General features: G+C 53.8%; 111 protein-coding genes, 2 tRNA genes, 1 other RNA gene and 1 pseudogene (1 of these 115 running past the window's edge). 60 read left to right on the top strand and 55 right to left on the bottom strand.

Features of this window, described 5'->3' with window-relative positions:
- The 5 genes from folP to ACI2I2_RS08630 all read left to right on the top strand — a co-directional run.
- On the top strand, nucleotides 1-780 hold the 3' portion of the coding sequence (gene folP / locus ACI2I2_RS08650; RefSeq protein WP_404657553.1) for a dihydropteroate synthase. The gene continues 69 nt to the left of window position 1, outside the view; the window shows 780 of its 849 coding nt (coding positions 70-849); the start codon falls outside the window, past its left edge; its stop codon occupies nucleotides 778-780.
- On the top strand, nucleotides 773-2110 hold the full coding sequence (glmM, locus tag ACI2I2_RS08645) for a phosphoglucosamine mutase (RefSeq protein ID WP_404657552.1): 1338 nt from the start codon (nucleotides 773-775) through the stop codon (nucleotides 2108-2110). The genes folP and glmM overlap by 8 nt, the downstream gene beginning before the upstream one ends.
- A gap of 227 nt (nucleotides 2111-2337) precedes the next feature.
- Nucleotides 2338-2667 (top strand): preprotein translocase subunit SecG, encoded by a 330-nt coding sequence (secG, locus tag ACI2I2_RS08640; RefSeq protein WP_330983966.1) that lies wholly within the window; start codon nucleotides 2338-2340, stop codon nucleotides 2665-2667.
- Nucleotides 2668-2676: 9 nt separating this feature from the next.
- A tRNA-Leu gene (locus tag ACI2I2_RS08635) sits at nucleotides 2677-2763 on the top strand.
- 171 nt (nucleotides 2764-2934) lie between these two features.
- The gene (locus ACI2I2_RS08630; RefSeq protein WP_404657551.1) at nucleotides 2935-3333 is read left to right on the top strand and encodes a hypothetical protein; all 399 of its coding nucleotides are present in this window, start codon (nucleotides 2935-2937) and stop codon (nucleotides 3331-3333) included.
- Nucleotides 3334-3374: 41 nt separating this feature from the next.
- On the opposite strand, the gene ACI2I2_RS08625 is transcribed toward ACI2I2_RS08630, so the two are convergent.
- The 4 genes from ACI2I2_RS08625 to argG all read right to left on the bottom strand — a co-directional run bounded on the left by ACI2I2_RS08625 (nucleotide 3375) and on the right by argG (nucleotide 7427).
- Nucleotides 3375-3926 (bottom strand): YfaZ family outer membrane protein, encoded by a 552-nt coding sequence (locus ACI2I2_RS08625; RefSeq protein WP_404657550.1) that lies wholly within the window; start codon nucleotides 3924-3926, stop codon nucleotides 3375-3377.
- 76 nt (nucleotides 3927-4002) lie between these two features.
- Entirely contained in the window at nucleotides 4003-5043 is a 1041-nt protein-coding gene (gene ompA / locus ACI2I2_RS08620) for a porin OmpA (RefSeq protein WP_404657549.1), read from the bottom strand.
- A gap of 210 nt (nucleotides 5044-5253) precedes the next feature.
- Nucleotides 5254-5883, bottom strand: a complete 630-nt coding sequence (locus ACI2I2_RS08615) for a helix-turn-helix domain-containing protein (protein ID WP_404657548.1) — start codon at nucleotides 5881-5883, stop codon at nucleotides 5254-5256.
- 197 nt (nucleotides 5884-6080) lie between these two features.
- On the bottom strand, nucleotides 6081-7427 hold the full coding sequence (gene argG / locus ACI2I2_RS08610) for an argininosuccinate synthase (RefSeq protein ID WP_404657547.1): 1347 nt from the start codon (nucleotides 7425-7427) through the stop codon (nucleotides 6081-6083).
- Nucleotides 7428-7760: 333 nt separating this feature from the next.
- On the opposite strand from argG, the gene ACI2I2_RS08605 reads away from it, so the two are divergent.
- The 12 genes from ACI2I2_RS08605 to mtr all read left to right on the top strand — a co-directional run bounded on the left by ACI2I2_RS08605 (nucleotide 7761) and on the right by mtr (nucleotide 21472).
- Nucleotides 7761-7837, top strand: a tRNA-Met gene (locus ACI2I2_RS08605).
- A 199-nt stretch (nucleotides 7838-8036) separates the two neighbouring features.
- The gene (gene rimP / locus ACI2I2_RS08600) at nucleotides 8037-8489 is read left to right on the top strand and encodes a ribosome maturation factor RimP (protein ID WP_330983961.1); all 453 of its coding nucleotides are present in this window, start codon (nucleotides 8037-8039) and stop codon (nucleotides 8487-8489) included.
- A gap of 27 nt (nucleotides 8490-8516) precedes the next feature.
- Complete coding sequence (nusA, locus tag ACI2I2_RS08595) at nucleotides 8517-10004, top strand: transcription termination factor NusA (RefSeq protein WP_404657546.1); 1488 nt, start codon at nucleotides 8517-8519, stop codon at nucleotides 10002-10004.
- Nucleotides 10005-10028: 24 nt separating this feature from the next.
- A complete protein-coding gene (infB, locus tag ACI2I2_RS08590) occupies nucleotides 10029-12713 on the top strand; it encodes a translation initiation factor IF-2 (RefSeq protein WP_404657545.1) in 2685 nt (894 codons plus the stop codon).
- Nucleotides 12714-12822: 109 nt separating this feature from the next.
- Nucleotides 12823-13224, top strand: a complete 402-nt coding sequence (rbfA, locus tag ACI2I2_RS08585) for a 30S ribosome-binding factor RbfA (protein ID WP_330983958.1) — start codon at nucleotides 12823-12825, stop codon at nucleotides 13222-13224.
- Nucleotides 13224-14168 carry a tRNA pseudouridine(55) synthase TruB gene (gene truB / locus ACI2I2_RS08580; protein WP_404657544.1) on the top strand — a complete coding sequence of 315 codons (945 nt, stop codon included), beginning with the start codon at nucleotides 13224-13226 and terminating at the stop codon, nucleotides 14166-14168. Before rbfA ends, truB begins: the two co-directional genes overlap by 1 nt.
- A gap of 146 nt (nucleotides 14169-14314) precedes the next feature.
- Nucleotides 14315-14584, top strand: coding sequence for a 30S ribosomal protein S15 (gene rpsO / locus ACI2I2_RS08575; protein ID WP_312625433.1), 270 nt, complete (start codon nucleotides 14315-14317; stop codon nucleotides 14582-14584).
- 250 nt (nucleotides 14585-14834) lie between these two features.
- Nucleotides 14835-16970, top strand: coding sequence for a polyribonucleotide nucleotidyltransferase (gene pnp / locus ACI2I2_RS08570; RefSeq protein ID WP_330983956.1), 2136 nt, complete (start codon nucleotides 14835-14837; stop codon nucleotides 16968-16970).
- Nucleotides 16971-17077: 107 nt separating this feature from the next.
- Nucleotides 17078-17962 (top strand): lipoprotein NlpI, encoded by an 885-nt coding sequence (nlpI, locus tag ACI2I2_RS08565; protein WP_330983955.1) that lies wholly within the window; start codon nucleotides 17078-17080, stop codon nucleotides 17960-17962.
- 106 nt (nucleotides 17963-18068) lie between these two features.
- Entirely contained in the window at nucleotides 18069-18146 is a 78-nt protein-coding gene (gene yrbN / locus ACI2I2_RS08560) for a protein YrbN (RefSeq protein ID WP_099458804.1), read from the top strand.
- Complete coding sequence (locus tag ACI2I2_RS08555; protein WP_330984060.1) at nucleotides 18139-20073, top strand: DEAD/DEAH family ATP-dependent RNA helicase; 1935 nt, start codon at nucleotides 18139-18141, stop codon at nucleotides 20071-20073. Before yrbN ends, ACI2I2_RS08555 begins: the two co-directional genes overlap by 8 nt.
- Before the next feature lie 154 nt (nucleotides 20074-20227).
- Nucleotides 20228-21472, top strand: a complete 1245-nt coding sequence (gene mtr, locus ACI2I2_RS08550) for a tryptophan permease (protein ID WP_404657543.1) — start codon at nucleotides 20228-20230, stop codon at nucleotides 21470-21472.
- 82 nt (nucleotides 21473-21554) lie between these two features.
- Here mtr and ACI2I2_RS08545 read toward each other — a convergent pair whose 3' ends face one another.
- From ACI2I2_RS08545 to ACI2I2_RS08535, 3 genes are all read right to left on the bottom strand, one after another.
- Nucleotides 21555-22562, bottom strand: coding sequence for a luciferase-like monooxygenase (locus ACI2I2_RS08545; protein ID WP_404657542.1), 1008 nt, complete (start codon nucleotides 22560-22562; stop codon nucleotides 21555-21557).
- 80 nt (nucleotides 22563-22642) lie between these two features.
- Nucleotides 22643-23539, bottom strand: a complete 897-nt coding sequence (locus tag ACI2I2_RS08540; protein ID WP_404657541.1) for a U32 family peptidase — start codon at nucleotides 23537-23539, stop codon at nucleotides 22643-22645.
- A complete protein-coding gene (locus tag ACI2I2_RS08535; RefSeq protein WP_404657540.1) occupies nucleotides 23530-24525 on the bottom strand; it encodes a peptidase U32 family protein in 996 nt (331 codons plus the stop codon). The genes ACI2I2_RS08540 and ACI2I2_RS08535 overlap by 10 nt, the downstream gene beginning before the upstream one ends.
- Nucleotides 24526-24745: 220 nt before the next feature.
- On the opposite strand from ACI2I2_RS08535, the gene ACI2I2_RS08530 reads away from it, so the two are divergent.
- Both ACI2I2_RS08530 and ACI2I2_RS08525 read left to right on the top strand, forming a co-directional pair.
- Nucleotides 24746-25270, top strand: coding sequence for an SCP2 domain-containing protein (locus ACI2I2_RS08530; RefSeq protein ID WP_404657539.1), 525 nt, complete (start codon nucleotides 24746-24748; stop codon nucleotides 25268-25270).
- Entirely contained in the window at nucleotides 25264-25767 is a 504-nt protein-coding gene (locus ACI2I2_RS08525; RefSeq protein ID WP_404657538.1) for a GNAT family N-acetyltransferase, read from the top strand. The genes ACI2I2_RS08530 and ACI2I2_RS08525 overlap by 7 nt, the downstream gene beginning before the upstream one ends.
- Here the strand turns inward: ACI2I2_RS08525 and ACI2I2_RS08520 are convergent.
- Nucleotides 25754-26038, bottom strand: coding sequence for a GIY-YIG nuclease family protein (locus ACI2I2_RS08520; RefSeq protein WP_330983948.1), 285 nt, complete (start codon nucleotides 26036-26038; stop codon nucleotides 25754-25756). The two genes, ACI2I2_RS08525 and ACI2I2_RS08520, sit on opposite strands and share 14 nt — an antisense overlap.
- Nucleotides 26039-26090: 52 nt before the next feature.
- Here ACI2I2_RS08520 and ACI2I2_RS08515 point away from each other — a divergent pair, with 52 nt between their 5' ends.
- From ACI2I2_RS08515 to ACI2I2_RS08505, 3 genes are read left to right on the top strand one after another with little or no spacing between them, the layout of a single operon-like run.
- The gene (locus ACI2I2_RS08515; RefSeq protein WP_404657537.1) at nucleotides 26091-26519 is read left to right on the top strand and encodes a YhbP family protein; all 429 of its coding nucleotides are present in this window, start codon (nucleotides 26091-26093) and stop codon (nucleotides 26517-26519) included.
- Between the two features lie 3 nt (nucleotides 26520-26522).
- Nucleotides 26523-27170, top strand: coding sequence for an NAD(P)H-binding protein (locus tag ACI2I2_RS08510; RefSeq protein WP_404657536.1), 648 nt, complete (start codon nucleotides 26523-26525; stop codon nucleotides 27168-27170).
- A 42-nt stretch (nucleotides 27171-27212) separates the two neighbouring features.
- Nucleotides 27213-28250 (top strand): permease, encoded by a 1038-nt coding sequence (locus ACI2I2_RS08505; protein ID WP_404657535.1) that lies wholly within the window; start codon nucleotides 27213-27215, stop codon nucleotides 28248-28250.
- Between the two features lie 191 nt (nucleotides 28251-28441).
- Here the strand turns inward: ACI2I2_RS08505 and dolP are convergent, their stop codons facing one another.
- Genes dolP through ACI2I2_RS08485 form a run of 4 tightly spaced genes read right to left on the bottom strand, consistent with a single transcriptional unit; the run spans nucleotide 28442 to nucleotide 32176 of the window.
- Nucleotides 28442-29017, bottom strand: a complete 576-nt coding sequence (gene dolP, locus ACI2I2_RS08500; RefSeq protein ID WP_404657534.1) for a division/outer membrane stress-associated lipid-binding lipoprotein — start codon at nucleotides 29015-29017, stop codon at nucleotides 28442-28444.
- Nucleotides 29018-29026: 9 nt separating this feature from the next.
- Nucleotides 29027-29617: a DnaA initiator-associating protein DiaA gene (gene diaA, locus ACI2I2_RS08495; RefSeq protein WP_110510535.1), complete on the bottom strand. Its 591-nt coding sequence runs from the start codon at nucleotides 29615-29617 to the stop codon at nucleotides 29027-29029.
- 25 nt (nucleotides 29618-29642) lie between these two features.
- Nucleotides 29643-30032 (bottom strand): YraN family protein, encoded by a 390-nt coding sequence (locus ACI2I2_RS08490; RefSeq protein WP_404657533.1) that lies wholly within the window; start codon nucleotides 30030-30032, stop codon nucleotides 29643-29645.
- The gene (locus tag ACI2I2_RS08485) at nucleotides 29990-32176 is read right to left on the bottom strand and encodes a penicillin-binding protein activator (RefSeq protein WP_404657532.1); all 2187 of its coding nucleotides are present in this window, start codon (nucleotides 32174-32176) and stop codon (nucleotides 29990-29992) included. The genes ACI2I2_RS08490 and ACI2I2_RS08485 overlap by 43 nt, the downstream gene beginning before the upstream one ends.
- 63 nt (nucleotides 32177-32239) lie before the next feature.
- Between ACI2I2_RS08485 and rsmI the strand changes: the two genes are divergently transcribed.
- Nucleotides 32240-33106: a 16S rRNA (cytidine(1402)-2'-O)-methyltransferase gene (rsmI, locus tag ACI2I2_RS08480; RefSeq protein WP_404657531.1), complete on the top strand. Its 867-nt coding sequence runs from the start codon at nucleotides 32240-32242 to the stop codon at nucleotides 33104-33106.
- Between the two features lie 4 nt (nucleotides 33107-33110).
- Nucleotides 33111-34127, top strand: coding sequence for a Fic family protein (locus ACI2I2_RS08475; RefSeq protein ID WP_404657530.1), 1017 nt, complete (start codon nucleotides 33111-33113; stop codon nucleotides 34125-34127).
- A gap of 37 nt (nucleotides 34128-34164) precedes the next feature.
- Here the strand turns inward: ACI2I2_RS08475 and ACI2I2_RS08470 are convergent, their stop codons facing one another.
- The 10 genes from ACI2I2_RS08470 to ACI2I2_RS08425 form a co-directional block, all read right to left on the bottom strand.
- Nucleotides 34165-34941, bottom strand: a complete 777-nt coding sequence (locus tag ACI2I2_RS08470; RefSeq protein ID WP_404657529.1) for a DeoR/GlpR family DNA-binding transcription regulator — start codon at nucleotides 34939-34941, stop codon at nucleotides 34165-34167.
- Between the two features lie 109 nt (nucleotides 34942-35050).
- Nucleotides 35051-36094 (bottom strand): galactitol-1-phosphate 5-dehydrogenase, encoded by a 1044-nt coding sequence (gene gatD, locus ACI2I2_RS08465; RefSeq protein WP_404657528.1) that lies wholly within the window; start codon nucleotides 36092-36094, stop codon nucleotides 35051-35053.
- A gap of 44 nt (nucleotides 36095-36138) precedes the next feature.
- Nucleotides 36139-37512 carry a galactitol-specific PTS transporter subunit IIC gene (locus ACI2I2_RS08460; RefSeq protein WP_404657527.1) on the bottom strand — a complete coding sequence of 458 codons (1374 nt, stop codon included), beginning with the start codon at nucleotides 37510-37512 and terminating at the stop codon, nucleotides 36139-36141.
- Nucleotides 37513-37516: 4 nt separating this feature from the next.
- Entirely contained in the window at nucleotides 37517-37801 is a 285-nt protein-coding gene (gene gatB, locus ACI2I2_RS08455) for a PTS galactitol transporter subunit IIB (RefSeq protein WP_404657526.1), read from the bottom strand.
- A 28-nt stretch (nucleotides 37802-37829) separates the two neighbouring features.
- Nucleotides 37830-38294 (bottom strand): PTS galactitol transporter subunit IIA, encoded by a 465-nt coding sequence (gene gatA, locus ACI2I2_RS08450; RefSeq protein ID WP_404657525.1) that lies wholly within the window; start codon nucleotides 38292-38294, stop codon nucleotides 37830-37832.
- A gap of 13 nt (nucleotides 38295-38307) precedes the next feature.
- Nucleotides 38308-39579, bottom strand: a complete 1272-nt coding sequence (gene gatZ / locus ACI2I2_RS08445) for a tagatose-bisphosphate aldolase subunit GatZ (protein ID WP_404657524.1) — start codon at nucleotides 39577-39579, stop codon at nucleotides 38308-38310.
- Nucleotides 39580-39741: 162 nt separating this feature from the next.
- The gene (locus ACI2I2_RS08440) at nucleotides 39742-40554 is read right to left on the bottom strand and encodes an HPr family phosphocarrier protein (protein ID WP_404657523.1); all 813 of its coding nucleotides are present in this window, start codon (nucleotides 40552-40554) and stop codon (nucleotides 39742-39744) included.
- A 10-nt stretch (nucleotides 40555-40564) separates the two neighbouring features.
- Nucleotides 40565-41977 (bottom strand): PTS fructose transporter subunit IIC, encoded by a 1413-nt coding sequence (locus ACI2I2_RS08435; protein ID WP_404657522.1) that lies wholly within the window; start codon nucleotides 41975-41977, stop codon nucleotides 40565-40567.
- 10 nt (nucleotides 41978-41987) lie between these two features.
- Complete coding sequence (gene pfkB, locus ACI2I2_RS08430; protein WP_404657521.1) at nucleotides 41988-42902, bottom strand: 1-phosphofructokinase; 915 nt, start codon at nucleotides 42900-42902, stop codon at nucleotides 41988-41990.
- Between the two features lie 24 nt (nucleotides 42903-42926).
- The gene (locus ACI2I2_RS08425) at nucleotides 42927-43781 is read right to left on the bottom strand and encodes a tagatose bisphosphate family class II aldolase (protein WP_404657520.1); all 855 of its coding nucleotides are present in this window, start codon (nucleotides 43779-43781) and stop codon (nucleotides 42927-42929) included.
- 321 nt (nucleotides 43782-44102) lie between these two features.
- Between ACI2I2_RS08425 and ACI2I2_RS08420 the strand changes: the two genes are divergently transcribed.
- The 7 genes from ACI2I2_RS08420 (at nucleotide 44103) to ACI2I2_RS08390 (ending at nucleotide 48534) form a co-directional block, all read left to right on the top strand.
- Entirely contained in the window at nucleotides 44103-44936 is an 834-nt protein-coding gene (locus ACI2I2_RS08420) for a DeoR/GlpR family DNA-binding transcription regulator (RefSeq protein ID WP_404657519.1), read from the top strand.
- A gap of 10 nt (nucleotides 44937-44946) precedes the next feature.
- A complete protein-coding gene (locus ACI2I2_RS08415) occupies nucleotides 44947-45930 on the top strand; it encodes a sugar kinase (RefSeq protein ID WP_404657518.1) in 984 nt (327 codons plus the stop codon).
- Between the two features lie 32 nt (nucleotides 45931-45962).
- Nucleotides 45963-46337, top strand: an RNA gene (rnpB, locus tag ACI2I2_RS08410) — RNase P RNA component class A.
- A 181-nt stretch (nucleotides 46338-46518) separates the two neighbouring features.
- Entirely contained in the window at nucleotides 46519-46926 is a 408-nt protein-coding gene (locus ACI2I2_RS08405) for a hypothetical protein (protein ID WP_404657517.1), read from the top strand.
- 213 nt (nucleotides 46927-47139) lie between these two features.
- Nucleotides 47140-47832: a hypothetical protein gene (locus tag ACI2I2_RS08400; RefSeq protein WP_404657516.1), complete on the top strand. Its 693-nt coding sequence runs from the start codon at nucleotides 47140-47142 to the stop codon at nucleotides 47830-47832.
- A 2-nt stretch (nucleotides 47833-47834) separates the two neighbouring features.
- Nucleotides 47835-48020 carry a hypothetical protein gene (locus ACI2I2_RS08395; RefSeq protein WP_404657515.1) on the top strand — a complete coding sequence of 62 codons (186 nt, stop codon included), beginning with the start codon at nucleotides 47835-47837 and terminating at the stop codon, nucleotides 48018-48020.
- Between the two features lie 34 nt (nucleotides 48021-48054).
- Nucleotides 48055-48534, top strand: a complete 480-nt coding sequence (locus ACI2I2_RS08390; RefSeq protein WP_404657514.1) for an Hcp family type VI secretion system effector — start codon at nucleotides 48055-48057, stop codon at nucleotides 48532-48534.
- A 306-nt stretch (nucleotides 48535-48840) separates the two neighbouring features.
- On the opposite strand, the gene ACI2I2_RS08385 is transcribed toward ACI2I2_RS08390, so the two are convergent.
- The gene (locus ACI2I2_RS08385) at nucleotides 48841-49638 is read right to left on the bottom strand and encodes an MBL fold metallo-hydrolase (protein WP_404657617.1); all 798 of its coding nucleotides are present in this window, start codon (nucleotides 49636-49638) and stop codon (nucleotides 48841-48843) included.
- Between the two features lie 295 nt (nucleotides 49639-49933).
- Here ACI2I2_RS08385 and ACI2I2_RS08380 point away from each other — a divergent pair, with 295 nt between their 5' ends.
- On the top strand, nucleotides 49934-50209 hold the full coding sequence (locus ACI2I2_RS08380) for a YdgH/BhsA/McbA-like domain containing protein (RefSeq protein ID WP_404657513.1): 276 nt from the start codon (nucleotides 49934-49936) through the stop codon (nucleotides 50207-50209).
- Between the two features lie 216 nt (nucleotides 50210-50425).
- Nucleotides 50426-50830: a Spy/CpxP family protein refolding chaperone gene (locus ACI2I2_RS08375; protein ID WP_404657512.1), complete on the top strand. Its 405-nt coding sequence runs from the start codon at nucleotides 50426-50428 to the stop codon at nucleotides 50828-50830.
- 127 nt (nucleotides 50831-50957) lie between these two features.
- On the opposite strand, the gene ACI2I2_RS08370 is transcribed toward ACI2I2_RS08375, so the two are convergent.
- Both ACI2I2_RS08370 and ACI2I2_RS08365 read right to left on the bottom strand, forming a co-directional pair.
- The gene (locus tag ACI2I2_RS08370) at nucleotides 50958-51134 is read right to left on the bottom strand and encodes a hypothetical protein (protein ID WP_404657511.1); all 177 of its coding nucleotides are present in this window, start codon (nucleotides 51132-51134) and stop codon (nucleotides 50958-50960) included.
- 22 nt (nucleotides 51135-51156) lie between these two features.
- On the bottom strand, nucleotides 51157-51858 hold the full coding sequence (locus ACI2I2_RS08365; protein WP_404657510.1) for a pirin family protein: 702 nt from the start codon (nucleotides 51856-51858) through the stop codon (nucleotides 51157-51159).
- Nucleotides 51859-51963: 105 nt separating this feature from the next.
- On the opposite strand from ACI2I2_RS08365, the gene yhaJ reads away from it, so the two are divergent.
- The gene (gene yhaJ, locus ACI2I2_RS08360; protein ID WP_404657509.1) at nucleotides 51964-52860 is read left to right on the top strand and encodes a DNA-binding transcriptional regulator YhaJ; all 897 of its coding nucleotides are present in this window, start codon (nucleotides 51964-51966) and stop codon (nucleotides 52858-52860) included.
- Between the two features lie 46 nt (nucleotides 52861-52906).
- On the opposite strand, the gene ACI2I2_RS08355 is transcribed toward yhaJ, so the two are convergent.
- The 11 genes from ACI2I2_RS08355 to ACI2I2_RS08305 all read right to left on the bottom strand — a co-directional run bounded on the left by ACI2I2_RS08355 (nucleotide 52907) and on the right by ACI2I2_RS08305 (nucleotide 60234).
- Nucleotides 52907-53293: a DUF805 domain-containing protein gene (locus ACI2I2_RS08355; protein ID WP_404657508.1), complete on the bottom strand. Its 387-nt coding sequence runs from the start codon at nucleotides 53291-53293 to the stop codon at nucleotides 52907-52909.
- A 106-nt stretch (nucleotides 53294-53399) separates the two neighbouring features.
- Entirely contained in the window at nucleotides 53400-54386 is a 987-nt protein-coding gene (locus tag ACI2I2_RS08350; RefSeq protein ID WP_404657507.1) for a glutathione S-transferase family protein, read from the bottom strand.
- A gap of 71 nt (nucleotides 54387-54457) precedes the next feature.
- The gene (locus ACI2I2_RS08345; RefSeq protein WP_404657506.1) at nucleotides 54458-54850 is read right to left on the bottom strand and encodes a DoxX family protein; all 393 of its coding nucleotides are present in this window, start codon (nucleotides 54848-54850) and stop codon (nucleotides 54458-54460) included.
- Between the two features lie 270 nt (nucleotides 54851-55120).
- Nucleotides 55121-55417, bottom strand: a complete 297-nt coding sequence (locus ACI2I2_RS08340; RefSeq protein WP_330985626.1) for a YqjK-like family protein — start codon at nucleotides 55415-55417, stop codon at nucleotides 55121-55123.
- Nucleotides 55410-55811, bottom strand: a complete 402-nt coding sequence (locus ACI2I2_RS08335; protein ID WP_330985627.1) for a phage holin family protein — start codon at nucleotides 55809-55811, stop codon at nucleotides 55410-55412. The genes ACI2I2_RS08340 and ACI2I2_RS08335 overlap by 8 nt, the downstream gene beginning before the upstream one ends.
- A gap of 2 nt (nucleotides 55812-55813) precedes the next feature.
- Nucleotides 55814-56119, bottom strand: coding sequence for a YqjD family protein (locus tag ACI2I2_RS08330; protein WP_404657505.1), 306 nt, complete (start codon nucleotides 56117-56119; stop codon nucleotides 55814-55816).
- Nucleotides 56120-56156: 37 nt separating this feature from the next.
- Nucleotides 56157-56525, bottom strand: a complete 369-nt coding sequence (locus ACI2I2_RS08325; protein ID WP_404657504.1) for a DUF1090 domain-containing protein — start codon at nucleotides 56523-56525, stop codon at nucleotides 56157-56159.
- Between the two features lie 148 nt (nucleotides 56526-56673).
- Nucleotides 56674-57060, bottom strand: a complete 387-nt coding sequence (mzrA, locus tag ACI2I2_RS08320; protein ID WP_404657503.1) for an EnvZ/OmpR regulon moderator MzrA — start codon at nucleotides 57058-57060, stop codon at nucleotides 56674-56676.
- A 2-nt stretch (nucleotides 57061-57062) separates the two neighbouring features.
- Nucleotides 57063-57725 carry a DedA family general envelope maintenance protein YqjA gene (gene yqjA / locus ACI2I2_RS08315; protein WP_404657502.1) on the bottom strand — a complete coding sequence of 221 codons (663 nt, stop codon included), beginning with the start codon at nucleotides 57723-57725 and terminating at the stop codon, nucleotides 57063-57065.
- A 315-nt stretch (nucleotides 57726-58040) separates the two neighbouring features.
- Nucleotides 58041-58817, bottom strand: a complete 777-nt coding sequence (gene exuR, locus ACI2I2_RS08310) for a transcriptional regulator ExuR (RefSeq protein WP_404657501.1) — start codon at nucleotides 58815-58817, stop codon at nucleotides 58041-58043.
- A gap of 121 nt (nucleotides 58818-58938) precedes the next feature.
- Nucleotides 58939-60234, bottom strand: a complete 1296-nt coding sequence (locus ACI2I2_RS08305) for an MFS transporter (protein WP_404657500.1) — start codon at nucleotides 60232-60234, stop codon at nucleotides 58939-58941.
- Between the two features lie 468 nt (nucleotides 60235-60702).
- On the opposite strand from ACI2I2_RS08305, the gene uxaC reads away from it, so the two are divergent.
- From uxaC to ACI2I2_RS08290, 3 genes are read left to right on the top strand one after another with little or no spacing between them, the layout of a single operon-like run.
- Nucleotides 60703-62115, top strand: coding sequence for a glucuronate isomerase (gene uxaC, locus ACI2I2_RS08300; protein WP_404657499.1), 1413 nt, complete (start codon nucleotides 60703-60705; stop codon nucleotides 62113-62115).
- A gap of 18 nt (nucleotides 62116-62133) precedes the next feature.
- Nucleotides 62134-63621: a UxaA family hydrolase gene (locus tag ACI2I2_RS08295; RefSeq protein WP_404657498.1), complete on the top strand. Its 1488-nt coding sequence runs from the start codon at nucleotides 62134-62136 to the stop codon at nucleotides 63619-63621.
- A gap of 57 nt (nucleotides 63622-63678) precedes the next feature.
- On the top strand, nucleotides 63679-64251 hold the full coding sequence (locus tag ACI2I2_RS08290; RefSeq protein ID WP_404657497.1) for a YgjV family protein: 573 nt from the start codon (nucleotides 63679-63681) through the stop codon (nucleotides 64249-64251).
- On the opposite strand, the gene sstT is transcribed toward ACI2I2_RS08290, so the two are convergent.
- Nucleotides 64248-65492, bottom strand: coding sequence for a serine/threonine transporter SstT (sstT, locus tag ACI2I2_RS08285; RefSeq protein ID WP_404657496.1), 1245 nt, complete (start codon nucleotides 65490-65492; stop codon nucleotides 64248-64250). The genes ACI2I2_RS08290 and sstT overlap by 4 nt on opposite strands.
- Before the next feature lie 279 nt (nucleotides 65493-65771).
- The gene (locus tag ACI2I2_RS08280; protein WP_404657495.1) at nucleotides 65772-66737 is read right to left on the bottom strand and encodes a TerC family protein; all 966 of its coding nucleotides are present in this window, start codon (nucleotides 66735-66737) and stop codon (nucleotides 65772-65774) included.
- Between the two features lie 119 nt (nucleotides 66738-66856).
- Between ACI2I2_RS08280 and ACI2I2_RS08275 the strand changes: the two genes are divergently transcribed.
- Nucleotides 66857-66988, top strand: coding sequence for a hypothetical protein (locus tag ACI2I2_RS08275; RefSeq protein ID WP_404657494.1), 132 nt, complete (start codon nucleotides 66857-66859; stop codon nucleotides 66986-66988).
- 18 nt (nucleotides 66989-67006) lie between these two features.
- Here the strand turns inward: ACI2I2_RS08275 and ACI2I2_RS08270 are convergent, their stop codons facing one another.
- A complete protein-coding gene (locus ACI2I2_RS08270; protein ID WP_404657493.1) occupies nucleotides 67007-68005 on the bottom strand; it encodes a Gfo/Idh/MocA family protein in 999 nt (332 codons plus the stop codon).
- Nucleotides 68006-68445: 440 nt separating this feature from the next.
- Between ACI2I2_RS08270 and ACI2I2_RS08265 the strand changes: the two genes are divergently transcribed.
- From ACI2I2_RS08265 to ACI2I2_RS08250, 4 genes are read left to right on the top strand one after another with little or no spacing between them, the layout of a single operon-like run.
- Nucleotides 68446-69393, top strand: a complete 948-nt coding sequence (locus tag ACI2I2_RS08265) for a PLP-dependent cysteine synthase family protein (RefSeq protein WP_404657492.1) — start codon at nucleotides 68446-68448, stop codon at nucleotides 69391-69393.
- Between the two features lie 8 nt (nucleotides 69394-69401).
- Nucleotides 69402-70598 (top strand): diaminopimelate decarboxylase, encoded by a 1197-nt coding sequence (gene lysA / locus ACI2I2_RS08260; protein ID WP_404657491.1) that lies wholly within the window; start codon nucleotides 69402-69404, stop codon nucleotides 70596-70598.
- Between the two features lie 2 nt (nucleotides 70599-70600).
- A complete protein-coding gene (locus ACI2I2_RS08255) occupies nucleotides 70601-71524 on the top strand; it encodes a lysine exporter LysO family protein (RefSeq protein ID WP_404657490.1) in 924 nt (307 codons plus the stop codon).
- A 12-nt stretch (nucleotides 71525-71536) separates the two neighbouring features.
- Entirely contained in the window at nucleotides 71537-72202 is a 666-nt protein-coding gene (locus tag ACI2I2_RS08250; RefSeq protein ID WP_404657489.1) for an alanine--tRNA ligase-related protein, read from the top strand.
- A 70-nt stretch (nucleotides 72203-72272) separates the two neighbouring features.
- Here the strand turns inward: ACI2I2_RS08250 and ACI2I2_RS08245 are convergent, their stop codons facing one another.
- The gene (locus ACI2I2_RS08245; protein ID WP_404657488.1) at nucleotides 72273-72773 is read right to left on the bottom strand and encodes a M48 family metallopeptidase; all 501 of its coding nucleotides are present in this window, start codon (nucleotides 72771-72773) and stop codon (nucleotides 72273-72275) included.
- Between the two features lie 85 nt (nucleotides 72774-72858).
- Between ACI2I2_RS08245 and rlmG the strand changes: the two genes are divergently transcribed.
- The 3 genes from rlmG (at nucleotide 72859) to ACI2I2_RS08230 (ending at nucleotide 75045) form a co-directional block, all read left to right on the top strand.
- On the top strand, nucleotides 72859-73995 hold the full coding sequence (gene rlmG / locus ACI2I2_RS08240) for a 23S rRNA (guanine(1835)-N(2))-methyltransferase RlmG (RefSeq protein ID WP_404657487.1): 1137 nt from the start codon (nucleotides 72859-72861) through the stop codon (nucleotides 73993-73995).
- A gap of 322 nt (nucleotides 73996-74317) precedes the next feature.
- Nucleotides 74318-74641: a type II toxin-antitoxin system HigB family toxin gene (locus ACI2I2_RS08235; RefSeq protein ID WP_404657486.1), complete on the top strand. Its 324-nt coding sequence runs from the start codon at nucleotides 74318-74320 to the stop codon at nucleotides 74639-74641.
- A complete protein-coding gene (locus tag ACI2I2_RS08230) occupies nucleotides 74632-75045 on the top strand; it encodes a type II toxin-antitoxin system HigA family antitoxin (RefSeq protein ID WP_404657485.1) in 414 nt (137 codons plus the stop codon). Before ACI2I2_RS08235 ends, ACI2I2_RS08230 begins: the two co-directional genes overlap by 10 nt.
- Before the next feature lie 26 nt (nucleotides 75046-75071).
- Here the strand turns inward: ACI2I2_RS08230 and ACI2I2_RS08225 are convergent, their stop codons facing one another.
- The 6 genes from ACI2I2_RS08225 to ACI2I2_RS08200 all read right to left on the bottom strand — a co-directional run bounded on the left by ACI2I2_RS08225 (nucleotide 75072) and on the right by ACI2I2_RS08200 (nucleotide 82909).
- A complete protein-coding gene (locus ACI2I2_RS08225; protein WP_404657484.1) occupies nucleotides 75072-77093 on the bottom strand; it encodes an FAD-dependent oxidoreductase in 2022 nt (673 codons plus the stop codon).
- A 109-nt stretch (nucleotides 77094-77202) separates the two neighbouring features.
- Nucleotides 77203-78507: an ATP-binding protein gene (locus ACI2I2_RS08220; protein ID WP_404657483.1), complete on the bottom strand. Its 1305-nt coding sequence runs from the start codon at nucleotides 78505-78507 to the stop codon at nucleotides 77203-77205.
- The gene (locus tag ACI2I2_RS08215; protein ID WP_404657482.1) at nucleotides 78504-79244 is read right to left on the bottom strand and encodes a response regulator; all 741 of its coding nucleotides are present in this window, start codon (nucleotides 79242-79244) and stop codon (nucleotides 78504-78506) included. Before ACI2I2_RS08215 ends, ACI2I2_RS08220 begins: the two co-directional genes overlap by 4 nt.
- Nucleotides 79245-79294: 50 nt before the next feature.
- Nucleotides 79295-80284, bottom strand: coding sequence for an alpha/beta fold hydrolase (locus tag ACI2I2_RS08210; protein ID WP_404657481.1), 990 nt, complete (start codon nucleotides 80282-80284; stop codon nucleotides 79295-79297).
- 148 nt (nucleotides 80285-80432) lie between these two features.
- The gene (locus ACI2I2_RS08205; protein ID WP_404657480.1) at nucleotides 80433-81524 is read right to left on the bottom strand and encodes an ABC transporter ATP-binding protein; all 1092 of its coding nucleotides are present in this window, start codon (nucleotides 81522-81524) and stop codon (nucleotides 80433-80435) included.
- On the bottom strand, nucleotides 81521-82909 hold the full coding sequence (locus tag ACI2I2_RS08200; RefSeq protein WP_404657479.1) for a phosphomannomutase CpsG: 1389 nt from the start codon (nucleotides 82907-82909) through the stop codon (nucleotides 81521-81523). The genes ACI2I2_RS08205 and ACI2I2_RS08200 overlap by 4 nt, the downstream gene beginning before the upstream one ends.
- Before the next feature lie 335 nt (nucleotides 82910-83244).
- Here ACI2I2_RS08200 and ACI2I2_RS08195 point away from each other — a divergent pair, with 335 nt between their 5' ends.
- From ACI2I2_RS08195 to ACI2I2_RS08170, 6 genes are read left to right on the top strand one after another with little or no spacing between them, the layout of a single operon-like run.
- Nucleotides 83245-84531: an ABC transporter substrate-binding protein gene (locus ACI2I2_RS08195; protein ID WP_404657478.1), complete on the top strand. Its 1287-nt coding sequence runs from the start codon at nucleotides 83245-83247 to the stop codon at nucleotides 84529-84531.
- 9 nt (nucleotides 84532-84540) lie between these two features.
- Nucleotides 84541-85407, top strand: a complete 867-nt coding sequence (locus ACI2I2_RS08190; protein ID WP_404657477.1) for a carbohydrate ABC transporter permease — start codon at nucleotides 84541-84543, stop codon at nucleotides 85405-85407.
- Entirely contained in the window at nucleotides 85408-86235 is an 828-nt protein-coding gene (locus ACI2I2_RS08185; protein WP_404657476.1) for a carbohydrate ABC transporter permease, read from the top strand. It begins immediately after the preceding gene.
- Between the two features lie 10 nt (nucleotides 86236-86245).
- Nucleotides 86246-87829 (top strand): alpha-amylase family glycosyl hydrolase, encoded by a 1584-nt coding sequence (locus ACI2I2_RS08180; RefSeq protein ID WP_404657475.1) that lies wholly within the window; start codon nucleotides 86246-86248, stop codon nucleotides 87827-87829.
- Entirely contained in the window at nucleotides 87813-88871 is a 1059-nt protein-coding gene (locus ACI2I2_RS08175) for a glycoside hydrolase family 130 protein (RefSeq protein WP_404657474.1), read from the top strand. The genes ACI2I2_RS08180 and ACI2I2_RS08175 overlap by 17 nt, the downstream gene beginning before the upstream one ends.
- A complete protein-coding gene (locus ACI2I2_RS08170) occupies nucleotides 88872-89783 on the top strand; it encodes a DUF1861 family protein (protein WP_404657473.1) in 912 nt (303 codons plus the stop codon).
- Here the strand turns inward: ACI2I2_RS08170 and lsrK are convergent.
- Together lsrK and lsrR are read right to left on the bottom strand one after the other, a co-directional pair.
- Nucleotides 89775-91361, bottom strand: coding sequence for an autoinducer-2 kinase (gene lsrK / locus ACI2I2_RS08165; protein WP_404657472.1), 1587 nt, complete (start codon nucleotides 91359-91361; stop codon nucleotides 89775-89777). The genes ACI2I2_RS08170 and lsrK overlap by 9 nt on opposite strands.
- A 37-nt stretch (nucleotides 91362-91398) precedes the next feature.
- Nucleotides 91399-92370, bottom strand: a complete 972-nt coding sequence (gene lsrR, locus ACI2I2_RS08160; protein WP_404657471.1) for a transcriptional regulator LsrR — start codon at nucleotides 92368-92370, stop codon at nucleotides 91399-91401.
- Between the two features lie 217 nt (nucleotides 92371-92587).
- Here lsrR and lsrA point away from each other — a divergent pair, with 217 nt between their 5' ends.
- From lsrA to lsrG, 6 genes are read left to right on the top strand one after another with little or no spacing between them, the layout of a single operon-like run.
- A complete protein-coding gene (gene lsrA / locus ACI2I2_RS08155) occupies nucleotides 92588-94075 on the top strand; it encodes an autoinducer 2 ABC transporter ATP-binding protein LsrA (RefSeq protein WP_404657616.1) in 1488 nt (495 codons plus the stop codon).
- Nucleotides 94072-95106, top strand: coding sequence for an autoinducer 2 ABC transporter permease LsrC (gene lsrC, locus ACI2I2_RS08150; protein WP_404657470.1), 1035 nt, complete (start codon nucleotides 94072-94074; stop codon nucleotides 95104-95106). The genes lsrA and lsrC overlap by 4 nt, the downstream gene beginning before the upstream one ends.
- Complete coding sequence (lsrD, locus tag ACI2I2_RS08145) at nucleotides 95107-96099, top strand: autoinducer 2 ABC transporter permease LsrD (protein ID WP_404657469.1); 993 nt, start codon at nucleotides 95107-95109, stop codon at nucleotides 96097-96099. It begins immediately after the preceding gene.
- Nucleotide 96100: 1 nt separating this feature from the next.
- Nucleotides 96101-97114 carry an autoinducer 2 ABC transporter substrate-binding protein LsrB gene (gene lsrB / locus ACI2I2_RS08140; protein WP_404657468.1) on the top strand — a complete coding sequence of 338 codons (1014 nt, stop codon included), beginning with the start codon at nucleotides 96101-96103 and terminating at the stop codon, nucleotides 97112-97114.
- A gap of 11 nt (nucleotides 97115-97125) precedes the next feature.
- Entirely contained in the window at nucleotides 97126-98013 is an 888-nt protein-coding gene (gene lsrF / locus ACI2I2_RS08135) for a 3-hydroxy-5-phosphonooxypentane-2,4-dione thiolase (protein ID WP_404657467.1), read from the top strand.
- Nucleotides 98010-98306 carry a (4S)-4-hydroxy-5-phosphonooxypentane-2,3-dione isomerase gene (lsrG, locus tag ACI2I2_RS08130; RefSeq protein ID WP_404657466.1) on the top strand — a complete coding sequence of 99 codons (297 nt, stop codon included), beginning with the start codon at nucleotides 98010-98012 and terminating at the stop codon, nucleotides 98304-98306. Before lsrF ends, lsrG begins: the two co-directional genes overlap by 4 nt.
- A 90-nt stretch (nucleotides 98307-98396) precedes the next feature.
- Here the strand turns inward: lsrG and ygjK are convergent, their stop codons facing one another.
- The 6 genes and pseudogenes from ygjK to ebgR form a co-directional block, all read right to left on the bottom strand.
- Nucleotides 98397-100748 carry an alpha-glucosidase gene (gene ygjK, locus ACI2I2_RS08125; protein WP_404657465.1) on the bottom strand — a complete coding sequence of 784 codons (2352 nt, stop codon included), beginning with the start codon at nucleotides 100746-100748 and terminating at the stop codon, nucleotides 98397-98399.
- Nucleotides 100749-100764: 16 nt separating this feature from the next.
- Nucleotides 100765-101815: pseudogene (ygjJ, locus tag ACI2I2_RS08120) on the bottom strand (protein YgjJ).
- Nucleotides 101816-101831: 16 nt separating this feature from the next.
- The gene (locus tag ACI2I2_RS08115) at nucleotides 101832-103295 is read right to left on the bottom strand and encodes an amino acid permease (protein WP_404657464.1); all 1464 of its coding nucleotides are present in this window, start codon (nucleotides 103293-103295) and stop codon (nucleotides 101832-101834) included.
- Nucleotides 103296-103351: 56 nt separating this feature from the next.
- A complete protein-coding gene (locus ACI2I2_RS08110; RefSeq protein WP_404657463.1) occupies nucleotides 103352-103801 on the bottom strand; it encodes a beta-galactosidase subunit beta in 450 nt (149 codons plus the stop codon).
- Entirely contained in the window at nucleotides 103801-106863 is a 3063-nt protein-coding gene (gene ebgA, locus ACI2I2_RS08105; protein WP_404657462.1) for a beta-galactosidase subunit alpha, read from the bottom strand. The genes ACI2I2_RS08110 and ebgA overlap by 1 nt, the downstream gene beginning before the upstream one ends.
- Nucleotides 106864-107052: 189 nt before the next feature.
- Nucleotides 107053-108036, bottom strand: coding sequence for a transcriptional regulator EbgR (gene ebgR, locus ACI2I2_RS08100; RefSeq protein ID WP_404657461.1), 984 nt, complete (start codon nucleotides 108034-108036; stop codon nucleotides 107053-107055).
- Nucleotides 108037-108171: 135 nt separating this feature from the next.
- On the opposite strand from ebgR, the gene ACI2I2_RS08095 reads away from it, so the two are divergent.
- Nucleotides 108172-108504 (top strand): tRNA-binding protein, encoded by a 333-nt coding sequence (locus ACI2I2_RS08095; protein ID WP_404657460.1) that lies wholly within the window; start codon nucleotides 108172-108174, stop codon nucleotides 108502-108504.
- A 111-nt stretch (nucleotides 108505-108615) separates the two neighbouring features.
- Here ACI2I2_RS08095 and ygjG read toward each other — a convergent pair whose 3' ends face one another.
- Nucleotides 108616-109995: a putrescine aminotransferase gene (ygjG, locus tag ACI2I2_RS08090; protein ID WP_404657459.1), complete on the bottom strand. Its 1380-nt coding sequence runs from the start codon at nucleotides 109993-109995 to the stop codon at nucleotides 108616-108618.
- 371 nt (nucleotides 109996-110366) lie between these two features.
- Between ygjG and ACI2I2_RS08085 the strand changes: the two genes are divergently transcribed.
- Both ACI2I2_RS08085 and ACI2I2_RS08080 read left to right on the top strand, forming a co-directional pair.
- Nucleotides 110367-111887, top strand: a complete 1521-nt coding sequence (locus ACI2I2_RS08085) for a methyl-accepting chemotaxis protein (protein ID WP_404657458.1) — start codon at nucleotides 110367-110369, stop codon at nucleotides 111885-111887.
- Between the two features lie 105 nt (nucleotides 111888-111992).
- Nucleotides 111993-112760 (top strand): siderophore-interacting protein, encoded by a 768-nt coding sequence (locus ACI2I2_RS08080; RefSeq protein WP_404657457.1) that lies wholly within the window; start codon nucleotides 111993-111995, stop codon nucleotides 112758-112760.
- Nucleotides 112761-112889: the final 129 nt, after the last annotated feature.

Here is a 112889-nt window from a genome sequence, read left to right as displayed (position 1 = left end):
ACGCCAGATTCCTTCTCAGACGGTGGCACGCATAACCAACTGGTTGATGCGCTGAAACACGCCAATCTGATGATCAATGCCGGGGCGACCATTATTGATGTAGGCGGAGAATCAACGCGACCGGGTGCGGCTGAAGTTAGCGTGGAAGAGGAACTGGCTCGTGTTATCCCGGTGGTTGAGGCTATCGCCCAGCGTTTCGAAGTCTGGATTTCTGTTGATACCTCAAAACCAGAAGTTATCCGCGAATCCGCCCGTGTAGGCGCGCATATCATCAACGATATCCGTTCCCTGACTGAACCTGGCGCACTTGAAGCGGCAGCGGAAACGGGCTTACCGGTGTGCCTGATGCACATGCAGGGCAACCCAAAAACAATGCAGGAAGCGCCAAAGTACGATGACGTCGTTGCCGATGTAAATCGCTTCTTTATTGAGCATATCGAACGCTGCGAGCGGGCCGGTATCGCAAAAGAGAAATTGTTACTCGACCCGGGCTTTGGTTTCGGTAAAAATCTCCAGCACAACTACGCACTTCTCGCACGTCTGTCCGGGTTTCATCACTTTGGTCTGCCGCTGTTAGTGGGGATGTCGCGCAAGTCGATGGTCGGGCAATTACTGAATGTCGGGCCAACTGAGCGACTCAGCGGAAGCCTGGCCTGTGCCGCGGTTGCTGCGATGCAAGGCGCGCATATTATCCGCGTGCATGATGTTAAAGAAACTGTTGAAGCGATGCGTGTGGTAGAAGCCACGCTGTCTGCAAGGGAAAACAAATACTATGAGTAACCGCAAATATTTCGGCACCGACGGTATCCGCGGCCGTGTAGGCGACGCACCGATCACCCCTGATTTCGTTCTGAAGCTGGGTTTTGCTGCCGGTAAAGTCCTGGCGCGCCATGGCTCACGTAAAGTGATCATCGGCAAAGATACCCGTATTTCTGGTTATATGCTGGAATCTGCCCTGGAAGCCGGTCTTGCGGCGGCCGGCCTTTCGGCTTCCTTTACCGGCCCAATGCCCACGCCGGCAGTGGCTTATCTGACTCGCACATTCCGTGCTGAAGCGGGCATTGTTATCTCTGCTTCTCACAATCCGTTCTATGACAACGGCATCAAGTTCTTCTCCATCGACGGCACCAAGCTGCCAGATGAAGTAGAAGAAGCCATTGAAGCTGAGCTGGAAAAAGAGATCACCTGTGTGGACTCATCCGAGTTGGGGAAAGCCAGCCGTATCGTCGATGCTGCAGGGCGTTACATCGAATTCTGTAAGGCGACGTTCCCGAATGAGCTGAATCTGAACGAGCTGAAAGTCGTGGTCGATTGCGCGAATGGGGCAACCTATCACATTGCGCCGAGCGTATTCCGCGAACTGGGTGCGAAAGTGATCGCTATCGGTTGCGAACCGAATGGCCTGAACATCAACGAAGAAGTGGGCGCAACTGACGTTCGTGCTTTGCAGGCGCGCGTATTGGCAGAAAAAGCCCATCTGGGTATCGCTTTTGACGGTGACGGCGACCGCGTGATCATGGTTGACCATGAGGGTAACAAAGTCGATGGCGATCAGATCCTGTATATCATCGCTCGTGAAGGTTTGCGTCAGGGCCAGCTGCGCGGCGGTGCTGTCGGCACGCTGATGAGTAACATGGGCCTGGAAGTGGCACTGAAGCAGCTTGGCATTCCGTTTACACGCGCGAAAGTGGGCGACCGCTATGTGCTGGAAAAACTGCAGGAGAAGGGCTGGCGCATTGGGGCTGAAAACTCCGGTCACGTCATTCTGCTGGACAAAACCACGACTGGTGACGGTATCGTGGCAGCACTCCAGGTTGTTGCGGCGATGGCGCGCAACCACATGACGTTACAGGATCTGTGTAGCGGCATGAAGATGTTCCCACAGGTTCTGGTTAACGTCCGTTACACCGACGGTGCAGAAAACCCACTCGAGAACGAGACAGTGAAAAGCGTCACCGCTGAGGTGGAGTCTGCGCTGGGAAGTCGTGGCCGTGTTCTGTTGCGTAAATCGGGCACTGAGCCACTGATTCGCGTGATGGTAGAAGGTGAAGATGAAGCTCAGGTTAACGCCTTCGCTCACCGAATCGCTGACGCAGTGAAAGCGGTTTAACCCCACCATAACCGTTTAAAAAGGCGGCGTTTGTCGCCTTTTTGTTGCCGCACAGTGTGTCTTTTGCTGTTTTTTTCCGCACTTGATACAATGCATCAAAATTGCCCTTGCGAAGCCAATTCGCTTTGGTTAGTATTCACACCCGCTTCAGTGGGAAACGTTAATAAATCCCGCTTTATTGGTTGAAGCACTTGGTATGCGGTAATCCCGCAAGGAACAGGTTGATTATGTACGAAGCTCTTTTGGTCGTTTTCCTTCTTGTTGCGATTGGCCTCGTTGGTCTGATCATGCTGCAGCAGGGTAAAGGCGCTGATATGGGAGCCTCCTTCGGAGCAGGCGCATCCGCTACGTTGTTTGGTTCAGGGGGTTCTGGTAACTTCATGACCCGCATGACCGCGATTCTGGCGACGCTGTTCTTCATTATCAGTCTGGTTCTGGGTAACCTGAATACCAACAAAACCAGTAAAGGAAGCGAGTGGGAAAATCTGACTGCACCGAAATCGGAGCAGACTCAGCCAGCAGCACCGGCACAGCCGAGCAGCGATATCCCACACTAAGTACTCAGTACCGAGGTGGTGGAATTGGTAGACACGCTACCTTGAGGTGGTAGTGCCCTAACGGGCTTGTGGGTTCGAGTCCCATCCTCGGTACCAATATTCCAGAAAAGAGACGTCGTAAGACGTCTTTTTTTGTTTTTGTCCTTTCTGTTTTTCGCCTTATTCCAGAGTTTTTTTATAAACAAAACTCTCCTGTCTGGACCTGCGTTAACCCGATAAAGTCTTCATCGTTTGTTTTTACATCATCTATGCGGATCTGAAGACGCCATGACTATCACCAAATTGCTTTCTCTGACAGGACTCTTATTACTGGCGGGATGCAGCAGTTCATCCTCATCAAATACGGTTACTGAAATCCAGGATATGGCTGTGCCCGTCGTACATTCTCAGGAGGCCGTGAGCGCAGAAAGTTCAGATGTGACTCATTGCTATAAAGAGAATGCAGCCCGTCTCAGCAAGCTCCAGTACTCGCTGAAATCAACGATGCTGAAGGATGTAAAACCGTCTGAAATATTTGATACTCATAGCGATGCGCACCAGGTTTATACGGCGTTATCAAAACTTGAGCAAATTTCAGCGATGAATGAAACGTATCGGAAAGAGGGCAATATTGCCGGGCTTAAAGCGATTAACGAAATGCTTAAGCCGCTGAATGTCGCTGCTTGATGGGATCAGGATTGCCGGTCGCCCGGCGATCCTGTGGGGTGCTAGAAAGTGAAATTGAAACCAGCGTAACCGCCATCGGCCAGAGTATTATCCCGATGGCCATCTTTCCCTGCCATATCGATATAACGGTAGCCAGCTTCGACATACATCGATTTAATGACACGCAGGCGTACACCAGCATTTGCCTCTACGTAGTCGTCAACACCACTGGAGAGTGAGTCCGGTGAGTAGTAGTACTCGCCAAACACCGTAATGAAATCACCCAGTGGGACTTGTGCTCCGCCGCCCACGGCAACGGCATAGCCTTCATCGCTACTCTTCGGATTCAGGTACAGAGCTTTACCCCCGAGGGTAAACAGAACCGGCCCAAGTGGCATGTTTATGCCCATGCCAAGACCTGCCACATCGCCGTCGTTATCACTGTGTGCCCAATTGCCGTTGAACGTCAATCCGGGCTCGTTCGCGCCAAAACTGGCGGATAAATTGGTGTACTCTTCACCGGCTTCGCCATGAAGGTTAATGGCGGCACTTGCTGCGCTCATGGTGCCAAGTGCCACAACAAGCGCGGCGGCTTTGAATGTAAACTTACGCATGGGTTGCTCCCTCAAATAAAAAAAGCCCGATGCGTTTGCTCGGGCAAATAAATCAAGTGTTTGCTGTCGCGATAAATTACTGGCCGGAGATCTGCACGACAACGCGACGATCGGGTGCCAGGCAGGAAATCAGAGCGTTTCCTTTCTGGTTGTCACAGGTGTTTCCCGTGACAGAATCGCTGGCGCCACGGCCTTCGGTCTGGATGTTGGCTGCTGGCATGCCCAGGTTCACCAGTTGATCGGCAACTGACTGAGCACGTTGTGCGGAAAGTTGTTGGTTATATTCAGCCTTGCCAGTGCGGTCGCTGTAACCAATTACCGTCGTGGAATGACCTTTTGCCGCCTGCATTTCTGGGGAGTTATACAGTTGATTGATGGCGGCTTTACCTTCTTCAGTCAGCATCGCGGAATCGTAACCGAACATCACGTCAGACTTGAGGTTGAAGGTTTTTACTTCAGGTGCAGGGGCTTCAACAGGGGCAGGAGCCACAACCGGCGCGTCATCGTGCTGGCCAAAGCGGTACACCACGCCAGCCGTTACAGAGCTGACATCTGCACTCACACCAATCTGGTTGGAGTTACCAACGTTGCTGACCCACTGGTATTCCAGGCGGCCTGCCCAGTTCTGCGTAAAGGCATATTCAGTTCCCAAAGCGACAACGGGACGGATGCCGGTTTCAAACTTGTTGTGGCCACTGATGTCGGATTCAGCACGATAGCCCATGGCGCCGAAGCGGCCATAGATATCCCAGTTATCGGTAAAGCCGTAGCTGGTTTTCAGGGAAAGTTGCAGACCCTGGCTTTTCATTTTGGCGCCGTTAACGCCGTTATTGCCGTTGATCTGCATGTTGCCGAGGTAGTCGTAACCGCCTTCTACCGCCAGCCAGTCATTGATCTGATAGCCACCGAATACACCGCCGCCGACATTGTCGTGATCGATATCGAAATCAGTCGCGTCATGCAGGTTATCGTTGAAGTCTTTATTTCCGCTGGCATCGAAATAGTGAGACCAGCCGAATTTAGCGCCACCGTACCAGGTACCTGCATCACCCGCGGCGAAAGCAGTGGATACTGCACAAGCATTTAAAACCATCAAGGCAACAAGAGTTTTTTTCATTTTTAACAATCATCCGTTATCAAAGCGAGCATGGGATTACTGATAAACGCAGGCTGCTAAGATAGGACCAATGATTATTATTGGATAATTCAAAACGGTTTAAATTTAAATCTGGCGTGCTTTTTAAGCAGTAGGTTTTCCAGGCGTGTCATTGTGTTTTTAAATGTAAAGGCCTTCTATTATTTGTGAATTCAGGAAGGCCTGGAAGTCTTAGAATTTTTCAGGAAGTGTTTCAATATGCTGTAAATATCCACCGCGTATGAACTGGATATATTTCCCTTTTTTCAGTGCGGAGAGCACATTCAGCACGCTACTGCGTGAAAGGTGAGTACGGTCCTGAATATAATCGAGCATTGAAATGCGCATTCTCGTCTCTTCAGGGAGTAAGATCATTTCTAATAAATGATTGCGGATAACTGAATAGGTTCGTTGCTGTAGAACAAGTGCATCGCGATAGGTCAAATAGGCGGTGTGGTAGGAGAGCAGAATAGTGACCTCTTCCCACAGCTGTTTCTCACGTAAAATCTGAATAGCGTCCTCAGCATCCATTCGCAGAATTTCGCATTCGACTTCCGCACGTAAACCATGCGTACGCATCGGTTGCATCATTTCGGCAATGCCAAACAGATGAGGCTCGTAAACGGTGACCATCAACAACCCATCTGAAGAACGCAGGATAGAGATCTCGCCTTTTTTAAACAGATAAAGCTGATGCTTTCCTTTGTATTCCCAGCTGATTTTCTTTCTGGCGATGGCGTTCATGGGGATTGCATGGGGTTCCAGCGCGTTTAGAAGACGGTTAATCGCCTCTTGAGGGCGATCAGGTTGCGTAAGATGCATTGAGAATCCTCATGAATACTGATGAGTTATTACGTCAGAATTATAGATGAGCATGGTAAAACACAACGAACGAAACGGACAGGTAAAAGAGACCTAAAAAAGGGATGTGCTCTAAAAATGTGAGTGATTATCAACTTCTTTTGGATGTAAAAATAAAAAAAAAGGCCGGGTATCCGGCCTTTATGCTATGCAAAGCATCACTTCTTCACGTGGCTGTCCAGGTTTTCAACCTGAGGCAATCCATTACCGGAGGAGGCTGAAAGCAGACCGGTTTTTGCGTAGCCGAACAGTTTTTCACGGGTATCGGTAATGTCCAGATTGCGCATGGTCAACTGGCCGATACGATCGTCTGGTGAGAACACCGAATCCCCTTTCTCCATGGTCAGACGCTCAGCCTTATAGGTCAGATTGTCAGAGACGGTGTTGAGGATGGAGTAGTCATTCCCACGACGCAGCTCCAGGGTGACTTCGCCAGTTATCTGGCTTGCTACCCAACGTTGCAACCCATCACGCAGCATCAGTGCCTGGGAATCGAACCAGCGGCCTTGATACAGCAGACGGCCCAGCTGACGACCATGAGCGTGGTACTGCTCAATGGTGTCTTCGTTGTGAATGCCGGTCAGCAGACGTTCATAAGCAATGTGCAGCAGGGCCATGCCCGGTGCTTCATAAATGCCACGGCTCTTCGCTTCGATGATGCGGTTTTCAATCTGATCGCTCATCCCCAGGCCGTGACGACCGCCGATACGGTTGGCTTCCAGCATCATCTCCACATCATCGCTGAATGTTTTGCCATTCAGCGCGACAGGATGGCCTTGCTCAAAACGAACGGTGACTTCTTCCGCAGGGATCTTCACGTTCTCATCCCAGAACTTCACGCCCATGATCGGGTTGACTATCTTGACGCTGGAGTTCAGGAATTCCAGATCTTTTGCTTCGTGGGTTGCACCCAGCATGTTGGAGTCTGTGGAGTAGGCTTTCTCAACGGACATTTTATAGTCGAAGCCACAGGCAATCATAAACTCAGACATTTCCTGACGGCCGCCGAGTTCATCAATAAAGTCAGTGTCGAGCCACGGTTTGTAAATTTTTAGCTCGGCGTTGGTCAGCAGACCGTAACGATAGAAACGTTCGATATCGTTGCCTTTGTAGGTACTGCCATCACCCCAGATGTTCACGCCATCTTCTTTCATCGCGGCAACCAGCATTGTGCCAGTAACGGCGCGGCCAAGCGGGGTGGTGTTGAAATAAGTCAAACCGCCGGTGGTGTTGTGGAAGGCTCCGCATTGAATGGCGGCAATGCCTTCAGCAACCAGTTGTTTACGGCAATCGATCAGGCGCGCGTTCTCGGCACCGTATTCCATTGCGCGGCGTGGGATAGCATCGTAATCCTCTTCATCAGGTTGACCGAGGTTCGCGGTGTAGGCGTACGGCACAGCGCCTTTTTTTCGCATCCACAGCAGTGCGGCGCTGGTGTCCAGACCACCGGAGAAAGCGATACCAATACGTTGACCAGATGGAAGATGCTTGAGAATCGTCGTCATAAAGTAAAACCCTGCTTGCCAGACTGTGTTGAGGTAAAAGTTTCTGCTATCACTGCATGTTTATGCAAAATAAGTGAGTTTTCATTTAATCATCTTTTTTCCGGAACAGGAAGTGATTCATGAATTTTCCTTGAAAAATTCCCGGCCAGAGGCGCTAACATTATGCATAACAGCAGGTTTTTTATGCCCGAACAAGCAGGGATATTAATGGGTTGACAGAAGCCATTTATTTTCAATATACTGCAGGCCGATTTTACGTCCCGTCCTCGGTACCAAATCCCAGCAGTATTTGCGTTTTTTACCTAAACCCGGTAAAATATGCCACGTTTCAGGCGCGGGGTGGAGCAGCCTGGTAGCTCGTCGGGCTCATAACCCGAAGGTCGTCGGTTCAAATCCGGCCCCCGCAACCACTTTCCCTTTGAGTTCTTTTTCAAATATACTCTTCGTATGTCGTCGCTGGATTTGAAAAAATTCTCACGGAAAGTACTCCAGACCGCATTTGCGGTTATAGGGTTCAGTTATCTAAAGCCCCGATTTATCGGGGTTTTTTGTTATCTGACTAAAGAATAACTGGGCTTTACGCCCTTTTTTTATGTCTTGGGGGTGGGCTTGTCCACATTAGAACAGAAATTAACAGAGATGCTTACGGCGCCGGTTGAGGCACTGGGCTTCGAGCTGGTTGGCATCGAATTCATTCGCGGTCGCACATCCACGCTGCGCATCTATATTGATAGTGAAGATGGCATCAATGTTGATGATTGTGCTGATGTGAGCCACCAGGTCAGTGCCGTCATGGATGTCGAAGACCCCATTACCGTCGCTTACAACCTGGAAGTTTCCTCACCAGGGCTCGACCGTCCTATGTTCACCGCTGAACATTACACACGTTTCCTCGGTGAAGAGGTTACGGTTGTCCTGCGCATGGCGGTTCAGAACCGTCGTAAATGGCAGGGCATTATCAAAGCGGTAGATGGTGAGATGATCACTGTTACAGTCGAAGGCAAAGATGAAGTGTTCGCGCTGAGTAACATCCAGAAGGCGAACCTGGTTCCCCACTTTTAACAGTCTGGATTGAGGTGAAAGGCCCCGATGAACAAAGAAATTTTGGCTGTTGTTGAAGCCGTTTCCAATGAAAAGTCACTGCCGCGCGAAAAGATTTTCGAAGCGCTGGAAAGTGCACTGGCTACGGCAACCAAGAAAAAATACGAACAAGAGATCGATGTTCGCGTAGAAATCGATCGTAAGAGCGGTGATTTCGATACTTTCCGTCGCTGGGTTATTGTTGAAGAAGTGACTCAACCAACGAAAGAAATCACCCTCGAAGCCGCTCGTTATGAAGACGAGAGCTTTAATGTGGGCGATTATGTGGAAGACCAGATTGAGTCTGTGACCTTCGACCGTATCACCACTCAAACCGCGAAACAGGTTATCGTACAGAAAGTCCGCGAAGCGGAGCGTGCGATGGTTGTTGATCAGTTCCGTGAGCATGAAGGTGAAATCATCACCGGCGTGGTGAAGAAAGTGAACCGCGACAACATCTCTTTGGATCTCGGCAACAATGCTGAAGCTGTGATCCTGCGTGAAGACATGCTGCCACGTGAAAACTTCCGTCCGGGCGACCGTATTCGCGGCGTACTTTACTCCGTGCGTCCGGAAGCGCGTGGCGCGCAGCTGTTCGTGACCCGTTCCAAGCCGGAAATGCTGGTAGAACTGTTCCGCATCGAAGTGCCGGAAATTGGCGAAGAAGTTATCGAAATCAAAGCCGCTGCCCGCGATCCTGGTTCTCGTGCGAAAATCGCAGTGAAAACCAACGATAAGCGTATCGACCCAGTCGGCGCTTGCGTGGGTATGCGTGGTGCGCGTGTTCAGGCCGTTTCTACTGAGCTTGGCGGTGAGCGTATCGATATCGTTCTGTGGGACGATAACCCGGCTCAGTTCGTGATCAACGCGATGGCACCGGCAGACGTTGCTTCTATCGTAGTTGATGAAGATAAGCACACCATGGATATCGCCGTTGAAGCGGGTAACCTGGCGCAGGCGATCGGCCGTAATGGTCAGAACGTGCGTCTGGCTTCACAGCTGAGCGGCTGGGATCTCAACGTTATGACTGTTGACGATCTGCAGGCGAAGCATCAGGCTGAAGCCCATGCGGCGATCGATACCTTCACCAAATATCTCGATATTGATGAAGACTTCGCCACCGTGCTGGTTGAAGAAGGTTTCTCAAGCCTGGAAGAACTGGCCTATGTGCCAATGAAAGAACTGCTGGAAATCGACGGCCTGGACGAACAGACCGTTGAGGCACTTCGTGAACGTGCGAAAAACGCACTGACTACGCTGGCGCTGGCTCAGGAAGAAAGCCTCGGTGATAAAAAACCGGCTGACGATCTGCTGAACCTTGAAGGTCTGGATCGTGCAATGGCATTTAAGCTGGCTGCCCGCGGTGTTTGTACGCTGGAAGATCTTGCCGATCAGGGCATTGATGACCTGGCTGATATCGAAGGTTTGACCGACGAGAAAGCCGGTGAGCTCATCATGGCCGCACGCAATATTTGCTGGTTCGGCGACGAAGCGTAATAAACTGTAGCAGGAAGGAACAGCATGACAGATGTAACCGTAAAAACGCTGGCCGCAGAAATTCAGACTTCCGTGGACCGCCTGGTACAGCAATTTGCTGATGCAGGTATCCCGAAGAAAGCTGAAGATTCTGTGACCGCGCAAGAAAAACAAACCTTGTTAGCACACCTGAACCGTGAACACGGTTCAGCGCCTGACAAGCTGACGCTGCAGCGTAAAACCCGGAGCACCCTGAGCGTTCAGGGAACCGGTGGTAAGAGCAAATCGGTGCAGATTGAAGTCCGCAAAACGCGTACCTTTGTAAAACGTGACCCGCAGGAAGCTGACCGTCTGGCGGAAGAAGAAGCGAAGCGTGAAGCGGAAGAACAAGCCCGTCGTGAGGCTGAAGAAACAGCCAAGCGTGAGGCACAGGCAAAAGCTGAACGTGAGGCCGCAGAACAAGCTAAGCGCGAATCCGCTGAAAAAGCGAAGCGTGAAGTTGCGGAAAAAGACAAAGTGAGCAATCAACAGACAGACGATATGACCAAAACCGCCCAGGCTGAGAAAGCCCGCCGTGAAGCTGAAGCTGCAGAGCTGAAGCGTAAATCGGAAGAAGAAGCGCGTCGCAAGCTTGAAGAAGAAGCTCGCCGCGTCGCGGAAGAAGCCCGCCGCATGGCCGAAGAAAACGAGAAAAATGGGGTGAATAACGCTGAGCCGACTGAGGATACCAGCGATTATCACGTCACCACTTCTCAGCATGCTCGCCAGGCTGAAGACGAAAACGATCGTGAAAGCGAAGCCGGCCGTGGTCGCACTCGTAGCGCGAAAGCGGCTCGTCCAGCGAAGAAAGGCAATAAGCACGCTGAATCCAAAGCCGATCGCGAAGAAGCTCGCGCTGCCGTTCGTGGCGGCAAAGGCGGTAAGCGTAAAGGTTCCACTCTGCAGCAGGGCTTCCAGAAGCCAGCTCAGGCCGTAAACCGTGACGTTGTGATTGGTGAAACCATCACCGTTGGCGATCTGGCTAACAAGATGGCCGTCAAAGGTTCTCAGGTCATCAAAGCGATGATGAAGCTGGGCGCGATGGCGACCATCAACCAGGTCATCGACCAGGAAACCGCACAGCTGGTTGCCGAAGAGATGGGCCACAAAGTTATCCTGCGCCGTGAGAACGAGCTGGAAGAAGCGGTAATGAGCGACCGTGATACCGGTGCTGCTGCTGAGCCACGTGCGCCAGTCGTGACCATCATGGGTCACGTTGACCACGGTAAAACCTCTCTGCTCGACTACATTCGTTCAACGAAAGTGGCGTCTGGCGAAGCAGGTGGCATTACCCAGCATATCGGTGCTTACCACGTTGAAACTGACAACGGTATGATCACCTTCCTGGATACCCCGGGTCACGCCGCGTTTACCTCCATGCGTGCTCGTGGTGCTCAGGCAACGGATATCGTTGTTCTGGTTGTTGCCGCAGACGACGGCGTCATGCCGCAGACCATCGAAGCTATCCAGCACGCGAAAGCGGCGCAGGTGCCTCTGGTCGTTGCTGTGAACAAAATCGATAAGCCTGAAGCGGACATGGATCGCGTTAAGAACGAACTGTCTCAGTACGGTGTTATGCCGGAAGAGTGGGGCGGTGAAGCGCAGTTCATCCCAGTCTCTGCAAAAGTGGGTACCGGTGTTGATGACCTGCTGAACGCAATCCTGCTGCAGTCTGAAGTTCTGGAACTGAAAGCGGTTCGTAACGGTATGGCAAGCGGTGCAGTTATCGAATCCTTCCTGGATAAAGGTCGTGGTCCGGTTGCTACCGTGCTGGTTCGTGAAGGGACTCTGCACAAGGGCGATATCGTTCTGTGTGGCTTCGAATACGGTCGCGTTCGTGCGATGCGTGACGAACTGGGTCAGGAAGTTCTGGAAGCAGGTCCGTCCATTCCAGTGGAAATCCTGGGTCTGTCCGGTGTTCCGGCTGCCGGTGACGAAGTGACCGTTGTACGTGACGAGAAAAAAGCGCGTGAAGTTGCGCTGTATCGTCAGGGCAAATTCCGTGAAGTCAAACTGGCTCGTCAGCAGAAGTCCAAGCTGGAGAACATGTTTGCCAACATGACCGAAGGCGAAGTTCACGAAGTGAACGTTGTTCTGAAAGCCGACGTACAGGGTTCTGTCGAAGCGATCTCCGATTCCTTGCTGAAACTGTCTACCGACGAAGTGAAAGTGAAGATCATCGGTTCTGGCGTAGGTGGTATCACCGAAACCGACGCAACGCTGGCTGCAGCTTCCAACGCTATCCTGGTTGGCTTCAACGTCCGTGCTGATGCTTCTGCGCGTCGCGTCATTGATGCTGAAAGCCTGGATCTGCGTTACTACTCCGTCATCTATCATCTGATTGACGAAGTGAAAGCAGCGATGAGCGGCATGCTGTCACCAGAACTGAAACAGCAGATCATTGGTCTGGCTGAAGTTCGTGACGTGTTCAAATCGCCGAAATTCGGTGCGGTCGCCGGTTGTATGGTTACCGAAGGTAACATCAAGCGTCACAACCCAATCCGCGTACTGCGTGACAACGTGGTTATCTATGAAGGCGAGCTGGAATCCCTGCGTCGCTTCAAAGATGACGTTAACGAAGTCCGTAACGGCATGGAATGTGGTATCGGCGTGAAGAACTACAACGACGTTCGTGTTGGCGATATGATCGAAGTGTTCGAGATCATTGAGATCCAACGCAGCATCGACTAATCCGCAAGGATTAGCCAGCGTCCAGGCCGGGTCAGCGAAGCGCCACCCGGCATGAATTTCAAAAGGGGCTAATAGCCCCTTTAGTTGTCTTTATTCTGGAGAATGTATTATGGCGAAAGAATTTGGTCGCCCGCAGCGCGTCGGTCAGGAGTTGCAAAAAGAAATTGCTATCATCCTGCAGCGCGAAATTAAAGATCCACGTCTTGGCCTGATGACCACCGTCTCCGGTGTGGAAGTCTCCCGTGACCTGGCTTATGCCAAAGTGTTTGTGACCTTCCTGAACGACAAAGACGAAGCCGCTGTTAAAGCGGGCATCCGTGCTTTGCAGGATGCGTCTGGCTTCATTCGTACGCTGCTGGGTAAAGCCATGCGTCTGCGTATCGTGCCGGAACTGACCTTCTTCTACGACAACTCATTGGTCGAAGGGATGCGTATGTCCAACCTCGTGACCAACGTGGTGAAGCATGACGATGAGCGTCGTGTGAACCCGGACGACAGCAAGGAGGACTAATGAGTCGTCCTCGTCGTCGTGGCCGCGATATCCATGGTGTGTTGCTGCTGGACAAGCCTCAGGGTGCCTCCAGCAACGACGTTCTGCAAAAGGTAAAGCGTCTTTATAACGCCAACCGTGCAGGGCACACCGGCGCGCTCGATCCGCTGGCGACCGGTATGCTTCCGGTCTGTCTCGGTGAGGCCACCAAGTTTTCTCAGTATCTGCTTGATTCCGACAAGCGCTATCGCGTGATTGCGAAACTTGGGCAGCGTACTGATACCTCTGATGCCGATGGCCAAATCGTCGAAGAGCGTCCAATGACTTTCAGCGCCTCCGATTTGGCTGCTGCACTGGACAGCTTCCGCGGTGATACCCAGCAGGTGCCGTCGATGTATTCGGCGTTGAAGTATCAGGGTAAAAAGCTGTATGAATACGCTCGTCAGGGCATTGATATTCCGCGTGAGGCCAGGCCGATCACGGTCTACGAACTGCTGTTTATTCGCCATGAAGGCGATGAGCTTGAGCTTGAGATCCACTGTTCGAAAGGCACTTACATCAGGACAATCATTGATGACCTGGGCGAGAAGCTCGGCTGTGGCGCACACGTCATCATGTTGCGTCGTCTGGCGGTGAGCCGTTACCCGGTCGAGCGGATGGTGACACTGGAACAGCTCCATGCGCTGGTTGCTCAGGCACAAGCGCAAGATATTCCTGCTGCCCAGTTGCTGGATCCTTTACTCATGCCGATGGACAGTCCGGCATCGGACTTCCCTGTGGTGAACCTGCCGTTGACCTCTTCCGTGTACTTCAAAAACGGTAATCCTGTGCGTTCTTCGAACGTGACAGCGACCGGATTAGTCCGCGTGACTGAAGGCGATGAAGCCAAATTCATCGGTATGGGCGAAATTGACGATGAAGGCCGCGTGGCACCACGCCGTCTGGTCGTTGAGTACCCGCAATAATCGCTCACCTTGCGATAACAAGTCGCTGCAGGTAGAATATTGCGGCTTAACGTCTGAACAACGGTTTACCCGTAGGACAGCGTTAATCCTGGGGTCGCTGAATTAGAGATCGGCACCCTTTTTCCTTATTAATTCTGGAGTTTAAAATGTCTCTAAGCGTTGAAGCTAAAGCAAAAATCGTTTCCGAGTTTGGTCGTGGTTCTAACGACAGTGGTTCTACCGAAGTTCAGGTTGCACTGCTGACCGCTCAGATCAACCACCTGCAGGGTCACTTCTCTGAGCACAAAAAAGATCACCACAGCCGTCGTGGTCTGCTGCGTATGGTTTCTCAGCGTCGTAAACTGCTCGACTACCTGAAGCGTAAAGATGTTGCACGCTACACCGCGCTGATCGAGCGTCTGGGTCTGCGTCGCTAATTCTGGCGAGTTTCAGAAAGAGGGGCCTTTATGGCCCCTTTTTTCAACCAGATGGCAGCAATTAGGCTGAAACTCATGTATTGTTTGTATTGCTGCGATAAATGATCTTCCGAGCAGAGTTTCGCGCGGCTAATGAGAGGCTTAACCCACGGCGGTTAGGATTGTCATTAGTCGCGAGGATGCCAGAAGATCGGGTCAATGGACGGCACGCTCAGTGGTGCGCTGTCCCTTATCAAGAAAGGGTAAAATTTTGCTAAATCCGATCGTTCGTAAATTCCAGTACGGCCAACACACCGTAACCCTGGAAACCGGCATGATGGCTCGTCAGGCTACTGCCGCTGTAATGGTTAGCATGGATGACACTGCGGTATTCGTGACCGTTGTCGGCCAGAAAAAAGCTAAACCAGGCCAGGACTTCTTCCCACTGACTGTTAACTATCAGGAGCGTACTTACGCTGCTGGTAAAATCCCGGGTGGCTTCTTCCGTCGTGAAGGCCGTCCAAGCGAAGGCGAAACCCTGATTGCGCGTCTGATTGACCGCCCGGTTCGTCCGCTGTTCCCGGAAGGCTTCGTCAACGAAGTTCAGGTTATCGCGACCGTTGTGTCCGTAAACCCACAGGTTAACCCTGATATCGTGGCGATGATCGGTGCTTCTGCAGCGCTGTCTCTGTCCGGTATTCCATTCAACGGTCCAATTGGTGCCGCTCGCGTGGGTTACATCAACGACCAGTACGTGCTGAACCCAACCCAGGAAGAGCTGAAAACCAGCAAACTGGACCTGGTTGTTGCCGGTACTGAAGCCGCGGTACTGATGGTTGAATCCGAAGCAGAACTGCTGAGCGAAGACACCATGCTGGGTGCGGTTGTTTATGGCCACGAACAGCAGCAGATCGTGATTCAGAACATCAACGATCTGGTGAAAGAAGCCGGTAAACCACGTTGGGACTGGCAGCCAGAAGCCGTCAACGAAGCGCTGAACGCGCGCGTTGCTGAACTGGCTAAAGCTCGTCTGAGCGATGCTTACCGCATCACTGACAAGCAGGAACGTTACGCTCAGGTTGATGCTATCAAATCTGAAGTGATCGCGACCCTGGTTGCTGAAGATGAAACGCTGGACGCCAATGACCTCGGCGACATCCTGCACGACATCGAGAAAAATGCCGTTCGTAGCCGTGTACTGGCAGGCGAGCCGCGTATCGATGGCCGTGAAAAAGACATGATTCGTGGTCTGGACGTGCGTACTGGCGTACTGCCGCGTACCCACGGTTCTGCACTGTTCACCCGTGGTGAAACTCAGGCGCTGGTAACCGCGACTCTGGGTACTGCGCGTGACGCACAGAACATCGACGAACTGATGGGCGAGCGTACTGACAGCTTCCTGTTCCACTACAACTTCCCTCCGTACTCTGTGGGCGAAACCGGTATGGTTGGCTCACCGAAGCGTCGTGAAATCGGTCACGGCCGTCTGGCGAAACGTGGCGTGCTGGCAGTGATGCCGACCACTGACGAATTCCCATACACCGTACGTGTGGTGTCTGAAATTACCGAATCTAACGGTTCTTCTTCCATGGCTTCCGTGTGCGGTGCTTCTCTGGCACTGATGGACGCAGGCGTACCGGTGAAATCTGCAGTAGCAGGTATCGCGATGGGCCTGGTGAAAGAAGGCGACAACTTTGTCGTACTGTCTGACATCCTCGGTGACGAAGACCACCTTGGCGATATGGACTTCAAAGTAGCGGGTTCCCGCGACGGTATCTCTGCACTGCAGATGGATATCAAAATTGAAGGTATCACCAAAGAGATCATGCAGGTTGCTCTGAACCAGGCTAAAGGTGCTCGTCTGCACATCCTGGGTGTGATGGAACAAGCGATCAACGCGCCACGTGGCGATATCTCTGAGTTCGCACCGCGTATCCACACCATCAAGATCAATCCAGACAAGATCAAAGACGTTATCGGTAAAGGCGGTTCTGTTATCCGTGCGCTGACTGAAGAAACCGGCACCACCATCGAAATCGAAGATGACGGTACCGTGAAAATCGCAGCAACTGATGGCGACAAAGCGGCCTACGCTATCCGTCGTATCGAAGAAATTACTGCTGAAATCGAAGTCGGTCGTATCTACAACGGTAAAGTTACCCGTATCGTTGATTTCGGTGCGTTCGTGGCTATCGGCGGCGGTAAAGAAGGTCTGGTTCACATCTCTCAAATCGCTGACAAGCGTGTAGAGAAAGTGACTGACTATCTGCAGATGGGTCAGGAAGTACCGGTTAAAGTTCTGGAAGTTGATCGCCAGGGCCGTGTACGTCTGAGCATTAAAGAAGCGACCGAGCAGACTCAACCTGCGGCCGCGCCGGAAGCTCCGGCAGCGGAACAGGGCGAGTAAGGTTGCCATTTGCCCTCCGCCTTTGCGGAGGGCGCATTCCGGGCAGGACGCTTGTTAGCAGCCGGGGAACAGGACGTTCATCCAATTGTTGTCTTCGGGAGTGGGAAATGAAGCCTTTTTTGCGCTGGTGTTTCGTTGCGACAGCACTCACGCTGGCAGGATGCAGCAACTCTGCCTGGCGTAAGAGCGAAGTCCTGGCGGTGCCATTGCAACCGACTTTACAGCAAGAAGTGATTCTGGCCCGTATGGAACAGATTCTTGCCAGTCGGGCTTTAACCGATGATGAACGCGCACAGCTTTTATATGAGCGCGGAGTGTTGTATGATAGTCTCGGTTTGAGGGCATTAGCGCGTAACGATTTCTCGCAAGCGCTGGCAATCAGACCGGATATGCCTGAAGTATTCAATTACTTAGGCATTTATTTAACGCAGGCAGGCAATTTTGATGCTGCCTATGAAGCGTTTGATTCTGTACTTGAGCTTGATCCAACTTACAATTACGCATACTTAAACCGCGGCATCGCGTTGTATTACGGTGGTCGTGCTAAGTTAGCGCAAGATGATCTGCTGGCGTTTTATCAAGACGATCCCAATGATCCTTTCCGTAGCCTGTGGCTTTATATCGTTGAGCAGAAGCTCGATGAGAAGCAGGCTGTCGTAGCACTGAAGCAGCGCTATGAAAAATCGGACAAAGAGCAATGGGGATGGAACATTGTCGAGTTCTACCTCGGTAACATTAGCGAAGCAACGCTGATGGACAAGCTGAAGGCAGACGCAACGGATAACACCTCGCTCGCTGAGCATCTCAGTGAAACAAACTTCTATTTAGGTAAGTACTACCTAAGTCTGGGGGACAAGGACAGCGCTGCGGCACTGTTCAAACTGGCGGTTGCTAACAACGTTCATAACTTTGTTGAGCACCGATACGCATTGTTGGAATTAGCGCTCTTGGGCCAGGAGCAAGACGACCTGGCAGAATCGGACCAGCAATAGCTGACGAACAAATCAGCCCATAATCTTTTTTGATTGCCATCATCTTCGCGGGTGAGGGCTTTATTGTTCGTTAATTCACCAAATTTGAGCCGGTTCACACTTTTCAATGAAAATTGCAGATCAATTTCACGATGAGTTACGTAGACTGGCCGCCATCAATGAGGCACATGTACTACATGACTGATATCATCGAAACTACTTTTTCTGATCTGGGGCTGAATGCCTCCATTCTTAGCGCTCTGAACGATCTGGGTTACGAAAAACCATCACCAATCCAGGCAGAGTGTATTCCGCATTTGCTGAATGGCCGCGATGTACTGGGTATGGCCCAGACAGGTAGCGGAAAAACTGCAGCGTTCTCCCTACCGCTGCTGCACAATCTTGATCCTGAGCTGAAAGCACCACAAATTCTGGTGCTGGCACCGACCCGCGAACTGGCGGTACAGGTTGCTGAAGCAATGACGGATTTCTCCAAACATATGCGCGGCGTAAACGTGGTAGCCCTGTACGGCGGCCAGCGTTATGACGTGCAATTACGCGCTCTGCGCCAGGGTCCACAGATTGTCGTCGGTACGCCGGGCCGTCTGCTGGATCACCTGAAACGCGGTACCCTGGATCTCTCTAAACTGAGCGGTCTGGTACTGGATGAAGCTGACGAAATGCTGCGCATGGGCTTCATCGAAGACGTAGAAACCATTATGGCAGAGATCCCAGAAGGTCATCAGACCGCGCTGTTCTCTGCCACCATGCCAGAAGCGATTCGTCGTATTACTCGTCGTTTCATGAAAGAGCCGCAGGAAGTCCGCATTCAGTCAAGCGTGACTACCCGCCCTGACATCAGCCAGAGCTACTGGACTGTTTGGGGCATGCGTAAGAACGAAGCGCTGGTGCGTTTCCTGGAAGCGGAAGATTTTGATGCGGCGATTATCTTCGTTCGTACCAAAAACGCGACTCTGGAAGTGGCAGAAGCGCTGGAGCGTAGCGGTTACAACAGCGCCGCGCTGAACGGTGACATGAACCAGTCCCTGCGTGAGCAGACTCTGGACCGCCTGAAAGACGGTCGTCTGGATATCCTGATTGCCACTGACGTTGCGGCACGTGGTCTGGACGTTGAGCGTATCAGCCTGGTCGTAAACTACGATATCCCAATGGATTCTGAGTCTTACGTTCACCGTATTGGTCGTACTGGCCGTGCGGGTCGTGCTGGCCGTGCGCTGCTGTTCGTTGAGAACCGCGAGCGTCGTCTGCTGCGTAACATCGAACGCACCATGAAGCTGACCATTCCAGAAGTGGAACTGCCGAACGCAGAACTGCTGGGCAAACGCCGTCTGGAAAAATTCTCTGCCAAAGTTCAGCAGCAGCTGGAAAGCAGCGATCTGGATCTGTACCGTGGCCTGCTGTCTCAAATTCAGCCGACCGTTGAAGGCGAAGAGCTGGATATGGAAACGCTGGCTGCAGCACTGCTGAAAATGGCTCAGGGCGAACGTTCTCTGATCGTTCCACCTGATGCGCCGATGCGTCCTAAGCGTGAGTTCCGCGATCGTGACGATCGTTTCGACCGTAACGACCGTGCACCGCGCGGTGACCGTGGCCCACGTGGCGATCGTCCAGAGCGTGGTGGTGAAGACCGTCCACGTCGCGAACGTCGTGATGTTGGCGATATGGAACTGTACCGTATCGAAGTGGGCCGTGATGATGGTGTTGAAGTTCGTCATATCGTTGGCGCGATTGCTAACGAAGGCGACATCAGCAGCCGTTACATCGGTAACATCAAGCTGTTCGGTACGCACTCCACTATTGAGCTGCCAAAAGGTATGCCGGGCGAAGTGCTGCAGCACTTTACTCGCACCCGCATCCTGAACAAGCCGATGAACATGCAGCTGATGGGCGATGCGCAGCCTCGCACTGGCGGCGGTGAGCGTCGTGGCGGCCCTGCTGGCGGTCGTGGCGGTTTCGGTGAGCGTCGTGAAGGCGGTCGTGGTGAAGGTCGTCGCTTCAGCGGTGAACGTCGTGAAGGTGGCGCAGGCCGTTTCAGCGGTGAGCGTCGCGAAGGTGGCCGTGGCCCACGTCGTGAAGATGCACCAGTACGTCGTCGTCCTACCGAAGCGTAATTGCCGAGTAAAAAACTACGTTTGCTGACGTAAAGTAAACGATACAGCCCCGATGAAGGTTATCGGGGCTTTTTTTATTTCAATTGTACTCGTGTACTGGTACATTGCTTCGCGTAAACTGGCAACACATTCACTTTTCTGGAGAGCAGGTCTTATGGCGACATTAACCACCACAGCCACTCGTCCGTCGTTGTTTGGCGGCGTGGTGATTATCGGCGGAACCATTATTGGTGCGGGGATGTTCTCGCTGCCGGTGGTCATGTCCGGCGCGTGGTTTTTCTGGTCGCTGGCCGCGCTGGTCTTTACCTGGTTCTGCATGCTCCATTCGGGCCTGATGATCCTTGAAGCCAACCTGAATTACCGTATTGGGTCCAGCTTCGATACCATCACCAAAGATTTGCTCGGCAAAGGCTGGAACGTGATCAACGGGTTGTCGATTGCCTTTGTGCTCTACATCCTGACCTATGCCTATATCTCGGCAAGCGGCTCAATTCTGCATCACACGTTCAGTGAAATGTCACTGAACGTGCCGCCTCGCCTTGCGGGCCTCGGCTTCGCGCTGATTGTGGCATTTGTGGTGTGGTTGAGTACCAAAGCGGTCAGCCGAATGACGGCGATTGTACTGGGTGCAAAAGTGATCACCTTCTTCCTGACCTTCGGCAGTCTGCTGGGACACGTAGAAGCGCCGACGCTGTTTAACGTCGCGCAGCAGAACACATCCTATTTACCCTACCTGCTGATGACGTTGCCGTTCTGTCTGGCCTCGTTTGGCTATCACGGTAACGTCCCAAGCCTGATGAAGTACTACGGCAAAGATCCACAGACCATCGTCAAATGCCTGGTCTACGGCACACTGTTGGCGCTCGGGCTGTATGTGATTTGGCTGCTTGGCACGATGGGAAATATCCCGCGTCCGGAATTTATCGGCATAGCGCAGAAGGGCGGAAACATTGATGTGCTGGTGCAGGCACTGAGTGGAGTGCTCAACAGCCGCAGTCTGGACTTGCTGTTGGTCGTATTCTCCAACTTCGCCGTGGCGAGCTCTTTCCTCGGCGTGACGCTAGGGCTGTTTGATTACCTGGCGGATTTGTTCAAGTTCGACGATTCAGGAGTGGGGCGTTTCAAAACCGCACTGCTGACTTTCGTGCCACCGGTTATCGGTGGTCTGTTATGGCCGAACGGTTTCCTGTACGCCATCGGTTATGCAGGGCTGGCAGCAACCATTTGGGCGGCAATTGTTCCCGCGCTGCTGGCACGTAAATCACGTAAACGCTTCGGCAGCCCGCAGTTCCGTGTCTGGGGCGGCAAACCGATGATCGCGCTGATTCTGCTCTTTGGCGTGGGCAACGTGGTGGTGCACTTCCTGTCGAGCTTTAATCTGCTGCCTGTGTATCAGTAAAGCATGTTGCCGGATGGCGGCTGCGCCTTATCCGGCCTACAGAAAACGTAGGCCCGGTAAGCGTAGCGCCACCGGGCAAAAATTATCCCGGCAGCTCTTCCTTCACCTGCATCGCTAAATCAAACGAATGCAAACGTGCCTGATGATCGAAAATCTGGCCGTTAACCATAATCTCCTCTGCCTGTGTTTCCCGCAGCACCGATTCCAGTCCGTGGCGAATTTTCGCTTTATCACCGACCAGAGACATCCCCAGCGCGTTATCCACACCGTATTTTTCTGACGGCGACCAGAACTGATCCATATTCTGAATCGGCGGTGGCAGTTGCCCGGTTTCTCCCCGGCGCAGTTTTACAAATGCCTGCTGCATGGAGGTAAACAGGAATTCCGCATCGCGGTTGCTGTCTGCGGCAATGATGTTGATACAGACCATTGCGTACGGTTTTTCCAGACGCTCGGAAGGTTTGAAGTTTGTCCGGTACAGATGCAACGCCTGGAACAGCATATCGGGCGCAAAATGCGACGCGAAAGCGAACGGCAGGCCAAGCTGAGCGGCAAGTTGCGCGCTGTAAAGGCTTGAACCTAACAGCCACACCGGAATTTTTTCGCCATAGCCCGGCACGGGGCGTACTTGCGGATTGGGGTCACGCGCGTCAAACCAGTCGACCAGTTCGGCCACATCGCGAGGGAAGTTATCTATATCGCCACCCATATGGCGACGCAGCGCCCGCATGGTTGACTGGTCGCTGCCCGGCGCACGACCGAGGCCTAAATCGATACGGCCTGGATACAGTGTGTTGAGCGTTCCAAACTGCTCGGCAATCACCAGTGGTGAGTGGTTGGGTAACATCACGCCGCCGGAACCTAAATGTAAGGTCGTGGTATTTGCGGCCAGATAGCCAATCAAGACTGAGGTTGCTGCGCTGGCGATACCGGTCATGTTGTGGTGTTCAGCCAGCCAGTAGCGATGATAACCACGCTTTTCAGCGAGGCGGGCGAGATCTAACGAATGGGCAAACGCGTCTTTGGCAGCAGAACCTTGCGGGATCGGGGCCAGATCCAGCAGCGAGAAAGGGATCGATTTGTCGGTCATAACAGCTCACTTTGTCATCGGCATATTTTTTAATAGTGCATTAAAAAATGATAACCGTAGTTAACAAAGTGAGCTTTTATTTACGCCTGAAGCTCCAGGCCGGCGAGACGTTTCCAGTAGCCGTTGCAGTCGCTGTGTGCTTCCAGCGAAAGTGGCGAGGCACCGTTTTCATTTGCCCGGAAGGCATCGATCATGGAAAACGTTTCAGTTCCGAGCGGCGACAGACGAACCATATCGACCAGGCCCTGCATGGAGGCCAGCTCGTTACCGAGGTTATAAACGTAGCCACTCATGGTCTGAATGCCGTTCAGCACAAAGACCTGCTGATTCTCCTGGGACAACACGCTGCGCCCGTTCGGGTATTTGATGCAGCAGGTTTCGCATTCGTCCTTTGGCAAATCTTCTGAGCGCGCGGTAAAGCAGCGGGCGGAGTAGGCGAGCGGCAGATGACCGTAACTTAATACTTCCACCTCGAACTTATTGCGAATCCCCAGCTCATCACACTGCGCGAGCAGGTTTACCAGCCAGTCGCGGGAAAGTTCTACCGGCATGCACCAGCGCACCATGCCCTGTTTTTGTAGCAGGCGCAGCGTTACTGCGTTGTAGCAATTCAGTGCGTGTCCGGCGACAAAAGGCAATTTGCGATCGGCACAGAGATTCACCACACCGAGGTCGCTGGCTTCAATCAGGAAATCACCATTGTCGACATAGCGCTTCAGTTCGTTAATTTCAGAAGAGGCCTGCACCAGCGCGAGCGTGGACAGCACAACCTGCTTGCCGCTGTTCGCCAGGCTTTTTGCCATCGCCAGCCAGTCAGCCACTTTCGTTGCCCGACGCTTGCTGCACACCGCTTCGCCGAGATAAATCACGTCGGCGCTGCTTTGGGCTGCCTGCTGGTAAAAATCTTCCAGCGTCTCTTTTGGCCAGTAGTAGAGCACCGGCCCTAATGAATATTTCATCGTCTTCCTTACTGCCATTTACGGTGATAAGCGCCAAGCGTGGTCTGTGTGCCTTCTGACATTGACCCCAGCGTGTCCATCCAGGCTGCCTGAGGCACGAAGTTCTGTGGATCGGCGATGCAGCGGTCGATGGCCTGACGCCACACTTTTGCCACCTGGCTGACGTAGGCAGGGCTGCGCTGACGGCCTTCAATTTTCACGGAAGCGATATTGGCTGCCAGCAGTTCCGGCAACAGCTCCAGCGTATTGAGGCTGGTCGGTTCTTCGAGGACATGATAACGCTGCCCGTCGACGATATATCTTCCTTTGCATAAGGTCGGGTAACCTGCATTTTCTCCTTCCTGATAGCGATCAATCAGGACATCATTAAGGCGAGATTCAAGACCCTGGGGGGTTTGTTGCCATCGTACAAACTTAGCGGGGGAACAAGCTCCAACCGTATTTGGGGACTCCCCCGTTAACCAGGAGGAGAGATAGCAGCGCCCTTCAGCCATAATGCACAGGCTGCCAAACGCAAAAACTTCCAGCGGCACTGGCGTGGTGCGGGCGAGTTGCTTAACCTGATGAATAGACAACACGCGCGGCAGCACCACGCGAGCGACATCAAAATGGCGATGATAGAAGCGAATGGCCTCTTCATTGGTGGCCGAAGCCTGAACGGAAACGTGACGCTCGATGTGCGGATAGCGCTCGGCGGCGTACTCCAGCATCGCGATATCGGCAAGGATCAGCGCATCTGCACCAAGCTGGGCTGCCATATCGACCGCGCGTTGCCAGCGGGCATAACCGTCCGGATGCGCAAAGGTGTTAATCGCGATGTGAAGCTTGCGGCGGTGCTGATGAACAAAGCTGACCGCTTCCTGCAGTTTCTTTTCAGTGAAGTTCAGGCCAGCAAAGTGGCGGGCGTTAGTGTCATCTTTCAGGCCGATATAGACCGCGTCGGCGCCATTCTCGATGGCCGCCTTAAGCGCCGGGAGGTTTCCGGCAGGGCAGAGCAGCTCCATAATGTTTCCTGAAGGCAGCGACCCGCAGGGCCGCAGGATTGTTAACGAACTGGGATTTTAGATAACCCACCGTCGACAATTTTTGATTTGAGGCAGTTAAAAGCGCATTGATGTTGCCAATAATGGCGGTGCTGTCTGACAGAATTGTTGATTTACGCCGCTATGTGGCTTCACGGATGTGGCAGAATAACCAGACTATTGCATTGAGGGAGTAAAGCTCGTGTTGGATAAACTGCGTTCACGCCTGGTACAACTGGGCCCGACTCTGATGAGTGTCCCGGTCAAGGTCACGCCTTTTGCGCTGAAACGCCAGGTGCTGGAACAGATGCTAAGCTGGCAGTTCCGCCAGGCGCTGGCAGACGGGGAACTGGAGTTCCTCGAAGGCCGTTGGCTGAGCATCGAAGTGCGTGATATCGGCCTGCGCTGGTTCACTTCCGTTGAGAACGACCGTCTTATCGTCAGTAATCACGCTGATGCCGACGTGAGTTTCAGCGCGGATGCCAGCGATCTGTTGATGATCGCGGCACGCAAACAGGACCCGGATACGCTCTTTTTCCAGCGCCGTCTGGTGATTGAAGGCGACACGGAATTAGGGCTGTACGTCAAAAACCTGATGGACGCCATTGAGCTTGAGCAGATGCCAAAAGCGTTACGAGTCATGCTGATGCAGTTGGCGGATTTTGTGGAGGCGGGTCTGAATGCCCCGTCACAAACCAGACAGACATCGGTAGGTGAGCCATGCTGATTCGAGTGGAGATTGGGATAGATGCGCCGGGTATTGATGCGCTGTTGCGCCGCGAATTTGACGGTGACGGTGAAGCAGATTTGGTGCACTCCCTACGGGAAGATGGCCTGATAACCCTGGGCCTGGTGGCAACAGATGACGAAGGGCAAGTGGTCGGCTACGTGGCCTTCAGCCCGGTCAGCGTTGAAGGCGAAGAGCTACAGTGGGTGGGCATGGCGCCGCTGGCTGTGGCAAAAGGCTATCAAGGGCAGGGCATTGGCCGTCAGTTAGTTTATGAAGGGCTGGATTCGCTGAATGAGTTTGGTTATGCCGCCGTGGTGACGCTTGGCGACCCGGCACTGTATGGCAAACTGGGCTTTGAACCGGCTGCGCGTTTTGATCTTCGCTGCCGCTGGCCTGGCACTGAAGCAGCGTTCCAGGTTCGTCCGCTGGCAGACGATGCGCTCAATGGCGTACACGGGCTGGTGGAATACTGCGATCACTTCAATCGTTTCTGAGACTCGCCAGTAGCGTCTCAAACGAAGCATCACCGCTGACGAGACGCTCTTTCTGGGGTTTCGTCAGCTGCTTGATGCGGTACTCCAGGCGTAACGCCAGTGAGTGCTCACCTACCTCTCGGAAAAAAGCCAGCGCGAGTTCACCTTTTCCGCGCAGGGCTTTAGCACCCTTTCCGCACTGATGCTGTGCAAAGCGGCGTTCCACATCGGTGGTGATGCCGGTGTATAAGCGGTTATCGGCCGTGCGAATCAAATAGACGAACCAGCACACGTTCCTGCTCCTGTGTTAAGGTGAGCGCACCATAGCACGTGGGAGCGCAAAAATGGAGTCACTGGCACTCATCAGCCGATGGCTGGAAAAACAGCATGTTGTCAGCTGGAGCGTCGCAAAGGACGGTGAACTGTGGGCCGCCAGCGCGTTTTACCTCTTCGACCGTCAGACCGTTTCGTTTTATCTCCTCAGTGAAGAAAGCACCCGTCATGCCCAAATGAGCGGCAAATGTGCGCCCGTCGCGGGCACCGTCAATGGTCAGCCCAAAACGGTGGCCCTGATTCGCGGCGTTCAGTTTCGTGGTGAAATCCGCCTGCTCGAAGGTGAAGAGAGCGCCACCGTCCGTGAGCGTTACAACCGCCGTTTTCCTGTTGCCCGAATGATGCCCGCCCCGGTGTGGCAAATCCGCATTGATGAACTGAAGTTCACCGACAATACTCTGGGTTTCGGTAAAAAATTCCACTGGTTACGACAGGATTAACACATGGCAAATGTATTGATCACCGGAGCGACAGGGTTAGTGGGCGGACACTTACTGCGAATGCTGATTCAGCAGCCGGAGATTGCGCGCATCACTGCCGCGACACGCCGCCCGCTGACGACTATTCCTGCAGAAGTACATAACCCTCATGATCCTCAACTGACCGATGCGCTGGCGCAGGTGGACGATCCGGTCGATATCGTCTTCTGCTGCCTGGGCACAACCCGGCGCGAAGCGGGCAGCAAAGAAGCCTTCGTGCATGCGGATTACACGCTGGTGGTCGATACGGCCTTAACCGGGCAGCGTCTTGGCGCGCAACACATGCTGGTGGTCAGTGCGATGGGCGCAAACGCGCATTCGCCGTTTTTCTACAATCGAGTGAAAGGGGAAATGGAAGAAGCGCTGATAGCCCAGCAGTGGCCGCGCCTGACCATTGCCCGGCCGTCGATGCTGCTTGGCGATCGTGAAGTTCGGCGCACCAATGAATCTCTGTTGGCTCCGCTGTTCGCCTTCTTGCCGGGCAACTGGAAATCCATCGAGGCTCGCGATGTTGCCCGTGCGTTGTTAAAAGAAGCACTCTCGCCACAAAAAGAAGGGGTTAACATCATAACGTCGGCAAAATTACGTGAAATAGCGGCTAGCCAGGCGTAACATCCTTTCCCACAATTTTTTTATTCCTTTCCGGAGCATGGTATGGCTGGTCAGTCTTCCTCTCAGGCAACTTCCCCACTGGCGTGGTGGAAGCCTGCTTTGTTTTTCCTCGTCGTGATTGTCGGTCTCTGGTATGTGAAATGGCAGCCCTATTATGGGAAAGCGTTCACAGCCGCGGATACTCACAGCATCGGCAAATCCATTCTGGCTCAGGCCGCGGATAATCCTCTGCGAGCGGCGCTTGATTACGCAATGGTCTATTTTCTGGCGGTCTGGAAAGCGGCGGTGCTCGGCGTATTGCTGGGGTCGCTCATTCAGGTGCTGATCCCTCGCGACTGGCTATTAAGAACCCTCGGGCAACCGCGTTTTCAGGGAACGCTGCTGGGCACGCTGTTTTCATTGCCCGGCATGATGTGCACCTGTTGCGCCGCGCCAGTGGCAGCGGGAATGCGCCGCCAACAAGTCTCGATGGGCGGTGCGCTGGCCTTCTGGTTGGGAAACCCGTTACTGAACCCGGCCACATTGGTGTTTATGGGCTTTGTACTCGGCTGGCAGTTTACGCTGATTCGCTTTGTTGCCGGGCTGGCAACCGTGTTGATCGTAGCGACGTTGGTGCAACGTTGGGTTAAAGAACCTGCCGCACTGCCTGATGTCACGATTGAGTCTGACGTTGCAGAGAGCGCATCGTTCCTCGTTCGTTGGGGCAAAGCGCTGTGGACGTTGTTCTGGAATACGATCCCGGTTTATATCCTGGCGGTGCTGGTTCTCGGAGCGGCTCGCGTGTGGCTGTTCCCGCATGCTGATGGTGTCGTGGGTAATACGCTGTTTTGGGTGATGGCGATGGCGGTTGCTGGTTGCTTGTTTGTGATCCCAACGGCGGCAGAAATTCCTGTCGTGCAAACCATGATGCTTGCGGGCATGGGCGTAGCGCCTGGTCTGGCACTGCTTATCACGTTGCCAGCACTCAGCCTGCCTTCGCTCATCATGCTGCGCAAAGCGTTTCCGGCTAAAGCCTTGTGGCTGGCGGGTGGTCTCGTGGCGCTAAGTGGTGTAATTACGGGCGGATTGGCGCTGTTGTAAGAGGAAATTGCCTGATGGCGCTGCGCTTATCAGGCCTACGAGCATACTGGATTTGGTAGGCCGGGTGGCGCTGCGCTTATCAGGCCTACGAGCATACTGGATTTGGTAGGCCGGGTGGCGCTGCGCTTATCAGGCCTACGAGCATACTGGCTTTGGTAGGCCGGGTAAGCGGAAGCGCCACCCGGCAATACTCAGTTGATGAAGGTAAACGCCGTGGTGACGTGTTTCACCCCGCTGATGCGGCTGGCGATATCCGCTGCCGCTTTGCCTTCACGATCGGTTAACGATCCCATCAGGAACACTTCCGCATTTTCAGTGGTGACTTTCACCGCAGAAGATTTCACCTGATCGCTGCCCAGCAGCTGAGAGCGCACTTTGGTGGTTATCCACGTATCGGAAGAAGCGGTACCCAGCCCAATTGGCTGACCCTGACGGATTTCGTTGAACACTTCCGTCGTGCCCTCCACGCCCATCGCTATCTGTTTCGCGCGGGACGACAGGTCTGTAGACGGAGCCTGACCTGTCAGCAGAACTTTGCCCTGCCAGGCCATCACGTTCACACGAGCTTCTTTTTTCAGTTGTTCATCTTTATTGAGTGCGCTGTTCACACGCAGCTCCAGCGTACTGTCATCGACCTGGGTGCCCACAGTGCGTGGGTCAGTGGCCGCTTTGGTGCCCACTGCCGCGGTTCCAACCACGGCGGCGGCAACGCATCCCTGAAGCAGCAGTGCGGCAATAAGGACCGCGAGGGGCGAAAGTGCCTTCATGTGTACTCCTTAATCGTCCTGGTGTGGGAAGAGCGTGTTATCAATCAGATCGCACAGGCAGTTTACCGTCAGCATATGCATTTCCTGGATGCGAGCACCCCGGTGCGACGGAATGCGAATTTCAACGTCCTGCGGCCCTAACAGACCCGCCAGTTCGCCACCGTCATACCCGGTTAACGCCACAATCGTCATATCACGCGTGACTGCCGCTTCGACGGCTTTCACGATATCCCGGCTGTTCCCACGGGTGGAAATCGCCAGCAGCACGTCACCAGCATGACCCAGCGCACGCACCTGCTTGGCATAAACTTCATCGTGAAGCCTGTCGTTGGCAATCGCGGTTAAGACCACATTATCGGTATTAAGTGCAATCGCAGGTAAACCAGGGCGTTCGGTTTCGAAGCGATTAATCATACAGGCAGCAAAATGCTGTGCGTTGGCGGCCGATGTGCCATTGCCACAACAGAGGATTTTGTTGCCGTTGAGTAAGGACTGCACCAGCGTCATGGCGGCCCGGGAAATGGCGTCCGGAAGCGCTTCTGCTGCTGCGATTTGGGTCTGGATGCTTTCCGTGAAGCAGGCTTTAATTCTGTCGAGCACGATGTCCCTTAATTCTTTAGTGACGCTATTCGCCAAAGGCGTTTTTAAACCATTCAATCTGATTGCCGGTGAAGGCTATCACATCGAACCGGCAATCCGTAGTCTCAAAGCTCCCATTGTGGCGGGCAAGCCACAAGCGGGCAGTGTGTAATAATTTGGTTTGTTTGCTGCGTGTCACACTGGAGGCCGCGCCGCCGTAGCGTGTGGAGGTCCGAAAGCGCACTTCAACAAACACCGTTGCCGCACCGTCTTTCATGATGAGGTCAATTTCGCCGCCGCGAACATGCACATTCGCGGCGATGAAACGCAGTCCTTTGCTTTCCAGCCAGCGACGCGCTTCGGTTTCCCACGTGTCGCCGGTTTGTTTCCGGCTTAGTTTGCCGGAACTACCTGTCCCTGCTGGTATTTGAGCCATGACAACTTCCTGTTGATCACACAATCCTGGTTGGCAGTCAGATCGCCGGTGTTGCCGTTGAGCTCAAAACCAGGCACCTGGCGCATCTGTGAGAAATGGTTCGCCAGCGTCCAGGCATCCACACCCATCGCATACAAGCGAGCCAGTGAATAATCGTTACGGACTGCGCCCAACGCCTGCTGCATCAGAGCAGGGTTGCTGCCTGCCAGCATCGGAATTTCACTGTACTGCAGGCCATCCATTTCCAGACGGAAATCCGGACCGGCTGTGCCCTGAGCACTGCGAGAGCTGGCATACAATGTGGCGCCGTTCTGGCTGCCATTACGCATGGCAATCATAGGTTTGATGTACGCGATTTCTTCTGGCGTCGCAACAATATAAGCCGCATCGACTTTGCCACCGCTGGAGATCTGCGCATCGCTTGGCGGAGCCGGGATAGTCAAGCCGCCAATGGTCACACTCTGCTGCTGTGGCAGGCTAGCGCTAACTGGGCTGCCGGTCAGCGCGATACCGCCGCCGCCGTTCACGCCGCCGCGCAGTTCGTTAACTGAACCAAATTTCTGTTGCAGCACGACGCCGCCACCCAGCTTTTGCCATTCCTGAGCAAAGGCGTTAGCCACACGATCGCCCAGTGCGCTGCGCGGGATAAGCACCAGCGGAGCCTGTTTGCCCTGGTCGTGAATGTGATGCGCGGCATCGCGAGCTTCATCTTCTGGAGACAGTGCGAAATAGCAGATGTTGGCGCGGTTATCGACGCTTTCCGGCTGATTCAGCGCCAGCACATTAAGGCTGGTGTTGCTCTTAATCACGGCATCAACATCGTTCTTCAACAGTGGGCCGACAACCAGAGAAACGCCATCCTGCTGTGCCTGATTCAGGATCTGATCCAGCGGCGCAGAGGTGGTGTCGTAGATTTTCAGTTCGGCAGAAGGATTTGCCGACGCAGCGTCAACTGCAGGCTGTGGAGCGGCTGCCGCATCAGGTGTGGTTGCAGCAGGAACCGCAGCAGGCGTTGGTTGAGCTGGAACTGCAGCGTCCTGCTGTGCTGTTGCTGGTGCGGAGGCTGGAGCGGCTGCTGGAGTGCTGGCCGCCTGAGGTACCGTCGCTGCTGGCGCATCCGTTGGAGCCTGAACAGGGTTCGCCTGAGTGCCTACCGCAGGCTGAGCTGAAGTCAGGTCGCTCACTTCCGCCTGAGAAGGGCTCACGACGTTATTGTCCTGAACGGTGGCCGCCTGTGCAGCTTGTTCCGGAACAGCACTGCCGCTGATGGCACCGACAGTACCATTTTTCGCCGCCTCAAAACCCTGCTGGATAGTGCGACCGAACACGGCAGCCTGGCCATTTAAAGGCAGCAGCAGAGCAATTTTCGCGGTAGAAGCGGGCTTAAAGTTCTGCACGTTCGCTAACTGCGAAGGCAACATTTTCGCGCCCGGGTTTTGCGGATAGCGGGTTTTCCAGTCCTGAATACCGGCTTTCATCATGTCCGGATCGTTGCGGTTATCAAACCAGACGCGTTGCAGGTCAAGCCAGCCTTGCAGCACGTTTTCATCGGCATTGATCACCAGCGCATTCGCCTGCTCTTTATTCATCGAGGCGAGCGCCTGCCAGGTGGCATCGATATTTTTCTGTTTATCTTGCGGCGAGGCCAGCAGCGGCTCCTGAGCAATCAACGCACGCAGCAGCGTCAGAGAAGGCTGGCCTTGCTGAGCCGTAATCACGTCCTGCCAGTAGCGAGCTTGCTGGTTATTCTCAAAGCTGGTGGCATCCATCTTCGCTAATAGCTCACGCGCAGCGGCAAAGTCTTTCTGCGAGAGCTTAATTTCAGCGCCCAGAAGCGATTGTTCCTGACGCTGAGTCGCGGTTAAATCCTGTGGCAACTGGCCGTACAGTTCCAGCGCTTGCTGGTTCTTGCCCTCTTTGAGCAGTGCACGAATGGCGAGTAATTGCCAGTTGGTCTTGCTATCATCTGAACTTTGCTGCATCTGCTGCAGGTAGTATCCAGAATCCGCCTGCGCGCTCCCTTCGAGGTGCGCAGTGCTTTGGTCGGCACTTTGCTGGGTGCCACAGCCGGCAAAAAGAAACGCTGCCAGAACGACAGGCAGACAGCGCGCGGCTTTAGAACGAAGAAATGTTGACGGTACCATAAGTATCCAGTGATATTTTTTTAGCTCAATGCTCAATATTAAATCGGCAATACGGACTAAACAATGAAACAACGCGAAACAGCGGACAATTCTCAAGGCAAGCTTTACATTGTGCCTACTCCCATCGGCAATTTGGGTGACATCACTCAACGTGCGCTGGATGTGCTGCAAGCTGTTGATTTGATAGCCGCCGAGGACACTCGTCACACCGGTTTATTGCTGCAACATTTTGCCATTAGCGCCCGTTTATTTGCCCTGCACGATCATAACGAGCAGCAAAAGGCTGAAACACTTCTGGCGAAGCTGAAAGAGGGGCAGAACATCGCGCTCGTCTCTGATGCCGGAACGCCGCTGATTAACGATCCTGGTTACCATCTGGTGCGCACCTGCCGTGAAGCGGGCGTTCAGGTTGTGCCGCTTCCTGGCCCGTGTGCCGCGATAGCCGCACTCAGCGCCGCAGGTTTGCCGTCGGATCGCTTCTGCTACGAAGGTTTCCTCCCGGCAAAATCCAAAGGCCGCAGAGACACCCTTCGTGCACTGGAAAACGAACCCCGCACGCTGATTTTCTACGAATCAACTCACCGTCTGATTGAAAGCCTTGAAGACATTACCGCCGTGCTGGGTGAATCCCGTTATGTGGTTCTGGCTCGTGAAATCACCAAAACATGGGAAACCATCACCGGTGCGCCGGTCGGCGAGCTGCTGGCATGGGTCAAAGAAGATGAAAACCGCCGCAAAGGTGAGATGGTGCTGATTATTGAAGGCTTCAAAGTGCAAAGCGACGACGCGCTGCCCGCTGAAGCCCTGCGCACGCTTGCCCTGTTGCAAACCGAACTGCCGCTGAAAAAAGCCGCCGCTCTCGCCGCTGAAATTCACGGCGTGAAGAAAAATGCGCTGTACAAGCACGCGCTGGAGCTGCAGGGAGAGTGATGCTATGAGCCGCTACCAGCCCCCTTTTACGTTGACTGTCGACATGCTCAACAAAGTTGTTGAGATCGGAGAGTTGATGGGGCATTGGGCGGCTCAGTCGGGGCGGGCGTCGCCCCTGTTGCGAAAAGAAAACCGAATTCGCACGATTCAGGCCTCACTGGCGATAGAACATAACTCTCTCACCCGGGACCAGGTCACGGCGGTGATGGAGGGGAAGCGGGTGTTAGCCCCTGAAAAAGATATTCAGGAAGTCCGCAACGCGATTCTGGCCTATGAAAAATTACCCGCCTGGAAACCGAGCCATTTGAAAGATCTGCTGGATGCGCATCGCCTATTAATGGCTGGTCTGGTTGACCATCCTGGGCAGTTAAGGCGTGAGGATGTGGGCGTTTATCGAGGTAAAAAACTCGTTCACATGGCGCCTCCTGCCTCGCAGGTTCCCCGTCTGATTGACGACCTTCTTCACTGGATCAAAAACACAGACATTCATCCGCTGATTGCCAGTGCTGTTTTTCACTATGAATTTGAATTTATCCACCCCTTCCTTGATGGAAATGGGCGGATGGGGCGCTTGTGGCAGACCGTGATTTTGAGCAAGTGGCGAAGCGAGCTCGCCTGGCTGCCCATTGAGACGCTTATCCATTTTCAGCAAACACGCTATTACAAGATTTTGGGGCAGTGCGATAAAGCCAGCGATTGCACGCCGTTTGTGGAGTTCATGCTGGAAAACATGATTGAAGCCTTGCGTGAAGGGCTGAGCGTTCCGACACTGCTGTCGGAAGAAATGTCGGAAGAAATGTCGGAAGAAATGTCGGAAGAAACTGCCGAGCCTCTGACTGAACTGGAAGAAGCTGTCATACGCTGTGTGGCGAAAAATCCACAAGCGACAGCAAAGGCGATTGCTGAGGAGACCAGCGTTTCCGGCAGAACAATCGAAAGGCAGCTGAGAGCGTTACAGCAGAAAGGAAAGCTGCAACGCATAGGGCCGACGAAGGGCGGATTTTGGCGTGTAATTGCTTGAGCCCGGTAAAGATTACGTCACCGGGCTGAGCTGTTGATCAAACTGCTTTTAATTCCACACCTGTTTTTTCCAGCGCCACGATATCCTGCTTGCTGATACTGTCGTCAGTGATGACGCAGTCTATTTTCGCCATCGGCAGCACTTGATTAAAACCCCGACGGTTAAATTTGGTGGCATCCAGAACCGCGATGACCTTGTGTGCTGCTGATGCCATCACACCGCTGATTGAATAGCCTTCATTGAAGGTCGTGATGCCGTTAGTCGCATCGATGCCGTCAGCGCCAACAAACATCAAATCTGCGCTGATCCCTTGTAGGGATTGTTCTGCAATCGTGCCGTGCATTGAGTGGGTTTTGTGTCTGACTGTGCCGCCACAAACCACCAGAGTGATATCTTTATTTTCAGCCAGCGCATAGGCGGCAGGAAGACTGTTGGTGATCACGGTGATATTCGTTTTTCTGACCAATTCTTCGGCGATAAGCAGCGTAGTACTCCCGCTATCGAGGATCACCGTCATCCCTTCAGCGATCATCTTTGTGGCTGCCTGCGCAATTCGCTTTTTGGGATCGCTGGCGAGCTTAAACCGATCTTCCAGCATGACTTCCTGATTCTCTGATTCCGCGGCCAGATTGCTGCCCGGTTTTGCCGCGCCTCCGTGAAAGCGAGTGACCAGGCCTTTCTCTTCCAGCAAACGTAAATCCGCGCGAATCGTGACCTCTGAGATCCCGAAGCTATTTGAAAGATCAAGCACCAGCACACTGCCCTGAGACTGAATCAGCTCGACGATTTTGTTCCTTCGTTCAAATGAGTTCATCTTGATTTGCCTGATAAAAAGTTATGACCAGTTTAATCGAAGGATTATGAAAGTTGTACGGTTAATTTCGAAAGGAAATGTGAGCCAGCACAAGGGCTGGCTCGTGGGATCAGGACAGCTTAAGCAGGATTTTGCCCTGCATTGGCGCGCCATCGAGGGCTTTTACTGCGGCGGCAAAGCTCTCGGCGTTACCCTGATGCGCGATTAATGGCGCTAGCTGTAAGCGCTTTTCGGTCAAGAGTTTTGCCGCCGTTTCCCATTCCACGCCAGGCCACGGGCTGGAGTAGTTCATCCAGCTTCCAAGCAGGGTTAATTCCTTGCGCAAAATCTGACCAAAAACGGCAGAAGGTAACTGGAGATCTTTGTGTAATGTCCCCACCAGAGCAACCTGCGCTCTTGGCCCGGCGATCTCGATTGAGAGGGAAACGGTCTGTGGCGTTCCGGCCGTTTCTACGATCAACTGATCGAAGCGACAGTCAGCGAGTGCGGCCTGAATGTCCTCTGCCTTCATTTCACGGCTGTTCAGGGCATGCGTAGCCCCCAGTTTTCTCGCCAGTTCCAGCTTTTCTGGGTTGATATCAATCGCCGTGACACTTTTGGCACCTAACTCTTTGGCGCACTGCATGGCAAGCAGACCAATCGTTCCGGCACCCACGATCACCACGTTTTTATTTTCGCAACCTTGGGCCAGAGTGAAAGCATGCAGGCCGACGGTAATGGGTTCGATAAAAGCGCCATCATCGATGGGCATATCCGAAGGCAAGCGGTACAGGTTGGCTCTGTTTACCACGATGTAGTCTGCGTGCCCGCCCTCGCTGCGTGAACCGACAAACTGGTACTGTTTGCACAGCGAATAGAAGCCGCGTTTGCACTGCGGGCAGTCAAAACAGGGCAGCAAAGGGACGCAGGCTACGGCATCACCGGGTTGCAAATCTGTCACCTCAGAGCCGTAAGATTCCACATAGCCACTGAATTCATGGCCGAGGGTGATGGGGTAGTAATGGGCTCCGTGAGCGAAGATTCGCGGGATATCCGAACCGCATAAGCCTGAGCTGGCAATTTTTACCAACACATCCTCTTCACTTTTGAGTGGTGGGACTGGGCGCTCTTCAACGCACACGTCTCCCTCAGCGTAGATAACCACTGATTTCATAATCTTCTCCAGTCAGGAACAGGGGAGCACGGCTCCCCCTGGTATCAGGAAAGGCTTTCCGCCTGTTGAATAGCGGCTGCTTTTTCCGCAGCAACGAAATGGCGGGCTCTGCGCCAGGTCAGGAAGACGCCTGTGAGATAAATAGCGGCGATGACGGCAAACCCGACGACGTTTTGCCAGGTGAAAATCTGGATCAACAACCAGGTGATGGGCGAGCCACCCTGATCCATGGAGGCGACCATGCCACCGGCTTTCAACGCCCCTGCATTTTCAGCAAGCTGGGTATGCAGGCCAATGGTTTGGGTGGCAATCCACAGCGTGATGCCCATAATGATCACCCCGGAAATCAGTGTGCGGAACAGGTTGCCCTGGTGCACCGCCACGGCCATCGCGACGAAGAAACCGATGGTGGCAAGGTCGCCAAACGGCAGCACCTGATTACCCGGAACCAGCACAGCAATGAGAATGGTCAGCGGAATGAAAATCAGGCTGGCGGAAACCACGGAGGTGTGGCCAAGCAGCAACGCCGGGTCCAGACCAATCAGGAATTCCTGGCCGCCGAATTTGGCCTGCAGGCGTTTACGGGCGTGTTTCGCAATCGGCGTCAGGCCATCCATAATCGGTTTGATCACGCGTGGCATCAGCAGCATGACAGCGGCGGTTTTCACGGCCAATTGCAGGACGCCTTTCGCGTCGTAACCTGCCAGCAAGCCAATCACCAGACCCATGACGAAGCCAACGGTGACCGGCTCGCCAAAAGGTCCAAAGCGTTTTTGCACATCATCAGCGCTGAAGTGGATGCGGTTCAAACCTGGGATTTTTTCAATGAGGGTATCCACCAGTACCGCGATCGGCCCCAGATAGGCGGACGAACCATGGGGGATTGCGATACCTTCGAGGCCGAAAAAGTCTCGTGTGTCTTTGGCAAACCAGTCCCCCAGCTTATAAACGAAGGCGGCATGGAGCACGACACCAAGGATGCCAATCCAGTAGGAACCAGTAGCCAGATGCAACATGGCACCGGTAAACGTCATGTGCCAGATATTCCAGATATCGACGTTAACGACGCGGGTCATGCGGGTCACCAGCATCACGATGTTGACGCCGATAGCAATCGGAATGGCGACCAGTGCAATTTGTGAAGCCCAGGTCATTGGAGAAGAGCCCGGCCAGCCGATGTCCACGACGTGAAGGTTAATCTGGAACTGTTCGGCCATGGCTTTCGCGGCGGGGCCAATGGAATCCAGCATCAGGCCAATAACGAGCCCAATCCCCACAAACCCAATCCCGATGTGCAGCCCCGATTTGAAACAGTCGCCGAGCTTCATTCCCAGTAATTTAGAGAACACGATGATCACCAGAGGCAGCATCACCGTAGGGCCTAAATCCAGGATATAACGCATTATTTCGCTAAACATGACGTTACCCCACAAGGATGGTCAGGATCTTTTGTTGCAGCGCTTCGATACCCACTCCGGACACAAACGGCATGCCGTGAACCACCGGGATATCGCCAAAGGTGCGGTCAACGCGGGCTGTTGTGCAGATGAGATCCGCGCCGTCCATATAGGTTTCGATCTCAGTGACACGGCACTGCACTAAATCGAGGGTGATATTGTTAGCGTCACAAAGCTCTTTAATTTCTTCTGCCGCCATGGTGGAGGTTGCGACTGCACCACCACAGGCCACAATGACTTTACGTTTCATAGGGTATTCCTTTTATTATCAGTTTGTTTTAAGCCAACTGGCCGCTTTCCGTTTCGAGAAGGGTGTCCTGAAACAGGGCTGCCAGTTCGGCTGCTGGAGCACGAAGCAAGGCTTCCAGCGTGTCAGGGTCCTGAAGCTCACTAAAAAGGCGGCGCAGTAACGTCAACTGGGCCGCAGGGTTCTCAACAATCAGCGCAATAATCAGTGAGACTTCAATCTCACTGTCGTCGTCTGCCTGCTGAAATTTCACCGGTGCATCGGGGCGAATCAGATACAGAGCGGGAGATTTGGCATGCATCGCCTCGCAGTGGGGAATGGCCACGGCGTGATGCTCAAGGTTGATGCCAGTCGGGTAAACAGCTTCCCGTTCCAGCAGCGCCGCAGGGTAGGTGTCGTGAACGACACCCTTTGCCAGCATCTCCTCGCCAATGTGCTCCAGCGCTTGCTGGCTGGAGGTAAAGTGAATTCCGGTTCGGACAAACAGTTGGCTCATAAAAACTCCGGCTTCAGGCCGCCTGCGGATGGCAGCCAAAACGGTAGGCCCGCAGGACGTCCTGAATTTTGTCGATGATCAGGTTATGCGGTGTGAGAGTGAGAGTGCCTTCGGAAAGGCGTTCAAACTGGACGGGCATAAATTGGCTGATTAACCCAAGCGGCAAGGCGACGTCGTTGAGATTGGTGATCAATTTTTCTACGCTCTGCGTGATGCGAGGGTGCGGCCAGTAATAGCGAATACGATCGGAGAGGCTGAAGTGAATATCCACCATCGCCTGGCTCCAGGTAGGACGATAATACTTCTTCCAGTAACCCGGTTCGTTGAGCATCACCTCATCAATCACTTCCAGGACCTGGCTGCGTTTTTCAGGCACGACCAGCTCATTCTCCATTTGCGCCAGCGCGAAAATGGCTTCTCTCAGGGCGAACGTGAGCGCTGGGCCCACTTTCAGGATGGCATAATGATCTCGCACTAACGCGTGATAGGCCTGGCGTGTCTGGTAATCGGTGGAATGGGCCTCATAGACCATAGGCGTCTGCTTGATCCAGCCAGAGAGCGCTTCAGCGGCGTGCGGCTGGTAGTGAATTATCTGGGTGTGATCGAATTCAACGCCAGGCTGAACGACGATCGCAATCACACGTGTCAGCGCCTCTTCCAGACCTAAGGCTTTAAACGCGATTTGATGGGTTTCCAGCGTACGGGCAGCATCTGCTTCCCGCGTGACGTGAACTGTGCCGATGGTACTTGCTTCGCCGCCTGGTACGGGAACTTCAGTGCCGATGACATAAGTCAGTGCTTCTTTCTGCGCTTCTGTTGCTGTTTGTTCAGCGGCCTGACAGAGCAGAGCGGCGCGCTCCGCTACCACCATCGGGTCAAGAGGCGTCGGGTCGTCAGCACATGACATCGACGCATCAAGGTGAATTTTGCTGAACCCGGCCGCCACGTAGGCTTTGATCAGCTCGACAGATTTTTCCATGGCAGTGTCTGCGTTTTCGTTTTGCCAACAGTTTGGGCCGAGGTGATCTCCACCAAGAATGAGCCTGTCGAGTGGAAAACCAACTTTCGCGGCAATCTGAAAAACGAAGTCTCTAAAGTCTTCGGGTTTCATTCCTGTATAACCCCCGAACTGGTTCACCTGGTTCGATGTGGCCTCAATCAGCACCTTATTTTTGGTCTGTAAATCGAAACGCAATGCAGATTCGATAACCAGTGGATGCGCGGAGCAAACGGAGCAGATCCCAATATGTTCACCCCGTTTGTGACGCGAAATAATATCTTTCATTTTAACCTCCGTTTTCTTTCGATAATCTTCGTTATCTTTTGATTTCATCGCAACGGTTTCTTTATTGTTTTGTGATCTTTCTCTGAAAACAGGTTTGAGGGGATCGACAGGCAAAAAATCGCCCCGCGAATCAGCGAGGCGATAACAGCAAATGAAAGGTGATCAGCTAAACAATCGGGAGAACCAGGATCGTTTGCTGGTGGTGTCTGAGGCATCTAAACGCTGAGGCTGGGCGGCCATTTCGCCAAGCCCGCTATCGAAGGCTTCGCCAATCGCCAGCAGGGCCGCTTGCGCTTCTTTGCCTTTCACCATGAAATGCAGCCGGTGACCCTGCTTAGCGCCTAACGAAACGACGCGCATCAGGTTACGGGCATCAACAATAGCCGAGTGGGTGTCCAGGTTCTCAACGCGAATATCGACCTGCCACTGCTTCACTGTTTTTACCAACACGGCGCCCGGTCTGGCGTGTAGTCCATGGGGGTTACGAAGCGTAAACGTCGCTTCCTCATCAAAATCTGGGCGGGTCTGCTCTTCACTGACTGCAGGCTGGTAATTGCCTGACAGCACATCCAGCACTTCCTGCGTCGAGGTGGCGCAAGCCAGCGCTGCCGGAACATTGTCATCACCTAACGCATGCGTTAGCTGGCGCAGAATGGACAGGTGCTCATTGTCCTGTGCGGCAATACCTACGATCAGCCTTGCCGTTTGTCCTTCTCCCCAGTCCACGCCCTGCGGGCAAACCAGCACGCTGACCCCGGTTTTCAGGACGGCATCACGGCTTTGCGTTGTGCCATGAGGAATGGCGATGCCATTGCCGAGAAAGGTGCTGATCTGGGCTTCACGCTCTTCCATGCCTTTGAGATAGCTGTTTTGCGCCAGGCCTGCCTGTTCCAGTGCCACCGCTACCGCGCAAAGTGCTTCCGCTTTGGTGTAAATTTCGCGGTTAAACTGAATATCATCCTGAGTTAGCTTCATTATTTGCTCCTTATTTTACGGCTCCGGCCAGTTCAATTCGGGCCTGGCTGCGCTTCTGCCACATACGCCAGACGCCCAGCATCACTGCACCACAGGCCGAACCCGCGAGGATGCACAGCACCCATGCCAGCGGTTTACTCACCAGCGGCAGGATCAAAAAACCACCGTGTGGAGCAGGTACCTGGATATGCAGGCTGTAGCTCAGGACGGCCGAAATGGAAGAAGCGATCATCATCATCGGGATCACGCGCAGCGGATCTTTGGCCGCGAAAGGAATGGCTCCTTCAGTAATATGCGTACAGCCAAGGATGTAGTTCACCATTCCTGCGGCGCGCTCTTCTTCGCTAAAGCCTTTCGGGAAGAACGTGGTGGCAAGCGCGATCACCAACGGTGGAGTAATGCAGGCCGCAGAAACGCCAGCCATAAAGAAGTAGTTACCCTGGCCAAGTAAAAGCGTGCCGGTGACATAGGCTGCTTTATTCACCGGACCGCCAAAGTCAAAGGAACACATGGCCCCGACCACGATACCAAGCAGAATCGGGTTGGCCTGCTGTAGGGAAGAGAGCCAGCTCATCATTGCGTTGTTGATGGCAGCGACGGGCTGGCCGAGCAGTGTCATCAGTACGCCAATCACCAGAACGCCGAGCAGCGGCATAATGAAAATCGACTTCAGCCCTTCATACTGGCGTGGCAACCCTTCAAGCAGATTGCGGACCAGCAGCATGAAGTAGCCTGCAGAAAAACCGGCGATGATCCCGCCCAGGAATCCGGCCCCCGTGGCGTTTGCCAGCAGCCCGCCGACAAACCCGGCCACCATTCCTGGCCTCCCGGAAATGGAGTAGGCGATATAGGCGGTAAAGACCGGGACCATGATTGAGAAAGCCTGCTGCCCGACTTTCATCAGCGTAGCGGCAATCACGTTGTACTGTGGCGAGTTTGGATCGGCAGAGAAAATCCCCCACAGGAAGGAAATGGCAATCAGGATGCCGCCAGCCACCACGAACGGCAGCATGTTGGAGACGCCACTCATCAGATGCTTATACACCTGACGACCAAAAGAAGGATGAGCATCCGTTCCGATGCTGGTGGCCTGCTTATGGCTTCCCTGACGAACAGGTGCCTGTCCAGCCATCACCTTATTGATAAGATCCGCCGGATGATGAATGGCCTCTTTCACCGGCACTTCAATCACCGGTAGGCCGTTAAAACGATCGGCATTGACGTCTTTATCTGCGGCAATAATCACACCAAATACATCGTCTAAATCTTCTTGGGTGATAGCGTTCTCCACCCCAGATGCACCATTGGTTTCAACCTTTATCTCTACATTGAGCTTTTTCGCGGCGTTCTTCAGGGCTTCTTCAGCCATAAAGGTATGCGCGATACCGGTAGGGCAGCCGGTCACTGCAAGGATTTTTTTCATAATAGGACCTTTATGATGTGGCGACCTGAATCTGTGTGCGTAGTTGTTCTACTCGATTGAGTTGCCCCAGCCCTGCCGAGGCAGCAACATCTGCTCCTGTGGCGCAGGCTAGCGTTAAGGCATCCTTCACTTCGCCGCCCGCAAGCCAGACGCTGAGAAATGCAGCCAGGGCGGCATCGCCTGCGCAGGCGGAACTAACAAGCTGAACTTCGGGTGCGGCACAAAACCACTGCGTCTGACCGTCAGAAAAGACCATTCCTTTCGCGCCTAGCGTCAGCAAAACGTGTCGTGCACCTAACTGATGCAAAGTGGCAACGGCCGTTTTTATTTGCTCTGGCGTGTCTGATCTAAGCCCGAAGATCTCAAACAGCTCATCGTCATTGGGTTTGATCAACAGTGGCTGAAATTCAAGCAGTTGGCGAAGCGAAGCGTGGCTAATATCCAGAATGACTTCGCAGCCTTTTGTTGTGCACTGCGCCAAAATTTCAGCGTAAAAAAGGCTCTCCAGGCCGGGAGGTAAACTGCCGCTTATCACCAGGTAATCGCCGTTTTTCACGTTTTCCAGATGATGCAGAACCTGCTGTTTACTCTCGTCATCAATCCAGGTGCCCGGATTGACCAACTTGTACTCCTGCTGCCCATCGTGGATAAACACGTTAATGCGGGTAGGGTCGGCAACCCATGTTGGGGTGATGCCGATCCTGCGCTTGCGAATTTCCTCCACGATGTAACACCCGGTGAAGCCGCCAAAGATCCCCAAAATATGGCTAGGGGTATTGAAGTGGTTCAGCACCAGAGAAACATTCACCCCTTTCCCATTGGGGCAATATTCCGTGTGCCGGGTGCGATTCACCTTCCCCGGTAGCAGCGGGTCGCTGAAAATGTTCATATCCACCGCGGTGTTTAATGTCAGTGTGTAGATCATGGCGTCACTCCTTCCAGGCTGGACTTAAAGCTGTCCTTCACAGCCACAGACATGGATAACCTTCTGCACAACTTCCTTCATGGCGGCCTTTGCTGGCTGCATGTAATGGCGGGGATCGTTGGCTTTTGGGTTATCTTGCAGATAGTGTTTCAGCGCGTCCGAGAAGGCGATTTTCAGCTCGGTGGCGACGTTCACTTTGCATACGCCAAGGGAAATGGCTTTACGGATATCGGACTCAGGTAACCCGGATGCACCGTGCAGCACCAGCGGAACATCGACGCGCTCACGAATTGCAGCAAGGCGATCAAAATCGAGCTTTGGATCGTGGTGGTACAAACCGTGAGCGGTGCCGATGGCAACGGCAAGTGAATCAATGCCGGTGCGTAAAACAAATTCGCGAGCTTGTTCCGGGTTGGTATAAAGCGCATCTTCTTCATCAACAACCAGATCGTCTTCTACGCCGCCCAGCCGACCCAGTTCTGCTTCAACACTGGCATCGTAGCGATGGCTTAGCTCAACGACTCGGCGCACTAGCTCGACGTTTTCTTCAAAAGGCGCATGTGAGCCGTCGATCATCACCGAGCGAATGCCGGCCTGGACTTTTTGGCGAATATCGTCGAGCACTTCGTGGTGATCCAGGTGCACCGCCAGCGGAAGATCCCATTGCTTTGCGAGATCGCGAGCGATAGCGACGACGTTGCCCGTTCCCGCATAGCTGTAGGTGCCTGGCGTACCGGCAAGGATCAGCGGAGAACGCATTTCCGCCGCAGTTTCTACCACAACCTGCATCGTTTCCAGATTATGAATATTAAAGGCAGGTACCGCATAGCCGCCTTTCTGAGCTTTTAACAGCATGTTTTTACTAGAGATGATGTACATTTTGATCTCTCAACTTTCAAAATTAAAACTAAAAGTGGCTTATTGCCTTCGTTTTGAAAGTAATTTAATGATCATTTGAGAATCAAGCTGTGATCGCAAGCACATATCAATAAAGTAACTTTATATTTGAAAGTTTTTATCGCTTGATAAGTTTCATTTTTAAAAGTAACGTTTGTGTGGGATGAAAATAAATTACTGATAAAAGAAGATTTTTGGCGGATATGTGCATTAACACGGTGGATGGTTTGACACGGTCGTGGTGAAATTTCAAAATGAAAGTTATTTTTACTCTCGCGACCATTAGGCAAAAGGGTCCTTATTGTGGCAAAACCATCAACCAGCCTGCTGAAGAGGCGTTTAGACATCGCGGAGATCGTTCGCAAGAACGGTGAAATTAAAGTCGATGATTTGGCTGAGATGCTTGCCGTCTCAGGGGTAACCATTCGCAACGATCTTAACTATCTGGAACAGCAAGGGTATTTGAAGCGCTCCTTCGGTGGTGCGATTTATACCGCTCAGCAAGGCGCGTTCGCAGCCTCTGTTCAAGAGAAACCGTCGGCTTCTCTGGACAAAGTGCTGGAAAATGAAATCGCCCGTCAGCTTGCTGCATTAATTGCAGGAAGAGAGACGCTGTTTCTCGGTGAAGGCCCGATACTGCGCAAGGTGATCCCGTTTCTGGCCGAGCGTGGGGAGTGCTGCCTTTTGTTCAACGATCTTCATCACATCGCGTTTGCAAAAGAGTTTCTGAGCGGCGAAACCGTCCTGTTGGGCGGCGTGTTGTCCGCGTCAGGTAAAACGACGGAAGGTGCTCCAGCCCTGAAAGCGTTGCGCCATTACACGCTGGATCGGGTGCTGATGACCGTCGATCATATTGCCGAAGATGGGACTCTGAGCGTAAGAAATGAAACCCAGGCGGAGCTGTTGGCAGAAGCGGTGGAAAAGGGCGCTCAGGTGATAGCCGCCATCCCGCAGCGTCCAGTCTACGGTGAAATGCGTTTTGCCATTGGGCATTTGCAGCAGATGACGGGCGTCGTCACTCCGCAGGTGGTGGCGGCGGAGTACCACACGCATCTGCAGGCGGCGGGCATGATGAATAGTTATACCAACAACGAGTGTTTGACCTGGATTAACCCTGCTTTGCCTGGTGCAAAGTGAAGGAGCGGCGATGAACGTAACCATTTGCACCATTGGCGAACTGCTGGTCGAATTTCTGGCAAAAGAAGCAAACCAAGGATTCTCACGTCCAGGGGAGTTTTGGGGGCCGTATCCCAGTGGTGCGCCTGCTATTTTTGCCGATCAGGTTGCGCGACTCGGTTTCGGCTCAGTCTTGTTCAGTTGTGTGGGTAACGATGCCTTCGGGGAAATGAACATCGTCCGGCTTGCCCGTGACGGCGTCAACGTAAATGGGATTTCGGTACTGAGTAAAGCAACGACCGGCAGTGCGTTTGTTAGCTACCGTAGCCAGGCACAACGCGATTTCATCTTTAATATGCCGAACAGCGCCTGTGGGCTGCTGACCGCCGATCATATTGATGAGACGCTACTGAATTCCTGCAATCATTTCCACATTATGGGGTCGTCGCTCTTCTCGTTCAGGATGGTAGATGCGATGCGCAAAGCAATCGAGAACGTTAAATCGCGTGGCGGCACCGTTTCGTTCGATCCAAATATCCGTAAAGAAATGCTGAATATCCCGGAGATGTCGCAGGCCTTTGAGTACATTCTTGACTACACGGACATTTTTCTTCCCAGCGACGGAGAGCTGGATTATTTCGGCTTGAACGCCGGTCATCACGAGCAGAAGCTAATTGATAAGCTGCTTCGGCGTGGTGTTGGGCAGGTTGTCGTCAAACGAGGGGTGCGAGGGGCAAGCTACTACAGCGAAAAAGAAGAGCATCATGCGGCGGGTTATCCCGTTACGGTTGTGGATCCAACTGGTGCAGGCGATTGTTTTGGCGCGACTTTTGTTTCGTTGTTCCTTGCGGGCTACGCACCACAGGATGCACTTAAATGGGCTAATGCCAGTGGCTCATTAGCGATATCTCAACGCGGACCAATGGAAGGCACCTCGACAATAGCTGACATCGAATCTTTCCTACGAAAGCAGGGGATATTGCCTACCAGTAGCCAACTGCGGACCCAAGGGTGACAAAGCCCTGCGAACCCTCTATACTGCGCGCCGAAGCTGACCAGACAGTCGCCGCTGTGTCGTCGTCCTTTCGAGGAGACGGGCGCAGGGGAGGAAAGTCCGGGCTCCATAGGGCAGGGTGCCAGGTAACGCCTGGGGGGGAAACCCACGACCAGTGCAACAGAGAGCAAACCGCCGATGGCCCACGCAAGTGGGATCAGGTAAGGGTGAAAGGGTGCGGTAAGAGCGCACCGCGCGGCTGGTAACAGTCCGTGGCACGGTAAACTCCACCCGGAGCAAGGCCAAATAGGGGTTCACATGGTACGGCCCGTACTGAACCCGGGTAGGCTGCTTGAGCCAGTGAGCGATTGCTGGCCTAGATGAATGACTGTCCACGACAGAACCCGGCTTATCGGTCAGCTTCACTCATTAAAGACGCCCATAGGTGAAAGCCTGTGGGCGTTTTGCTTATGTGGGTCGAAGATGAATGACTGTCCACGACGCTATACTCAAAAGAAAGCGGCTTATCGGTCAGCTTCAACTTCTTAAAGAAACCCCGTCTCAGCATTGAGGCGGGGTTTTTGCTTTTAAAGACAACGGCGATCATGAATGACTGTCCACGACGCTATACCCAAAAGAAAGCGGCTTATCGGTCAGCTTCAACTTCTTCTAAAACAATACGTTGGTGTGTATCAGGCCTTAATAGGTGAAAATGTGACACAGACTGTGATACAGGCTAGGCACACCAACGGCTGTTCCATCCCGAATATCTTAAAGCGTGGCAATCGCTACAGCCTTCATTTCAGACTACCTTCAGGCGGTTTCTTTCGTGCATCTCTGGGCTGCGATTTAGCCAGCAGAGCAAGATTTATATCTTCCCGCCTCTCTGTGTTCATTTCTTTTGTAAAATCATCCAAGATGGAGCCAACCCGACTATTGGACATAGTGCAGAAAATGAAGAAGTTAGAACAAGACGATATTGATAGTTATTTGCTCAAAATTCAGGTAGTTTTTTAAGTCATCCCCATGTAACGCCAAGTCACTTACGACTTTGGTACGTTTTCGTTCCATTGGGCTTCAGACCCCTTAACCATCAGCCACCACCGTCACAGGTTTCCTGGGATTACCTGCAGCCGTCGTTCGCCCTCGATGCAATGTTGGTTATTTACTCAACTGGGTGAAACGCATACTATTCCCCTACGGATTACATGCCTATCGCAGGGAAATGCTATGTACGGCAATGATCAAATCATCACCTACCTACAGAATAACCGCGTTCTGGCCATGAAGCTGGATCACGCCACCACCGGTGTCGGGCAGCTCATCAATGACCAGATTCAGTCCATCGGCGCAGGAGCAAACCGCGTCATAAATTACCTCTCCTGCTTTACCGATGAGTATTACGACGTTTGCCAGAAACAGGGCAAAGAGGACGCTCGTTTCAAAGATGCCGTCTTTAAAATCCTTCAGGGCAAGGATGTTGTGTATGAAATGCTAAAAGTCTATTTCGATGAAGTCCTGAAGCATAAGACCAATGACCAGCTCGAACACATCAAGCAATGGCTTATGGAGGCGAACGTTCATATAGCCACCAGCTCTCTCACAAAAGCCGGTTTCGCGATGGCGGTCGCCAGCAGCGTGCGTATCGGGTTAAACGTGAGTATGGAACTCAGCGCTCTGGCTGGGAAGCGGGCTGGCGGTTTGGTTGGTGCGCTGGGTGTCTATGGTGTCATTCAGAAAGCAGCAGACAGCGCTCATCGCCTCCATTTCCAATTCCCGGCCTATTACGCCGCCTTATACTCTGAAGGGCTGGAAATGCTTTATTTCCTCATCGAGCCTACATTCATTAAAGCACACGCAGCAGAGGCGCAATGGGCATCTGATCGCGATGTTATCGGCATTATCAAGCGGATGATGCACTGACCATGCTGAAGTTTATCAAATGGGCGTTTGGCTCACTGGGTCGTTCAATGATCTGGATGTACGGCCCCACGATACTGACCATCATTTTTGCGATGTTGCAGGCGTGGCTATTCCCGGGTAGTCCGGTGTGGCCAATCGGCGTTTTTTTCTTGTTCGCACTGTTCATCATCACTCGCTACAGCAAGTAGCTCTACCCTCTCTATTCACTGATAAGGAAATTCTATGTCTACGCCCGCTCACCTATGGCTTGACGATGAGAACGGATCACCGATTGTCGGCGGATGCTTAATGCCTACCCGCTTAGGATCCATCGAGCTGAAGACCTTTTCTCATGGTGTGACCATCCCTGTTGATCCGAGCTGGGGAAAGCTCACCGGCACACGCGTACACCGCCCGATCACCATCGTGAAGGAATTCGACCAGACTACCCCCCTTCTCTATCGTGCAGTGTGCCAGGGTCGCACAATGAAGAAGGCCACGATCAAGATGTATCGCATCCTCGAAAGTGGCATCGAGTCCGAGTATTTCAATATCATTCTGGAGAATGTGAAGCTCACTACCGTATCGCCATACCTGGCCCCGAACGGATTGAGCGGTACGCATCTGGAAACGCTGGAACTGCGCTATGAGGCGATCACCTGGAAGTATGTAGACGGTAATATCATCTTCCGTGATTCGTGGAATGACCGCTGCTGCGCGTAAAAAGGATCTTAAGCCCAATGGAACGAAACGTGCGAAGCATTCCGGCAAGGCCGAAAGATAAGTTAGCCCTGCTTTGGCGGATTTCATCTGTGAGCGAATGGCTGGGCTTTGTCCCGGTCTTTCTTTTATCTGTTACACCGTTTTTTCTGTCACACAAAGTGAGATACAGTCTGCGACACGAGACAACCCCAGCGCCGCAGATGCCTGACGTATGGTTGAACGAAGCCGGCTTATCGGTCAGCTTCACTCATATAAAGACGCCCGCAGGCAAAAACCTGTGGGCGTTATGCTTTTATGAGGCAGGGATCAGCACTCCCGAAGACACTGAAGGTATTTTTGCGCCGAACGTTGAACAATACCTGCTGCATCACCCGGAATGTCTTTTCCTTCAAATGCCCCATACAACGCATCGAATTCCACGTTTTCCAGCCGTTGTGCGATATCCGCAACGGTGGTGGCGGAAAGGGGCAGCATGTTGGGATAACTCCACATAAATGAAACGCTCTTCGCTCCCGACGCCACTTGAATAATATCCCCGGAAAGCAGCACGCCTTTCTCTTTCTTATGATGGAGTACACAGCCGCCGGCAAAATGGCCACCGAGACGCAATAACTGCACATGGCTGTTGATATCGAATGAGTCGCCCTCCCATAAATGAATGTGAGGACTGTCGCGCTGGATCCACGCTTTGTCATCTGCATGCAAATAAATGGGGGCGTTAAACGCCTCCGCCCAATCTTGCATGGTGGTGTAATAGTGAGGATGCGAAATCGCAATAGCTTTCAGTCCTCCCAGCGCGGCAACAATCGCCCTGGTGGCATTATCCAGATTAGCAATGCAGTCCCAGAGAATATTGCCTTCAGCAGTCTGCATAATAAAAGCGCGTTGCCCGATGGCAAAGTTGGGCACACTCTCAACGCTTAAGAGCCCGGGAGCTATCTCTTTCCATTTATTGGTATGGCCTGCGTGAAGCGCGGCGGGTGTTATCCACGCTTGTCCACTCACCGGGACGTATTGCCGTTCGTCCTCACATATCGGGCAACATTCAGGATGCCCGGCTTCAACCTCATACGAGGTACCACAGGCTTTGCATAACGTTATCATAGTCATCCTCGACTCCTGTTTTAAAGCTCATAACAGTTATCGAGCATGGCACAGGGCAGGAGTGAAATGTGTTGGAAAGTGCTTATAAGTTGGGCGCCGCATTTTCACGCATTCCCTTCCTGCTGCCACTCCTGTCCACCAATCTAAACGAAGCGCGAAACGCATTGAAATCGCTTCTCCATAATCATGTCACAAAGATTAACTGACTTTGCATTTGTCTTATATCGCCTGACTGAGCGGGCGACATACTTATTGATGTAAACGCTTCTACATCCATTCTTCGAGGGTTATAAAAATGAAAACGACTTCTCTGCTGACAGGTGCTGCCTTCATGTTACTTTCTGCGGCTGCGTTGGCTGCTGGTCCAAAACAGGTCGATTCCGATCAGGCTAGCGGATTGCAGGAAATGGGTACCGTACAGGTCTCCGGCGTGGCGGGTTCTTCTGACGATGCCATCCATGCACTCAAAGCAAAAGCTGCTCAGGATAATGCCGGCCACTATCAGATTGTTTCGCTGGGCAACTCGTCTGACTCCAGCCTGTGGGGCGGCACCGCAATCCTTTATAAATGATCCACTATCTTTAAGAGGCCTCATGATATCCCGTGGGGCTTTTTTTATGGTTCATCTCGCCTGCTCGGGAACCTCTTTATTCTGCGCCATGCCTGTTTTGCTCACGCCGTCTATCTGCTTTAAATACAAATTTGTATGAATAATTCATTACACACATTCACGGGAAGGTGAAAAATAATGCGCTCTCTTCCATGGCTTCCTTAACAGGATGAAATAATGAAAAAAATGACACGCATTACCCTACTGACGGCTTCTCTGATGGGCTTCACGGGTCTGGCTCAAGCGGCAGACGTAGCGCCAGCGCCTTCTCAGGACCCGGTGGTTCAGCATCTGAAACTGAGCAATGAGCAGGTGGCGAAGATCAAGAGCCTGCATGATGCGATGGTGAAAAGCGTGGAGCAGGTTTCTACGAAGGATGTGAAAGACGGCGCGATCATCGACGTGATCCAGTCCGGAAAATGGAATGAGAAAGCGGTGAAAAGCCAGCTTGAAGCATTCAGTAAAGTTGAACAGCAAACCCGTTATTACCGTGTGAAGTACTACTTCGACGTGAATCAGGTGCTGACGCCAGAACAGCGTAAGCAAGTGCGCGAAGACTTGATTGAGTCTGCGACCGAATAAAGCAAAGACGCTAACGCCGGGTGGCGGCTGCGCCTTACGCCGGCCTACGATCAAAGTAGGCCTGGCAAACGCAGTGCCGCCGGGCAAAAAACAAAAGCCCGCAAAGCTTAAGCGTTGCGGGCTTCTGTCATATCAATTGCGCTTCCTGCGCCAGCCGAATCTCAGCTTCTGCAACAATCGCCGCCAGTTCATCGGGCACGTCATCGCACCCAAATACTTTTCGTGTTTCTTGCTCAGTTGCCGCGTTATTGGTTTCGGCGACGGCTTTTTTAGACGCCGTTTTCTTCTGTTGTTTCTTGCTCACAGTGACCTGCCGGTGTTCAGGGCTATACCGGTAAATCTATCAGTAAACCGCGCAGCGGCGTATCAGCAACAAGTGTTATGTTAGCCTCGTCACGAATAAAAGCGCCGTCGCCACAGGTGAGGGCTTCTCGCTCTTCTTCAGGCGTGACCGCGTGAACCGTGCCGTGGATGGACTGCAAATACGCGCGTGGCCCGTGCAGCTGGAAGCTTAACTGCTCGCCTTTCTCCAACTGAATATGGTGGATCCAGACCTGTTGGCGCAGCTGCAAACTTTCCTGACTGCCATCCGGCGAAGCGATGAGCTGGCGTGCGGCCTCGGTTAGCGTCAGTTTTTGCACCTGCGCGTTTTCACGCTCCGGACAAGCATCCAGCCAAAGCTGCATCCTCGTCAGGGATTTCTCTTTACTGAGGTTGTGTTCGCTGTAGCTGATGCCCGGCTGAGTAGCAATCAGCAGCGCTTCGCCCGCTTTCGCCTGAACGTGGTTGCCTTCGCTGTCACGATACTCGGCTTCACCTTCAAGGATGATGTTCAGAATATCGACTTTCGGGTAGGTGCGAGCCTGGAATGAAGCGCCCGGGCCGAGCACTTCCTGATTCAGGACGCGCAGGGATGCGTAGCCCAACAGCTTAGGATCGAAGTAGTGTCCAAAGGAGAACGTGTATCGGGCCTGCAGCCAGCCGAAGTCTGCTTGTCCACACTGTTTGGCTGTTCGGGTAGTAATCATAATTCTTGACCTCTCTTTACACTAAAACAATGGTAAAGCTATGGACGCTGCATTGTTAGCCAGTTATTCTGCCGGGTATGTTCAAATTTACTGAATGAGAACGCCATGGCTAAAGAAAGGGCATTGACGCTGGAAGCGTTAAGGGTAATGGACGCCATCGACAGGCGCGGCAGTTTTGCCGCCGCCGCAGATGAGCTGGGACGCGTGCCGTCTGCGTTGAGCTACACCATGCAGAAGCTGGAAGAAGAGCTGGATGTGGTGTTGTTCGACCGCTCAGGGCATCGCACAAAATTCACCAACGTGGGGCGAATGCTGCTGGAACGCGGGCGCGTTCTGCTCGAAGCCGCCGACAAACTCACCACCGATGCAGAAGCCCTGGCGCGCGGCTGGGAAACACACCTGACGCTGGTCACGGAAGCACTGGTGCCCACACCGGAGCTTTTCCCGCTGATCGAAAAGCTGGCAGTAAAAGCCAACACGCAGCTATCCATCATCACCGAAGTGTTGGCGGGCGCGTGGGAACGGCTGGAACAGGGCCGCGCGGATATCGTGATTGCCCCGGACATGCACTTCCGGTCTTCTTCAGAGATTAACTCACGCAAGCTGTACTCGATACTCAACGTGTATGTCGCCGCGCCAGATCACCCAATTCACCAGGAGCCTGAACCGCTTTCCGAAGTGACGCGAGTGAAATACCGTGGCGTGGCGGTAGCTGATACGGCACGTGAACGTCCTGTGCTCACCGTACAGCTTCTGGATAAACAACCACGTTTAACGGTCAGCACCATTGAAGATAAGCGCCAGGCGCTGCTGGCTGGGCTGGGTGTGGCTACCATGCCTTATCCGCTGGTGGAACAGGATATCGCTGAAGGGCGGTTGCGGGTCGTGAGCCCGGAATACACCAATGAAGTAGACATCATTATGGCGTGGCGGCGAGACAGCATGGGCGAAGCCAAAGCCTGGTGTCTGCGCGAAATCCCGAAATTGTTCGCTGGAAAGTAAGGTCTGGAGTAAGCCGGGTAAACTTATCGTCACCCGGCATTTTTTATCAGGAAACGATCCGCTGCGGAGCGTCTGCCGCTTTCGGATCTGGCCCGAAGCGGTTCTCGCCCTGGGTGCCGTTTTGGCAGTTAAAGACCAGGATAACCAGCCAGCCGACAATCGGGATCAGCCAGATCAACAGCCACCAGGCCGAGCGATCCGTGTCATGCAAACGGCGGAACTGCACAGCCAGCGTAGGCAGCAGAACCAGCAGGCCATAAATGCTCGCCAGCACGCCTTCTCCGCTCGCACGTTCCCAGCCCAGCATTTTATCGATAATGCTCAGCACACCCGCCAGGACGAAACTCACCAGCACGAACATCCAATATTCTTTGCGGCGCGCACGGCCACCAAACCCGATGTAATTCTTGAGTACTTTTAGATACCAGTCCATTTTCCTTGCCTCGATAGTCAGTCAATCACTTGTTTTCTAAGCGATCGAGGTAAGGATAGATGCAAATTATGAATTTAAAAAGGGCATCGATTGATGCCCTTAATAATTAGCGGAAGCGAATGTCTCGCCCGTGAGGCTCGTCAAGATCCTGCCACGGCCCGATGGAAATGATCCCGGTCGGGTTGATGGTTTTGTGGCTGCGGTAATAGTGGTTGCGGATGTGGTCCATATTGACCGTTTCCGCCACGCCCGGCAGCTGATAAATATCGCGCAGGAAACCGTACAGATTCAGGTAATCGCTGATGCGGTGTTTATCACATTTGAAGTGGGTGACATAAACCGGATCAAAGCGAACCAGCGTGGTCCACAGACGAATGTCGGCCTCAGTCAGCTGATTGCCCGTCAGGTAGCGGTGCTGGCCGAGGAGTTGCTCGACGCGCTCCAGCGACTCAAACACTTTACTCACCGCTTCATCGTAAGCTTCCTGGCTGGTGGCAAACCCGGCTTTATAGACCCCGTTGTTGATGCTGTCGTAAATCCAGTCGTTCAGCTCATCAATCTTGCCACGCAGGGCTGGCGGATAGTAATCGCCTGCACGAGCGCCCAGACCATCAAACGCCGTATTCAGCATACGGATGATTTCAGCGGATTCGTTGCTGACGATGGTGTGATTCTTTTTATCCCACAGCACCGGCACGGTGACGCGTCCGCTGTACTGAGGATCGGCGTGCAGGTAAAGCTGATACAGGAATTCATGCTGATACAGACTGTCGCCAGTTGTGCCCGGGAAGCTGTCATCAAAGGTCCAGCCGTTTTCAAACATCAGCGGGTTCACCACCGAAACATCGATAAACGGTTCAAGGCCTTTTAGTGCGCGCAGGATCAGCGTGCGGTGCGCCCAAGGGCAGGCGAGGGAAACGTACAAATGGTAGCGATCTTTTTCAGCGGCGAATCCGCCTTCTCCGGAGGGGCCTGGTGCGCCATCGGCGGTCAGCCAGTTGCGAAACGCTGACACTGAACGCTTGAAGCGTCCCCCGGTTGATTTTGTGTCATACCAGGTGTCATGCCAGACGCCGTCAATCAGTTGTCCCATGGTTCTCTCTCCTTCAAATGACAAAAGCGAGGAGCTATCTCCTCGCTTTTAGAAACTTCAGTATAGATGCCTTACCACTTTTTGTTCAGCACGCGGTCAATACTGAACGCGCCTGGACCGGTAATCGCCACCAGCAGGAAACCGCCAGCGATGGTCAGGTTTTTCATGAACATCAGCGAGTTAACACCTTCAGCAAAGTTGCTGTGGAAGATGAACGCTGTCAGCAGGGTGAAACCGGCAGTGAACAGCGCAGTGGTGCGAGTCAGGAAGCCAAACAGGATGGCCAGGCCGCCGCCAAACTCAAGCAGGATGGTCAGTGGCAGCAGTGCGCCCGGAACGCCCATGGCTTCCATGTACTGCTGGGTGCCCGCATAACCGGTAATTTTGCCCCAACCTGCAGTGATAAACAGGATTGGCATCAGAATGCGCGCGACCAGAACACCAACATCTTCTAATTTTTTCATTTTACTCTCCATCAAACCACACAGGCGGCCATATTGATTTATTGTGCAATTTCGCGGAGATACCGCGTACTTGCTGTCGATGGAAAGGAGTGTAATCGGGGCGGTGTGGGATTGTTAGCAAGGAAAACTGTCAGTCTTCTTCAAATATATTGAGTGTTGGAAGATTTGCCTGATGGCGCTTCGCTTATCAGGCCTACAGGGAAGGACAGCTTGTAGGCCGGGTAAGCGCTAGCGCCACCCGGCAATCAGCGCCACCCGGCAAAGGCAGCATTAACGCGACTGCTGCTGGCGCAACGTGCTTTTGACCAGTCGCCAGGCGCTCCAGGCGCCAAAACCGCGACGGCCCCAGCGTACCAGGAAGCGAGGATGGCGAACTGACCAGATGGCCATGATGCTGCTGCCAACCAACGCCCACGAGCGCAGGTTAAGCAGCGTGTTCCAGCCACGATCATAAACGCCGGTCGCTTCCATCCAGTCACGGCGGCTGGCGGAAAGATCCAGTCGCTGCTGCTGGATTTGGCTCAGCAGGTAAGCTTTTCGCTTTTGCAGCTCGAGCTTGCTACTCACGTTCGTCATCCTCAAGCAGTGCCCGGTCGTTCGCCAGCTCATTACGCGTGTGGCGTAAGAACGTTGAACGACGCGCTTTCCTGAGCGTCCAGATGCCGCCAATCAGCGCCAGCGCCAGCAGCACCACGGTGGTGGCTATCATGGCGTTAAGGCGATATTGCGGATCGACCGCCCAGATGACCAGCACCATCAGGCTCATCAGCCCAAAGGCCGCGAACAGCATGGTCAGGCCGAGCATCAGCAGCATCTGGAAGAGGTTGGCTTTCTCCTCTTCCAGTTCAACGACAGCAAGCCGCAGCCGGGTTTCGACCATCTCAACGATGATCGTCACGATACGCTGGCCGATGCCGAAGACGCTTTTCCCCGGGCCGTGTGTGTGATGAGAATCAGCCATAATTAACGGCGCGTCAGCAGCACACCCAAGACCAGCCCAACGGCCGCACCGATCCCGACGCCTGTCCATGGGTTTTCACGAACGTAATCGTCAGCATGGCCTGCCGCCTGACGAGCCTGTTTGGCGAGCGCATCGCTGGTTTCACCCAAGCGGTGACGGCTGTCTTTCAGAGCGCGTTCGGCTTTGCTGCGCAGTTTGCTCAGCTCTTCTTTGGATTTGTCGCTGGAGGAGTTCAGCACTTCTTCCAGGGTGTCGGTCAGGGATTTCAGCTCGGCACGCAGATTTTCTGAGGTGGTATCTTTTGACATGATTTTCTCCAGTGTAAGACGTTAGCTTTCCATTAACTCAATAGTCACGAGACTCCAGCGCTTTCAGTTCGTTCTGCGCTTCAGTGAGTTTGTGTTCACGTTTACTGATTTTCTCCGCATCGCCTTTGGTTTTGGCTTCTTCAAGGTCATGGCGTCGTTCAGCGACTTCTTCTTTCTGCTCCGCGATTTTCTTGTGATGATCCTCGCGCAGTTTACTGTCGCTGCAGTTGGCTTTGACTTCGCGTAATGCCTTGTTGAGGCCCTCAATACGGCTCTGGTTGTTATGCTTTTGGGCGTAGTGGATTTCGCGCTGGATGTCCTGTTCCTTCTCCTGACACGGGGTCACGGCAGAAGCGGTTGCACTGAGCATAACAAGACCAAAAGCCAGAACGATGCGGTATTTCATAGATGAAACCTTCCCTTGTGTCGTGGGTAATTTCAGGCATTACCAACCCATTCGATGAAATCAGGCGAGTGACTTCCGCCTGTTCAATCATAGTAAGTAAACGGGAAATCACCAAAGCCTGTGAAAAGATTCAGAATCCTGGAAGGGATTAACCGAAGCGGTGCGGGGTATCGCGAAGACGGGACAACCACTGCGGCGTCAGGTCTTGATCCTCATCCTGTTGGGCAATGATGTAGCCGTGCGGCAGCGTTCTGTCGAGCACTTCCTTGGCAGCTGCGCTCTGGTCGCTGGATTCAAATTTGATCACCAGGCCGTCATTTTGCGGCGTGATGCTCTTGAAGCGAATACCGTTGGCATCCAGGTGGTGCCAAACGGAAAACCCGTCAGGCATGCTGATGTTAGAGCTTAGCGGGCGAATGGCGAGCGTGGACTCGCGCTTTTGCAGCGCAGCCCACATCCACAGCATCGCGCACAGCAGAAGTAAAACGCCGAGGCTGATGCTGAACCGGCGAAGGGTAAAATTCCGAAACCCCATGGTTAGCTCCGGTTGCCGTATTTTTTCTTCCACAGAACGACCAGCGAGCCGATGAGGCCGAAGACCAGCAGCACGACAGGCAGCAGCATCAGGCAGGACATCAACGCGTCTTCGTATTTGAGGAACACCGGCGTTTTCCCTAACAGGTAGCCGAGCGTCGTCAGGATCAACACCCACAGCAGGCCGCTCATCCAGTTAAAGAACTGAAAGCGCGCGCTGCTCAGGCCTGAGAGGCCCGCAATGGTCGGCAGTAACGTACGGACGAAAGCGATAAAGCGGCCCACCAGCAGCGCAGACAGGCCATGCTTATGGAACAAGTGATGCGCGCGCTGGTGATAATGCGCGGGCAGATGAGAAAGCCAGTTCTGCACAATGCGGGTGTTGCCCAGCCAGCGCCCCTGAATGTAGCTCAGCCAGCAGCCCAGGCTTGCGGCTGTTGTGAGCAGTAACAGGGTTTGTGGGAAGCCCATCGCGCCTTTCGCAATAAGCACGCCAACCAGTACCAGCAGGCTATCGCCTGGCAAAAAGGCAGCAGGCAACAATCCGTTCTCAAGGAACAGGATCATAAACAACACAAAATAAAGCATGCCGATCATGGAGGGGTTCGCGAGGGTTTCGAAATCCTGGCTCCACAAGGCATTAAGTAATTGGGTTAACAGTTCCATTCACGATTCCTGGTACATCGATTAATGTCACGCCTGAACGCGTAGAAGTGCCGCACGAGGGTTGTCTTTTATCATTATGGTCGTCGGCGATGCGTTCTGAACTTTTCCATGTTTTTTTGACCTGGCGAAAGCCAAATCCGTAAACGTCAAAATGCATCTAAGTGTAACAAAGCCTCTGGTTTCACGTCACAGAAATTGCAGCTTGTTGCACATTGATTTTGCTGATTGATGGAGGGAAGGGCGAGGGACTTTACACAGGCTGACACTATATTTGGTTAACTTACCCTCAGGCCTGGGCTGAGGGTAAGATTATCCTTATTTTGAACCGGTTGCGGCGGTATCGAGATGAACAACCGGGTTTTCCGCAAATAAGTAACGATCGGCATTGAATTCAAAGTCATCGCTGGTTTCGTTAAACAACATCAGTTTGGTGTTTTCCAGATGCTGCCACATCGCCAGTTTTGCCGCGTGCGGGTCTTTGCGAATCAGTGCTTTAAGAATTTGGTCATGATCGTCACACCAGTTATCGACGGTGCGAAGATCGATATGATCGTGCAGTTTTTTCCAGTACGGGTTGTGAACGCGCTGAGTCCACATTTTTTCCACGATTGCCGCCAGCGCCGTATTTTGGGTGGCCAGCGCAACCTGCACGTGGAACTGAAGATCCCACTCTGAATCACGGAAGCACTTCTCTTTGCGCGCTTTCTCCTGGATCTCCATCAGCTTCATGATGTCTTGCTTGGTGACCTGAGTGGCGGCAAATTCGGCAATGTTACTTTCGATAAGCTGGCGAGCCTGTAGCAGCTCAAATGGCCCATAACTGGCGAATTCAAGCGATTCATCCGGCACCTGATAGTGCTTCGCCGTATTGGAAATGACATGAATGCCGGAGCCTTTACGGACCTCAACATACCCTTCAACTTCCAGCATGATGATGGCTTCACGAACCACCGTGCGGCTGACGTTTTTCTCATCGGCAATGAAGCGCTCTGCGGGGAGTTTGTCACCCACAAGATAGACGCCCTGCTCGATGCGATCTTTCAGCTCAGCAGCGAGTTGTTGGTACAAACGGCGTGGTTCAGTGATTTCCATATACGCTCCAGGAAGGGTACGGCATGAGAGATTTGTTATACCACTTTTACCGAATTCTCACCAGCCTGATACAGCAAAAAGCCGCCCTGAAGCGGCGGCTTTTGTCGAACTCAAATGAGGCTTAGTTTTGCGTGACCGGGCCGCCTACGGTTTGGGCAACCTCGACCGCCGGTTTGTTTTGCAGAACCGTCCAGATAACCAGCGCACCAATCAGGTCGAACACTGCCAGTACGGCGAACAGCGGGCTGAAGCCCAGTGTATCGGCCAGCGCACCGACCACCAGAGCAAACAGGGTGCTCGCGGTCCAGGCCGCCATGCCGGTCAGACCGTTCGCGGTAGCCACTTCGTTACGACCAAATACGTCGGAAGAGAGGGTAATCAGCGCGCCAGACAGAGACTGGTGAGCAAAGCCACCGACGCACAGCAGCGCAATCGCTACATAAGGGCTGGTGAACAGGCCGATCATGCCTGGGCCAATCATCAGTACCGCACCCATGGTGACGACAAGTTTGCGGGAAACAATCAGGTTCACACCGAACTTACGCTGGAACAGCGGGGGCAGATAGCCGCCAACGATACAACCCAGGTCAGCAAACAGCATTGGCATCCACGCAAACATCGCGATGTGCTTCAGGTCAAAGCCGTAGACTTTAAACATGAACAGCGGGATCCAGGCGTTGAAAGTCCCCCAGGCTGGTTCTGCCAGGAAGCGTGGCAGCGCAATGCCCCAGAACTGGCGGTTACGGATGATCTGCCAGGCAGACATTTTCTTGCCATTGTCTTTCTGGTGCTGAGCTTCCTGACCGCCGATGATGTAGTCACGTTCTTCGTCGGTTAATTTTTTCTGGTCACGTGGGTGTTTGTAGAAGATGAGCCAGGCCATTGCCCAGGCAAAGCTCAGCACGCCAGAAATGATGAACGCCATCTGCCAGCTGTGCATCACGATGGCCCACACCACCAACGGTGGCGCAATCATGCCGCCAATGGAGGAGCCGACGTTAAAGTAGCCAACGGCAACAGAACGCTCTTTCGCCGGGAACCATTCGGAGCTGGCTTTCAGACCAGCCGGGATCATCGCTGCTTCTGCCGCACCGACAGCACCACGAGCGACAGCCAGACCGCCCCAGCTTCCTGCCAGCGCAGTCGCGCCACAGAAACAAGCCCAAAGTACGGCGAACATCGCGTAACCCACTTTGGTGCCGAGCAGGTCAAGCACATAACCCGCGACGGGCTGCATCACAGTATAAGCTGCTGAATAAGCAGCGATAATATAAGAATATTGCTGAGTGGAAATATGCAGTTCTTGCATAAACGTTGGCGCGGCCGCAGCCACGGTATTACGGGTGAGATAACCCAGCACGGTGCCCAATGTCACCAGGGCGATCATATACCAACGTAACCCTTTAATTTTACGCATGTAAACCTCGTCGTTTTGTTTTATCCGCGCTTTGCACGGTCATCTTCCCACTTGAGGGGAGGATGATTAAGTAACGGTGAGGCGTAACAGGAAAACCTGATACGGCCCGAACCTTGCCATCAATAAACTTGCGAATTCGGTGTCCGTACCGATAACTCCGGAGTGTATTTCTCCGGTAATGCATTCCGTCGGCTTATAGCTTGCGACGGCAGGAAAGATAACTTGTCATACAACTTTAAAAGGTGAGAACCGTCACAAAAGCAGGAATAGCTGTAGGGTCTTTCTGAGCGGCGGAGAAAGCGAGAAATGGCGCGGTCTGGCGGGTTGTTTACCCCTTTTTAGGGATATTATTTGTCGGCTTTTATTGATCTGACTCACGAAAAATTCTTCGGTCGCTGGAAATTGGTGTGATAACTTTGACACCATTGCAGTTAAGCATCTGACGCACTCCTTCAGAGGAAGACGATAATGACTCAGTTTATGACCGAAGATTTCCTGCTCGACACCGAATTTGCCCGCCGTCTGTACCACGACTACGCGAAAGACCAGCCGATTTTCGACTACCACTGCCACCTTCCGCCGCAGCAGGTTGCCGAAAATTACCGTTTCAAAAACTTGTATGACATCTGGCTGAAAGGCGACCACTACAAATGGCGTGCTATGCGTACTAATGGCGTGGCCGAGCGCCTGTGTACGGGTGATGCCTCTGACCGTGAGAAGTTCGACGCCTGGGCAGCAACGGTGCCGCATACCATCGGCAACCCGCTGTACCACTGGACGCACCTTGAGCTGCGTCGCCCGTTTGGTATCACCGGCAAGCTGCTTTCGCCGTCTACAGCGGATGAAATCTGGAACCAATGCAACGATCTGCTGGCACAGGAAAACTTCTCTGCGCGCGGCATCATGCAGCAGATGAACGTGAAGATGGTCGGCACCACTGACGATCCAATCGATTCTCTGGAGCATCACGCGACCGTGGCGAAAGACAGCACCTTCACCATCAAAGTGCTGCCAAGCTGGCGTCCAGACAAAGCCTTCAACATCGAACAGGCCACCTTTGGCGACTACATGGCGAAGCTGGGCGAAGTGGCTGATACCGATATCCGCCGTTTTAGCGATCTGCAAACTGCGCTGGGCCGCCGTCTGGATCACTTTGCCGCTCACGGCTGTAAAGTATCTGACCACGCGCTGGACGTGGTGCTGTTTGCTGAAGCCAGTGAAGCCGAACTGGACGGTATTCTTGCCCGCCGTCTGTCAGGTGAAACGCTGAGCGAGCGTGAAGTGGCACAGTTCAAAACCGCTGTGCTGGTCTGGCTGGGTGGCGAATATGCTCGTCGCGGCTGGGTGCAGCAGTATCACATTGGCGCGCTGCGTAATAACAACCAGCGTCAGTTCAAACTGCTGGGTGCTGATGTTGGCTTTGACTCCATCAACGACCGCCCGCTGGCTGAAGAGCTCTCTAAACTGTTGAGCAAACAGAACGAAGAGAACCTGCTGCCGAAAACCATTCTTTACTGCCTGAACCCGCGCGATAACGAGGTGCTGGGTACCATGATTGGCAACTTCCAGGGTGAAGGAATGCCAGGCAAGATGCAGTTCGGTTCCGGCTGGTGGTTCAACGATCAGAAAGACGGCATGGAACGTCAGATGACGCAGCTAGCGCAGCTGGGCCTGCTGAGCCGCTTTGTCGGCATGCTGACCGACAGCCGCAGCTTCCTGTCTTACACCCGTCACGAATATTTCCGCCGCATTCTGTGCCAGATGATTGGCCGCTGGGTGGCTGCGGGTGAAGCACCTGCGGATATCCAGCTGCTGGGCGAAATGGTGAAAAACATCTGCTTTAACAATGCGCGTGATTACTTCGGCATTGAACTGAACTAAACCCTGAGGTTGGTTGATATGCAATACATCAAGATCCATTCGCTGGACAACGTGATTGTCGCGCTGGCTGACATCGCAGCGGGTCAGGAAGTGACCGTCGACGGTGAGACGGTTCGCCTGCAGTCCGACGTTGTGCGCGGGCATAAGTTTGCTCTGCGCGCGATAGCGAAAGGTGAAAACGTCATCAAATATGGTCTGCCTATCGGTCATGCGCTAACGGACATTGCGCCCGGGGAACATATTCATTCCCACAACACGCGTACGAACCTGAGCGATCTCGACGAGTATAGCTATCAACCCGACCTGCACACCTCGCAAAGTCAGGCGGCAGATCGTGATGTTCAGATTTACCGCCGCGCTAACGGTGAGGTTGGGGTACGTAACGAACTGTGGATCTTGCCGACAGTGGGCTGTGTGAACGGGATTGCGCGTCAAATTCAGACGCGCTTTCTGAAGGAAACGAGCGATGCCGAAGGCACTGATGGCGTGTTCCTGTTCAGCCACACTTACGGCTGTTCCCAGCTTGGCGATGACCACATCAATACCCGCACCATGCTGCAAAACATGGTGCGCCACCCGAACGCGGGCGGGGTGTTGGTGGTTGGCCTGGGCTGTGAAAACAACCAGGTCGATGCCTTCCGTGAAACGCTGGGGGATTTTGATCCTGAGCGCGTGCACTTCATGATTTGCCAGAAGCAGGACGATGAAGTGGAAGCGGGGCTTGAGCATCTGCATCAGCTGTACGAAGTGATGCGCCATGACAAGCGCGAGCCGGGCAAACTGAGTGAACTGAAATTCGGTCTGGAGTGCGGCGGGTCGGATGGCCTGTCTGGCATCACGGCCAACCCAATGCTGGGGCGTTTCTCAGACTACGTGATTGGTAACGGCGGCACCACCGTGCTGACGGAAGTGCCGGAGATGTTCGGCGCGGAGCAAATCCTGATGAGCCATTGCCGTGACGAAGCGACGTTTGAAAAAACCGTCACCATGGTCAATGATTTCAAACAGTACTTTATCGCGCACAATCAGCCGATTTACGAGAACCCCTCACCGGGCAACAAAGCCGGTGGCATCACTACGCTGGAAGAAAAATCGCTGGGCTGTACGCAAAAAGCGGGTTCCAGCCAGGTGGTCGATGTGCTGCGCTACGGCGAGCGTCTGAAAACCCACGGTCTTAACCTGTTAAGCGCGCCGGGTAACGATGCGGTAGCCACCAGTGCGTTAGCGGGCGCAGGTTGCCACATGGTGTTGTTCAGTACCGGGCGCGGGACGCCTTATGGCGGTTTTGTGCCGACAGTAAAAATTGCCACCAACAGCGAGCTGGCTGCGAAGAAAAAACACTGGATTGATTTCGATGCCGGGCAGCTCATTCACGGGAAAGCGATGCCGGAAGTGTTGAATGAATTTGTCGATGCCATCGTCGACTTTGCCAACGGCAAGCAAACCTGTAACGAGAAAAACGATTTCCGAGAGCTGGCGCTGTTTAAATCAGGCGTTACGCTTTAATCATCCAACGGCGCTGGCAACGGCGCCGCTTTTTTTTGTGTTACCAAAGGATGTTGCATGACCACGTATTGGCTTGCCCAGGGCGTTGGCGTCATCGCGTTTCTGGTTGGGATCACCACCTTTATCAATCGCGACGAGCGTCGCTTCAAGAAACAACTCTCCTTCTACAGCGCCATCATCGGCGTACATTTTTTTCTGATGGGCGCTTTTCCTGCCGGTTCCAGTGCCTTGCTCAATGCCATTCGAACGATGATCACCCTGCGAACTCGTAGCTTATGGGTGATGGCGATTTTTATCGCGCTGACGGGCGGCATTGGGCTGGCGAAGTTTCATCATCCGATGGAGCTGCTGCCGGTGGCGGGCACGGTTGTCAGTACCTGGGCGCTGTTTCGCCTACAGGGATTGCCGATGCGCTGCATTATCTGGTGTTCAACCGCCTGCTGGGTGGCGCACAACTTCTGGCTGGGATCGATTGGCGGTACGCTGATCGAGGGCAGTTTCCTGGTGATGAATGGAATGAATATTATTCGGTTCTGGCGGATGCAGAAGCGGGGGATTGATCCGTTTAAAGTGGAAACGGCACTTCAGGAAGAAAGCCCTTCCGCGGTGCGCGGAAGGGCTGCTGATTAGCTGTGCAGAGCGTTTTTTGCCAGACGCTCGTCTTCAGCCAAACATGCCGCCGCGGTGAACAGCACGTCAGTAGACGAGTTCAGCGCGGTTTCGCAGGAGTCCTGCAACACGCCGATAATAAAGCCGACGGCCACCACCTGCATGGCGACATCATTCGGAATACCGAACATGTTACAAGCCAGTGGGATCAGCAGCAGCGAACCGCCTGCCACGCCGGAAGCACCACACGCACAAAGTGCCGCCACCACGCTTAACAGCAGCGCTGTTGGCACATCGACCGAAATACCTACCGTATATACAGCCGCCAGCGTCAGCACGGTAATGGTGATGGCCGCGCCCGCCATATTGATGGTCGCACCCAGCGGAATGGAAACGGAATAGGTATCGCGGTCGAGGTTAAGCTTCTCCGCCAGCGCCATATTCACAGGAATGTTAGCCGCGGAGCTACGGGTGAAGAACGCATACACGCCGCTTTCACGCAGGCACATCAGCACCAGCGGGTACGGGTTACGGCGAATCTTCCACCACACCAGCAGCGGGTTGATCACCAGCGCCACCAGCAACATACAGCCAATCAGCACCACCAGCAGATGCGCATAGCCCCACAGTGTTTCAAAACCGGTGGTCGCAAGGGTGGAAGAAACCAGACCAAAGATGCCGATCGGGGCGAAGCGAATCACCACTTTCACAATGAAGGTGACGGCGTTAGACACGTCGTTAATCAGGTTTTTGGTGCTGTCATTACCATGGCGTAACGCGAAGCCCAGACCCACAGCCCACACCAGAATACCGATGTAGTTGGCGTTCAGCAGAGCATCAATCGGGTTCGAGACCATGCTCATCAGCAGGCCACGCAACACTTCCACAATGCCCGATGGCGGCGTGATATCGCCCGCGCCGGTGCTCAGGTGCAAAGTAGAAGGGAACAGGAAGCTAAACACCACGGCGGTCAGTGCCGCAGAGAACGTGCCCAGCAGATAAAGAAACAGGATCGGACGAATACTGGTTTTCTGGCCGTGCTGGTGGTTGGCGATGGACGCCATGACCAGCATCAGAACCAGCACCGGGGCGACGGCTTTCAGTGCGCCAACGAACAGCGTACCGAACAGGCCAACCGCTTCAGCGGCAGGTTTGGAAATCCAGGCCAGCAGAATACCGAGCACCAGACCAACCAAAATTTGTTTAACCAGGCTGCCGCCAGCGAGACGCTGCAGCAAGCCAGAGGGGCGTTGCGTAGTCATTTAACTTTTCCTTCAGTCGTAATGTCGTTTCATCCCGGCGACTCTCTGGTCACGTTTGGCAGGATGTAACAAATGTTTGCACGGTTGAGTATAAAGATGTTCAGGCAGTGGGGAAGGGGAAAGTGCTGATTATTTCGTCCACGTCTTGTTTTTTAACTGTTGACTAACATTTATTTGACATAAACCACAAAAGAAAATGGCCCGGCGGCACTTCGTTTGCACGGTCCTACAAACTTATCCTTTGTAGGCCCGGCAAGCCTGCGCCGCCGGGCAATGAGATTAGAGCTGCTGCTTTTTATCGTTCTGGTGGTTCACCCACATATTGATAAGCAGGGTCAGCACCAGAATGCCAAACACCACGCCAAGCGAGATAGCAATTGGGATGTGGTAGAAATCAACAATCAGCATCTTGATACCGATAAACACCAGAATCACCGACAGACCATACTTCAGCATGGAGAAGCGTTCTGCTACGCCCGCCAGCAGGAAGTACATCGCACGCAGGCCGAGGATCGCAAACAGGTTAGAGGTCAGCACAATGAACGGATCGGTCGTCACAGCGAAGATAGCCGGGATGCTGTCTACCGCGAAAATCACGTCGCTCAGCTCGACCAAAATCAGCACCAGCAGCAGCGGCGTGGCAAACAGCAGACCGTTCTGACGCACGAAGAAACGCTCGTTCTCAATCTTATCGGTCATACGCAAATGACTACGGATCCAGCGCACCAGCGGCTTATCGCCGATCCCCGAGTCGTCATCTTTCGCCAGCGCCATCTTCACGCCGGTAAACAGCAGGAAGGCGCCAAACACATACAGCAACCATTCAAACTGAGAAATCAGCCAGCTTCCGGTGAAGATCATGATAGTACGCAGCACGATCGCGCCCAGTACGCCATACACCAACACGCGGCGCTGCAACGCAGCCGGTACAGCGAAGTAGCTAAATAGCATCAGCCACACGAAGACGTTATCGACAGCCAGCGATTTCTCAATCAAATAACCGGTGAGGAAAGCCAGTGCCTGTGGATCGGCAACGGCGCGGCCCTGGGTCTGAACGAGATACCACCAAAACGCCAGGTTAAACAGCAAAGAGAGGGTGACCCAGACCAGCGACCAACTTGCTGCTTGTTTCATGGTCATGGTATGCGCGCCACGACGGCCCTGTAGTAGCAGGTCGACGGCCAACATAATGACGACCACAACAGCAAATCCGCCCCAAAGCAACGGTGTGCCGACAGTATTCATAATCTTTCCTTTAAGCAAAAAAAAACGACTAACGTCCAAAAGACGATAGCCGTTATGGGATTTTTTGCCCGGACCTCGCCTTTCGGCAAGGTCTCACTTACAACAGGAAAGATCTCAGCATGCTGAACCCTTTCCTGTTGCCCGGCGACCGGATGCTTTCGCATCGTAATGACGATCCACCGGCAAACAAGTTACTCCCCATTGCGTGTGACAAAGTATTACAGAGCATCGACACCGTCAATGCCCTGTAACACCTGTTTTACATTCTTTTACGCGGTCGTACTTTGGTTCACACCATCTGCCGGGAAGACCACACCGGTCTGACGACGGATTTCCGTAGAAAGCTTCGCGGTGGTACGGCTCACGGCGAGCCCTGGATGATTTACTTCATTTTTCTCGACCAGGCGCGCAAACAGTTCTGCTTCGTACAGCATGGTATTGATATGCTGCGGCTGGGTAAGATCCTGCGCTTTGCCGCCACGCGGCACAAAAGACACTTTCTGGCATTCGGAAATTTTTTCGACAACCAGTGAACCGTCTTCGCCCTGAATTTCGCTCGGCAGGACCGAATCGCTCACCTTTGAGTGCTGTAGCGTCACGCTGAAATCGCCGTAATCCAGCACCGCCACGCCGTGTGCATCCACGCCACTTTCCAGCAAGGTCGCGGTTGCTTTCACGCTGTGCGGCTCGCCCCACAAGGCCACGGCAGACGCCAGGCAGTAGAAGCCGATATCCATAATCGAGCCGTTAGAAAAGGCCGGATTAAAGGTATTTGGGTTTTCACCGTCGAGATAGCGCTGATAGCGGGAAGAGTACTGACAGTAGTTGATCAGCGCCTTACGCATCTTGCCCACTTTGCTCAACGTCTGCTGCAATTGCAGGAAGTTCGGCAGGCTGGAAGTCTTAAACGCCTCGAACAGCACAACCTGATTTTCACGGGCAATCTCGATGGCTTGTTCCACTTCGGCAATGTTGGACGCCAGCGGCTTCTCGCAGATCACATGTTTTTTGTGGCTCAGAAACAGCCTGGTCTGCGGGAAGTGCAGCGAGTTCGGGCTGGCGATATACACGGCATCAATGACATCGCTTTGCGCCATCTCTTCCAGGGAAGTGAACAGATGTTCAACCATATAGTCGCTGGCGAAAGCCTGGGCTTGTTCCAGACTGCGGGAATAGACGGCGGTGAGCTTATAGCTGCCGGTTTCATGGGCGGCATCCACAAACTGGCGAGTGATCCAGTTTGTGCCAATGACTGCGAGACGAATCATGAGAATTCACGTACTCCAAAAAAGGGACCTTTTGCCACTTTAGCACGGCATCATGACAAAACCAGTGCGCCCTCACGCAGAACCAGGCAGCGACAACTGAGTGAGCCACAGATTTGTATTTCGAGACTTAAACTATATTAATTATTCATTGTTATAATTATAATTTGTTTAGTGAATAAACTCTTTGCCTAATATTATGGAAATAAATACCAATAAGTAGAGTTGATATTTGTTCATGGTATTATTAATAATTTGTTTAACCCTGGTGACTGGTGTTCATCCGCACTTAATGGTGATACTGTTTTTTTATCTCACAATGGCAAATGTAAATCTATGTTTTTAAAAGGTGAGAGGAAGCCAAAATGGAATTTATCGATATGGCTTTGCAAGCTCAATATTGATTAGCCATTTTCTATTGCACTGAGTTTCGGGAGGCATAAATGGAGTTAGCAGATACCCAAAGAAAAACAGATATACTGAGTCTGATAGGGAATACGCCAGTTGTTAATATTTTAAATAGTGAATACCCTAAGGCTGATGTTCGTCTTAAACTTGAAGCCTTTAATCCAGGTGGTTCGATTAAAGATCGGGTTGCCTATGAAATTATCACAGAAGCTGAAGATCGTTCCATCATTAAACCTGGAGATGAATTAGTTGAGGCAACGTCTGGAAACACGGGCATTGGCATTGCGTGGATCGGTCGGTTAAAAGGCTACAAAGTGACTATCTTCACGCATGATAAAATCAGCACTGAAAAGCTAGCACTGCTTAAATATTATGGGGCATCAGTATTGGTTATGCCTTCCGATACTCCAATAAATTCAAGCGATCACTATGTGAACGTAGCGGCTAATTATGCCTCTGAGGCAGGGCGTTTCTTTTGTGATCAGTTCAATAATATTGCGAACACAAACTCACATTACAAAAAAACGGCACCAGAGCTATGGCGACAGGGAGGGTCTGAAGCTGATGTTGTCATCTGCGGTGTAGGCTCTGGGGGAACTTTGTCCGGGATTCAGAAATATTTCAAAGATAAAGGGAGTGCTGCCAGGTTTATTGTGGCAGATCCCATGGGGTCTATTTATTCATCATATTTTTGTAATGATAATTATATTCCTCAACAATGGTGCGTTGAAGGAATTGGTTCTAATTTTATACCTGGTATTCTTTGTAGAAACATGGCAGATGATGTTGTTACAGTGAGTGATGACGAATCATTCTCAATGTGTGATTTTATTCGTAGAAATTACTCTATAGACATTGGTCTCTCTACAGGAACGGCTGTTGCAGCAGCGGCCTTTATGCTAAAAGAAAATAATGCCCTGCGGATCATGGTTATTTCCCCGGATTCAGGTGAACGCTATATTTCAAAACTGCAGAAAATTTAGAGGATCGAATGAATTCTTTTAAGCGGATTACAGCATCATTAGAATCATTGAAAACACCATTTTATCTCTATGATAAAAGAAAAATTGCCAAAAGCATCCAGAAATTAAAGGATTGCTTTTGGGAGGATAACTATAAGATATTATATGCCATGAAGGCAAATTCAAACATTGTAATCATAAAGCTTATGGGAGATGCTGGTTTTGGTATTGATGCGTGTTCTAATGAAGAGGTGAGGCTTTCTTTCCTGTGTGGCATAAAGAGCAAAGCTATTCACTATAATGCTGACTGCATGAGCCCTGACGAAATAGACTTCGCTATTAGAAATAAAATAAATTTAACAATAGGTTCTATGGATGCCTTAACATATGTTTCAAACAGGTATTCAGATATAAAAATTTCGATAAGGATAAATACTGGTGTCGGTGCGGGGCATTCTGATAAAGTTATTACTAATGGTGAATATTCTAAATTCGGATTTCATCCTTCTGAGTTAGATGATGTTCGTATTTTATGTGACGTTTCATCACTCACAATTTGTGGTCTACATACCCATACGGGTTCTGGTGATATGGACATTTCTGGCTATATAAACAGTGCCAGAGTGCTTGCTGTGATATCATCATCCTTCCCTTTACTGGAGTTTCTGAATTTTGGTGGGGGATTTGGTTTCGATTATAAAAATGGAGATGAATATAATATTGATGGAATTCATTCATTCTTGAATCAACTAAGGAGTGAGTTTCAGATTTCTGATGACGTAAATTTTATCATTGAGCCCGGTCGCTACCTTGTTGCAGATTCAGGTGTACTGATCAGCAAAATATCTTCCATTAAATATCATCCTGCGAGAAGTTTTATCGGTCTCGATACTGGGTATAATCATTTCGCCAGATGCTTTTATTATGGCGCATGGCATAAAATTGAAAATATAACTCGTTCTGATTCAGAACTGACAACATACGATGTTGTAGGGTATCTTTGCCAGTCAGGAGATGTATTTGCCAGAGACAGAATATTGCCTAAGAGCCAGGTCGGTGATTTAATTTGCATACAAGATGTTGGGGCATATGGCTTCTCAATGAGTTCGGGTTTTAACTCTCGAGTAAAACCTGGTGAATATCTATTAGAAGAGGATGGGCAGATTCGAATGATCCGCCGCCCTGAAAAATTTGAAGATATCGTATCAACATTTATACTGGATTAAATATGAGCATAGCACTGGAAAATCTTTTACCCATTCTGGCTGCATTTATATTGGGTTATAATATTCGACGAGTACTACCATCATTATCGATGCCTCTGGTGGACAAAATATCAACGGTATGTCTTTATTCCCTACTTATTTTGATGGGAGTAACCATTGGCCAGATTCCTGACATCATTAAACAAATGAATCATGTCGGTATCAGTGCGCTGAGCGTCGCTTTTGCTTCTTCTTTCGCAATAGCCGTTGTTCTGGCTATCTTCTACTCAGGAATTTCACTGACGAAAGCAGAGAGTCAAGTAGGGCAGTCTTCATTCAATATCATAGGATACATTAAAGATCCGTTATTACTTGCCAGTTTGGTCGTATTTGGATTTGTCATTGGTTACCGTCAGTATGTGCCAATGATAGATTATGGATTGTTGATTTCTGTACTGCTTTATCTCCTCATATTTATTATCGCAATAAAATTATCAAATTCAGGAATGTCGATTAAAGAGATATTTTTTAATCGACAAAATCTTGTCATGACAGGTCTCACTGTAGTGGCATCTTATCTTGGTGCGGCACTGGTATCGTTATTTATTCCCCTGAGTTTAGTACAGAGTCTGGCTGTGAGTTCAGGATTTGGCTGGTATACCCTTTCTGGTCTGTTATTTACAAAAATGGGAGACCCCTTATTGGGTTCTGTCGCCTTTCTTTGTGACTTATTCCGGGAAGTCTTTGCTTTGCTTCTTATCCCGACGCTTTCACGTATAGGGAGTGGGAATGTTGCGATAGGTGTTGCAGGGGCGACAGCAATGGATGTCACCCTCCCGATCATTGAAAAGCATTGTGGTATTTCTTATGTCCCCGTCGCTCTGCTTTCTGGAGGAATCATTACGGTCATGGTTCCTTTTTTAATCCCATTCTTTTTTAGTCTCTAGGAGTATCGAATAATGACAATACGGCTTTTTGATGAAAACCCTTATGATGGGAACTTTCAGGCGATCGTGACATTTTTGGGTGAAGGATTTATTATACTCGACAAGACATTATTCTACCCACTTTCAGGTAATCAACAATGTGATAAAGGCACGCTCAATGGTGTTGAGGTTAGTACAGTGGAAGTCGACGTACAGGATAAACATCATCTTGATTTTAATGCACCTATCAAACATTTTATTGATACAAAATTATTTACACAAGGACAGCAAGTCAACGGTGTAATTGATGAGAGCATCCGTCGAAAAACAATGCGTCTGCATACAGCGAGCCATCTCGTCGAACATTATCTAAGTCTGAGTGCGGATTTTATTTCAGTAGAAGGTTCATTTGTGAATGACAAAAAAGATCGCACTGATTATTGCCTTGCTGAAAACCTGACTGCGGACTCATTGAAGAAACTGGAAGATACCGTCAATGAGTTTATCGGTACTGGTGAGCCAGTGTCATTTAAACAACAGAATAATCTTCGTACCTGGTGTTGTCGTGATATTCAAATGCCATGCTGTGGTACCCATGTAAAAAACATTTCAGAGGTTGGTGAAATTAAACTCACAAAGAAAAATAAAGGCAAAGGCATTAATCGAATTGAAATATACTTATCAGATGAAAATAAATAGCCTTTGCATAATTTAGTCTCAAGGTTCGTATAAGCACTCTGCGTTTGCTGAGGGCATCCGGATGCAGCCCTCACGCAGAACCAGGCAGTGACAACTGGGTGAGCCACAGGCGGGTATCAAACTCAAGCTGGTGATACTGCGGTTCCATGTGGCAGCACAACTGATAGAACGCTTTGTTGTGGTCTTTTTCTTTTAAATGCGCCAGTTCATGCACCACAATCATCCTTAAGAAGGCTTCCGGTGAGTTACGGAACACCGTGGCAACACGGATTTCTGCCTTTGCTTTCAGCTTGCCGCCCTGAACCCGGGACACCGCCGTGTGCAGCCCCAACGCATTTTTCAGCACATGGATTTTGTTGTCGAACATCACTTTGTTGATGGGGGGAGCACTGCGCATATAGCGGTTTTTCAGTTCCTGAGTGAAGGCCCAAAGCGCTTTATCATTCGTAATATCATGGCTTTCCGGATAGCGCTTTTTCAGAACGTCGCCAAGGCGCTGTTCGGCAATCAGGGTGCGAACCTGGGCAAGAAGATGTTCGGGATAACCACTTAAGTACGTCAGTTCGCTCATGCTTGTCTCGGATTGCAGGAAAAAAGGGTATACTCACGGCCCCCCAAACGGGGATTCCACCGAATTTTATCATCCAGGAGGGCCGATGAGCCAATCAGACAACGGTTTCCGTTCACTGACACTAAAACGTTTCCCGGAAACGGACGAGGTCAGCCCACTTCAGGCGTGGGAAGCGGCAGACGAGTATCTGCTGCAACAACTGGACGGCACCGACATCAGCGGCCCGGTCCTTATTTTTAACGACACTTTCGGTGCGCTGGCGTGTGCTCTTGCTGAACACAAGCCGTACAGCATTGGCGACTCGTATTTAAGCGAGCTGGCGACACGTGAAAACCTGCGCCATAACGACATCGCGGAAAACAGCGTCACCTTCCGCGACAGTACCGCAGAGTATCCGCAGGCCCCGGCAGTTGTGCTGATCAAAATCCCGAAAACGCTGGCATTGCTCGAACAGCAGTTACGCGCGTTGCGCAATGTCGTGACGCCGGAAACTCGCATCATTGGCGGCACCAAAGCGCGTGATGTGCACAACTCCACGCTGGAGCTGTTCGAGAAAATCCTCGGCACCACCACCACGTCGCTGGCGTGGAAAAAGGCGCGCCTCATCAACTGCACCTTCACCGCACCTGCGCTGAAAGAAGAGCCGCAGGTCACGAGCTGGAAACTGGAAGGCACAGACTGGACCATTCACAACCACGCGAACGTCTTTTCTCGTACGGGTCTGGATATCGGCGCGCGCTTCTTTATGGAGCATTTGCCGAAAGATCTGGAAGGGGAAATTGTCGATCTGGGCTGCGGTAACGGTGTGGTAGGCCTGACGCTGCTGGAACAAAACCCGCTGGCGAGCGTGGTGTTTGTCGATGAATCGCCAATGGCGGTCGCTTCAAGCCGACTGAACGTGGAATCCAACATGCCAGAAGCGCTGGATCGCTGCGAGTTTATGATCAACAACGCCCTCTCCGGTGTGGAGCCTTTCCGCTTCAACGCGGTGCTGTGTAACCCGCCGTTCCACCAGCAGCATGCCCTGACCGATGGCGTAGCCTGGGAAATGTTCCACCACGCGCGCCGCTGCCTGAAGATCAACGGCGAGCTGGTTATCGTGGCGAACCGCCACCTGGATTATTTCCACAAACTGAAGAAGATCTTCGGCAACTGCACCACCGTCGCCACCAACAAAAAGTTTGTGATCCTCAAAGCCGTGAAGCTGGGCCGTAAGCGCTAGTTTTAGCCGGTTGTCTCCCTCTCCCCGACCCTCTCCCAAAAGGAGAGGGAGAAAGCCAAACCTGCCTCCGATTGGTTCCCTCTCCCTGAGGGAGAGGGCTAGGGAGAGGGGGAAAAGGCGATATCCTCTCTAATCCCCCCTAAACCGCAGCCTTTTCTGAAAGCGTGTACGCAATTCTTCAACTAATCCCCACTCATCCCGCGTTAAGACTGGTGAAGTCCTTACTCTTTCCCTTAATTTTCCTCGTCGGCGCTTAACATGAAGAGTTGCCAGTTTGGCAACTTTGCGCATTGCATAACCATTTTGTCAGGGATAAGATGAGATGCACTTGATATCAGAAAAAGCATTGAAAGACGCTGGGAAAAGGTTTCCGCAACACCGGGTTGAGCTCGCGCAATTAGGCATTACTGTCCAGAAGGGCTACTTCACAACACCGGAAGAGTTGCGATCGCAGTTTTCCTCACTGGACAATTTTAAGTACCTCGATAAGCACTATGTCATCAATCTGGGGCATAACGAACTGAGGTTGATTGCCCTGATCTTTTTTGAAAGCCAGAAGTTTTATGTTCGTCATGTGTTTACGCACAAAGAGTACGATTCATTCACTGTCATGCACCGTACAAAAAGGAAAAACAAATGGTTATAGCTGACATATTGAAGGCGGGGGAAGCGCTGACGGCGAGCGCACCTTTCCTGGTTGGGATTCAAAATGAACAGCAGCATGACGATGCGCTTAAGTTTATCGAATATCTGTTACTCAACGATCCTGAGAACCCATTACTGGAGATCGCCTGCAATACTATTACCGCCTATGAAAAATCTGCGCCGGAGTTTGCCGAGTTTAATGCGCTTATGGCATCGATTCCTTCAGGCGTAGCGGTCCTCAGCACTTTGATGCATCAGTACAATTTAACCCTCTCCGATTTCCCGGAAATCGGCAGCAAATCGATGGTATCACGCGTTGTGAATGGCAAACGGAAGCTGACGCTGGAGCATGCCAAAAAGCTGTCGAAGCGGTTTGGCATCTCTCCCGCGATGTTTATCGACTGATATGCTCCCCGGCGAGGGGAGAGTCGTTAAATCTCCAGCGCCAGCTTCGTGCCCTGAGCAATCGCCCGACGGGCATCCAGTTCCATCGCCACATCACACCCGCCAATCAGATGCACCGGCTTCCCGGCAGAACGTAACGAATCAGCCAGTTCGCGGCGTGGTTCCTGGCCTGCACAGATAATCACGTTATCCACCGCCAATAACTGCGGCTCCCCGCCGATCGTCACGTGCAGACCCTGATCGTCAATCTTCTCGTAGCTCACGGCCGGGATCATCTTCACACCGCGCGCCAGCAAAGTTGTGCGATGGATCCAGCCGGTTGTTTTCCCCAACCCTTCGCCGGGTTTGCTGGCTTTGCGTTGCAACATCACTATCTGGCGCGGGCTTGGGTGAAGCTGCGGGCCTTCAGGACGCAATCCACCTTGTTGGCTCAGGCTGGTATCAATGCCCCATTCCACACAAAATTCGGCGATATTCTGGCTGGTGGCCTCGCCCGGCTGGCTTAAATACATCGCAGTATCAAAGCCGATCCCGCCGCAGCCGATGATGGCCACTTTCTGCCCGACCGGGGTTTTATCGCGCAGCACATCCAGATAGTTCAGCACTTTCGGATGATCGATCCCCTCGATGGCAGGCATTCGCGGCTCAATACCCGTCGCGAGGATCGTTTCATCGAACCCGGCCAGATCTTCCGTGCTCACAAAGCGGTTCAGCTCCAGCTTCACCCCGTGGATCTCAATCATCCGGCGGTAATAGCGCAGTGTTTCGTAAAATTCTTCTTTACCTGGGATTTGCTTGGCGATATTGAACTGCCCACCGATTTCACCGGATGCATCAAACAGCGTGACCTGATGTCCACGGGCGGCGGCATTGACGGCGAAAGCAAGCCCTGCAGGCCCCGCGCCAACAACCGCCAGATTTTTTTTCTGTTGGGCAGGCACCATTGGCATCCGCGTTTCATGGCAGGCGCGCGGGTTCACAAGACAAGAGGTCACTTTGCCCATAAAGATTTGGTCGAGACAGGCCTGATTACAGCCGATGCAGGTATTGATCTCATCGGCTCGCCCGCTTTGCGCTTTGGAAAGCAACTCAGCATCTGCAAGGAACGGCCGCGCCATCGACACCATATCCGCATCACCGCGTTCGAGGATCTCATCGGCAACCTGCGGATCGTTAATGCGGTTGGTGGTGACCAGAGGAATGTTCACTTTGCCTTTAAGCTTACGCGTAACCCACGTGAAAGCCCCACGCGGCACAGGCGTGGCGATAGTCGGAATGCGTGCTTCGTGCCAGCCAATCCCGGTGTTGATGATCGTTGCGCCCGCCGCTTCAATGGCTTGTGCCAACTGGACGGTTTCCTCGAAGTTGCCACCGCCTTCCACCAGGTCCAGCATGGATAAACGGTAGATAATGATGAAGTCATCACCGACACGTTCACGCACGGCACGAACGACTTCAACGGCAAAGCGCATGCGTTTTTCCCAGCTGCCGCCCCATTCGTCTTCACGCTGGTTGGTTCGCGCCGCCAGAAATTCGTTAATCAGATAGCCTTCAGAGCCCATCACTTCCACGCCGTCATAGCCTGCTTCGCGGGCGAGCAGGGCACACTGCGCAAAGTCGTCAATCAGCACCAGAATTTCATCGTGCGTCAGCGCGTGCGGCTTAAAGCGGTTGATAGGAGCCTGAAGCGCAGAAGGGGCCACCGGGCGAGGCTGATAGCTGTAACGCCCGGTGTGGAGAATTTGCAGCGCAATTTTGCCGCCTTCTTTATGCACCGCGTCAGTCACCGGTCGATGATGCGCCAGCTGGCTGGCCTCGTTGAGCACTGCGCCGCCTTCCATCCCCACGCCTGAAAGCGCAGGTGCCACGCCACCCGTGACAATCAGCCCCACGCCGTGACGGGCGCGCTCAGCATAAAAGGCGGCCAGTCGTTCAGTGCCGTCCGGGCGCTCTTCCAGCCCGGTGTGCATCGACCCCATCAGAACGCGGTTCTTCAGGGTGGTGAAGCCCAGATCGAGCGGGGCAAACAGTGACGGGTAGTGGCTCATAATCGCTTCCAGTGTAAAATTATTGTTATGTGGTCGGATGAGTTGTTAATTTAGCTTTCGTGAGGCAAAAGGGGAAAGGGGGCGTGCGGTGATTGTGATAGCGGTCAAATTACGTCAGCGGTAAGGTGATGCACACCTGCAAACCGCCTTCCGGGCGATTTCGCAACTGCAGTTGTCCGCCGAGGCGCGCAACCAGTTGCGCCGCGATAGCCAGCCCCAGGCCCGTGCCGCCCGTGGCGCGGTTGCGGGAATTCTCAATGCGATAAAAGGGCTGTAATACCGCTTCCAGTTCATCCTCGGGAATGCCTTGCCCATTGTCACTGACGGAGATAAGCAGAGTCTTTTCCCCGCTCAGGGCGAGTGACAGCTCAGCATTTCCGCCATATTTCAGGGCATTATCCAGCAGATTGGTGATCACCCGCCGCAACGCTTGCGGACGCGTAGCGATAGCCAGCGTGGGCGTGTTGCTCTGAAAAGTCACATCGTGCCCGATATCGGTGTAATCACAGGTGAGGCTGTCCAGAAAAGCCGGCAGGGCAATGCGCTGAAGTGGCTCTTCCAGCCTGTCGGCCGAACGGGCGTAAGCAATGCCTTCCCGGACCAGCTGCGTCATGGTGTCGAGATCCTGCATCAGCTTATCGCTCAGGGTAGGATCGTCCGCCATTTCTACCCGCAGCTTCATGCGGGTGATCGGCGTTTGCAGATCGTGGGAAATGGCGGCCAGAATGTGTGCCCGCTCTTTCAGATGCCCCTGGATCCTCTCCTGCATGGCATTGAAGGCCCGGGCAGCTTGCTGAACCTCTCGCGGCCCTTGTTCCGGTAAAATCTGCGCCTCACCGGACGTGGGCTGCAAGTTGTCGACAGCACCAATAAAGCGGGTAAACGGGCGGATCACCATCCTCACCGTCAGCCAGGCGCAGAGCAGAACCAGCAGCAGCTGAACAGTCACTACTGTCGGGAGCCAGCGGGCGACGGGGGGCATTTGCGGGAGTAAATCGAGTGTCAGCGGGCTACCATCATGCAGCGTGATGTGAGCCTGAATATGGGAAACCGGGCCGGGGACGGTGGTAAAATGCAGAGGATAGCGCCCTTCCAGCGTTGCCGCTAATGAACGAATGGCGTCGCGGGAGCGCTTATCGCTGGGGGGATGACCTGCCTCACCGGGGCCCAGAATGTAGCGGTAATTGCCGCGCGCCAGCTTTGGCAGCCACTCATGGCGCTCTGCGGCAGGTAAGCGATCGAGGATCGCCACGCTGGTCGCAACGTCGTACTCAAGATTCCCCAGCATCACATTGCGCACGCTGCTGGTGCGTTCGATCATTACCAGTGTCAGGCTCAGTCCGTTGGCCAGCAGGAGCCCTGCCAGGACGACAAGACTGAGCCTTGCCAGCAGCGATCGGGGCCACAAAGTCATTCCCGGCGTTCTTTTATCATCACCGGCATCGCCAGCACATAGCCTTCGCTGCGCACGGTTTTAATATAAGCGGGCGTACGCGCATCGTCATTAAGGCGCTGGCGCACACGGCTGATCAGCAGATCAATAGAGCGTTCGAAGAGTTCAGCATCCCTTCCCTGGGTCAGATTAAGCAACTGGTCGCGCGTGAGTACCCGCTGAGGGTGATCGAGAAATACCCGTAAAAGGCGATATTCCGCGCCGCTCAGCGCAATGAAAGTCCCTTCGTTGTCCAGCAACTGGCGAGTGGCGGTGTCCAACTGCCAGTCGCCAAAAGCAATCAGTCGCCCGGCTTCGGTGATCTGCAAATTCGGGGGAAGCGTGCGGAAGCGGCGCAGGATAGCTTTGATCCGCGCCAGAAGCTCACGAGCGACAAAAGGTTTGATGACATAATCATCGGCCCCCATTTCCAGGCCGATTATCCGGTCAGTGTCATCGCTCCGCGCGGTCAGCATCAGAATCGGCAGATCTTTATGCTCACCGCTGCGCAACTGGCGGCACAGTGTCAGGCCGTCATCGCCGGGCATCATCACATCCAGCACCACCAGATCCACATGCTGTTTCTCCAGCGCGGCGCGCATTTCTTTGCCGTTGCCCGCTCCGCTGGCGCGATAACCTGATTTCAGCAGGTAATCAACCACCAGCTCACGAATATCGCGGTCGTCATCGACAACCAGAATATGGTCAATGTGATCCACCCGACGCTCCTGACGTTGAAAGGGAAGTCTGGGAAAAAGCATAGCCGCTTTTAGCGTGAAAGCTGGTCAGCGTCGACCACGGCTTTGGCAAACTCCTGCGGGGCTTCCTGCGGCGGATTATGGCCAATGTTGCCCGTAAAGGTGAGATGCTGATACTTGCCGGTAAATTTGGCGGCGTAGACTTTGGGGTCCGGATGCGGTGCGCCGTTGTCATCCCCTTCAATGGTAATTGTCGGCACGCTGATGGCAGGCAACGTCGCCAGTTTTTGTTCATAGGCGCTGTACTTCGCTTCGCCTTTTTCCAGACCCTGACGCCAGCGGTAATTGCTGAGCGTCACCGCGACGTGATCCGGATTATCGAGCGCTTTTGCGCTGGCATTGAAGGTGGCATCGCTGAATTTCCAGCCTGGCGAGGCCTGTTGCCAGATAAGTTTGGCGAAGTCATGAGTGTTCTGCGCATAACCTGCGGCCCCGCGTGGGGTGGCAAAGTAAAATTGATACCACCATTGCTGTTCCGCTTTGGGGGGCAGCGGCTTTTCACCAATTTGCTGGCTGCTGATCAGGTAGCCGCTGACTGACACCAGGGCTTTTACGCGTTCTGGCCACAGGGCGGCGACGATATCTGCCGTTCTGGCCCCCCAGTCATAGCCCGCAAAAACGGCCTGTTTGATGTGCAGCGCATCCATCAGATCCACCGTGTCTTTTGCCAGCGCTGAAGGTTGACCATTACGCGGGGTCTGCGCAGAGAGGAAGCGGGTGGTTCCAAAGCCGCGCAGATCCGGCACAATCACCCGATAGCCCTGGCGGGCAAGCTGCGGTGCAACATCGGCAAAGCTGCGTGCGTCGTAGGGCCAGCCATGCAGCAGGATCACCGCCTGGCCATTTTTAGGCCCGATGTCGATATAGCCGACGTTCAGCACCCCGGCCTGAATATGCTGCTGATGGTCGACATTGAAAGTGGTTTCTTCGGCCTGGCAGGCCGCAACGGTGGAGAGAGAAAGGGCGGCAACCCACGATGATGCTGTCAGTTTGGTGAACATGATGATCGCTCCGTTAAGGGTTATGTTGACGGAGCTATCTCATCATTGGGATGTATAGGGCATGTGTTCTGCCCCCGCCCTTTTTGCATAACTGTGTATGCGGCCTGGCCTCAGATACAGTGAGATACAAAACACGTGCGGTGCCGTTTCAGGCCGAGGGGGAACGTACCAACCCCGGTGCCAGCCGTTTCCCCAGGCCGTCAAAAAAATGCAGGTCAGCTTCGTTCACGCTGACAGTTAGCGCCGACCGTGGCGCATAATCCAGCTGTTGGAAAGATTTCAGGCAAAGATCCTGGGTGCCGAATTGACACCACACCAGCGTGGAATCGCCCTGAAGCTCGCAAAGTCGGGTCACGACATCCAGGCATATTTCGCCTTGTCCGTGCGGGTGAAGATGTTCCGGACGCACCGCGACAAACAGTTTGTCACCTTCACACACGCCAGACGGCTTTACGCTGAGGGGGATGAACCGTTCGTCGTTGAGCAGCATGCCGTTCAGATGCCATTTTGCCGGCAGCACATTGATTTTGGGTGTGCCGATAAATTCGGCCACGAAGAGATTTGCCGGGCGGTTATACAGTTCCAGGGGCGAACCTGTCTGCTCGATTTTGCCCTTATAGAGCACCACAATCCTGTCGGCCAGGGTCATGGCTTCTATCTGATCATGCGTGACATAAATCATGGTGTTACGCAGTTGGTGGTGCAGTTCCTGAATCTCCTGGCGCATCTCAACCCGCAGTGCGGCATCGAGATTCGACAACGGCTCATCAAACAGAAACAGTTCTGGCTGTTGCACGATTGAGCGGCCAATTGCCACGCGTTGACGCTGCCCACCAGAAAGGTTCTGCGGCAGGCGATCCATCATGTCATCGAGTTTCAACATGCTGGCTGCGCGGGCAATCCGTTTTTCAATGTCGGCCGCAGGGGTTTTCATATTCTTCAGGCCGAAGGCCAGATTTTGGCGCACGGTCATGTGCGGATAGAGAGCGTAAGATTGAAAGACCATCGATAAACTGCGCTTACCCGCTGCCAGATGCGTGACGTCTTCCTCACCCATTTTCAGGGTACCGCCGTCGGGTGATTCCAGCCCGGCAATCAATCGCAAAAGCGTCGATTTTCCGCAGCCGGAAGGGCCGACCAGCACGATAAATTCTCCCGAAGCGATCTCTAAAGACAGGTTCTCGATGATCGTGGATTTGCCATATTTTTTATGAATATTGCAGAGACTTAAGGCGGTCATGATGGTCGTCCTGAAGAGGGAAATGAGGCAATAAGCGCGAGCAGTTCAGCCGTTTTATTTTTCAGCAACTGAGGGTCATGACGTGTTTCAACGTTGACCCTCAGCAGCGGTTCGGTATTAGAGGCGCGCAGGTTAAAGCGCCACAGAGGAAAATCGACGCTCACCCCGTCGCAATCATCGCGCTTGCCGCCTTTTTCGGTGTAATGCTGCGAGACGTATCGCAGGATTTCCGTCGGACTCAGCACATCCAGATTGATCTCTCCTGAGACAGGATAACGCTGCTGGGCTTCACGAATCAGGTGTGAAAGCGGGCAGCATGCAGTGCCAAGAATCTGCAGCATCACTACCAGAGGGATCATTCCGCTGTCGCAGTAGCCAAACTCGCGGAAGTAGTGATGCCCGCTCATTTCCCCGCCATAAAGTGCATTTTCCTCACGCATTCGCGCTTTGATGAAAGCATGGCCGGTACGGGAAATAAGCGCCTGCCCACCGGCTTGCTGGACGCTTTCGAGCGTATTCCAGGTCAGCCGTGGGTCGAGCAGAATAGTGTCGCCTGGATAGCTCGCTAAACGCTGGCGAGCAAACAGGCCAACCAGATAATAGCTTTCGATAAACTCACCGCATTCATCAAAGAAAAAGCAGCGGTCGAAATCGCCATCCCAGGCGATGCCGAAATCCGCCTGATAGTGAAGAACGGCTTCGCGAGTTTTTTGGCGATTTTCCTTCAGCATGGGATTTGGTACACCGGCAGGAAATGTGCCATCAGGCTGGTGGCACAGGCGGATAACGTCGAGCTCGACTCCGCGTTCGCTTAACGCTGTGGCCAGTGCATCAAAGGCAGGCCCCGCAGCGCCGTGTCCTGCATTAACGACAATGCGCAAGCGGCGTTGGGGCGGAAGGTGAAGATAGGTCAGAAGATGATCGACCCAGGCTGAGCGGCAGTTCATTTGTGTGCAGTTGCCTGCTCGCGACGCCGCAGGAAAATGGGCCGTTTGTGCGAGGGCTTTAATTGCCCCTAATCCATTTTCACCGTGAATGGGGATCGCCTTTTCCCGGACCAGTTTCAGACCGTTGTATTGCGCGGGATTATGGCTGGCGGTGACCTGAATTCCTCCGTCGGCCTTCAGATATTGCGTGGCAAAATAGACTTCTTCAGTGCCGCACATCCCGATATCCAATACGTTTGTGCCGCTGGCTTGTAAACCGCGACTCAGAGCCTGGCGGAAGGCGGGTGTGGTCAAGCGTGCGTCACCGCCCACCACGACGCGTTGTGGTTTAAGCCAACTGCCATAAGCACGGCCAATGCGAAACACGATGTCTTCCGTCAGCGACACACCCACTTCACCGCGAATGTCATAGGCTTTAAAACAGGTCAGATCTTCCATTCTTCACCTTAAAATTGACTATGAGTCGCTAAGATGCTTTTTCGGGATATTCCACGCACTGGATACGATGGTGTGAGATACCCATTAATAATGCTCTAATACCGTAATGATTATTTTATTTTACGGCTTGTTTATATTTATCTGAGTGATGTATTTCTTTTGTTTTCTTTGTTTTGATTATGTGTTCGTGGATGTTTGTTATTTACTATGAGCGCAAAGCACAATGGTAATTGTGATGAATTTAACGTTAAACAAAAATACCCGGTGATAACCTCCGTGGCGTTCAATATATCGTTTGGTGGAAAAAGACGTAAAATAATTAACCTGGAGCGATCATGAAAATACGATTACGCATGACATGGATGGCGGCTTCGCTTATTTCAATAGCCCTTATGGGCTGCGGTCCTGATGATAATAAAGAACAGGCTCGCAGCCAGGCGACGCTAAAAATGTGGGTAGCGCCGAATGAAAATGAAGAAGCCTGGTGGACGAAAATCGTCAAAGAGTGGAATCAGGATCCCGCCCATATGCCTGTCGAATTCACGCCGATCCCTGCGGCCAGCAGTTCAGAAGAAGCCATTATGAATGCGCTGGCGTCCGGTACTGAACCGGATATGTCGAGCAACATTTTCATTGGATTCGCCAGTCAGTTGACTGAGCAAAAACAGGTTGAAGATTTAGCGCTCATGCCGGGGTTTGCTGACTTAATCGCCAGGCGAAAAATGGAGGAGTTAATCCCGGCCTGGCAGATAAACGGCCAGCAGAGCGTGCTGCCGGTTTATGTTAATCCGATAGTCTGGTGGTGGCGCGGCGACTTGTTAAAGCAGTATGGGTTTGATCATGTCCCGCGGACTTATGACGACCTTTACCGTCTGGCTGCGTTGCGTAAAGCCGATAACAATGGCTACGTCATGCAGCTGACAGCAGGGAAAAACTGGTGGGAACGTTGGTTTGACTTGATCCCTTTGTTTTATGCTCAGAGTCAGGGAAAGTCTTATATCACCGACAACAAGGCCACTCTGGCGACGGATGCGGGCCAAAAAGTTCTGGCTTTCATGGGGAACGTTTTCCATCAAGGCTGGAGCAGCTATGACTTCACGTCGGCGGACGATCCACTTGCCAGCGGCCAGGTTCTGGCCTCCGCCCGCGGGCCGTGGGATATCGCTCGTTATCGTAAGCAGTACCCTGAAGTGCTGAAATCCATTGAAATCGGCCCGATGCTCACTGAGCAAGGGACCGCGCACCCGTACACGTTTGGCGACAGCAAGGGCATGGTGATTTTCAGTACCAGTAAGCACAAGGCGGAAGCCTGGGCGTTTATGCAATGGGTCTTTTCCCGGGCGGAGAATGACCGGCTTTGGCTGGAAACAACGGGCATGCCGCCAGCACGTTCAGATTTATTAACCAATCCGTTGTTTGTTGATTATTTCAATAAGAATCCTATTGAGCGGGAAATCGCTTCGTATGTTGATGTTGCGCTTCCTCCGGTCGCCACCACTAAAACGACAGAAATACAGCGCAGCATGACCCAGATGCTCGAAGAAGTGATTTTTAATGATAAGAGTCCTGCTGATGCTCTGGAACAATCCGGCAAGGAAATGAATCAGTCCCTACAACAGTAAGAGACTATTATGGCAAAAAGCGATGCACGGACGGGAGGTCTGCTGGCCTCCTTATGGATAGCTTATTCTTCCGTATTCTGGTTTTACCCGTTAATTTGGCTGGTGTTATTGAGCGTGACCCACTGGCAGTTTATTGGCACGCCGAAGTATGTCGGTATCGATAATTTTATCGGCATCCTTCACGACAAACTTTTCTGGCATGCCATGCTTAACGTCTTTCGCTTTTTGCTTTATTACCTTCCCATTGTTTTTATTGCTTCAATGCTGTTTGCCGCCGGGCTGAAGAAAATACGCTACGGCAAAGCGTTTATTGCCTTAAGTTTTCTGTTAGCCAATATCTCTTCCGGGGTAGCGTATTCAATTGTGTTTTCGAAAATGTTCAGTGAGTACGGGCCGGTGAATGCTTTTTTGCGTGAAACGGTGGGAATTAGTGTGCCGTGGTTTACCAGCCCCGACTGCGCGATGCTCTCTATCGCGCTGATAGTGACCTGGAAATTTGTCGGCTATTACGGGCTGATCCTCTATTCCGGCATGCAGGCGATCCCCAAAGATATCTACAGCGCGGCGATCCTCGACAAAACCGGGCGCTTTCGCACCACCTGGTCCATCACCGTGCCGATGATGAACCCGCAAATTGTGATGGTGATGGTGCTGGCCATCACCGTGGCATTCAGTATCTTCACCGAACCCTATCTCATCACCGGCGGCGGCCCGTTGAACAGTACCACCAGCCCAATGGTGGTGATGTACGAAGTGGCCTTTCAACAAATGAAACCGAGCTGGGCGGCGATGATGTCGATCCTCGTTGCCGCCTGCAGCTTCCTGACGATCTGGCTTTTCCGCCGCCTGTTCGAAAAAAACATCGAGATTGTCTGAATGAAAACCTTAACGCCTAAAAGCCTGATCGTTCACGCCGTGATGTTTTTACTGGCGCTGAGCTGGCTCTATCCCTTTATCTGGATGCTGGTCTCTTCGCTCAAACCCACGGCACAGATCTACACCTCATCCCTGTTTGGCGGGAACTGGACGCTGGAGAACTATCATTTTCTGCTGGATAACAGCGAGCGGGCGAACAAGCCCTTTTTTCTGACCCTGGGCAATTCGCTGTTTATCTCACTTACCATCACGCTCTCCGTCACGTTGAGCTCGGTGCTGGTGGGTTACGCCGTTGCGAAGACAGAATTTTTCGGCCAGAAGACCTTCAAAAATCTGCTGATCGTGCAGATGGTTTTCCCGGCTTTTATGTTTGTGATCCCCCAGTTTGTGCTGATGCGCGAACTGGGGCTTATCAACAGCTACAGCGCGATGATCCTGCCGTATGCCGTGGGCGCATGGGGCATTTTCATGGTGTCGCAAAGCTTTAAAGGTACGCCGAACGACTATCTCTCTGCGGCTAAACTGGATCGCGCGAACCTTTGGGGCATCCTTCGCCACGTGATGATCCCGCTGAACAAATCGATTCTCGCCATCGTCGCACTCTTCACCTTTTCCAGCTCCTGGGACAACTTTCTCTGGCCGCTCATCGTGATGCGCGACGTCGACAAAATGCCTTTCTCGGTGCTGCTTGCCACCTTCAGCAAATCGTATGGCGTTTATCTCGGGCCGGTGCTCGCCGGATCGGTGTTGCAGATGTTGCCGGTGGTGGCGTTGTTCATCCTGTTCCGCAATTACTTCCTTCAGGGCATGTCATTGTCGCTGAAATAAGGAGAGACCCATGAACAAGTCGCAATGGTGGCAGGATGCGGTATTTTATCAGGTGTACTTACCCTCGTTTTGTGACGGTAATGGCGATGGACTGGGGGATTTTCCGGGCCTGATGACAAAACTGGATTATCTTGCCGGGCTTGGCATCAACGGGATCTGGATAACGCCGTTCTACCCTTCTCCGCTGGTGGACAACGGCTACGATATCAGCGACTACTGCGCGGTAGACTCCCGGTTTGGCAACATCGAAGATTTTACTCGCCTGGTGCAGGCCTGCCACCGAAGAGGCATTCGGGTGGTCATCGATCTGGTGCTCAACCATGTTTCATCCTGGCATCCCTGGTTTGTCGATGCCTGGAACAACCCCACCAGCCGCTACCGTGACTATTTTATTTTTACGGATAAGCCCAATAACTGGCAGTCCTTTTTCTCTGGCAGCGCCTGGACAGCCGAACCCGATACCGGCGAGTTTTACTACCATAAATTTTCCCCTGAGCAGATTGACCTGAACTGGCAGAACCCGCAGGTCGAACAAGAGATTTTCCAGGTGGTCGATTTTTGGCGGGCGTTGGGTGTCGACGGCTTTCGCTTCGATGTCATCAATTTTCTGACGACTGACGGACCCGGGGCCGATAACCCGGAACAAGGCGGCGAGCAGCAGCATCTTCACGACGTCAATCAGCCGGGCCTGGAGCGTGTACTCATGCGCTTGTGCGGTTACATTCGTGAGCACGGAGATTACTTCCTGATCGGTGAAATCGGCAGTGATTCACTGGACGTCCTGCGCCGCTACCAGCGTGATGACCTGATGGACGTCGTGTTCAACTTTAATCTGGGTAGCCAGAAAACGTTCGATGTTTCCGTTATCTTCTCGCAGCTACAGGCGATGCGAGACCAGCTCACTGGCCCGCCGACGCTCTTTTTCTCCAGCCACGATATGCCGCGAATGATTGGTCGCTTCGGCGAACATGAGCATGATGTTGCACGTGCCGCGGCCGTGGCGGTATTGCAGCTCACGGCGTATGGCGTGCCCTTTATTTATCAAGGGGAAGAGGCCGGGTTATCCAACTATCGTCCGCAAACAGAAGCGGATATCTACGATGTTCAGGGAAAAACCAGGTACAGCACGGCACTTGCGCAAGGGCTGTCTCATGAGGATGCGTTGCAGCAGGCAATGAGCCATTCAAGAGACGCTTCCCGCTCGCCGCTCGCCTGGAACGGGAGGCCGTTCTCCGGTTTTTCAACGGTGACACCCTGGATGCCACTTTCCCACGATGCGCAGGTCGTCAATATCGCTTCACAGCAGGCGGAGCCCGCTTCTCTCTGGCATCACTACCAGCGCTTACTGGCTCTGCGCCGCGCATCGGCAGGTCTTCAGCGCGGCGAATATCGGTTACTGGCACAGGAACAAGACGCCATTTTGTTTTTGCGCGAGTGCGAGGCAGAAAGCGTCTGGGTTTGCATCAATTTTGGCGAAAGGGTCAGAAACCCCTGGTATGAGATCCCGGCGGATACGCTGTATGGCGAGGATGCCGAATGGCTGGGTAAAAATCAGTGTGTAATTAAAAGGAGTTTTCATGGAAAGGCACAGTAAAAATCCGCTCATCACCCCTGCGGATGTGAAACCCTCGCGACCGGGCTGGAAGGTTGATTGTGTATTTAATGCCGGTGTCGCCGAGGTGAACGGCGATATTCTTCTGCTGGTGCGCGTGGCGGAAAGTATCAACAGCACCGATCCCGGCAAGATAGTGGTGCCGTTGCTGAGCGAACAGCAGGGCAGATGGCAACTCGCTGAGAAAATTTTTGACCGCAGTGATGCGCGTTATGAGTTTAGCGATCCGCGCACCATCGTCCTGAAAAGCGATCCCGCCGTGTTGTGGCTGACGTCGATGTCGCATCTGCGTCTGGCCCGCAGCCGCGATGGCGTGAATTTCACCGTCGACGATCACGCCTTTATTGTGCCGGACACCCAGTATGAACAGTTCGGCTGTGAGGACGCGCGCATCACTCGCCTCGATGATTGTTGGTATATCAACTACTCCGCTGTTTCGCCGTTGGGGATTTCCACTGCGCTGGCTATCACGCGCGATTTTGTCAGCGTAGAAAAGAAAGGGCTGATTTTCTGTCCGGATAACCGTGATGTCTGCTTTTTCCCCGAGCGTATAAACGGGCGCTACATGGCGTTGACCCGTCCGGCACCGAGCCATTTTGGTCATCCTGAAATCTGGATCTGCGAGTCCCCCGATATGCTGCATTGGGGCAATCACCGCCACTTACTGGGACGCTCGGGGGATTCATGGGACGTGCTGAAATCCGGTGGGGGCGCACCGCTTCTCAAAACAGATCGAGGATGGCTTGAGATTTACCACGGCGTGGATGCCAGACAGCGTTACTGCCTTGGGGCCCTTCTTTTGGATCTTCAGGACCCCACACGAATCCTTGCCAAATCGTCAACGCCCCTGCTGGAGCCTGTTGCCCCGTACGAGCGAGAGGGCTTTTTCGGCAACGTGGTCTTTACCTGCGGAGCGCTGATTCGCAACGAAACCCTGCATGTCTGGTACGGCGCTGCGGATGAGAGCATCGCGCTGGCGACGCTTTCAATGGCTGAGTTGTGGCAGCATCTGGAGCTGGTCTAAATGAGTCTGCCCGCCACGACTGCGCTGTATCGTGACTATTGCCAGCACCCACAATCGGCAGCCAGCACAAAGCTAACGTTCAGCGGTGTGGCGGGCTATGACGTTTACAACCCAACCGCCCCTTTCCGCGAAGGCGAAAGATGGCTGATGGCCGCCCGGGTAGAGCGCCGGGACAGTGAAGCCTCACACATCCGTTTTTTTCACTGGCAGGGGCATGCTGAAGCGATGCTGGCAGACGACTTGCCCGTGTTTGATTTACAGGACCCTTTTATCTGCCGAATCGACAACGATTGGGTATTGGGTGGCGTAGAAACGGCGCCTGACCCGGATGGCAAAGGTCTGCGCTGGCGAACGCAATTGTGGCAGGGGAAATCGATAGCCGCGCTGCGTCCGTTAACCGTGGGCCCATGGGGAATGAAAGATATTCGCCTGCTGCAGCTCCCTGATAAACGACTGCTGATCTTCACTCGTCCGCAGGGAGAGATTGGCGGACGAGGGAAAATTGGCTGGCTGATTATCAACAGCCTCAGCGAACTGGCGACGCCGTTGTTTTTACAGGGCACGCTCCTGGCGCAACTGGAAAGCGAAAGCTGGTGCGGCGTGAATGAGGCGTGGCTGCTGGATGAGCAATGGGTTGGGGTACTGGCACACGTTGCCTGCTTTGATGCGCAAGGCGATCGCCACTATTACGCAGCGACGTTTCGCCTTAATTTCCTCACCGGAAAACAGACTCCATTACGCATTATCTGTAGCAGAGCCGATCTCCTCTCCGGTGAAAGCAAACGCGAAGACTTACGGGACGTTATCTTCCCCGGAGGCCTGTACCGCGACGGCAAGCGGTGCCTGCTGTTTTGCGGCGCCAGCGACTGCGAGGTTCACTGGCGCGAAATCCCAGACCCTTTTTTACGGTGACGCCCGAACGGTTTTAATCAGCCCCGGAGCCTGCCACATCGACGTCGTCAACCCGCTATCCACTAACCCGAGTTGGTCGGCATACACTTTTTGCCATTTATCCAGCATGCCTTTGTACAGTTCTCGGTGCTCTCGATTTGGTGTGAACACGCGGCTCCAGCTCACCAGTTTTTCGCCCGTGCTTGCCATATCAGGATAAAGCCCCGCGCCTGTTCCTGCCGCTATCGCACACCCCAGCGCGGTGGCTTCCTTCACTTCAGGTACTCGCACTGGCAAGCCTGTTACGTCGCTTAAAATCTGGCTCCACAATGCGCCTTTTGATCCGCCGCCGGCGAAGACCAGGCTATCGAACTTCACGCCGGAGAACTGCGAAATCTGCGCCAGATTGCAGGCCGAGACAATGGCGGCATTCTCTTCCAGGGCGCGGAACAGCGTGGCTTTGTTGCATTTTTCCGGGTCGATGGAGAGGTTAATGAACGACGGCGCGGCGTGATACCACTGCTTGAAGTGCATCGCATCAGAGAAAATCGGCATCACCCCGTGCGAACCCGCGGGCACGCGGCTCGCCATTTCTTCCAGCAGGGCATAAGTGTCTGTACCCAGGCGTTCGGCGATCAGTTTTTCTTCCGCGCAAAACGCATCGCGGAACCAGCGCATGGTCAGCCCGGTGAAAAAGGAGATCGACTCAGCCTGCGCCATGCCGGGGATCACGTGTGGATTCACGCGGATATTCATTTCCGGATCGGTGCGGACTTCCGGGAGATTCACTACCTGCTGCCAGAAAGTGCCGCCCAATACGGCGGTTTGTCCGGCTCGCACCACGCCCAGGCCCAGGCAGCCTAGCTGCACGTCGCCGCCGCCCATCACCACGGGCGTGCCCGCTCTCAGGCCACTTTGCTGCGCGGCTTCTTTGGTGACTGCGCCCAGCAGCGTGCCGGTTTCTTTTACAGGGGAAAGTATATCTGCCCGCAATCCGGCCATGTCCAGTAACGCCGGACGCCAGTCGCGGCTGAACAAATCGAGCATGCCTGTGGTGCCCGCATTGGAAGGATCGACGGCCAGTTCACCGGAAAGTCTCGCCGCCAGCCAGTCGCTGATCATGGTGATGGTGGCCGCTTTGCGATAGATATCCGGGCGATGATGCGCCAGCCACAGCAAGCGCGGCATAGCGGAAAGCGCCAGCGTTTGACCGGAGACGCCGTATACTTCGGATTCAAAACGGTAATCGTGAATTTCTTTCAGCTCAGAGACTTCATGGCTGGCGCGGGCATCGACGTTGGCGCAGGCCCAGATGGCATCGCCATTGCGGTCATAAAGCACTATCCCTTCGCGCATTGAACAACAGGCAACTGATTTAATGTCAGCGGCGCTGATATGAGCGCGCTCCAGCGCCTGGCGGATGCACTGGCAGGCGAGCTGCCAGTTGGTGCTAAGGTCGAACTCCATCGAGCCGGGAACGCCTTCGACGCTCAGGTGCTTCCATTCTGCCTGGCCGACGGCAATCTGGCGGCCTGCCAGGTCGAAAATCACCGCCCGAATGCTGCCGGTGCCGGCGTCTAACGCTAAAAGGTAACTCATGACGTGCGCCTCGCTGTTGTCGCGCGGCGCGCGGCGGTTATCCCGCCAGCGACAGCACCGCGCGTGCTGTTGTCTCTTCCGTTACCAGACCATTGATGCGTTTGCCGATAAGGGCCGCATAAATGGCCTGCGCTTTTTCTTCTCCCCCGGCGACACCGACGATGGTTGGCAGTTGCGCCAGCTCATCGAGAGTCACGCCAAGCAGTTCGCGGTGGATTTCCAGCCCTTCCACCCGTTGCCCGTCCGCTTGCAGGAAATAGCCGAGAATGTCGCCGACTGCGCCTTTGCGGGCGTACATCAGCTGTTCGCCTTCGCTGATATAGCCGGAGCGCAGGATCGTCGCGTCTTTCCGCTGATCAATAGCGCCAATCCCAACCACCGCAGCATCTGCCGCGCCCGCCGCGAGGATCACATCCCGCACGCTGGATTCACGCCGCAGGATCTCCGCCACTTCCGGAGACGACACGCGTAACGGCGCGGGGATCATGCTGACACTACACGCCGCATCCAACTGCCCGATGCCCGTCATATAAGGCCCAACGCCGCCAGAGAGCGTCACCAGCCTGATCTGCTGAGAGCCGATAAACCCGCTCAGATGCTGAATGCAGCTCATGGTCGCTTCGCCAAACCCCACTGCCAGCAGTTGCCCCGGCTCCAGCACGCCCATTAAGGACTGCGCGGCCCCGACGCCTAATCGTGTATTCATCGGCGGAGTGTTCAGGGCAGGCAACACGCGGGCGATTTTCAGCCCGAAGCGCTGCTGTAATTCGGTTTCCAGCGCCAGACAGCCTTCATAGCGAGAGTTGATCTGCACGCGGATCACCCCCGACTGACGTCCTTTTTCCAGCAGCCGGGAAATCTTCAGCCTCGGCAGGCCCAGGCGTTCGCCAATATCATTCTGGGTCAGGCCGTCGTGGTAGTAACACCAGGCGACCCGCGCCACCAATTCTTCTTCCGCCAGCGCCAGCCCGGCGTAGCGGCTCTCTTCCGTAATGCGTTTTTCGCTCATAAAGTGAACTCTTATAAAAATCTAGATCATATGTTCGCAGTTGCGCGGACTGAAAGTGTGAAGCCACTGGCAAAACCGATCTTTCTTCACTGACAGCCTGTGCAGGGCGATCCAAACGCCAAAACTGTGATCCTTGCACGGTTGTAAATATAGTTCACGGTCTACGCTTTTGAACATTATTAATTCTAAAAATCATTTGTTCAACTGAGGCGTGATGATGAAGTCATTGATTGAAGCTCGCCAAATCCGCAAACAGTTCTCCGGCGTCGCCGTGCTGAAGGGCATTGATTTCACACTGCTTTCCGGCCAGGTGCACGCGCTGATGGGCGGCAACGGGGCGGGAAAATCGACGCTGATGAAAATCGTCGCCGGGGTGGAAACGCCGGATGAAGGTGAACTGATTATTAATGGCAAACCTTTTGCGCGTCTGAAGCCGGGGCAGGCGCACCAGTTGGGAATTTATCTGGTGCCCCAGGAACCGATGCTGTTTCCCAACCTGACCGTGCGGGAAAACATTCTTTTTCGTCTGCCGTGGCAGGCCGATATCGATGCTCGCCTGGATGAAAAACTGCAGCAACTGAACTGCCAGCTCAATTTGCAGGCCACCGCCAGCACGCTGGAAGTGGCGGATCAGCAAATGGTGGAGATCCTGCGCGGGCTGATGCGTGAAGCGCAAATCCTGATTCTCGATGAACCCACGGCTTCACTCACCCCGGGTGAAACTGAGCGGCTGTTTCGTCAGATCCGCGCGTTGCAGGCGTTGGGGGTAGGCATTGTCTTCATCTCTCACAAACTTCCGGAAATTCGCGCTCTCGCAAGTCATGTCTCGGTGATGCGGGATGGGGCTGTGGTGCTGAGCGGTGCCACCGCCGATCACAGCGATGCTGAATTGATTGCCGCGATGACGCCTATCAGCCGTGACAAAGTCCTGAGTGACACGCAAAAGCTGTGGCTGGCGCTGCCGGGAAATCGACGTACTCAGCCGCAGGATTTTCCGGTGCTGCGGGTGGAAGACCTGACGGGCGAAGGGTTTATCGATCTGACTCTGGAGATCCACGCCGGGGAGATCGTCGGCCTGGCGGGATTAGTCGGTTCCGGGCGCACCGAGTTTGCTGAAACGCTGTACGGGTTGCGTCCGGTCAGAGCCGGGCGGGTCTGGCTGGAAAATCGCGATATCAGCCAGGACAACACCCGCTCACGACTGGCAAGCGGGCTGGTGTATTTGCCCGAAGACCGTCAGGTGTCCGGGCTGTTTCTGGATGCGCCGATTCGCTGGAACACGGTGATGTTTAACCAGCCTTCCTGGTGGCAGGAAAACAAACGCGAGGCGGCGGTGGTCGAGCGTTATCACCGCGCGTTGGGCATCAAGCTCAACCATGCCGATCAGCCGGTGCGCACGCTGTCAGGCGGTAATCAGCAAAAGGTGCTGCTGGCGCGTTGTCTGGAGGCGAATCCTTTGCTGCTGATTGTCGATGAACCTACGCGCGGCGTGGATGTGTCGGCGCGTGCGGATATCTATCAACTGCTGAAAAGCGTGGCGGCACAGAACGTGGCGGTGCTGATGATCTCCAGCGATCTGGATGAGTTTCCCGGTCTGGCGGACAGGGTGCTGGTGATGCATCAGGGGAGGCTGAACGGCGAGCTGGCAAAACAGGCGGTCAGCGTCGACAGGATGATGAACCTGGCCTTCGGAGGGCAGGCATGAAAACGTTACTGAAAAATCGCGAGCTGACTGCATTTCTCGCCATCGTGGCACTGTTTGCGGGGCTGGTGGCGCTCAACCCTTCCTACTTCAGCCTGCAAACGCTGGCGATGATTTTCTCCAGCTCACAGATCCTTTGCCTTCTGGCGTTGGGGGCGGCGCTGGTGATGTTGACCCGCAATATCGACGTTTCGGTTGGGTCGACCGTCGGCCTCAGCGCGATTGCGGTTGGCGTCGCACTCAACAACGGTTACGGCTTACCGCTGGCCATCGTGTTTGCGCTGGCAATCGGCGCGCTGGCCGGGGCTTTTAACGGGCTGTTGGTGGTGGGTTTTCGCATCCCGGCGATTGTCGCCACGCTCGGTACTCTCGGGTTATATCGTGGCGTGATGCTGCTGTGGACCGGAGGAAAATGGATTGAAGGGCTGCCGGATAACCTGAAGGTGCTGTCGGAGCCAGCTTTCATCGGTATTTCTCCACTCGGCTGGCTGGTGCTGGTTTTACTGCTGGCAGGCGCGTGGGCACTGGCTCGCACTACTTTTGGCCGCGATTTCTATGCGGTGGGCGACAACCTCGCAGCCGCACGGCAATTGGGAGTAGGCGTGAACCGCACGCGCATGCTGGCCTTTACCTTTAACGGCATGCTCGCGGCCTGCGGCGGCATTATCTTCGCCGCGCAGATTGGCTTCGTGCCGAATCAGACCGGCAGCGGGCTGGAGATGAAAGCCATCGCCGCCTGCGTGCTGGGCGGCGTCTCATTGCTTGGCGGCACAGGCACACTCATTGGCGCTTTCCTCGGCGCGTTCTTCCTCACCCAAATCGACACCGTGCTGGTGCTGTTCAAATTGCCCGCCTGGTGGAATGACTTCATTGCCGGGATGGTGCTGCTGGGCGTGCTGGTGCTCGACGGCCGACTGCGTCAGGCGCTGATGCGTCATCAACGGGCGCAGAAATACAGCCGTTTCCAGCCGGGCAACAAAGGGGGGAAGCATGTCACCCCGTTCCCAAAACGTAAAAACAAAGAGGTGGCGTAAATGAAGCTCAACTGGGAAAGCGCGCTGCTGATTTTACTGGTGCTGGAAATCGTCCTCTTCGGGGCCGTGAACCCGCGAATGCTCGACGTGAACATGCTGCTGTTCAGCACCAGCGACTTTATCTGTATTGGCATTGTGGCGCTGCCGTTAACGCTGGTGATCATCAGCGGTGGCATCGACATCTCGCTTGGCTCCACCATTGGCCTCTGCGCCATCGCGCTGGGCGTGATGATGCAGGCGGGCTGGCCGATGAGCCTCGCCATTCCGCTGACGCTGGCGCTCGGCCTGCTGTGTGGCCTGGTGAATGCTGCGCTGATTCATTACACCGGAATTAGCCCGCTGGTTATCACGCTTGGCACGCTGTACCTCTACGGCGGCGCGGCGCTGCTGCTTTCTGGCATGGCCGGGGCGACGGGCTATGAAGGCATCGGTGGTTTCCCGGACAGCTTCACCGCCTTCGCCAATTTGACCCTTTTCGGCCTGCCTGTGCCGCTGGTGCTGTTCATCGTCATCACCTTTTTCTTCTGGCTGCTGGCTCACCGTGGGCGCTTTGGCCGCCATCTCTTCTTACTCGGGCAAAACCCGCGTGCAGCGCGTTATGCGGCGTTGTCGGTCAACGGTATGCCGTATGTGCTGTACGGCCTGGTGGGGCTGGCTTCCGCCATTGCCGCCGTTGTGCTGGTGTCTTACTTCGGCTCGGCACGTTCAGATTTAGGCCGTGATTTGCTGATGCCCGCGCTGACCGCCGCGGTGCTCGGCGGGGCCAATATTTACGGTGGTTCGGGGTCGGTTATCGGTACTGCGCTGGCGGCCTTGCTGGTGGGGTATCTGCAACAGGGATTACAGATGGTCGGTATTCCCAATCAGGTGTCGAGTGCGCTCTCCGGGGCGCTGTTAGTGGTGGTGGTCATGGGGCGTTCGCTGAGTCTGCATCGTGAAGGGGTGCGCACGGTGTGGCGTCGGCTTGTTTCGCGCAAAACAATCGGAGCATGAGATGAAAGCAAAACTGTGTGTGCAACTGAGCGCCCTGGCGCTGGCAATGAGTGTGGTCGCCGTGCAGGCGGCAGATAAGATTGCGTTTATCCCGAAACTGGTGGGCGTCGGCTTCTTCACCAGCGGCGGCAACGGCGCGAAAGAAGCGGGCAAGCAGCTCGGAACGGACGTGACCTACGACGGGCCAACAGAACCGAGCGTGTCCGGCCAGGTGCAGCTTATCAACAACTTTGTTAATCAGGGCTACAACGCGATTATCGTTTCCGCCGTCTCGCCAGACGGGCTTTGTCCGGCGCTGAAACGCGCGATGCAACGCGGCGTGAAAGTGCTGACGTGGGATTCTGACACCAAGCCGGAATGCCGCAGCATCTACATCAACCAGGGTACGCCGGAACAGCTGGGCGGCCTGCTGGTCGACATGGCCGGAAAACAGGTCACTAAGCCCGATGCTAAAGTCGCGTTTTTCTACTCAAGCCCGACCGTGACCGACCAGAACCAGTGGGTGAAAGAGGCGAAAGCCAAAATCGCCAAGGATCATCCGCAATGGCAGGTCGTCACCACCCAGTTTGGCTATAACGATGCCACCAAATCCCTGCAAACTGCCGAAGGCATTCTGAAAGCCTACCCGGACTTAGATGCGATCATCGCCCCGGATGCCAATGCACTGCCCGCTGCGGCGCAGGCTGCAGAAAACCTGAAGCGTCAGGGGGTGGCGATTGTCGGCTTCAGCACCCCGAACGTGATGCGTCCTTACGTTGAGCGCGGCACGGTGAAAGCCTTCGGCCTGTGGGACGTGGTAGAGCAGGGCAAAATTGCGGTGAACGTCGCCGATCATCTGCTGAAAAAAGGCGATCTGAACGTCGGCGACAGCGTGACGGTGAAAGACATTGGCGAGTTGAAAGTCGAACCAAACAGCGTGCAGGGCTACCAGTATGAAGCCAAAGGCAACGGCATCGTGCTGCTGCCGGAGCGCGTGGTGTTCACCAAAGACAACATCGGCAACTACGATTTCTGAGGGAGGGAACAATGGCAGATTTAGACGATATCAAAGACGGGAAAGATTTCGGGCTCGACCGTCCGCAGAAAAATGCGCTCTATACCCTGAAGGGCTGCGGCTCGCTGGAGTGGGGCATGCAGTCCCGCCTGGCCCGAATTTTCAATCCGCAAAGCAACCGCACGGTGATGCTGGCGTTTGATCACGGCTATTTTCAGGGGCCAACCACCGGGCTTGAGCGTATTGATTTGTCGATTGCGCCGCTGTATGGCGAAACCGATGTGCTGATGTGTACCCGCGGTATTCTTCGCAGTACGGTGCCTGCGGCGACCAATAAACCCGTTGTGCTGCGGGCTTCTGGCGGCAACTCGATTCTGAGCGAGCTCTCAAACGAATGTGTTGCGGTCACGATGGAAGATGCTTTGCGCCTGAACGTCGCGGCGGTGGCGGCGCAGGTGTATATCGGCAGCGAATATGAACATCAGTCAATCAGCAACATCATCAAGCTGGTGGATGCAGGCAACCGCTACGGCATGCCGGTGCTGGCGGTGACAGGTGTTGGCAAAGAGATGACGCGTGACGCGCGCTATTTCTCGCTCGCCAGCCGCATCGCCGCAGAAATGGGGGCCACGTTCGTGAAAACCTATTTCGTGGAAGAGGGCTTTGAAAAAGTCACCGCCAGCTGCCCGGTGCCGATTGTGATTGCAGGCGGCAAAAAGCTGCCAGAAGACGAAGCGCTGGAGATGTGCTGGCGAGCCATCGATCAGGGCGCGAGTGGCGTGGACATGGGGCGCAATATCTTCCAGTCCAGCGCGCCACTGGCGATGTTAAAAGCCGTGAAAAAAGTCGTGCACGAGAACATGAGCGCCCGCGAGGCGTACCAGTTCTGGCAGGAAGAAAAACAGGGAGAGCAGCGATGAACGTGACGCTGGTAGAGATCAACATCAAGCCGGAAAGGGTCGATGAATTTCTCGATGTGTTCCGCGCCAACCACGAAGGCGCGCTAACAGAGCCGGGCAACCTGCGGTTTGACGTGTTGCAGGACCCGGAAGTGCAGACCCGCTTTTTTATCTATGAAGCCTACAAAGACGACGAAGCGGTGCTGGCGCACAAGAAAACCCCGCACTATCTCGCCTGCGTGGAAAAGCTCGATGAGATGATGTCGGAGCCGCGTAAGAAGCGCAGTTTCGTGGGGTTGCTGCCGGAGGTGTGAGGATTGCCGGGCGGCACTGCGTTTGCCCGGCCTACAAGTTCAGACTCGTAGGCCCGATAAGGCGCATGCCGCCATCGGGCACTGACAAGCTTACTCCTTACGGAAAAAATCGTTATACAACATATACAAATGCGCGGAACTCCACGAGAAGTTCGGTGCGCCCTGCTGGCCGCCGGTCAGCGGGTTGTAGTTTTCCTGAATCGGCCCGTCGCTGGTTAAGCCTTTGGCGTGGCGGAAGAAGGTGTCCGCCAGTTTCACTGCTTCCTCGCGATGCCCATAGCGTTCCATGCCCTTCAGCCCGAACCAGAACTGATCGACCCACACCCGGCCTCGCCAGTAAATATCGGCGCCAAACGCCGGGCTGGTGAGCGCGGCGGTGCCGAGCGGCACGAAGGTGTTGAACTCTTTCGGGTCGAGCATCACTTTCACCACTGCATCGGCATGGGCCTGGGTTGCCGCGCCGTTGAACAGCGGCGACCAGCCTTCCGGGCCTTTGCCGCGTTCGACAATGGGCTTGCCCGCGCAGCCGTTAGCCAGCGGCTTGTCTTCAATGCGAATGTCGTAATAGAAACCTGTTGTCGCATCAAACATGCAGGTGTTGATGTACTCCGCCAGCTTTCCGGCAAGTGCGGTGTAGCGGCTGGCTTCCTCCGGTTTGCCGAGGATTGTCGCCATCTGCGCCAGATAGTGGTTGTCGCTGTACATGTAGCTCGCCTGATCGACGGACTCCTGCAACAGCGAATAGCCAAGCAGCGTGCCCTTCGCATCGCGGTTTTCGGCGAAGTTCACCGTCCAGTCGCTGCGCTTGCCGCCGTTTTGCACGTATTTATCCAGCTGGTCTTTGTCGATAAAGCCAAACACCGCTGCGTCATCGCGCCCGGATTCCCAGGAGGCAGCCACCTGCGCCGGAATTTGCAGGCTATCGTATTGGCCTTTGCTGACGGTGGCGTCGTAGTTTTTCAGGCCGGAAAGCGTCTCTTCTTTGTCGCCTTTTTTCACCGTAAACAGCATCTCGCCGCTGGCGGTGTTATGCGCTTTATCCTTCGTCGCGCCGTACTCCGGCACGCCGTTGTGGTTGTGATCGCGATTACGCAGCCACCAGTCGTGATAGGCCACCAGTTTCGGGTACATCTCTTCCAGCCACGCTTTATCTTTGGTGACTTTATAGACCTCCATCACCGACCACGCTGCCAGGCTTGGCTTGGTGTTGCGCTCGTTCCAGTTGCCGCCATCACCGCCGCGATCCGGGCTCAGGTTCCAGGCAATCAGGTCTGGCACAAAGCCTGCGTCCTGTGGGCGGACTTTATCGCCAGGCTGAACCTGCCAGGAGAAGACGGCGCGGATATTGTCTTTGGCTATCTCTGGGTTGAAGTGCGCCATCGCAAAAGCCTGTTTCCAGGTGTCCCACGGCCAGGTCTGGTTGCCGGAGAACCAGCGCCCGGTCACCGACGGCGTGACGGTGTTGAACTTCACCGCGCCGCCCGGCGAGCGCCAGTTGCCGTTCAGGGTTTCAATGGCTTTAACCGCCACGCGGGTTTGCTCCGGCGTAGCCTCCGGATTGGTCAGACCGCGCTGGAGATACCCTTCCCAGCGCTGTTCGGCAGCCTGCATGTAGTGCGACGGACGGGCGAGAATATCGCGAATCTGCATTTTTTCATGGCTGACGTCTTCAGCGGTCAGCAGGTGAGAATAAGTGGTCCACAGCGTGGTCGAGCCGTTGATTCGCGCGGTGCTGGTGAAGCGATGCCCCTCGACGGTCGTCTCGACAGGAATCGACTTATGCACCTGATACTGCGAGGCTCCGGAGGTCAGCAGATCCCAGGTTGAACGCACTTTGCCGAATTTCACGTCCACGCCATCGCGGGTGGCGACGAGCTGGCGCTGATAGTCCGGGTAGGCCGCATCAATCGTCTTATCGGAGACGGCTTTCCCCTCTTTGGCCTGCAATTTTTCCAGCAGCTCACCATCCCATTTCAGCAGCAGCGGAGCATCGCTGGTAATCTTCGTTTCCAACAGCGAGGTGCGCGGGCTGGCGAAACGCAGGGTCATCACAATCTTCACCCCGGGCGCGGTCAGGGTTTGCACCAACGCGCCGGGAAGGCTCCATGCTTGCATTGTGAAATCAACCTTTTTGCCGCCGCGGTACACCGTCAGACGGTCGAAATTGGTCGCCATAAAGTTGATGTACTCTTCGGTCAGCAGCGCCGGGCCGGGAAAGCCGCCCATCGTTGCCGGGCCGTCGGGCAGCAGGTGGCCGTGCCAAGCACCGAGATCGAAGAACGGGTTAAAGCGCTGGTGGTCGTCGCTGTCGAAATCCTGCATGTTGTGCGGCGCGCCGACGCGGTTGATGACATTTTTATAGCTGTCTGCGCTGCCCGCGTGCGCCGACAGGCTCAGCAGCAGAGCGCAGGCCAACGGGGCGAGAGTGGTCGTCAATTTCATGGTGATTCTGTCCTTGTTACCAGTAGAAGTATTGCATCAGGAACACCTGATCGCTGGGATCGCCGGAGGCGGTTTTCATGTACCAGCGGCTGTCGGCGGCAGTGGCAAAACGCCCCCCGCCGTATTCATACCAGATGCCAAACTGCATAAATGAGGTGGTTTCTTCAGCCGCCTCGTCGGGACGGTGCTTCGCGTAACTCCAGGCGGTGGAGAAATAGAGCCCTTTCAGCGGTTCTACCATCGCGCTCGCCATAAACCCGGTTTCGGTGCCTGGAGTGCCCAGGCCTTTGGCGCGCCCGGTGTGATGCCAGGCACGTACCGCCAGGTGCGGCGACAGAATGCCAGTCAGGAACAGCTGCCCGGTACCGTCGGTCACTTCCAGGCCGTTCTACGCCTTCGATGAATTCATATTGCAGATAGCCGTTCATCATCGCCGGATAGGTGTATTTATCGTCGTACCGGTCGTACTTGCCAAAATGCAGCCAGGCCTTGCTTTCATCATGATGCCCGGCGGGCGTGGCGGTCACGCTGTAGCGCAGTTTCCCTGTCAGATTCTGCACCTTCAGGGCATACATGATGTCGCGGGTGTTGGGGATAACGTAGCCCAGATCTGGCGTGAAATCGCCCCACCATTGCAGGTCATCGAGTGACGAATCCTGGCGCACGCTGAGCATGATTTCGGTGTTGTCATCCGTACGATAACCGCCATACAAACGGTTCAGGCCGCCTTCAAAACCGCCCCAACTATGATCTGGAACCCAGGCATTGCCCTGGCTGTCGGCCTGAACGGTCCAGCCTTCGCCGTAAATCAGGCCAAACCATGGGCCATGTTTGATTTCCAGCCCGCCTTCGATATAAGTGCCGTCGCTGTATTTGTGTTTCTCCGGGCCTTCGAGATCCATATAGCCGCCAACGCCCAGTTCGCCATAAAAACGGTATGAGGTGTCGGACAGTTCCGGCGTGCGGGTGTCGTCATGCTCCGCCGGGCGAGCCTCTTCCGCGGCCAGCGCCGGGTTGCAAAAAGACAGGGCAGCGAGTGCCCCGTAAACAGAAGGTGAAAGTCTCATTAGGTTCCTGGTTCCTTCAGGAGAGAGTTTGCGCGGGAGCGGCTTCACGCTTTTTTTCAGATTGCGACAGCCCCCGGATGTATTTGCTGTATTTCCACCACGCAAAACCGAGGAAGATGACAATGCCGCCGACGTTATAGAACACGATGGTCAGAATATTGCCGCCGGTCGGGAAGGTGGAGGCAATAAAGCCAATGGTGAAAATCACGATCAGCATGGAAACAACCACAATGCCGGTGGTGCGCGAGCCCATCTTAAAATCGCGTGGCAGATGGTCGAGTTTGCGGCGCAGGTTCAGGTAGGCCAGCATAATAAACAGCGGCGGCAGCATAGAGGCAGCAGCCGTCATGTTGATAACCGTGTTCATTAAATCCTGGGCGGTGTTGGAGCCCAGAGTAGGAATAATCATCAACGGGATAACGATTAAATACTGTATCCACGCCGCTCGTGCAGGCACACCGTTTTCATTCAGAGCGACGGTTTTCGGTCCAAAAATGCCGGACGGAATTTCAGAGAAGAAAATTTTCACCGGCGTGGCCGTCCACATCAGCAGCGAGCCAAACATCGCGGTGAAGGAGACCAGGCCAACGAAGCGATTCATCAGCACTTCCGGTAAACCGAAATAAATCGCCAGACCGTGGAACACCTGCACGGAGCCGCCGGTAAACTTCAATTCTTTGCTGCTGATAAAGACGTTAATCAGCACCGAGGAAATGGAGTACAGCACGCCAATAACGATCCCCGCGAGAATAATGACCTTCACGAAGGATTTAGAGCCGCCTTTCACATCATTCACATACACCGCCACGGATTCTGCCCCGCCTGCGGCCATGAAAATCCAGGTGGTGATGCCGAGGAACGCCCAGTTGAAATTGGGGATCATGGCATCGACGGTAATCGGGTCAGCAGGCTGCACGCCGCCGACCAGCGCCGCACCCGCCAGCAGAATATAAGACAGCGTCAGCAGTAGCATCAGTGTGGAGGTGACGGACGTAATCGGTCCGAGCATTTTTGCGCCGTTGGTCGAGACCCACGTCGAAAAAGCAAATAACACCAGGCTCAGCACCACGGTAGCAAACGGGGTGAGAATGTACTCATAGCCAAGAAAGGCATACGAGGCGTAAGCGATGACGCGCGGTAATAACGAGGTGAAGAAGAATAAATTCACGAACCAGTAGGTGTAGGCGGTAATAAACGCCCAGCGCCCGCCGAGCGAACTTTTCACCCACGCATAAACGCCTGCTTCGGAGTTTTTATTCAGCGAGACAAATTCGGCAATAATCAGGCAGAACGGAATAAAGTAGAACAGCGTCGCCAGGAAGAACATTGGCGCGGACGCCAGCCCTAGCTCGATATTATTATTAATGACGTTGTTAAAACTGAATACGGCGGCAAAGGTCAGCGACAGCAAGCCGAATTTGCCAATGGTATTACGTTTGGACTGTGAAGCATTGGATTCTGAAACAGTGGACTCTGACATAACGAATCTCCGGGTACAGGGAGGATAGCGGCGCTACGTCGGCGCCGCCGGATTTTTTATTTGTTATGGAAATAGCCGTCTTCTACGGTGACGCGCAGCACCACCTTTTTCACCGCGCCATCGCTGATGAAGCGGTAGGCTTCGTCGATGTCGCAAATGACCATTTGCCCTTCGTGAACCTGCACGGTGTCACCGCAACCTCTGAGAAATTCGCGGTCGGTTTCATCGCGGTAGCACTCCACCACCTGAAGCTGTGCTTTCGGCGCGTACTCAATTTTTTGCGCGCCTTGCAGGTAGTAATGGACGTCAAAGTAGCGGCGATGCCCCAGAAACAGCGCATCGGTGGTGGTGTCGGTGCTCAGGCGGTAACTCAGCGAATCACCAATCGAATGCGCCACACCGGGGCGAACTCTGTCGATGTTGTTAATGGCTTCCACACAGCGCTGCCATTTGCGACCGCCGTGATAGCGACGGGTAAACTCTTCCAGGTTATTGATAATGTCCATTATTCGGCCTCGCATTCGGCAGCGGTTGGGGTGAGAGAGAATGCCTGAGTCAGCACGTTGCCGCTGGCAGGCAGCAGGGTGAAGCCATAGCGGAAGTCGCTAAAGCGCACGCGGAAGCTGTCCAGCACTTCGCTGCCCCAGGAGTTCGAGCCCAGACCCAACAGCTGGTGGTCAAGATTGAGGGTGATGTGGTCGCTGCGCTGCAGTTCGTTGCAGTGACGTGCGGCGTGAATGGCCTCGGCGGTGTACGGCCAGGCGCTAAAGTGAAGAGGTTGCTGCGGCACGACCAGCAGGCCATTCCCCTGGCGGTTAGTGAGCGCCGCCCAGCGCACCTGCTGGCGGTTGCCGTTGTTCTGCGGGAACGGATAGTTCTCGAACATCGCGTCCACCGTGCTGTGCCAGACGTCAACCAGGCTGGATTGCTGGCTGTCCGGGTAGTTTTCCCCCGGCCCGCGTCCGTAATACTTCACCTGCTCAAAGCTGCCGTTGATGCCCAGCGTGAAGCCGATGCACGGAATGATGTGCGAATAGTCGCCGTAAGGTGTACCCGATAGCTCGACGCTCAATGCTCCGGCCGGGCTGACGCGCCAGCGATAGGTGCAGCGCATGCCAAAATCAAACACCGGCGGGGCGATAACGCTTTCACTGAAGAGGCACACCTCGTTGCCCTCGCGTTCCACGCGAAACGCGCGTATGTGCTCCTGCATAATCTGCAAATGATTCGGCTGCCACAGCCCTTCGTATTCCTGTTTGTGGTTATCAATCATCGGCTTGAAGAAGGTGATTTTGCCTTCTTCGGCAATCATCTCCTCGCCGTTGACCCGCCATGACGTCAGCTTGCCGCTGCGCTTAGAGAACACCATCAGGAAGTTATGCCCGCGGACGGTACAGTTCAGGCGTTCGTCTTCAACGAGCAACGCAGTGGCGTTATCAGAGAGCCACGGTTTTGCCGCCAGTGTGCGAGGGGCGAGCAGGAACTGATACTGTGCAATCGGGTGATGCGCTTCGCTGTAGCACGTTGCGGAATCCTTGCTGACAAACACGTTGATCCAGCTTTCACGCCCTTCGGTTTGCGGCAGATCGATGTTCAGCGTGCGGCTGCTGTTCGGCGGCAGGTCGCTGACTTTCAGGCTCTGGCTGCTGATGAGCTCACCTTCGGCTTTGATCTCGATTCGCAAGGTGTAGTCGTCAAGCGTGCTGAACCAAAGCTTGTTTTCGATTCGCAGTTCGCCGCGAGCCAAATCGACGGCGTGGACTTTCACCGGGGCAATCACCTGCTTGTATTCCCGCAGGCCAGGGCCCGGGGTCTGGTCGGAATAAATCAGCCCGTCGAGGCAGAAGTTGGCGTTATTCGGGTAGTCACCAAAATCGCCGCCGTACTGGTAGAACGTCTTGCCGTCCGCGTCGTGTGCCTGAATACCGTGATCGCACCACTCCCAGACGTAATGGCCTTGCAGGCAGTCGTGGCGATAAAACACATTCTGGTATTCGCTTAACCCGCCAGGGCCGTTGCCCATTGCATGCGCGTATTCGCAGATGATGCGTGGTTTAGGATGCGGGTATTCGCCGAACTCGTTCATCAGCGGCACGCGGGTGTACATGGTGGAAATGATGTCCACCACTTCGGCATCCCGGTCTTCTTCGTAATGTACTAAGCGCGTTGGGTCCAGCGCCTTGCAGGCTTTGGCCATCGCGCGGATATTGCAGCCATAGCCGGATTCGTTGCCCAGCGACCAGATGACGACAGAAGGGTGGTTTTTCTGCGCCTGAACGTGACGCACGATGCGTTCGACGTACACGCCTTCCCACGCAGGATCGTCGGTGATACGGCTCAGATCGCCGACGTTGGCGAAGCCGTGCGATTCCACGTCGGTTTCCGCCATCACGAACAAGCCGTAAAGATCGCAGAGTTCATAAAAGCGCGGATCGTTCGGATAGTGAGCGGTGCGCACCGAGTTGATGTTGTGCTGCTTCATCAGGATCAAGTCTTTTTCGACCCGATCCATGCTCACCGCGCGGCCCTTCAGGTGATCGTTATCATGACGGTTCACGCCGTGCAGCATCACGTAGTGGTTGTTGATCAGCATCAGGCCGTCGCGCACCTGAATGTCGCGGAAACCCACGCGCTGCGGCACCACTTCGAGAGTTTCCCCGGCGGCGTTTTTCAGGATCAGCAATAGCTGGTAGAGGTAAGGCGATTCGGCAGACCACTGTTTCGGCTGCTTCACGTCAACGCTGAAATCGAGCGTCTGGCGCTGGCTGACGCTGCCTTTAGTCGAGCCCTGATAAAGGCACAGCTCGCCGTCGAAAAGCTGGTATTCAAGGCTGACGTTTTCTGCCTGTGCAGCCAGATTTTCCAGCTCCACACGACAGGAAAGCGTGGCATCGCGGTAGTCGTCGTTAAACACGGTGCTGACGGTGAAATCGTCGATGTGCGTCGGCGTGCGCCCGACGAGGTAAACGTCGCGGAAAATGCCTGCCGTCCACCACATGTCCTGGTCTTCCACGTAGGTGGAGTCCGCCCACTGCATCACTTTGACGCATAACAGGTTTTCTCCGGCGTGAACGTAAGCGGAAAGGTCGAACTCGGCGGTCAGGCGGCTGCCTTTGCTGAACCCGACGTAATGTCCGTTCACATAGACTTCAAAGTAGGTTTCCACTCCGTCGAATTTGATGAGCGTCTGACGCGCGTTCCAGTTTTCGCCGAGTGTAAAGATGCGCTGATAGGCGCCGGTGGGGTTAGCGGTAGGCACGAAAGGCACGTCAATCGGGAACGGGAAACCTTCGTCGGTGTATTGCAGCTGGCCGTGGCCTTCAAGCTGCCACATCGACGGCACACTAATTTGCCCCCAGTCATTCATCAGCCGCTGGGGGAAATCCTCCGGCACATCAAGCGGATGATCAAAATAGCGAAACGTCCATTGGCCGCTTAGCAGCAAAAAATGGCTGCTGGCTTCGCGCGCAAAGCGGCGCGCCTCGTCGACGGACGGATAAGCAAAAAAGTACGCGCGCGGCGGCAGCCGGTTCTCGTGCGTTTGCTGAACATTCTCCCAGCGGTTCATCTCATCTCCCTGCGGGTTAAACCATCATTGCAGGGGAGTTTAGTAAATATTTTACTAAATAAAATCAGTAAAAATGAAATGCGTTAACCGAATCACGAAAATAGCATTGCGGGGAGAAAGGAAAATAATCCGGTAAATGACCCTTCACACGTAGGCCGGGTCAGGCGTAGCCGCCACCCGGCATAGGGTTTAACGCGTGGTACCGCGCAGCTTTAACCGGCTCGGCACAAACACCTGTAACGGCAACGCTCGCCCGTCGCGGGCTTTTTCCAGCAGCAGGTTCACGCCCTGGCTGCCCATCATTTCGGAATGAATGCGCACGGTGGTCAGCGGCGGGAAGGTAAAGCGGGCGGTGGGAATATCGTTGACGCTGATGAGGCTGATGTCCTGCGGAATGGAAAGCCCTTTCTCGTGGATAGCCCGCAGCACGCCGATGGCGATGGAATCAGAGGCGACAAACAGTGCTTCGGGATAGTCGCTTTTCGCCAGCATTTGGGTCGCCAGCTCATATCCCGACGAACTGGAAAAGCCGCCGCGCCAGATGTCGCTTTCAGACACCACGCCTTTCAGATGGCCGTATTCGACGAACGCTTTCTCGCGAATATCTGCCTTGCCCGGCTGGTCTTCACCGCCGATAAAGCCGATACGCTGTACGCCCTGCGCCACAAAAAAGTCGATAACTTCTTTACTGATCCGCACCAGGTCGATATCCACCGAATCAAAACCGGAGTCGGGTTCGTTGAAATCGATGAAGCAGATGTTGTCGCTCAGAGCTTGCGCGGCCTGGCGCATCTGAGGAGTCGGTTTGCCGACAATGAGAATGCCGCTGACCTTATTCACCTCAGGAACTCCCTGATTTTCATAGCAGTTAGTCAGGCCGATATTCAGTTTTTCACACTGCGTTTCAATGCCGTGGCGGATGGCGAGGTAATACGGATCGTTGATTTCCAGCTCCTGACGGTAGCTGTACAGCGCCAGCACATGGTGGCAGACATCGTGATGGACCAGGCTTTTACGTGCGCTGCTGCCGCGATATTCCAGCTTTTCAGCGATCTCCAGGATCCGATGCCGGGTCTCTTCTTTGACATTCAGCGTCGGGTCGTCGTTAAGAATGCGCGACACGGTGGCCTGCGACACGCCCGCTTCCTTTGCGATATCTTTCAGTGTTGCCATGGGTCCCCTCTGCGCGGGAGTTGAAGTGTATGCTGCCGCCATTGTAATGAATCCGGCGAATTTAGTAAAAATCCATTGATCGGCAGTGCCGCTTATGCTGTGATTATTTTACTAAATATTTACCTGGAGATTGACATGGAAAAGGTAGCTTACGGGGATTTCGCTCGTCTGGAGATGCGCACCGGTAAAATTGTTGCGGTGAAAAGACATGAGAACGCTGACAAGCTGTACATCGTGCAGATTGACGTTGGCGGGCGCACGCTGCAGACCGTTACCAGCCTGGTACCTTACTACACTCAGGATGAGCTAAGGGGTAAACAGGTGGTAGTGCTGTGCAATCTGGAGAAAGCAAAAATGCGCGGAGAAGTGTCGGAGTGCATGCTGCTGTGTGCCGAAACCGAGGACGAAAGCGAAAGCGTTCTGCTGACCGCCGAGCGTGCTATGCCTGCTGGCGTGCGGATTGTTTAAAAGAAAAATGCCCGGTGGCGGCTACGCCTTACCGGGCCTACAATCTGGCCGATAAGCCATTGATAATTGTATTCTTTTCGTAGGCCGGATAAGCGCAGCGCCATCCGGCAGTTATGCCTGCTCCACGGACACCCGAAGTGCAGCCAACGCTTTCCCCGTCGCTTTGATAACCTGCTCGCACTGCTCAATTGTCAGTGTCAGCGGGGGTTCAATGCGAATGGTTTTGGCGTTGTTGAGCGTACCCGCCACCAGAATGCGCTGGCGGAACATTTCGCTCGCGAAGCTGTAGCCGATTTCATTGTCGACAAACTCGATGGCAATCAACATTCCTTTCCCGCGCGCTTCCTGCACCAGATCCGGATATTCACGTGCCAGCAGGCGGAAACCGTCCAGCAGCATGTCACCTTTCTGTTCGGCCTGAGCCGGCAGGTTCTGTTCCAGCAGCACGTTGATGGTCGCCAGCGCCGCCGCACAGGCGAGCGGGTTACCGCCAAAGGTGGTGGTGTGCAGGAATGGGTTGTCGAACAACACTGAGAACACTTCTTCTGTCGCGACCGTCGCGCCAATCGGCATCACACCACCGCCCAGCGCTTTGGCGAGGCAGAGAATGTCCGGCTGCACGTTTTCATGTTCACAGGCGAACATTTTACCGGTGCGGCCCATCCCGGTTTGCACTTCGTCGAGGATCAGCAGCGCGCCAAACTCATCGCAGAGCTTACGCACCGCAGGCAGATAACCCTGCGGAGGCAGGATCACGCCACCTTCACCCTGAATCGGCTCAAGGATAATCGCCGCGACGTCATCACCGGTCTTTTTGCATTCGCTCAGCACGGTGCGCATGGCGTTGATATCGCCAAACGGCACATGGCGGAAGCCCGGCAGCAGCGGCATAAACGGTTTGCGGAAGGTGGATTTCGCCGTTGCCGACAGCGCCCCGAGAGATTTCCCGTGGAATGCACCGCTGGTGGCGATAAACGTAAATTTCCCGCGTGGTGACTGATACGCTTTGGCAAGCTTGATAGCGGCCTCGACGGATTCTGTCCCGCTGTTGCTGAAGAAGCTGTATTTCAGTTTGCCCGGCGTCAGTGCGGCCAGCGTTTTTGCCAGCATCGCACGCAGCGGGTCGAGCAGTTCCTGGCTGTGAAGCGGTTGTTTCGCGAGTTGATTCTGTACGGCGGAAACCACTGTTGGATTACGGTGCCCTACGTTGAAAATCCCAAACCCCCCAAGACAATCGATAAACTCTTGTCCCTGGGTGTCGACAAGCGTATTCAGACTGCCCGCTTGCCATTCTACGGCTCCGTAATCCCCGCCTGCAGTGACAGACTTGCGATACTCAAGAAACCCCGGATTCACATGCTCTTTGAAGTACTCCCGAACCTCCTGGTTGAGTGATTTCATCTCCTCATGATCAAGCGTGCGCTTTTCAATGAGATTCAGTGCGTGCGCGCTGCAGGCAAGAGCCGAGGCGCTGGAAGGTAACCTGTTCAAAATATGCTCCTGGGTATCGCGTATCACATGATACTGATTTAAGTATTGCAGGGATTACGCCACCCTGGAGCGGAACGCAAAAATCGAGATAAACGGCTGTGGAGGGCTGAATGTTACAAAATTTAATCATTCCTATAACATTTATGCGGTTTTTACTCCTGAGCTTCCAGCATAAGTGCGGTCATTATATTGAACGGTTGCATCATGCTGGTGCAGCGGTTGCATCATCAGGGGGAAGGCTCAGCAAAAACAGGGTTTAAACGCAAAGTGCGATCTGTATCAACTTTAACAATTAAAGATAAAGTGGTTATCGCCGAAATAACAATTAAGAGAAAAATTAATAACCACTGATTCCAGCAAAGGACGCGTAAATGTCACCTCCATTAACAGTTACTCAGCGTGATTATCCGCTAGACGATGACACCACGTTAATGTCGACCACCGATCTGCAAAGCCACATCACCCACGCCAACGACACCTTCGTCCACGTTAGCGGCTACCGCCTGGAAGAACTGACCGGGCAGCCGCACAATCTGGTACGTCATCCGGATATGCCGAAAGCCGCGTTTGCGGATATGTGGGCAACGCTTCAGCAGGGCGAGCCATGGACCGGAATTGTCAAAAACCGCCGTAAGAACGGCGACCATTATTGGGTGCGAGCCAACGCGGTGCCGATGGTGCGCGAGGGCAAAATCACCGGCTATATGTCGATACGTACCAAAGCGCAGCCGGAAGAAATCGCCGCCGTCACGCCGCTCTATCAGGCGCTGAACGAAGGGCGCTGCAACAAGCGTGTGCATAAAGGCCTGGTTACCAGCAAACGCTGGTGGGGCAAACTGCCATCGCTGCCCATTCGCTGGCGAGTGCGTAGCGTGCTGGCGGTCACGTGGGTGTTATTGATGAGTACGTTGCTGACAACGGGTGCGCACTGGCTTGGGCTGAGCATCAGCACCGTGATGCTGCTTATCGGCGCGGCACTGCTGGAATGGCAAATTGTGCGTCCTCTGGAGAACGTTGCGCGTCAGGCTTTGAGCGTGGCAACTGGCGAGAGAAACAGTGTGGAACAGCTCAACCGCAGCGACGAGTTAGGGTTGATCCTGCGTTCGGTCGGGCAGCTGGGGCTGATGTGCCGCTGGCTGATTCATGACGTTTCAGGCCAGGTGGCGAGCGTGCGCCAGGGTAGTGAGACGTTAGCCAAAGGCAATGACGATCTCAACGAACGTACGCGCCAGACAGTGGTTAATGTGCAGCAAACGGTGGCAACCATGAGCCAGATGGCGGCGTCGGTACAGAACAATGCCCAGACTGCGACGGCGGCGGATAAACTCTCGAACGAAGCCAGCGCGGCGGCCACGCAGGGCGGTCAGGCGATGCACACTGTGGTGAAAACCATGGATGAGATTGCCGACAGCACGCAGCGCATCGGCTCTATCACCAAACTGATTAACGACATTGCCTTCCAGACCAATATTCTGGCGCTCAACGCGGCGGTGGAGGCGGCAAGAGCAGGCGAGCAGGGCAAAGGCTTTGCGGTGGTGGCGGGTGAAGTCCGCCATCTGGCAAGTCGTAGCGCCAGTGCCGCGAACGATATTCGTAAGCTGATTGATGCCAGCGCCGACAAGGTGCAATCGGGTTCTGATCAGGTTCATGCCGCGGGAAAAACGATGGACGATATCGTGAGCCAGGTTCGCCATGTGACAGGGCTTATCGCGCAGATCAGTCATTCCACGTCTGAACAGGCGGCAGGATTGTCGGATTTAACACGCGCCGTGGCCGAACTGGACGCTATCACCCAGAAAAACGCCGGGCTGGTGGAAGAGAGCGCCCATGTCTCGGCGATGGTGAAACACCGCGCCGGGCGTTTGCAGGACGCGGTAACCGTGTTGCATTGATCTTTAGCCAGGGTCAAAGACCGCACATCCTGTGCTTTTGCGTTTTGTTGTAAATCATTATCATTTACGTTAATGATAACGACAATCTTTCGCAGAGGCTGACCGATGACGACCCCTAAACAGAAATACCCACAGCGAGTCCGTAACGAGCTGCGGTTCCGTGAACTGACCGTTCTTCGCGTAGAGCGCGTCAGTGCGGCATTCCAGCGCATTGTGCTGGGCGGTGAGGCGCTGGAAGGCTTCACCTCCCCAGGATTTGACGATCACACCAAACTCTTTTTCCCGGAGCCGGGAAGCCATTTTTCGCCGCCGACGGTCACCGATGAAGGTATCGTGTGGGCAGAAGGCGTGCGCCCGGTATCACGCGACTACACGCCGCTGTTCGATGCGCAGCGTAACGAACTGACGTATGACTTTTTCATTCACGAAGGCGGTGTTGCAAGCCAGTGGGCGATGAATGCCAAAGCAGGCGATAAGCTGACGATTGGCGGCCCACGCGGATCGCTGGTGGTGCCAGAAGATTACGCCTGGCAGCTTTATGTTGCCGATGAGTCAGGCATGCCAGCGCTGTTGCGCCGATTTAAAGCGTTGCGCGAGCTGCCTGTGCGCCCGCAGGTGAAAGCCATTGTGGCGGTGGCGGACGCCAGCTATCAGGATTACCTGGCAGATTGCGGCTTCGAGATTGACTGGGTTATCGGTCACAGCAAGGAAGCCGTGGCTGAGAAACTGAAAGCGGTGACGGTGCCGGAAGAAGACTATTTCCTGTGGCTGACCGGGGAAGGCGCAGTGGTGAAAGCGCTGTTGGATAACTGCATTTCTGACGCTATTGACCCGCAGTTAGTGCGTTCTCAGGCCTACTGGCATCAAAAGTGATTGTGCCAGCCCCTCTCCCTAACCCTCTCCCGCGGGGCTGAGGGATCCCCAGTAATATGGTCATTCGCCTGTGACCATATTACTGTACTCTTTCCCTAATAATTTCAGCGCATTAACTATATTCATTCG

Source organism: Scandinavium sp. NPDC088450, from assembly GCF_044900545.1.
In the GTDB taxonomy this organism is placed as follows: Bacteria; Pseudomonadota; Gammaproteobacteria; order Enterobacterales; family Enterobacteriaceae; genus Scandinavium.
This window is presented reverse-complemented; position numbering and strand designations above follow the sequence as displayed.

Excerpts from the sequence above, each read along its gene's own strand:
- ACI2I2_RS08515 (WP_404657537.1), top strand. The coding sequence starts at position 26,091 with ATGGAGTCACTGGCACTCATCAGCCGATGGCTGGAAAAACAGCATGTT.
- ACI2I2_RS08435 (WP_404657522.1), bottom strand. The coding sequence starts at position 41,977 with ATGAAAAAAATCCTTGCAGTGACCGGCTGCCCTACCGGTATCGCGCAT.
- ACI2I2_RS08365 (WP_404657510.1), bottom strand. The coding sequence starts at position 51,858 with ATGATTACTACCCGAACAGCCAAACAGTGTGGACAAGCAGACTTCGGC.
- pfkB (WP_404657521.1), bottom strand. The coding sequence starts at position 42,902 with ATGATCTACACACTGACATTAAACACCGCGGTGGATATGAACATTTTC.
- ACI2I2_RS08210 (WP_404657481.1), bottom strand. The coding sequence starts at position 80,284 with ATGTTCACCAAACTGACAGCATCATCGTGGGTTGCCGCCCTTTCTCTC.
- ACI2I2_RS08290 (WP_404657497.1), top strand. The coding sequence starts at position 63,679 with ATGACCACGTATTGGCTTGCCCAGGGCGTTGGCGTCATCGCGTTTCTG.
- ACI2I2_RS08110 (WP_404657463.1), bottom strand. The coding sequence starts at position 103,801 with ATGGACATTATCAATAACCTGGAAGAGTTTACCCGTCGCTATCACGGC.
- ACI2I2_RS08325 (WP_404657504.1), bottom strand. The coding sequence starts at position 56,525 with ATGAAATACCGCATCGTTCTGGCTTTTGGTCTTGTTATGCTCAGTGCA.
- truB (WP_404657544.1), top strand. The coding sequence starts at position 13,224 with ATGAGTCGTCCTCGTCGTCGTGGCCGCGATATCCATGGTGTGTTGCTG.
- lsrR (WP_404657471.1), bottom strand. The coding sequence starts at position 92,370 with ATGAGCGAAAAACGCATTACGGAAGAGAGCCGCTACGCCGGGCTGGCG.
- lsrC (WP_404657470.1), top strand. The coding sequence starts at position 94,072 with ATGAAAACGTTACTGAAAAATCGCGAGCTGACTGCATTTCTCGCCATC.
- lsrB (WP_404657468.1), top strand. The coding sequence starts at position 96,101 with ATGAAAGCAAAACTGTGTGTGCAACTGAGCGCCCTGGCGCTGGCAATG.
- yrbN (WP_099458804.1), top strand. The coding sequence starts at position 18,069 with ATGAAAATTGCAGATCAATTTCACGATGAGTTACGTAGACTGGCCGCC.
- ACI2I2_RS08205 (WP_404657480.1), bottom strand. The coding sequence starts at position 81,524 with ATGACCGCCTTAAGTCTCTGCAATATTCATAAAAAATATGGCAAATCC.
- ACI2I2_RS08345 (WP_404657506.1), bottom strand. The coding sequence starts at position 54,850 with ATGAAAAAATTAGAAGATGTTGGTGTTCTGGTCGCGCGCATTCTGATG.
- ACI2I2_RS08115 (WP_404657464.1), bottom strand. The coding sequence starts at position 103,295 with ATGTCAGAGTCCACTGTTTCAGAATCCAATGCTTCACAGTCCAAACGT.
- ACI2I2_RS08385 (WP_404657617.1), bottom strand. The coding sequence starts at position 49,638 with ATGATAACGTTATGCAAAGCCTGTGGTACCTCGTATGAGGTTGAAGCC.
- ACI2I2_RS08625 (WP_404657550.1), bottom strand. The coding sequence starts at position 3,926 with ATGCGTAAGTTTACATTCAAAGCCGCCGCGCTTGTTGTGGCACTTGGC.
- mtr (WP_404657543.1), top strand. The coding sequence starts at position 20,228 with ATGGCGACATTAACCACCACAGCCACTCGTCCGTCGTTGTTTGGCGGC.
- infB (WP_404657545.1), top strand. The coding sequence starts at position 10,029 with ATGACAGATGTAACCGTAAAAACGCTGGCCGCAGAAATTCAGACTTCC.
- ACI2I2_RS08230 (WP_404657485.1), top strand. The coding sequence starts at position 74,632 with ATGGTTATAGCTGACATATTGAAGGCGGGGGAAGCGCTGACGGCGAGC.
- uxaC (WP_404657499.1), top strand. The coding sequence starts at position 60,703 with ATGACTCAGTTTATGACCGAAGATTTCCTGCTCGACACCGAATTTGCC.
- gatB (WP_404657526.1), bottom strand. The coding sequence starts at position 37,801 with ATGAAACGTAAAGTCATTGTGGCCTGTGGTGGTGCAGTCGCAACCTCC.
- ACI2I2_RS08375 (WP_404657512.1), top strand. The coding sequence starts at position 50,426 with ATGAAAAAAATGACACGCATTACCCTACTGACGGCTTCTCTGATGGGC.
- ACI2I2_RS08190 (WP_404657477.1), top strand. The coding sequence starts at position 84,541 with ATGGCAAAAAGCGATGCACGGACGGGAGGTCTGCTGGCCTCCTTATGG.
- nusA (WP_404657546.1), top strand. The coding sequence starts at position 8,517 with ATGAACAAAGAAATTTTGGCTGTTGTTGAAGCCGTTTCCAATGAAAAG.
- nlpI (WP_330983955.1), top strand. The coding sequence starts at position 17,078 with ATGAAGCCTTTTTTGCGCTGGTGTTTCGTTGCGACAGCACTCACGCTG.
- ACI2I2_RS08080 (WP_404657457.1), top strand. The coding sequence starts at position 111,993 with ATGACGACCCCTAAACAGAAATACCCACAGCGAGTCCGTAACGAGCTG.
- yqjA (WP_404657502.1), bottom strand. The coding sequence starts at position 57,725 with ATGGAACTGTTAACCCAATTACTTAATGCCTTGTGGAGCCAGGATTTC.
- ACI2I2_RS08200 (WP_404657479.1), bottom strand. The coding sequence starts at position 82,909 with ATGGAAGATCTGACCTGTTTTAAAGCCTATGACATTCGCGGTGAAGTG.
- ACI2I2_RS08440 (WP_404657523.1), bottom strand. The coding sequence starts at position 40,554 with ATGAAGCTAACTCAGGATGATATTCAGTTTAACCGCGAAATTTACACC.
- ACI2I2_RS08505 (WP_404657535.1), top strand. The coding sequence starts at position 27,213 with ATGGCTGGTCAGTCTTCCTCTCAGGCAACTTCCCCACTGGCGTGGTGG.
- dolP (WP_404657534.1), bottom strand. The coding sequence starts at position 29,017 with ATGAAGGCACTTTCGCCCCTCGCGGTCCTTATTGCCGCACTGCTGCTT.
- ACI2I2_RS08555 (WP_330984060.1), top strand. The coding sequence starts at position 18,139 with ATGACTGATATCATCGAAACTACTTTTTCTGATCTGGGGCTGAATGCC.
- ACI2I2_RS08390 (WP_404657514.1), top strand. The coding sequence starts at position 48,055 with ATGTCTACGCCCGCTCACCTATGGCTTGACGATGAGAACGGATCACCG.
- ACI2I2_RS08630 (WP_404657551.1), top strand. The coding sequence starts at position 2,935 with ATGACTATCACCAAATTGCTTTCTCTGACAGGACTCTTATTACTGGCG.
- ACI2I2_RS08400 (WP_404657516.1), top strand. The coding sequence starts at position 47,140 with ATGTACGGCAATGATCAAATCATCACCTACCTACAGAATAACCGCGTT.
- gatA (WP_404657525.1), bottom strand. The coding sequence starts at position 38,294 with ATGAGCCAACTGTTTGTCCGAACCGGAATTCACTTTACCTCCAGCCAG.
- lsrK (WP_404657472.1), bottom strand. The coding sequence starts at position 91,361 with ATGAGTTACCTTTTAGCGTTAGACGCCGGCACCGGCAGCATTCGGGCG.
- ACI2I2_RS08380 (WP_404657513.1), top strand. The coding sequence starts at position 49,934 with ATGAAAACGACTTCTCTGCTGACAGGTGCTGCCTTCATGTTACTTTCT.
- ACI2I2_RS08535 (WP_404657540.1), bottom strand. The coding sequence starts at position 24,525 with ATGGAGCTGCTCTGCCCTGCCGGAAACCTCCCGGCGCTTAAGGCGGCC.
- ACI2I2_RS08470 (WP_404657529.1), bottom strand. The coding sequence starts at position 34,941 with ATGAACTCATTTGAACGAAGGAACAAAATCGTCGAGCTGATTCAGTCT.
- ACI2I2_RS08195 (WP_404657478.1), top strand. The coding sequence starts at position 83,245 with ATGAAAATACGATTACGCATGACATGGATGGCGGCTTCGCTTATTTCA.
- ACI2I2_RS08405 (WP_404657517.1), top strand. The coding sequence starts at position 46,519 with ATGACTGTCCACGACGCTATACCCAAAAGAAAGCGGCTTATCGGTCAG.
- argG (WP_404657547.1), bottom strand. The coding sequence starts at position 7,427 with ATGACGACGATTCTCAAGCATCTTCCATCTGGTCAACGTATTGGTATC.
- lsrD (WP_404657469.1), top strand. The coding sequence starts at position 95,107 with ATGAAGCTCAACTGGGAAAGCGCGCTGCTGATTTTACTGGTGCTGGAA.
- lsrG (WP_404657466.1), top strand. The coding sequence starts at position 98,010 with ATGAACGTGACGCTGGTAGAGATCAACATCAAGCCGGAAAGGGTCGAT.
- ACI2I2_RS08415 (WP_404657518.1), top strand. The coding sequence starts at position 44,947 with ATGAACGTAACCATTTGCACCATTGGCGAACTGCTGGTCGAATTTCTG.
- ACI2I2_RS08350 (WP_404657507.1), bottom strand. The coding sequence starts at position 54,386 with ATGGGACAACTGATTGACGGCGTCTGGCATGACACCTGGTATGACACA.
- ebgA (WP_404657462.1), bottom strand. The coding sequence starts at position 106,863 with ATGAACCGCTGGGAGAATGTTCAGCAAACGCACGAGAACCGGCTGCCG.
- ACI2I2_RS08295 (WP_404657498.1), top strand. The coding sequence starts at position 62,134 with ATGCAATACATCAAGATCCATTCGCTGGACAACGTGATTGTCGCGCTG.
- ACI2I2_RS08280 (WP_404657495.1), bottom strand. The coding sequence starts at position 66,737 with ATGAATACTGTCGGCACACCGTTGCTTTGGGGCGGATTTGCTGTTGTG.
- ACI2I2_RS08510 (WP_404657536.1), top strand. The coding sequence starts at position 26,523 with ATGGCAAATGTATTGATCACCGGAGCGACAGGGTTAGTGGGCGGACAC.
- rlmG (WP_404657487.1), top strand. The coding sequence starts at position 72,859 with ATGAGCCAATCAGACAACGGTTTCCGTTCACTGACACTAAAACGTTTC.
- ACI2I2_RS08270 (WP_404657493.1), bottom strand. The coding sequence starts at position 68,005 with ATGATTCGTCTCGCAGTCATTGGCACAAACTGGATCACTCGCCAGTTT.
- rsmI (WP_404657531.1), top strand. The coding sequence starts at position 32,240 with ATGAAACAACGCGAAACAGCGGACAATTCTCAAGGCAAGCTTTACATT.
- ACI2I2_RS08545 (WP_404657542.1), bottom strand. The coding sequence starts at position 22,562 with ATGACCGACAAATCGATCCCTTTCTCGCTGCTGGATCTGGCCCCGATC.
- ACI2I2_RS08425 (WP_404657520.1), bottom strand. The coding sequence starts at position 43,781 with ATGTACATCATCTCTAGTAAAAACATGCTGTTAAAAGCTCAGAAAGGC.
- gatD (WP_404657528.1), bottom strand. The coding sequence starts at position 36,094 with ATGAAATCAGTGGTTATCTACGCTGAGGGAGACGTGTGCGTTGAAGAG.
- ygjK (WP_404657465.1), bottom strand. The coding sequence starts at position 100,748 with ATGAAATTGACGACCACTCTCGCCCCGTTGGCCTGCGCTCTGCTGCTG.
- ACI2I2_RS08330 (WP_404657505.1), bottom strand. The coding sequence starts at position 56,119 with ATGTCAAAAGATACCACCTCAGAAAATCTGCGTGCCGAGCTGAAATCC.
- ACI2I2_RS08305 (WP_404657500.1), bottom strand. The coding sequence starts at position 60,234 with ATGCGTAAAATTAAAGGGTTACGTTGGTATATGATCGCCCTGGTGACA.
- ACI2I2_RS08485 (WP_404657532.1), bottom strand. The coding sequence starts at position 32,176 with ATGGTACCGTCAACATTTCTTCGTTCTAAAGCCGCGCGCTGTCTGCCT.
- exuR (WP_404657501.1), bottom strand. The coding sequence starts at position 58,817 with ATGGAAATCACTGAACCACGCCGTTTGTACCAACAACTCGCTGCTGAG.
- ACI2I2_RS08265 (WP_404657492.1), top strand. The coding sequence starts at position 68,446 with ATGGAGTTAGCAGATACCCAAAGAAAAACAGATATACTGAGTCTGATA.
- ACI2I2_RS08245 (WP_404657488.1), bottom strand. The coding sequence starts at position 72,773 with ATGAGCGAACTGACGTACTTAAGTGGTTATCCCGAACATCTTCTTGCC.
- ACI2I2_RS08490 (WP_404657533.1), bottom strand. The coding sequence starts at position 30,032 with ATGGCTCAAATACCAGCAGGGACAGGTAGTTCCGGCAAACTAAGCCGG.
- ACI2I2_RS08525 (WP_404657538.1), top strand. The coding sequence starts at position 25,264 with ATGCTGATTCGAGTGGAGATTGGGATAGATGCGCCGGGTATTGATGCG.
- ACI2I2_RS08235 (WP_404657486.1), top strand. The coding sequence starts at position 74,318 with ATGCACTTGATATCAGAAAAAGCATTGAAAGACGCTGGGAAAAGGTTT.
- yhaJ (WP_404657509.1), top strand. The coding sequence starts at position 51,964 with ATGGCTAAAGAAAGGGCATTGACGCTGGAAGCGTTAAGGGTAATGGAC.
- rbfA (WP_330983958.1), top strand. The coding sequence starts at position 12,823 with ATGGCGAAAGAATTTGGTCGCCCGCAGCGCGTCGGTCAGGAGTTGCAA.
- ACI2I2_RS08355 (WP_404657508.1), bottom strand. The coding sequence starts at position 53,293 with ATGGACTGGTATCTAAAAGTACTCAAGAATTACATCGGGTTTGGTGGC.
- ACI2I2_RS08615 (WP_404657548.1), bottom strand. The coding sequence starts at position 5,883 with ATGCATCTTACGCAACCTGATCGCCCTCAAGAGGCGATTAACCGTCTT.
- ACI2I2_RS08395 (WP_404657515.1), top strand. The coding sequence starts at position 47,835 with ATGCTGAAGTTTATCAAATGGGCGTTTGGCTCACTGGGTCGTTCAATG.
- lsrF (WP_404657467.1), top strand. The coding sequence starts at position 97,126 with ATGGCAGATTTAGACGATATCAAAGACGGGAAAGATTTCGGGCTCGAC.
- ACI2I2_RS08540 (WP_404657541.1), bottom strand. The coding sequence starts at position 23,539 with ATGGCAGTAAGGAAGACGATGAAATATTCATTAGGGCCGGTGCTCTAC.
- ACI2I2_RS08255 (WP_404657490.1), top strand. The coding sequence starts at position 70,601 with ATGAGCATAGCACTGGAAAATCTTTTACCCATTCTGGCTGCATTTATA.
- ACI2I2_RS08275 (WP_404657494.1), top strand. The coding sequence starts at position 66,857 with ATGCTGAACCCTTTCCTGTTGCCCGGCGACCGGATGCTTTCGCATCGT.
- lsrA (WP_404657616.1), top strand. The coding sequence starts at position 92,588 with ATGAAGTCATTGATTGAAGCTCGCCAAATCCGCAAACAGTTCTCCGGC.
- gatZ (WP_404657524.1), bottom strand. The coding sequence starts at position 39,579 with ATGAAAGATATTATTTCGCGTCACAAACGGGGTGAACATATTGGGATC.
- sstT (WP_404657496.1), bottom strand. The coding sequence starts at position 65,492 with ATGACTACGCAACGCCCCTCTGGCTTGCTGCAGCGTCTCGCTGGCGGC.
- rpsO (WP_312625433.1), top strand. The coding sequence starts at position 14,315 with ATGTCTCTAAGCGTTGAAGCTAAAGCAAAAATCGTTTCCGAGTTTGGT.
- ACI2I2_RS08225 (WP_404657484.1), bottom strand. The coding sequence starts at position 77,093 with ATGAGCCACTACCCGTCACTGTTTGCCCCGCTCGATCTGGGCTTCACC.
- ACI2I2_RS08180 (WP_404657475.1), top strand. The coding sequence starts at position 86,246 with ATGAACAAGTCGCAATGGTGGCAGGATGCGGTATTTTATCAGGTGTAC.
- ACI2I2_RS08475 (WP_404657530.1), top strand. The coding sequence starts at position 33,111 with ATGAGCCGCTACCAGCCCCCTTTTACGTTGACTGTCGACATGCTCAAC.
- glmM (WP_404657552.1), top strand. The coding sequence starts at position 773 with ATGAGTAACCGCAAATATTTCGGCACCGACGGTATCCGCGGCCGTGTA.
- ACI2I2_RS08095 (WP_404657460.1), top strand. The coding sequence starts at position 108,172 with ATGGAAAAGGTAGCTTACGGGGATTTCGCTCGTCTGGAGATGCGCACC.
- mzrA (WP_404657503.1), bottom strand. The coding sequence starts at position 57,060 with ATGGGGTTTCGGAATTTTACCCTTCGCCGGTTCAGCATCAGCCTCGGC.
- ACI2I2_RS08185 (WP_404657476.1), top strand. The coding sequence starts at position 85,408 with ATGAAAACCTTAACGCCTAAAAGCCTGATCGTTCACGCCGTGATGTTT.
- ACI2I2_RS08170 (WP_404657473.1), top strand. The coding sequence starts at position 88,872 with ATGAGTCTGCCCGCCACGACTGCGCTGTATCGTGACTATTGCCAGCAC.
- ACI2I2_RS08085 (WP_404657458.1), top strand. The coding sequence starts at position 110,367 with ATGTCACCTCCATTAACAGTTACTCAGCGTGATTATCCGCTAGACGAT.
- ebgR (WP_404657461.1), bottom strand. The coding sequence starts at position 108,036 with ATGGCAACACTGAAAGATATCGCAAAGGAAGCGGGCGTGTCGCAGGCC.
- ACI2I2_RS08250 (WP_404657489.1), top strand. The coding sequence starts at position 71,537 with ATGACAATACGGCTTTTTGATGAAAACCCTTATGATGGGAACTTTCAG.
- ACI2I2_RS08175 (WP_404657474.1), top strand. The coding sequence starts at position 87,813 with ATGGAAAGGCACAGTAAAAATCCGCTCATCACCCCTGCGGATGTGAAA.
- ompA (WP_404657549.1), bottom strand. The coding sequence starts at position 5,043 with ATGAAAAAAACTCTTGTTGCCTTGATGGTTTTAAATGCTTGTGCAGTA.
- lysA (WP_404657491.1), top strand. The coding sequence starts at position 69,402 with ATGAATTCTTTTAAGCGGATTACAGCATCATTAGAATCATTGAAAACA.
- ACI2I2_RS08335 (WP_330985627.1), bottom strand. The coding sequence starts at position 55,811 with ATGGCTGATTCTCATCACACACACGGCCCGGGGAAAAGCGTCTTCGGC.
- secG (WP_330983966.1), top strand. The coding sequence starts at position 2,338 with ATGTACGAAGCTCTTTTGGTCGTTTTCCTTCTTGTTGCGATTGGCCTC.
- ACI2I2_RS08220 (WP_404657483.1), bottom strand. The coding sequence starts at position 78,507 with ATGACTTTGTGGCCCCGATCGCTGCTGGCAAGGCTCAGTCTTGTCGTC.
- ACI2I2_RS08460 (WP_404657527.1), bottom strand. The coding sequence starts at position 37,512 with ATGTTTAGCGAAATAATGCGTTATATCCTGGATTTAGGCCCTACGGTG.